Here is a 113,595-nt window from a genome sequence, read left to right on the forward strand (position 1 = left end):
CGCGTAATAGCCGCCATGGGCACCCACGCCGAGCAGCGCACCGATCAGCGTCATGCGCAGCACGCGCGGCGAGAAGATGTCGAAGAACGGTACGCCCTTCGTCCCGTCATCGCGCCCCGCCGCCGAGGCGGGCTTCGAGGCGGCGGCGCGCGGTGCCACCGGCTCGGGTACGCCGCGGCGTACGTAGAGAATCAGCAGTGCCGGAAGCAGCCCGACACCGAACATGACGCGCCAGGCGTAATCGCCGGGCATGAAGGAGAACATCGTCGTATAGAGCAGCACGGCGGCGCCCCAGCCCACCGCCCATGCGCTTTGGACGGTGCCCATCGCCTTGCCGCGATGCTCGGGGCGGATCGTCTCGGCCATCAGCACGGCGCCGGCGGCCCATTCCCCGCCGAAGCCGAAGCCCTGCAGCGTCTTGAGCACGAGGAACTGCGGGAAATTCTGCGCGAAGGCGCAGGCGAACGTGAACACGGAAAAGAACGCCACGGTGATCTGCAGCGTGCGTACGCGGCCGATGCGGTCGGCCATCGCACCGGCGATCCAGCCGCCGAGTGCCGAGGCGACAAGCGTCGCGCCGCTCACGAAGCCGGCCTCGGTCTTGCCGATCGCCCACTCCGCGATGATCGCCGGAATGACGAGGCTGAAGATCTGCACGTCGAGTGCATCGAGGGCCCACCCGCCGAAGCACGCCCAAAAGGTACGGCGCTCCGTTGGTGAGATTTGTTTGAACCAGGTGAACATCGAGGTCTCCAGTGTGGAAAAGGCCGAGGGCGCCGTCCGACAGGGCCTGCCGGCGGCGTATCGAAGCTGGGCGGAACGCTCAGCGGATCTCGACCTGATAGAGGAATTCGCTCGCGGGGCCGCGCGAGCGGCGCCATTCGAGCGGACGGCGGTCATAGCCATAGGCCAGCCGTTCGATGACGACCACCGGGGTGCCCGGCTCGATGCGCAGGAGCCGCGCATGCATCACGTCGACGGCTTCGACCGTCAAGGTTTCGCTCGCCGATGCGATCACCTGGCCGCACTGCGCCTCGTAAGCCGGGTAGAGCAGATCGCCGATCTCGCTCGTGTCGAGTGCCGCAAAAGCGGCGAACCGGTCGTGCGGCAGCCAGATTTCCTCGGCCAGCATTGGCGTATCGTCGACGAGGCGCAGCCGGGACATGTGAACGACCGGCGCGCCGGCGTCGATCTGCAGCTTCGAGGCCACGGCCGACGGCGCCTGCGCGATTTCGCGCATCAGGATCCGGCTTTGCGGGATCTTCCGTTCGCCGCGCCGGTTCTGGAAGCGGAAAAAGCGAAATAGCGAGCCGTCGAAGCTCGCGCGGCGCACGAAGGTGCCGCGCCCCTGAAACCGCTCGAGCAGCCCCTCCGCAACAAGCTGATCGACCGCCTTGCGCACCGTGCCGACCGCTACCGAGTAGGTGCGGGAGAGCTCCTGTTCGGTCGGGATCGCCTCGCCGGGGCGCCAGCGGTGCTCGGCGATCTGGGCGGCGAGTTCGTCGCGAAGGCGCTGGTAGCGTGGCAAGCGGGCATCGGTCTGCATCGGCGGCTCTCTTCGAAAATGGCGCAAGCGCCGGTGCGCTCCCCCCGTCAGGGGAAGCCGCCGGCGATTCGATTCAACTATTCATATATATGTTTATATGAATCGGGCTGTGGCGCTATCCGGGGAGACCCTGAATGTTTGTCTCGGTGATCGGTGGGAGGGGCGCGCCACGGGCAGCCGCGGGGGGCGCGGAGCGGCGCTCAGCAACGGCCGATGGCGGCCGCGGGGCTCTGGACGAATGCGAAGAGGGCGGGTAGTTCGGTGCTCGAAGCGGATTCGACAGGCAGCGATCGATCGGGCCGCCATTGGAGGCAGCCGCTTTGCCCGTCGTCGTCGAGCGTCGCGTGGTCGGCAAAAAGACCCAGGTCGTGGTCGTGCAGCAACGCCAGCCGGGCGGGCTGCGAGGTATCGGCAAAGAGTACCGCGCCGGTTTCGTCGACGAAGGCCATTGCCGGTTCGAACGGGCTACCCGTGTGATCCGTGAGGAAGAGGTGCGCCGGGTATCGGGGCTCGTCGTGGACGGAGAGCCTCACTATCCACGGCGTGTAGGCCAGTTCGACGTAGACGCGCTGCGGCCCGTTCTGGAAGAACCATTGACCTGTCTCGTCACGCTCGTAGTTGCGGTTGATGAACCCGATCAGCGCCGCGTGCCGAACGGGCGTGCCGAGTTCGCCGCGCAACTGGACTCCTTCGTCGCGCATGCGCCACTGGCCGCGACGGTCGAGCAGGAGCCATCCGCGGCAGTGCGGAACGTTCGGCCATTTGGCCAGCGCCGCTTTGACAATGTCATCCATGTCGGGCAAATGGTTCGAGAAACGAGAAGATGCGGCGCGGCAGCCACTCGATGCGGCCCGGGAACGGGCCGGTCATGAATCCGACGTGGCCCCCTTGCTCCGGCTGGTCGAGCTCGATCAAGGGCGAGACTTCGGCGCGCGTCGGTAACGCGGCGCTCGGCAGGAACGGGTCGTTGCGCGCGTTGAGCACGAGCGTGGGCACGGCAACCTCGGGCAAGAGCGGCCGCGTGGTCGCGCGCGTCCAATAGTCGTCGGTATTGTGAAAGCCGTGCAGCGGCGCGGTGACCACGTTGTCGTATTCATACATCGTGCGGCTCGCAAGCATGGCCTCGCGGTCGAAAAGCCCCGGGTACTGATCCAGCTTGAGAAGCGCCTTCTTCTTGAGCGTCTTGAGGAAATTCATCGTATAGACGAGCGCGAAACCCTGCGACAGCGCGCGCCCGCCCGCGTGCACGTCGAGCGGCGCCGAGATCGCCGCGGCCGCCGCAATGAACGACGCGTCGCGCCCGCGCTCCCCGAGCCAGCGCAGGAGTACGTTGCCTCCGAGCGAAACCCCCGCTACGAGGATCGGCCCGTGGTGACGCGCGTCGAGCCGGTGCAGTACCCAGTCCACTTCGTCGCTGTCGGCGAGATGGTAAAAGCGCGGCGCCAGATTGAGCGGGCCGCTGCAGCTGCGAAAATGGGGCACGACGCCGTGCCAGCCGAGTGCGCGAGCGGTGGCCATCAGCACACGGGCGTAGTGCGAGTCCGAATTGCCCTCGAGCCCGTGAAAGAGGACGAGCAGGGGCGCGTTGGGCGGCGGCGCGGAATTGGCGTCGCCCGGGTAGGCGAGCCAATCCAGGTCGATGAAATCGCCATCCGGCGTATCCCAGCGTTCGCGCCGGTAGTCGACGGCAGGCCGGCGCGCGAACAAGGCGGGAATGATGGTTTGGGCGTGGCTCGTCGGCAGCCATCGGGGCGCCGCGTAGAGCAACTCGACCAGCGTATCGGTGGTTGCCCGGTTCGCTGCCGGGACCGACGTCGTTTTTTCCTGCGCGCTGCTCATGACCTTCCCCACGACCAAAAACAAGAGCGAGCCGCTACGGGCGCGGATCGCTCAGTGCAACGCCCCTTGGCCGACGCGCACTTTGGCGGCGAAATCGTTCGCCGTATCCTCGGGCATCGGGCTCGCGTGAATATGCGCGATGCGCCATTCCCCCCGCTCGTGCACCATCACGTAGGTCGCGTAGACCATGCGTGGCTGGGCGAGCGGTTCGCGGGCCTGATGCGCTTCCGCCACCGCGTAGACGGCTGTGCCGAGGCTGTCGTACACGCGCACGTCGAGCGGCTCGATCGCGGCCGGCAGCGCATCGGCGGCGGCCAGTTGCGCAAGCCCCGCCCGGATGCTGTCGATGCCGTGCCAGTGCGCGCCGCTCGAATCGATGTAGCTGGCAAAGTCCTCGTCGATCCACAGCGCCATGGCGCTGTCGACGTTGCTTTCGGCCACGGCTTGATAGAACGCGTTGAGCGTATCGGCAGCGGCTTCGAAGAGTCGGGCGAAACGGGGCATCTGGTAGCTCGTCGGTGTCTTTCGCGCGCCGTGGCGCGCCTTATGGCGAAAAGGGCGCGATGCGGCTTCGCGGCGAAGCGAAGCGGGGCATCGGTGCCCCGAATTCTCGCTCCGGCCCGCCGCGCGGCGTGTCTACGCTCTATGAACGCATACGCGCCGCACACCAGTCGGTGCGTCAGCGCTCGCCGAGCAGCATGCCGCGCAGATCGCCGAACACTTGCTCCGGCGAAAGCTCCCGCAGGCATCGCAAATGACCGAGCGGGCACTCGCGCGCAAAGCAGGGACTGCACTCGAGATGCAGCCATTGTACCTTCGCGAGATCGGACAACGGTGGCGTGTGGCGTGGGTCGCTGGAGCCGAAGACGGCAACGAGCGGCCGCCGCAGCGCGGCCGCGACGTGCATGAGGCCCGAATCGTTGCTGACCACCGCACCGGCACGGGCGATCAGTGCGCAAGCCTCGCCGAGCGAGGTCTGGCCGCACAGGTTCCGTACGTTCGGCGCCGCCTCGACGATGGCCTGGGCGATCGGCGCATCCTTCGGCGAGCCCAGCGCGACGATCTGCGTATAAGGGAACGACTGCCCGACCATGCGGGCGAGCGCCGCGAAATGCTCGGCCGGCCAGCGTTTCGCGCTGCCATACTCGGCGCCGGGGCAAAACACGAGAAGCGGCACGCGCGTATCGAGCGTAAAACGCGTGGAGACGCGCGACGACTCGTTGAGATCCGACTCGAGCCGAGGCATGGGCAGGCGCGCGGCAAGCTCGGGCAGGTTCGCGCCGGGGGCGTAGGCGAGCGCCGCGTAATGGGCTGCCATGGGCGGACGCTCGTCCTTGCGCGGGTTCGCGTGGCGGACGTTGAGCAGCCCATACCGGTGCTCGCCCGTGTAGCCGATGCGCAGGCGGATGCCGGTAAGCCAGGGGATAAGCGCCGATTTCAGCGAATTCGGCAGCACGTAGGCCGCGTCATAGCCGATGTCGCGCAGATCGCCGGCCAGTTGCCAGCGGCGCAGCATCTGGAGCTTGCCGTGCGCGAGGTCGGTGGCATGTACCTCGTGAATTTCCTGCATGCGCTCGAGCACGGGCGCGACCCACGTGGGCGCCACGGCGTCGATGACGATGCGCGGATGCAGTTGCTTGAGCAGCGCGAAAAGCGGCTGCGCCATCAATGCGTCACCGATCCAGTTCGGTGCGATAACCAACGCGCGACGCATCAGTGTGGATATCCGAGATCGAAAAAACGCGGCGCGCGAAAGCGCCGCGTCTGAAAAAGGGGCGGGTGCGACACAGCATGCGCGCCAAGCGACGCGATGCCGGCCGCCTGGCGAGGCTGGCGCCCGGCGCTCGCAGGGCGGCGCTTGTCCGGATGCGGCACTGACGGCCGGGCAAGCGCCGGCAAGATCAATGGCCCTTGACGACTTCCCCGTCGCGCAGCTTGTAGCGCGTGCCGCAGTACGGGCAACTGGCTTCGCCGTGCGTGACGTCGATGAACACGCGCGGGTGCGCGCTCCAGCGCGGCATCGAGGGGTTCGGGCAGTACGCGGGCAGATCTTTCGCTGACAGCTCGATCAGCGGCATTTCCTTGATTACGCTCATGAGGACGGATTCTCGTTATTGGCGATGTGGCGGCGGGCGGCAACCCGCCAGCGCGTCAGACTTGCGTGAGCCAGGGCGCATATTCGGCATTCCTGCCAGCGACGATGTCGAAGAACGCGGACTGCAGCTTTTCGGTGATGGGGCCGCGCGCGCCGTTGCCGATCGTGCGATTGTCGAGCTCCCGGATCGGGGTGACTTCGGCTGCGGTGCCCGTGAAGAAGGCCTCGTCGGCCGTATAGACCTCGTCGCGCGTGATGCGCTTTTCGATGATTTCGATGCCGGCGGCCTTCGCGAGCGTGATGATCGTGTCGCGCGTGATGCCGTCGAGGCACGAGGCGAGGTCGGGTGTATAGAGCTTGCCGTTGTTCACGAGGAAGAAATTCTCGCCCGAGCCTTCCGAGACATAGCCGTCCACGTCGAGCAGCAGCGCTTCGTCATAGCCGTCGGCCGTCGCTTCCTGGTTCGCCAGGATCGAGTTGACGTACCAGCCCGACGCCTTGGCCCGCACCATCGACACGTTCACGTGGTGACGCGTGAACGAGGACGTCTTCACGCGGATGCCCTTCGCAATGCCGTCTTCGCCCAGATAGGCGCCCCACGGCCAGGCGGCGATGGCCACGTGGATCGTATTTCCGCGCGCCGATACGCCGAGCTTCTCCGAACCCACCCAGACGATCGGGCGCAGGTATGCCGATTCAAGACCGTTTGCCCGCACGACCTCGCACTGGGCCGCCTCGAGCGTTTCGCGGTCGAACGGGATGTCCATCTGGAAAATCTTCGCCGAATTGAAGAGGCGCTTCGTGTGCTCTTTCAGGCGGAAAATCGACGTGTTGCCATCGGCCGTCCTGTAAGCGCGCACGCCCTCGAAAACCCCCATGCCGTAATGCAGGGTGTGCGTGAGGACGTGGATCTTGGCGTCGCGCCAGTCGATCAGCTTGCCGTCCATCCAGATCTTGCCGTCGCGGTCGGCCATTGACATACGTATTCTCCTAGCGGTGCAGGCGGCGCTGCGATAAGAGCGCCATTTTAGCCTTTTTCAAGTGCACTTAAACAGATCATGGCTGCGTGCCGGCCGGAACCTGTCTCCGCGGCCCGGTCATCGGGAGGCGGTGCGGTAGCTGACGACCGAGCTCCGTAGTCAAACTCACACTATAATCAGACGCTTTTCCGTTCCAGCCCGAGCCCGACGGCTTGAGGCGCCGCGCGCTCGCTGCCGCTGCCGCCGCCGGTCTACGACGACTCGTTTGTCCGCCTTGCGGCGACGTACCACTCCTGCCGATGCCAGCCCGTTTCTCCGCCGTCGATCGCACCGCTTACGTCCAGGGCCTGCGCGATTGTTCGCCCACCATCGTTGCGCTGGCGTCGTGGGGGCTCGTCACGGGCATCGCCATGAGCAAGTCCGTGCTGACGATGCCGCAGGCGATCGCCATGGCGCTCTTCGTCTATGCGGGTTCGTCGCAACTGGCCGTGCTGCCGCTGATCGCGGCGAAACTGCCGATCTGGACGGTTCTGCTGACGGCCGCCATGGTCAACCTGCGCTTTTTGATCTTCAGCGCCGGGCTGGCGCCGCATTTCGCCTATCACCCGTTCGTTCGCCGGCTCGCGATTGGCTATTTCAATGGCGACATCGTCTATCTGCTGTTCCAGAAGCGCTCGTTTGCAACCGGCTACGTGCCGGGCAAGGAAGCGTACTTCTGGGGTATGGCGACCGTGACCTGGCTTTCCTGGCAGATATCCTCGGTAGCCGGCATCGTGCTCGCCAGTCTTTTCCCCGATAACTGGGGGCTCGAGTTGGCCGGCACGCTCGCGCTGGTGCCGCTCATCGTCGCCGCGATCGCCAATCGCTCGACGCTCGTGGCCGTAAGCGTGGCTGCCGTCATTGCGCTCGTCGCCATCGACCTGCCCTACCGGCTCGCCCTGCCGCTTGCCGTGCTGGCTGCGCTCGCGGCCGGCAGCATGGCCGATCTCGTCGTCGAGCGCGGCGATTGGCGGCGCATCGCGGGCCGGCGTACACGCGGCGAGGACGCGGCTCAACGCGGGAGGCGCCCATGACGACGGCCCAGATCTGGCTCACGATCGCGGGGATGACGTTCGTCACGGCGATCACGCGCGCGTTTTTTCTGCTCGGCGGCGAGCGTGCGGTGTTGCCGGAGCGGATCCAGCGCGCACTGCGCTATGCGCCCGCCGCCGCACTGGTGGCCGTCGTCGTGCCCGACGTGCTCGAGACGCCAGCCGGCATCTCGCTGGCACTCGGCAATCACGCACTCTATGGGACCGTCGCCGGCCTTGCCTGGTATCTCTGGCGGCGCAGCATGCTCGGCACGATCATGATCGGCATGGTGGTCTTCACCGCGCTGCGCCTGTGGACGTGATCGCTCCCATCGCCCGCCGCGGTCCCGTCAGCCGCGCCTGGCTGGCGGCGCCGATACGAGCAGCGTGCCGAGCTTCGCGAGCAACTGCCAGGGCGTCATTTCGGATCCGGCGCGCGATTGTGCGGGCCCTGCCGTTCCGAGCGTTTCTGCCGTCTTTGCCGCTCCCGCCGACCCCGTTGCGTTGATCGTCCCCGCAGCATCGGCCGTGCTCTCCGCGCCCGATGCTGGAGCGCGCCCAAGCGCCGCCGGTATGTTCTGTGCCGGCTCGGCTGCCGTCGTGCCGGCGAGTGTCGCCTGGTATTTCGCCAGGACCGTTGCGACGTAGCGGCGCGTTTCCTCGTAGGGCGGAACCGTCCCGCCATATCGGTCAACGGCGCTTTCGCCCGAGTTGTAGGCGGCAACCGCGAGCTTGACGTTGCCGTGGAAGCGCGCGAGCAGCCATTTGAGGTAGGTCGCGCCGGCGAGCAGGTTCGTGCGCGGGTCCTGCAGGCCGGCGAAGCCGAAACGCCGGCCGGTGGCCGGGAGCACCTGCATGAGGCCGATGGCGCCTTTCTTCGATACGGCCGATGGATCGTAGCCCGATTCGGTCGAGACGATTGCATGCAGAAGGGCCGCGTCGAGCCCGAATTCCGCGGAGACTGCTTCGATCAGCCCGGCGTAGCTCGCCTTGCGTGCGGGGCGTGCGGGTAAGGCGGCACAGTCCGTGCAATGCGACGAGCTCGGCACCGATCGATCGGCGGGCGGCCGAGTCCCGAAGGGCGGGATCGAAGGCGGCGGCGACGAAGACGGAAACGAGGGCACGGACGGCAGCGAAGCCGAAGCCGAAGCCGAAGCCGAAGCCGAAGCCGAAGCCGAAGCCGAAGCCGAAGCCGAAGCCGAAGCCGAAGCCGAAGCCGAAGCCGAAGCCGAAGCCGCCGCATGCTCCCAGATCACCGGAGCGTTGCTGAGCGGCAACCCGGTGGCCGTTGCGTTTGAGCCGGGCAGGCCGCACGCGACGACCATGGCGGCGGTGGCCGCGGGCCGCCGCCATGAGGCGCTACGGGCAACCCTGCGCGGCTTACGCGTGCGGACCGTCATCGTCGCGCTCCGCGTCCTGCTCGTAATCGAGCGCCATCACGACGCGCAGAATCCGTGCAACGGGCTCGAAAAGACTGGGCGGGATGTAGCCGCCGGGCTCCGTCTGCGCGGCGAGCGCGCGCGCGACGCGCACGTGTTCGACCACCGGCACGCCGGCTTTTTCCGCCAGACGCACGATATGCGCGGCGCGCGCATTGCGGCCGATTTCGAGCACCTGGGGCAGCGGCGTGAGCGGCGGCTCGTAAAAGAGGCACACGGCGATGTGAGTGGGATTGCGCACGACCACGTTCGACTTCCCGACGTTGGCGGCGAGGCTGCCGCTTTGCACTTCGCGATGGGCTTCCTTGCGCTTGTGCTTGACTTCGGGGTTGCCCTCCGAGTTCTTGTATTCCTCCTTGATGTCCTCGAGCGACATCATGAGTTGCTTCATGGTCTGGTGGCGCTGAAACGCATAATCGGCGATGCCGAAGACGACGTAAAAACCGAGGAGGGCACAGCCCATCCAGTAGAGCAGTTGCACGGCAACGTGAAGTCCGCACGACACGCCGCACAACGGAAGGAACTGGATCGAGGGGCCGTACTGACGGATCAGATAGAAAAAGATCAGCGACAGCAAGCCCACCTTGATCATCGATTTGGCGAATTCGAACAGGCTTCGAACCGAGAAGATCTGCTTGAAATTGGCGAGCGGATTGATCTTGTCGGGCGAAGGCTTCATCGCCTCGAATGCCAGGAGCGGCCCGGTCTGCACGAGCGTCGCGGCCACCGTCGCGACGATGAGCAGGGCGGCGAGCCCGACGACGAACGGCGCCAGCAGCGCCGCGGCCGTGCCGAGCAGACGGTGCGAGGCGACCGGCAGGTCCTGGTCGGCCACGGCGATCGATTGCAGGCACAGCGCCTCGAAGGCGCGAAAGAGCGTTTTGCCCTGGGCCAGCAGGTAGCCGAGAATCGCTGCCAACTGCACGCCGCTCGTGATCTCGGTGCTTTTCGCCACCTGCCCTTTCTTGCGCGCGTCGCGAATCCGCTGAGGCGTGGGCTTTTCGGTCTTCTCGCTCATCGTACCGGCGAGAGCAAGCGCCGCACGTGGTGCGACAGGGTGACCGAATACTCGATCATCGGGTGAAAGGCGAAACCCATGCCGACGATGATGAGCAGCACGGCGAACGCGCTTTTCACCGGCATCGACAGGAAGAAGACGTTCAATTGCTGCGCTGAGCGATTGACGAGTCCGAGCGCCATGTCCACGAGCAGGATGCCGATCAGAGCCGGCATGGAAAACCGCAGGCACAGTTCGTACATCAACTGCCAGTCAGCCAGAACAAAGGCGAGCCAGTGCACGTCGCGGGCCGGCGCGACGGCGGGCGGCAGCGTGCGATAAGAGTCGTACAGCGCGACGAAGAGCTCGTTCAGGCCACCATTCGCCACGAACAGCAGCCCGAAGATCTGCGAGAAGAGCGCGCCCAGCAGCGAAGACTGCTGACCGAGCATCGGATTGAGAACGTTGGCCATCGTTGCGCCGCGCATCGTATCGATGAGCGAGCCGGCCATGTCGAGCGCCCAGAACGGAACGGCGGCCGTGAAGCCGATCACGACGCCGATCGCGAGTTCGGAGCAGAGCATCCACAGCAGCGAGGGCCACGACGCGAGCGCGGCACCCAGAACGGGCCAGCTCGCGGCGAGCGGCGCGAGCGGCAACGCAATGAGCAGCACCATGGCGTTGCGGATGAGTGTGCCGCCCAGCGCGCTTTGATTGAACACCGGCACGATCAGAACGGCGCCGAGCGGTCTCAGCATGCAAAAGCCGAGTGCCGGCAGCCAGTGTGCCCACCATTGGACGCTCACAGCTTCATCAACACGATATTGTCGAACGACTGGTTCGCGTAGTTGAGAATGATGTCTCCCATCCAGTGATAGGTACCCGCGAGCGTGGCGGCCACGGCGAGCAGCTTGATCAGAAACTGGATCGTCTGGTCCTGCACCTGCGTGAGCGCCTGTACGAGGCTGATGACGACGCCGACGACCGATGCGACGACGACGACGGGCAGCGACAGCAGCAAGACGAGCCAGAGCATCCGGGCCGCGAACTGCGTAACGATGGCATCGCTCAATCGACTTTCCTTCGCGCCCCGATGGCGCAGTGAGGGGCCTGGCTCAGGCGAACGAGAGCAGCAACTGACCGATCAGCTTTTGCCAGCCGTGCATGAGCACGAACACGAGCAGCTTGAGCGGCAGCGAGATCGTGATCGGCGAGACCATCATCATGCCCATGGCGAGCAACACGTTCGACACGACGAGATCGATGATGATGAAGGGCAGGTAGAGCAAAAGCCCGATCTTGAACGCCTCTTTCAACTGACTGACCGTGAAGGCCGGCAGCAGCACGAGCAGTGACCGATCCGAAATCCGCGCGCGGTACGGCGCGGGCCATATTCTGTTGCCGATATCGGAAAAGAACCGGATCTGGTCGGGTTCGGTGTTGCGCTCGAGGAACGCACGGTAGGGCGCGAGCACGCTCGATTCGGCCTGCCCAGTGAAGTCGCTCGCCTGCAATTCGAGCGGGTGTTGCGCGAGGTTGTCGTGAACCTGGAGCCCGACGGGAGCCATGACGAACACCGTCAGTATCAGCGCGAGGCCGTAGAGGGCGAGGTTGGGCGGCACCTGCTGCGTACCCAGGGCGTTGCGCAGCAGGGAAAAAACGATGGCGAGCTTCAGGAACGCGCTGCCGAGCACCACGAGGAGCGGCAGAATCGAAAGCGCGAAGAGCAGGACGACCAGTTGCAGCGGTTGATTCAGCAATGCCACAGAAGCTCCGGATGGCGCGAAAGGCTTGGCCATTGTGAGGTCGCACCGCGCGTGCGCGTATCCGGCGAGTACCTGAAACGATGCCGCCGCGCTCAGAGCGTCTCGATTCGCGCGGCCAGATGCCCGTCGATGTCGAGCAACGTGGCGCGCGCGATCACGCGTGGACCGACTCTCAGCGTCACCCACTCGTCGATGCTCGCCAAGCCCGTCAGCAAGTCGCCGGGCCGGAGCGCGGCGAGCTCGGTGACGGGCAGATCGAGGCCCCCGACCTCTGCCACTATCCGCACGAGCGGCATGGGCGGCATGCCCGCGGGTGCCGATGCCGGCCCGGGCTCGTCCCCGGGCGCAGGCGCGGCCACGGGCGCAGGCTCGACATCGAGCCAGTCGTCGAATTCGTTCATGCATTCCTCGATCGAAAAGGCGCCGGCTTCGCGCCGGCGAATGCGTGCGAGCGGTGCCGGACAAAAGAGAGCGAACTCGCCTTGTGCAACGTCGTATGCACGGCGCAGCACGAGCGCGTCGCCCACGCGCAGATTTTGTGCGGCCGTCCCGGGCACGCCGCTCCAGCCCGCGACGAGGCTGGCGCGGATGCGCGGGACGGCAGGCGGTTCGCCGGCCTCGCGCGCGTCGCCGGCGGCAAGCGCATCGCCCGAGGCCGATGCCAGCCGATCGGCAAGCGCCTCGAGCCAGTTGAGCGGTGCCTCCAGCACCCGCGCGTCGAGGCGGCGTTCGCCGTACGTGCTCGCCAGCCACCAGCCGCAGCGTCGCCCGGCACGGCCGCGGCGCGCATCGATGCCGACCGGCCAGGGCACGGCGGCCTCGCTGTGCGCGGAAGCGGTGAGCGCCTCACCGAACGTCTCGAACGTCCATGCGCAGAGAAGCGGGTGCAGCGCCTCGGGAATCTGAGAGACGTCCGCCACGCTCAGCATCGGCGCCAGCCAGCCGCACCATTGCCGCGCATCGACCCACAGCCGCACAGGTGCGCCCTCCAGCATGCCGCACAGCGTGACGCCGCTCTCGCCGCCCGCGTCGCGATAGCCGAGCGCAAGCGCGTGCTCGCCCGTCTCCACCCGGAGTCCCGCGCCCACTTTCCGCAGCAGGCGCGCTTCGTGCGAGTCAAGTCTGGGCAGGCCGATCATCGAGATACTCCACCGATACCGAGGCGTTCAACTTCGCGGCGAGATCGGCTGCGAGGCGCATGGCCCGACGGCGCGCATCGGATTCGTCGGGTGCGAAGGGGGCGAAGGGTGCATAGCGGGCATTGGGTGCATCGAGAGCATTGGCCCCGCCCCGTGCGGCGAAGCGCGGCGTGAGCCTGACGTCGATCGCCAGTTGTCCGCCCTGGCGTCGGACTTCGAATTCGGAGCCGGCGAGCGGGCCGTTCGTCAGCCGTACCTTGAGCGCATCGGCACCGGCGTCGGGCGATGCGGCGCCACGAGACGACAGGCCGGGCCGCGCGGTCTGCTCGCCGGCGAGCGCGCAGGCCAGCGCGTCCTCGATCGATTCGCGCATCGGCTGCCCGAAGGCATGCCCTCCGTGGGCATCGTCCGGGGCGGCCGGCGGTTGCGCGCGTTCGAACAGCGCGCGAAAGCCGCGAGCCTGATCGTCGGCGGGGCGGTCGCGATCGCTATCGTTGCCGTTGTCGCGCGAGATGCCGGCGATTCGGGCAGCGGCGCGCCCGACGGGGGGAGAAAAAGGCATGATCACTCCAGCAACAGCTTCAGTTTTTCCTGCGAGTTGACCGCCTGACGCAGCCGCGCCTGCTGGCGGCTGCGCTCCTCGGTCAGCGCCTGGCGCTCGGCCCGGATGGATTCCAGCCGCTCGGCGAGGGCCTCGTCTTCCAGGCGATACTCGCCGAGTTCGATTTTCAGGTCCCGCAGCGTGTTCTGATCGACGACGGCCCGCAGTTCACCGCGTTCGCGCCACGCTCGCCATAGTTGCGAGCGACTGCGCGCGATGCCGGCCTGCTCCTCGTCGAGTGCCGCCCGCGCGCGTGCGAGCGCCGCGAGCGCCCCGCGTGCCTTGCGCTCGCGCCGTGCCTTGAGCGAGCACAGCGCAGTCATAGTGGACCGTTCACCGTCTTCCATAGCATCGAAAGCGTATCGTCGAAGTCGTTGATTTCCCGGACCGGCTGGCAGAGAAAGGCGCGAATCGCATCCTTGCGCGCGAGCGCCTCGTCGGCCTCCGGATCGTGGCCCGCCTGATACTCGCCCACACGCACGAGCAACTCGATTTCGCGGTAGCTCGCCATCAGGCGGCGCAGGCGCCCGGCAAGCCGGACCTGCTCGGCCCCGGCCACCTGCGACATCACGCGGCTCACGCTTGCACCGACGTCGATCGCGGGATAGTGATCGCCCTCGGCGAGCTTGCGCGAGAGCACGATGTGGCCGTCGAGAATCGAGCGAACCTCGTCGGCAACGGGCTCATTCAGATTGTCGCCCTCGACGAGCACCGTATAGATCCCGGTGATGCTGCCTTTGGCGGCCGGTCCCGCCCGCTCGAGCAGCTTGGGCAGGCGCGCAAAGAAGCTCGGCGGATAGCTGCCCGCCGCCGGCTTCTCGCCCGCGGCCAGACCGATCTCGCGGCTCGCGCGGGCGAAGCGGGTGAGCGAGTCCATCATCAGCAGAACGTCCATGCCCTGGTCGCGAAAGTGCTCGGCAATGGTTGTCGCCGTGTAGGCCGCTTTCAATCGCTCGAGTGCCGGCCGGTCGGAGGTGGAGACCACCACCACACTGCGCTTTCGCGCCGCTGCGGACAGCGTGTGCTCGAGGAATTCGCGCACCTCGCGGCCCCGCTCGCCGATCAGTGCGAGCACGATGACATCGGCGTTCGTACTGCCGTCGCAGATCATGCTGAGCAAGGTGCTCTTGCCGCCGCCCGCGGCCGCGAAGATGCCGATGCGCTGTCCGCGCCCGCAGGTGAGCAGGCCGTCGATCGCCCGCACGCCGAGCGGCAGCGGCGTGTCGATGACAGGCCGCGTGAGCGGGTCGGGCGCCGCGCGCTCGAGCCCGCGCCATTCGCAGTGGCTGGGCGGCGCTTTGCCGTCGAGCGGCCGGCCCAGGCCGTCGATGACCTTGCCCAGCAGAAACGGGCCGACCGCCACCTCGTGGGGTTTGCCGAGCGGCTCGACGAGGCTGCCCACGCGCATGCCGGTCGGCTCGGCGAACGGGGAGAGCAGCGCCGAATGCCCTGCGAGCGCGACTACTTCCGCTTCGACACCCGAGGGCAGCAGCCGGCAAAGCTCGGCGAGCCCGGCGCCGGGCAGCGAGGCACGCACGAGCGTCGGGCCGATCTCGGTGACTCGGCCGAACACGCGCGGGCCCCTGCCGCGAGCGGGAGCGGCACAGGCCCGCATACGGGCGGCGAGCAGGGAGGCGAGGTGCGATGGGTCCGGCAGGCGCATGGTCATTGCTCCCCGATCAGCTCGATGTTGCCCAACACGCGCAGTTCCGCTTCGTCGCCGAGCTCCTGGAACGACAGTACCGGCACGCCGAAGAAGTCGCGCTCGATCAGCTTGCGCAGGAAACGTCGCACGTCGATGGCCGTCATCAGCACGACATTGCCGCCTTCGGCCCGCTCCAGCGCGCGGCGCACCTGCTCGGCGATCGCTCTCGTTTGCTCTGGCTCCAGTGCCGAGTACGACCCCGCCGAGGTTTGGCGGATCGACTCGCGAATCATGCTTTCGATCGAATCGCCAATGAGCCAGCCATCGATCCATGGGCGCCCGGCACGATGGCGAATGGCGATATGGCGACGCAGCGCGAGGCGCGCATACTCCGCGAGCATCAACGGGTCTTTCTCTCGCGGGGCCCATTCGATCAGCGCCTCGAAGATGCTGCGCAAATCGCGGATCGAAACGAGTTCTTCGACGAGCCGCCTCAGCACATCGGAGATGCGCCCGATCGGCAACTGCCGCTGCACTTCCTTCACGAGTTCCGCATAGCGGCCTTCCATGGCGTCCATGAGGAACCGCGTTTCCTGCACGCCGATGAATTCGGCCGCGTGCCGATCGATGACGAGCGACAGGCAGTAGCCGATCCGGGCGTCGTCTTCGTAGAAGGTCGTGCCGAGCGCGGCCAGCGTGTCGCGATGCGCGGCCTCGACCCACTGCAGCGAGAGGCCGCCGAACGGCAGTTTTTCGATGCGCTCGGCCTGCGCCAGCGGCGCGGCACCCGTGCCGACGAGCAGCCGGCCCGCGGGCATCGAGAGGTTCAACACCGGCTCGTCGTAGAGCAACACCTGAAGCGTCGAGGCTTCGAGTGAGGGATCGGCGCGCACGGCGATCTCGGGCAGTGGAATGCCGAGCGAATCGAATTTGCCGGCGCGCACCATGCCGAGCGCGTCGGCATAGCCGTCGCGGCGTGCGAGATCGGGCGCGATGGCGAGCGTGAGCGGCGTGGCCCCGGGCGTCATCGCGGCCGTGCCGCCATGCGCGGCATGCGGCTCGGCACCCCCCGCATCGGCCGACGTGCCCGTTCCTGTATGGCCGCGCTTGCGCATGAGCCACGCGCAGCCGAATACCGCGGCCGAGAGCAGAAGGAAGTAGACGATCGGAAAGCCCGGAATCAGCGCGAACACGATCAGAACGGACGCCGCCAGCGTGAGCGCCCGCGGCTGCCGGCCGATCTGCTGCGCGAGATCCGCTGCGAGATTGACGCGCTGCTCGCCCGGTACGCGCGTGACGACGATGCCGGCCGTGATCGAGATCAGCAGGGCGGGAATCTGGCTGATCAGGCCATCGCCGATCGACAGGATCGCATAGGTCGACATCGCTTGCGACGCGCTCATGCCGTGCATGAATACCCCGATCGCGGTGCCGCCGACGATATTCACGAGGATGATGACGATGCCGGCGATCGCGTCGCCCTTGACGAACTTCATGGCGCCGTCCATCGCGCCGTACAGTTGGCTTTCCTTTTGCACGAGGCCGCGCAGGCGTTTGGCCTCGTGTGCGTCGATGACGCCGGCGCGCATGTCGCCGTCGATGCTCATCTGCTTGCCGGGCATGCCATCGAGCGAAAACCGGGCGCCCACTTCCGCCACGCGCTCGGAGCCTTTCGTGATCACGATGAACTGGACGATGGTGATGATCGAGAACACGATGATGCCGACGGCGAGGTTGCCGCCCACGGCAAAATTGCCGAACGTGTAGATGATCTCGCCGGCATCGGCCTGCAGCAGAATCAGCCGCGTGGTGCTGATTGTCAGCGCGAGCCGATAGAGCGTGGTGATGAGCAGTACCGACGGAAACGCGGAGAACTCGAGCGGCTCCCGAATGTAGAGCGCCATCATGAGCAGCACGATGGCGATCGTCAGATTCAGCGCGATCATGAGATCGACGAGCCCCGTCGGCAGGGGCACGATCATCATGAATACCGCGACGAGCAACATGACGGCGAGGACGATGTCCTGCCGGCCGGCCGCGAGCTGGAGCCATTGCGTGAGCCGCTTCATCCGCGCCCGTCCGTCATCCGTTCGCATCCAGCAGCCGGCGCATGGCCTTGTAGCAGCGCATCCAGAGCCGGCTGTCGCTGTCGGGCGGCGGGGTACACGTGAGCAGTTGCATGTCGCGCACTGTGTAGGCGCGCACGGGGATGCCCTGAAGCAAGCCGGGATGGCAGGCCGCGAGCATTTTCGCGAGCGTGCCGCTCGCGTTCCCGGCGCACACTCGGCGCGCGAGCGTGAGCCACAGGCGGTCTTCGATGACCTCCAGATAGAGGCGTAGCGGCGGCAGCGCGAACTCCATGCGCGGCTCGACGCGCACGAGCGGCAGGTCCACGAGTCGCGCGAACTGCTCGAGCCGGCGCTGCGTTTGCAGATTCAAAACGTGCTCTCCTATCGGGGCTTGCCACGGCTCGATGCGGCGTGGCAAGGAGCGATCTTCGCCGAAGCGGGGCCGCCCGCACATCGGGCGGCAACCCGAGTTCCAGGCGCGTTCCCAGGCCGGCGGCGGGCGCGAACAGGCCTAGGCCGCGCTGGTCAGCACGAGCCCGAGCCGGTGTGCCCAGTTCGTGAGCTCGACGGCGCTGTGAACGTCGAGCTTGCGCATGAGGTTCAGCCGGTGCGTCTCAACGGTCTTGATCGAGATGCAGAGCTTCTCCGCGATGCCGCGGTTGCGCTCGCCCTGCGCGATCAGCTGGAGCACCTGGCGCTCGCGCGTGGTCAGCGTGCCTGCCGCTTTGCCGGGTGCCTGCCGATGAACCGAGGTGCGATCGAGCGCCGGATCGATGAAACACGTGCCGCTTGCTGCTTCGTGCAGCGCGCGCAGCAGCGTCTCGCCGGAGCCGGCCTTCAGCACGTAGGCGTTCGCCCCGGCCGCGATGGAATCGCGTGCCCGCGATTCCGACACATCGGCGGTCAATATGACGACGATCAGCTGCGGCCATCTGCGCTTGAGCATGTAGATGACTTCGAGCCCGTTCATGCCCGGCAGGCCGAGATCGAGCAGCACGATGTCGGGCCTGAGCAGAATGCAGGCGGAGTAGACGGCGAGACCATCGTCGACCTCGCCGACGATGTCGTAAGGGCGATCGTTACTGCGCAGCGCGGCCTTGATGCCCTCTCTCAGGAGCGCGTGATCTTCGACGATGAGCACGCGGGACGCGCGCGGCGGCTTGCGGGTAATGGAATTCGGCGTGATCTGCATGGTGCCCTCCGAGCAGTGACGTGTGAAGCGGCTCTTGTCGGGTCGCTTTTGTTTTTGCCGCATCTTCAGGTTATTGCCGTATCGTCAATCGGAAGTCCGATGGCGAGAATGCGATTATTCGTAAGACAGGGATTTCCCATGAAGCCGCCGGCCTTGCTTTCCCGAGTAGAGTCGATCTCCCGATGCGAGCGCCGCGGCGCCTACTGGATGCTCGACATCGCCGGTACCGCGGCGTGGTATCGCGACTTTGCGGAGGGCGCGTGCATCGCGATGCGCGTCGACTATCCGCTCGGAGACGGCGATCGGATTGTGCGGGCGGCGCTATGGATAGCGTCCGTACGCGAGGGAATCGACGATGGCCTGCTGCTCGAAGACGAGCGGCTCTGGTTCGCCCGCCGGTACGCTTACGACGCTGCGTGTACGCAGACGCAGGCCGCGCTTGCTCAGCAGCTCGCGGTCGTGCGCTGGCTGGGCATCCGGTGTGCCCGATCGGATGCGATAGCGAGAGCCGGCGCGGCGGGAGTGTGGGCGTGATCGTGCGCCGTTGGACGGCGGGTTGCCGGCTCGTGGCTGCGGCCGTCGCGTTCGGCCTCGAGCTCGGCCTCATGTGCGCCGCGCACGCGGCCATTCCGACGCACGGCGCCCCCGCCTTTTTCTTTTCGACGCGCGGCGCGCGGCTGCCCGAAGTCCTGCGCGATCTCGGCGCGAACTACGGTGTGCCGATCGTCGTGAGCCCGCGCGTGGACGGCTCGTTCATCGGCCGCCTCGACGCGCGCTCGCCCGGCGAGGCGCTGGACCGGCTGGCAAGCCTCTACCAACTGGCGTGGTATTACGACGGCCACGTGGTCTACGTCTACAAAGCAGACGAGACGGGCTCGCAACTCGTCACGCCTTCCTATGTGCCCGTCGATACGCTGATGGCGAGCCTGAAAGGCACCGGGCTGCTCGACGGCGGGCGTTGCCTCGCCCGCGCCGTGCCGGGCTCGAGCGCGATACAGGTCTACGGCGTGCCTGTTTGCCTGGAGCGGGTGACGGGGTTCCTGCAGCGCATCGATCAACAGGACCTCGAGCGCGAGCGAAACGAGGAGGGGATCGAACTCTTCAAGCTCAAATACGCGAGCGCGACGGACGAGACCTATCGCTACCGGGGGCAGCAGATCGTCGTGCCCGGCGTCGTCTCCGTGCTCAACCAGATGGCGCAGGGGCGCACGCTCGGTGCGACCGGGGAGCGCAGCGGGGCTGCTGTCTCGAATGGGGCCGTGCTGCCCACGTTCGCGGCCGACGAGCGGCAAAACGCCGTGATCGTGCGTGACAAGAAGATCGATCTGCCGCTTTATGCGAAGCTCATCGGCCAACTCGACCACAGGCCGAAGCTCGTCGAGGTATCGGTGACGATCATCGACGTGGACGAGCAAAACCTCAATCAGCTCGGTATCGACTGGTCCGCGACGACTCGTATCGGCGGCGGATCGATTTCGTTCAATGCGGCTGGAAGCGCGAGCGACTTTTCGACGATCGTCGGCGATACGGGCAATTTCATGGTCCGGCTGAGCGCGCTCGAGCAGAACGCCAAGGCACGCATCCTCTCGCGCCCCTCCGTGCTGACGGTCGACAACATGCAGGCCGTGCTCGACAAGAACATCACCTTCTATACGAAGCTCGTCTCCGAAAAAGTTGCCAAGCTCGAATCGGTTTCCACCGGTGCGCTGCTGCGCGTCACGCCGCGCGTGATCGTCGAAGGCGGGCATGAGGAGATCATGCTTTCGCTCGATATCGAAGATGGTCGGCAGACCGATCCGATCAGCCGCCAGGAGCCGCTGCCGCAGACGCTCGATTCGGAGATCGTGACGCATGCCATGCTCAAGCCCGACCAGGCGTTGCTGCTCGGCGGTTTCGTGCAAGGCGAAGAGAGCGAAGGCACGCGCAAGATCCCGTTGCTCGGAGACATTCCGATCCTCGGCCGACTTTTCGGCACCACGCAAAAGACCAACCGGCATTCCGTCAGGCTCTTCCTGTTGCAGGTGCAGCCCGTCAACCAGTCCTGACAGAAAACGATGGAAGGTCAATACAAGCTCAAATGGCTCAATGGCCTGCTGGCGGGGCGTGAACTCCTCTTGCCGGCGGGCGAGCTTTGCCTCGGCGCTGGCGAGGCGGATGTCGCCGTGGCGTTCGAAACCGATGGCGAGGCGGTGCTCTGCGTCGACGACGATGGCGTGCACATCCGTTCCGCGTTGCCCGTCTGGGTCGAGGGCACGCGTTGGGACCTCGCACAGCGCCTGCCGCTGCATGCGCCCGTCGATCTCGGCGGCCAGGCTTTCGTGCTCGGGCTCGCCGCCGATACGATCGTCTCCCGAAGCGTGCCGGAACGGGCATCCCGCGCACGCGGGCGCGCCTCGCCGGTCCGCTGGCGCCTTTCGTGCCTCGCTGCGTCGTGCGCCGCGCTCGGCGCTGTCGTGCTGCTTTATCCGCAGACCGCGCGGCAGCCCGATGCGGCGAATGCGAGCCGTACCGACATGCGGCAATGGGAAACGGTTCCCGGCGTGCACGTCGCAACGAACCCGGACGGTGTCGTCGTCCTGTCAGGCTACTGTGCGCGCTCCGCGGACATCGATGCGCTGCGCAGGCGCCTGACCGCGTCCGGGCGGCTCGTGCGCGACGACACGGTCTGCACGGACACGCTGCTCGCGAGCGTGCGCGAAGTCCTGCTGTCGAACGGCTACCGGGATGCCGGCGTCGAGCCGGGTAATGGTGATGGTACAGCCGTGATCCATGGCGATTTCGCGGCCGATGCACGCTGGCGCTCGACTGCGGCTCAGCTGGCCGCGGTTCCCGGCCTGCGCGGCTGGTCGATCAGCGACGATCGCGCGCAGGCGTTCGATGCCCTTTTGCGGACGCTTGCGGCCAGACATCTGCTGGACGGCGTGAGCTTGTCGGTCTCGGGCAGCACGCTCATGGCGAGTGGGCGCCTGCCGCCCGGGACGGTCCGTGCGCTGAACGACACGCTTGCGGCCTTCAACGCGGGGGCGCCGGCGCTGCGCGCCCAGTTTCACGATCTGCCGCCGGCGCCGCCCGCGGCTGGGCTCTTGCCCGCGGCGATCGTGAGCCTCGGCGGAAACGTCGATTCGCCGTTCGTCGAACTCGCGAACGGCATGCGCCTGCAGCGCGGCGCGGTGCTGCCGAGCGGGTTCGTGGTCTATGCGCTCGACGACGCCTATCTCGCGCTGCGCAAGGGCCAGCAACTGATCGCGGTGCCGCTCGGGCTTTGATGCGCAGCGGCGTGGAAGAAAGGAGGCGGCATGGCCCGGATCACCTACCTCGAAGAGATGCTTGGCCGCGACCCGGCGAGGCGCGCGTGTGGCGAAATGGTGAAACGGCTGACCGACCAGGAGGCTGCCTTGCGCACGGCATTGCGCACGCCCCGCGGCGCGCGGGAACATGCTGCACTGCTGCGTTGCGAGCGGGCCTGTGCGAGCGCGCGTATCGTCGTGGAGACGCTGTGGGCCCGCTACCACGGCGGCGAAGACATCGAATAGCCGTATCGAACAGGGCAGCATGGCGGGCGGCGGGGCGCACCTGCGGCGCACGATGGTGCCTGTTCGAGGCGGGCAGCCGGGAGCCGGAAGCTCAGCCCTCGCGCGCGTCGAGCATGTCGAGGCATTCCAGAAAGGCGCCGAGCATCATGTCGCGCTGGTCTTCGTCCTGAAAGCAGTCGCCCGGCAGCAGCCTGGCGATATCGGCGAGGCGCTGCACCATCAGTTGCACGGGAACGCTTTGCGCAGCGAGCACGCTTGCCTGCTCCTCGACCCATCCTCCGTCGATCCACGACTGATCGACGGCCTCGATGAATATCCGGAGCACGGCGTCGCCGTCGAGCGCCGCGTCCGGCATCGCTCGCGCGAGCCGTTCGCAGTGATCCTCGATGCTGAGAAACTGCACGATTCGCTTCAAGTCGCCGATCACGGCGGCGAGTCGGGTGTCCGTGGCCGGGCCCTCGGCCGACAGTTCGAACGCGAGTGCGCGAATGAGCGTCTTGAGCTTGCGTTTGCGCTCGTGCAGGGCCTGCAGCTGCGCGAACCATTGCGCAAGGCGCGGCCGCTGGTCGGCGGCGCGCTGATACAGGCGCCGCAGCTGGGCGAGCTCGCCGCGGGTGGCGGCGCCGAACTCCAGGCGGCCGAAGAGCAGCAGCACCCAATCCTCGCTGTCCAGCACGGTCGAAAGCGCGTCGTCGAGCCGCCGGCGAGCGGCGTCGGAGAGGCCGCCGTTCTTCAGCCGCGCGCCGAGCAGCAGCGCCATCTCGCCCGCGTCGAAGCCGGCCCTGCGCATTTCGTCGTAGGGCGCGGGCGACCGCTCGATTTCGGGCACGCGGGCATGAAGCGCCTCCGCCTGCTCGACGGCGATGTCGCCGAGCTTGCCGAGCATGACCTTCGTGCGGGCCCGATCGATCTTGCCCTCGCGCAACGCGCGTGTGCGTGCCCCCATGGCGAAGCCGATGTCCTCCATCGTCGCGAGAAACGATTCGCTGTCGATGCCGCTCGTGCTGAGCTCGATCGCTTCGAGTTCGAGCAGATTCGTGCCCCATTCGCTTCGTGCCATCTCGAGCGCCGATCCGGCCGGGAAGATCTGAGCCGCGGTGGCGTCGCCGTCGGCGTCGACGGTGCCGGCGGCCTGCGCCGACTGGGCGGCCTGGGCCGAGGTCTGGACGGACGCGGGTGCTGCCTTCGGTGCGACAGGCGAAATCTTGTCGATCATGGCGGATCCTCTTCTCCCGTGGGCTGTACGAGGCGGCCGAGCACTGACCGCAGGTCGGCATCGATGTCGAAACTCACGCTCACGAAGGGCGTGTCGAGCACCGCATGGGCCGCGTCGAGCGAGGCGTCGGCGGCGACTTCGACGTTTGTGTCGGCGCACGCCCGCGCGACGGCCTCTCGAACGTCCGGCGCGACGCGTATCGTCAGCTTTCCGTGGGCGAGCCATCGCGGCAATTGAGCGCGGATCTGACGCATCAGCAGGTCCGCGCTGTCCTGTTGATACAGGAACGCCCCGAGCGCGTCGCAGACGAGCTCGCGAAGGCGTCTCTCGACGCGCGCCGCGATTGCTTCTTCGAGCGCGGCTTCCTCGACGCACCATTGCACGGTCTCGTCGATGAGTGCGCGCCGGCGCGCGGCGAGCGTCTCGTCCGCGTCGGCGAGCCCCTCTTCGTGTGCGCGTGCGCGGATGCGCCGCGCCTCGTCCTCGGCCTCGCGCAGCGCCTCGTCGGCCGCACGGACGATCGCGGCGGCTTTTGCGTGGGCCTGCTCGACGATGGACGCCGCATCGAAGTAGCGACGCACGACGTCGGCGGAAATCACAGGCTCGGGCGGCAGCGGACCGGCCAGCCGCGTGATGCGGATCGGCAGCTCGTTCATAGGAATCGCGACAGTCGAAGGAGCCAATCGGCGGCATTGTCTTCCGGTGCGGCCGCGCCGGCATCGTGCGGCGGCAGCAGCGTGCCGAGCAGTTGCGCGGTCAGGTCGGCGTGCCGGCGCGCGGCGCACTGCCACCATTGGGTGCCCGCGGCGAACGCCGCGTCGACGAGTGCTGCGGGCCCTACGACGGGCGCTTGCGCGTCCCAGCGGCGGCAGATGGCAAGCAGCTGATCGCAGGCCTGACGGTCCATGTATGACGCGAGCGCGTCGCGATGCGTCCTCATGACGAGGTGCTCGGGGCATGCGAGCGCCACGATGCCGAGCGCGACGATCAACGCCTCGAAGCGCGGCTCGAGCGCGAAGAGTGCGCGCGAGCGCTCGTCCGGCTCGCTCTCGAGCGGCGCGCAGGGGAAGCCCCGGCGGGCCACGATGAGCCGGTCGAGCGGATCGCGGCATGCGCGGCGTCGGGCGTAGTCCGCCTGCCACGCTTCGAGCGAGAGGTGCGGCCACCATGCCTGGTGCATGCTCGCGCCCGGGCGCCAAGCGAGTTCGTGCATGCGTCGGAGGACCGGATCCACGGCACAGGTGCTCATTCCGTTTTGCGGCTCCTGGCTCTCAGAAAGAGGACCGCACCGGCGAGCAGGGCGCCGAGCGCGAGCAATGGCACCGAAAGCCAAAGGGCCGGATGCGACCGCGCAGCGGCGGTGGTGGGCGAGGCCGCCTGCGGCGCGCTGAGGTATTCATAGTCTGTGCGCTGCATCACGACGGTGACGTTTTCGGGCTGCAGGCCCGGTACGCCTTTGACGACCAGCTCGCGAATCTGCGCGAGTCGTGCCTCGAGGTTGCGAGCGGGGCTGTACTTGATGAAGACCGACGCAGAGGGGATCGGCGGATCGTAGCGTCCCGTGCCGGGCGTTTCGGCGATCGTCACCTGCGCCTCGATCACGCCGTCCATGCTCAACAGCATTCGCTGCAGCTGCTGCTCCTTGAGGAACGTGATCTTTGCCTGCTCCTGCGCCGGCGACGTGACGAGCTGCCCCGGCGGGAACAGATCCTCGATCGTCGCGAGGTGCCGGGACGGCAGTCCGTTTTGCCGGAGCAACTCCACTGCGTCGACGAATTGCGATCGGTCGACGACGATCGTGGCCGTATCGCCTTTCGTCGTCTGCTTTTCCGCGTCGATGTGCCGGCGCATCAGCAGCGCGAGCATGCGGTTCGCTTCGGCTTCGGGCAGGTTGCCGTACAGCTCCATCCTGCAGCCGCCGAGCAGGGCGGCAACGAGCGCGAGGCAGGCGAGCCGGGGCAGTCGCGGCGTCATTGCAGGTTCGAGAGCTTGTTGATGCCCTGCGAGATCGCGCCTGCCGTCTTGGCGATCACGTCCACCTCGATCACCGAACGCAGCAGGCTCGACTGCGCCTGCAGCATGGCATCCGGCCCTTGCATCGCAAGGCCCGTGTCGCGCACCGATGCAAGCGAGGCATCGATTTTCCTGGCGCCTTTTTGCAGAGCATCGGTTGCGATGTCTTCCGGCAGCCGCTCGGCATCGCCGAAGAGCGCTTTCGTGAATGCCTCGATGTCGGCGGCGGATGGTGCTGGCTGCACCTGGCCCGCGGTGCGGCGCACGAGGCTGGCGGCAACGGTCGGATCTATTTCCATCTGAGAGAGGCTCCTAGCGAATGATGCGCCGAGCGCCGGTGGCGACGGGCGCGCGAGAGGTGGCAGCGGGCGCGGGCTGCAGCAGCGTGCGCAGCAATTGCGCTTCGCTCGATGAATCGGCTTGCAAGAGTTTGGCCGCCGCGTCGCGTTCGCCTAACCCGATGAGGATGGCCGCGTCGAGCAGTCTGCGCAGCTCGGGTGCGGCAACGAGGTCCGGCAGCGCATCGCGGATCGCGCGCGCTTCGGCGAGCAGGCCGTGATTGACGGCGGCGAGGCCGGCTTCGACGATGAGCTGGCGGGTTTCTGTATTCATGGAAATCAGATCTTCTGGATGATGCCTTGCATCATGTCTTTGATCGCCTTCAGCACGGCGCTCTGGTAGCCGATGAAAATCGAGTACTGCTGAATGGCGAACTGCGCCTGCAGCATTTTTGCGGGATCGGTCAGATCGGCCGAGTTCATTTTCGACTGCACCTCCTGCCCGGCCTGGGCCGCGATCTGGGAGAGTTCGTTGTTGACGACGTCGACGTCCATGTCCTGCCTTGGGTCTTATGCGATTGAGGGGGGATACGGGATCGGGGAACGCTCGCCGGGCTCGCGCTCACCGGCGCGGTCGTCCGGCGTCCGCCTTCTCGCCTCGCGCAGCCGAAGCTGCGTGGGGTTGCACAGATATCGCTTGCGAAAGCTGTCGGTGAAATGCGCGTGATTCGAAAAACCGCACTCGAGTGCAATGTCGAGCACGCGGTTCGAAGTGGTCAGCAGCATGTCCCTTGCGTGAGACAAGCGCTTTTCGAGCAGCCACCGCTTGGCCGAGACGCCGTATTTCTGCTGGAACAGCAAATTGAATTTGCGTAAAGGCATGTCGAACTCACGCGCGAATCGTTCGACGGACCATTGATTGAGGCAATTGGCCTCGATGAATTCGACGAATTCGGTGTCGCCGGCCATCGAATATCGCGCGAGCGCCGAGAAATAGCGGCGGTCCCATGCGAGGCAATAGGAATAGAGGAACCGCAACAGCTTGTCCGGTGCCGCGTGGGTCAGCAGCACGAGCGTCGCGATGACGCCCTCGGAAGCCGTGACGATACGAACGGGCGCCGGCAAAAAGCGTAGCTCGTGCGTGTCGTCGAGCAGGTCGACGATCTCCGGATGGAGACGCTGGAAGTCCGCCGAACGGAAATCGTTGACATACGCGTGGTCGCCGCAGCGCTCGGCCTGGACCACGGCATCGCCGCGGGTAACCGCAATGCCATGGGCCGGGATTCGATACTCCGCGTCGCGCACGAGCACGCGGCAGGGATCTTTGCCATAGAGAAAGCGTACTGGTTGCATGAAACGTGGGCCCCGGGCATCGCCAGATTGTCCAGCCGCAATCGTGAGCGATCGTGCGCGGCCCCGGTATCGGGCAGGCACCTGAAGCGGCGTCACGTGCGCTTCGCTGGCGATATCCGCAGCGCAATCGTCGATGCGCAAAAAACGCAAAAAGCGCAAATCGCCGCGCGCTTTTTGGAAGCCCCGGCGGCGAGGCATCCCTACGATTCGGTACGTCGACTCGCTGCCATTCATGCGGTGCAGTCGGACCCGATCGAAATATTTGGCCGAGGGCAAACATGGAAGAGAGCCGGACATTCAGGGAAGTCGTTACCGATTTCAAGCAGCAGGAGATGTCCTTGAAAAAAGAGGCGCGCGCTTTCGCACAGTTGCAGCACGAAATCGCGGCGCTGCGCGAGCGGGCGGATTGCGACCCGGAGGCCCGCAAGAAGCTGGCGCGGCTCGATGAGTTCATGAGCTCGGGCGGCCGGCAACTGGAGGCTCGGATCGGAGAGCAGGCAAAGAAGATCCAGAGGATTTTCATTGGAGTTGCGGATCAGTTCGCCGAAATGATCCCAAGCGGCGGTGCCGATCGCTCGGACGGGGACGCATCGCCGAAACGTGTGGCTGCCAAAAAGGCGGTTCGCAAATTTGCTTAACTTGATAACAGGAGTAAAAAATGGCAAATGCAGTTTCTATTTCGGGAGCCGCCCGAAGCGTATTTAACGATGCGCGCCTCGACGGGATCGCAGCAAAGGCGATGCAAAAGGCGGTCGAGAACAAAGAGCAGGTCCAGAAGAACGTTGAAACGATGCCCGACGGCTTCGTCCGTCTGATCCGGTTTGCCGATAACGGGCGCAGCGAGAAGCAGGCGAAGCAGATGATCGACACGGCGGGCCTGTGGACTTTCTCGAACACCGACGATTCCACTTCGTTTCGCAACAACGATTCGCCGATGGGGCGCGGCATCCTGACGATGCAGGAAATGATGGCGCTGCTCAACTACGTGGCGAATGCCGTCATGGACGACATCGACAAGGAGCAAAACGTCGCCCGCCACGCACAGGATGAGTCGAACAACGTCGCGGCCAAGATTGCGACGATCACCGACGCCACCGGTACCGCAACGCTCCCGCAGGACGTCATCGACTACCTGAAAGCCAACGGCATCCAGATCGACGGGGTCGACGTCAACAGCCTGACGACGGGCACGGAGCTGAAGAAGGACGTGCTGCAGACGATCAAGAACGCGATCGACGACCGCCAGACGCAGGCATCGAACTTCGTGCAGACGGCTCAGCTGAAGATCCAGCAGGTCATGCAGTCGTACAACATCGCCACGCAGATGGTGAACAGCCTCTTGTCGATGGCTGCGGAAATGAACAAGCAGATCGCCTCGTCGATCCGCTAAGCCGCGAGCGCGCGACGGGCGTCCTGCACGACCCTGCCCGTCGCGCCCATTCAAAGAGGGCACGAAGATGATCACGCCGAACTCCGACGCCGCTGGCGATATCGAGGTCCTCCGGCAATTTTTTTCACGCGGAGGTTCCGTGTGGATGTTGACGGACATCGACAAAAAGGATCTCGACACGCTGTACGCATACGCCACGCAGCATTTCGATGCCGGGCAGTGGCAGGAAGCGCACAACGTCTACTCGATCCTCGTGCGCGTCGACCACTGGTGCTTCGACTACTGGTTCGCACTCGGCCTCACCTGCCAGCGTATGGGCTCGCACGACGAAGCGGTGTTCTGCTTCGCGCGCGCCGGAACCATCCGTTTGGACGACCCCCGCCCGCCTTACTTCACCGGTATCAGCTGTCTTGCCCTCGATAGAGGCGAGGCCGCGAGCAAGGCATTCAACGCGGCGCTCAGATGGTGCGGCTGCGATCCGTGCTACGACGAACTCCGGGCGAGCGCGACCGATCAGCTTGCACGTTGCCCGTTACAGGAGAACTGAAACGATGTCGACGATATCGACTTTGCGGTTCATCGATCTGGCTTTTCCCGAGCCGTCGGTGCAGCCGAACGATCACGAAGGAAAGCGCGCGCGCGAAGCGCGCGGGTTGCTCGCCCTGCCCGAAGCGGTCAGCGCCGAGCGCAAGCACGGGAATCCCAGGCGCGACTGGGCCAGGCCGGCAGCCTCGGCCGCGGCAGTGTCGGCGCGCGCCGCCGCCGAGGCGATCGAGCGGGTATTCGGGCAGATCGGCAAGCCGGGCCCTCGCAACGGCGTATCGGTGCTGCGAGGCGTGGAGAAGGAGCCGATGCAATCGCTGATGCTCGCGGTGACGCTCATGTCGGTCGAGGCGCTGGGCAGCCTCGCCAATGCGACGGGCAAGGCCCTGAACATCATGGCGCAGGGCCAGCGGGCCGTCGAGCAGCACGAAGTGCAGGAGATCCGCGACCAGATCGACAAGGCCATCGAGCAGCAGAAGAAGGCCAAGAAGGCCGGCATTTTCAGCGCGATCTGCGACTGGGTGGTCTCGGCGGTGGAGGTGGTGTCGGGCGCGGCGCGCGTCGTGACGGGCGCGCTGACCGGCGACGCGATGATGGTCGCGGGCGGGGCCATGGACCTCGCCGCGGGCACGGCGGGGCTGGTCAAGGCTGCGTGCGAGACGATCGCGCTCATCGATACGAAGGATGCCGCCAAGTTCAAGGCCATTGCCGAGACGGCGGGGAAGATTCAGCTGGCCTGCGAGATCGTGGGGGCCATCGTCGACATTACGAGCGCAGCGCAGAACATGCTCGTCACCAAGGTCATTCCGAAAGCGGCGGAGAAAGTGCTGGAAGAGGGCGCCGGGCGAGTCGTGGCAACCGCCGTGAAGGACGGCTCGAAGGAAGCGCTCGAGGCGGCGGCGAAGCAGCTTGGCAAGGAGGTCGTCAAGTCCGTCTCGGAGGAGGCGCTGGACGTGCTCGGCAAGGACGTCGTCGAAAAGATCATTCAGGACGCCGTGAAGACCGCCGCCAAGAACGCGCTCGAGCGCGGCGGAGATATCGTGGCGGAGAAGCTTGCGAAGGACATCGTCAAGCAGATTCGCCGCAGCCTCATCAAGGCGATCGTGAAAGCGGCAGTCGTCACCACCGTCAACGTGACGCGCGGCGCGCTGAGCGGTGCGAACGAAGTTTTCTCGGGCGTCATTCAGATCGAGCGGGCCAGGCTGCAAAAGCAGATCGATCAACTGATCCTCGACCAGGAAATGCTCCAGGCGCTCTTCGACGATTTCGATCGGGCGAAGAAGGACACCGAGGAAAAGATGAAGGACTTGATCCATGCGCAGGGACGCGCGCTCGCGGGCGGGTCGGCCGAAATGCGGGCAACCGCGACCGTCGCGATCCGAGGGGCCGCGTCGATGGCCGGCATTGCCGCAGCCACCGTTTGAGCATTCGATTCGAGCAACAGAAACAAGGAGCAGGAAATGGCACAGATTCAACCCACAACCACGGGCCATGCCGCGTATGTCGCCCCCTCCGCGCAGTCGCGCAACGACGTTTCCGGCGGTGACGACTTTTGCGATGGCGCGCTGCAGTCGATCGACGATCTGATCGTCCTCGTCCAGAAATTCAACCTCGAAATGCGCGAGCTCGACCGCAAGGCGGCCGGCGCGATGCAGGAAGCCGACTTCAAGACCACCGTCGCGTCGTTCGAAGAACGAAAGGCGGCGATCGAGAAGAAGTTCAACGCGTCGGTGGCCCGAGCCGTCGGCTCCATTACGGCCGGCACGTTGGGCATGGTCGGTTCGGTGTCCGGCAACGAGATGGCGATGGGGCTGGCCGAGGGCGGGGGCAAGCTCGACGAAGGATTGCTCGGCTGGGCTGCCGCGGGCGAGGAGCGCGACGCCGAAGAGATGCAGATGAACGGCGAACTCAAGCAGGAATTCGCCAAGCAGTTCGGTAAGGCGGCCGACGACGCGAACGACAAGGCGCGTGACGCGTTGCGCCAGCTCGTGCAGGCGGTGGAGGATCTCGTCGCGCTGAAGGGACGTATCCAGGAGGCGGTGCGGCTTTGACGGAGCAGCCGATGACGACCGACAAGCTTGATGCGGTAACACGCTTTCTCCAGAGCCAGGGCTTCGAGCCGGCTGTCGCCTGCTTCGAGTCGAGCGATTTCGTCATCGGCTGGCGCATTCGCACACCCGAGTTCGAGCTCGTCTATCGGGTCGAGGCGGATCAACTGATCGTGTGCGATTACCAGCCGGCGGCGGGCGGACAGGCGAATGGAGCTGTCATGGCGTTCATCCGCTTCATTCACCGCATCGAACGGCATGTGCCGCAACTGGCCTCTGTGCGCGGCATGTTCATCGAGATGCTGTCCGACCCGGTGCTGACCGAGGCGCGCAAGCGGCTCGCGCGCGTGCTCGAGGCTCAGGGGGCGGATTGGCGGGAGATCGAGGGGGAGGCCTGGCTCGTCTACCCGATGCCCGTTCGCAAGCGGCGGGAAGCAGTGGGCTGAAGCAGTGGCCTGAAGCGGGCTGCCGGGCAGCGCCGGCGCCCTTGCCGGCACGGGCTCGAGCGGGGGATGTGTCGATGCGCCGCCGGCCCGGTTCGGGCAAACGGCGGCGATCGGCTAAAATGCTGATCTGCTGCCGTGTGACGCGCGCCGGTTCTCCGGTGCGCGTCCCTTATTGGAACGCCCGGCAATGCCCGCCCGCAACCAACCCGCAAGCGAACATTCCCATGAGCCAAGTATTGCGTCTCTCCGATCTGATCGCGAAAGGCTTGCTGTCCGGCAAGCGTGTTTTCATCCGCGCGGATCTCAATGTCCCGCAGGACGACCAGGGCAACATCACCGAAGACACCCGCATCCGCGCCTCCGTGCCGGCGATCCAGGCGGCGCTTGGCGCCGGCGCGGCCGTCATGGTCACGTCGCACCTGGGGCGGCCGACCGAGGGCGAGTTCAAGCCTGAGGATTCGCTCGCCCCGGTTGCGAAGCGCCTGAGCGAATTGCTCGGCCGCGAAGTGCCGCTTGTCGCGAATTGGGTCGACAACGGCGTCAACGTCGCGCCGGGCCAGCTGGTGCTGCTCGAGAACTGCCGCGTGAACAAGGGCGAGAAGAAGAATTCCGACGAACTGGCGCAAAAGATGGCCAGGCTTTGCGACGTCTACGTGAACGACGCGTTCGGCACGGCTCACCGGGCCGAGGCCACCACGCACGGCATTGCCAAGTACGCGCCCGTGGCCTGCGCGGGCCCGCTGCTCGCGGCCGAGCTCGATGCGCTCGGCAAGGCGCTCGGCAATCCGAAGCGCCCGCTCGTCGCCATCGTCGCCGGCTCCAAGGTTTCGACGAAGCTCACGATCCTCAAATCGCTCGCCGAGAAGGTCGATCAGTTGATCGTCGGCGGCGGCATTGCCAACACGTTCATGCTGGCCGCGGGGCTGCCGATCGGCAAGTCGCTCGCCGAGGCCGATCTCGTCGAGGAAGCCCGCGCGATCATCGAGGCGGCGCGCGCGCGCGGCGCCTCGGTGCCGATTCCGGCAGACGTGGTGACGGCGAAGGAGTTTTCGCCCACGGCCGCCGCCACGACGAAGCCGGTCGCGGACATCGAGGCCGACGACATGATCCTCGACATCGGCCCGCAAACCGCGCAGGCGCTCGCCTCGCAGCTCGCCAATGCGGGCACGATCGTCTGGAACGGCCCCGTGGGCGTGTTCGAGTTCGACCAGTTCGGCGGCGGCACGAAGACCCTCGCCGAGGCGATCGCGCATTCGTCGGCGTTTTCGATCGCGGGCGGCGGCGACACACTGGCCGCCATCGCGAAGTACGGCATTCACGACAAGGTGAGCTACATTTCGACAGGCGGCGGCGCGTTCCTCGAATTCCTCGAGGGCAAGAAGCTGCCGGCGGTGGAAGTGCTCGAGTCGCGGGCATAACGCGTGGCCGGGCGCATATCGCTGGCCTGCGCCCGGCGAGCGAACCGCAGGCTGCGCGCGGCGCGCGCATCCGCCCCTGGCCCGGTAACCTCGGGCGCGCGGGGCAGCCGGTTGGCTGTCCCCGATTTTCATAAAGCGACGCTGGCACGATCCGGCGCGCACTCTGTGCAAGCGCCTCGATGGCGCCCACACCGACGCATTAAAACTCGCAGCGCGTCCACCAGCGATCCAACTGAGACGAGGAGTTACATGCATCGCGCCACCAAGATTGTTGCCACCATCGGTCCGGCCTCGAGTTCGCCGGAAGTCCTGCTGCAGATGATGCAAGCGGGGCTCGACGTGGTGCGCCTCAACTTTTCTCACGGCACGGCCGATGACCACCGCCAGCGCGCCGAACACGTGCGCGAGGCCGCCCGCAAGACGGGTCGCGAGGTCGCCATCATGGCCGACCTGCAGGGGCCGAAGATCCGCGTCGGCAAGTTCGAAAACGGCAAGGTCATGCTCGCGCCGGGCGACTCGTTCATCCTCGATGCCAACTGCGAACTGGGCAACGAGGAGCGCGTCGGGCTCGACTACAGGGATCTGCCGCGCGACCTCAAATCCGGCGACGTGCTGCTGCTCAACGACGGACTCATCGTGCTGACGGTCTCCCGTGTCGTGGGCGAGGAGATCCACACCGTCGTCAAAGTGGGCGGCGAGCTCTCGAACAACAAGGGCATCAATCGCCAGGGCGGCGGACTCACCGCGCCGGCGCTGACGGCGAAGGACATGGAGGACATCCGTACGGCCATGGCGATCGGCGTCGAGTACATCGCCGTGTCGTTCCCCAAGAACGCGACCGACATGGAAATGGCGCGCCAGCTCGCGAACATTGCCGGCATGCCGTATGGCGTCAAGCCGAAGATGATCGCGAAGATCGAGCGGGCCGAGGCGATCCCGGCGCTGCAGGGCATTCTCGACGCCTCCGACGGCATCATGGTCGCCCGCGGCGATCTGGCCGTGGAAGTGGGCAACGCGGCCGTGCCCGCGCTGCAAAAGCGCATGATCCGCATGGCGCGCGATTCCAACAAGCTCGTGATCACGGCCACGCAGATGATGGAGTCGATGATCCACGCACCCGTGCCTACGCGTGCCGAAGTGTCCGACGTGGCGAACGCCGTGCTGGACGGCACCGATGCCGTCATGCTCTCGGCCGAGACGGCCGCCGGCAAGTACCCGGTCCAGACGATCGAGGCCATGGCGGCGATCTGCGTCGAAGCCGAGAAATCGGAGCATGTCGAGCTCGATCGCGATTTTCTCGATCGAACCTTTACGCGCATCGACCAGTCGATTGCGATGGGCGCGCTTTTCACGGCCTACCACCTCGGCGCGAAGGCGATCGTGGCGCTGACCGAATCGGGCGCGACGGCACTTTGGATGTCGCGCCACTGGACGCACGTGCCGATCTTCGCGCTGACCTCGCGCGTGGCGAGCGAGCGCGGGATGGCGCTCTTTCGCAACGTGACGCCGCTCGCGATCGAGCCGAACAGCGACCGGGACCAGGCGCTCAAGCAGGCGGTCGAAGTGGTGGTGGCCAAGGGTTTCGCCGCGCGCGGCGACATGGTCGTGCTGACGGTCGGCGAGCCGATGGGGCAGGCGGGTGGCACCAACACGCTGAAGATCGTGCGCGTGGGCGATAACGTCTGAGGGAAGCGCCGCGCGGCCCAAAGGGCGGCCGATGGCCTGGCCGCCCGCGAGCCGGCGCGGCCGCCGGCGCCCGCCAGCGCCCGACGCGGGGGGGGGCGGGAGCGGTTGCCGTGCGGCCCAAAATCGCGGAGCGGGGTCCGCTTCGCGATAAAATCGAGCCTATTCGCACAAAACGCACAAGAAGTGCCGCTTCGAGCACCAGGTTTCCATCTCAAGGAGTATTCAGCATGCCTCTCGTATCAATGCGTCAACTGCTGGACCACGCGGCCGAGCACGGCTACGGCCTGCCCGCATTCAACGTGAACAACCTCGAGCAGGTGCAGGCGATCATGGCGGCGGCGGACGAGGTCGGCGCACCGGTCATCATGCAGGCGTCGGCCGGCGCACGCAAGTACGCGGGCGAAGCGTTCCTGCGGCATCTGATCGAAGCGGCGGTCGAATCGTACCCGCACATCCCGGTCGTGATGCATCAGGATCACGGGCAGTCCCCGGCCGTGTGCATGGCGGCGATCCGCAGCGGCTTCACGAGCGTGATGATGGACGGCTCGCTGCAGGCGGACGGCAAGACGGTGGCTTCGTACGAGTACAACGTGGACGTATCGCGCAAGGTCGTGGAGATGGCGCATTCGATCGGCGTGACGGTCGAGGCCGAGCTCGGCGTGCTCGGCTCGCTCGAGACGATGAAGGGCGACAAGGAAGACGGCCACGGCGCGGAAGGCACGATGACGCGCGAGCAACTCCTGACCGACGTCGAGCAGGCCGCCGATTTCGTGCGCGCGACGCAGTGCGACGCGCTCGCGATTGCGATCGGCACTTCGCACGGCGCGTATAAGTTCACGAAGAAGCCGACCGGCGACATCCTCGCCATCGAGCGTATCAAGGAGATCCACGCGCGCATTCCGAACACGCACCTCGTGATGCATGGTTCGTCCTCGGTGCCGCAGGAACTGCTGGCGGAGATCCGCGAGTTCGGCGGCGACATGAAGGAAACGTACGGCGTGCCCGTGGAGGAAATCCAGGAGGGCATCAAGCACGGCGTGCGCAAGATCAACATCGACACCGATCTGCGGCTTGCGATCACGGGCGCGATCCGCCGCTACTTCGCCGAGAACCCGAGCAAGTTCGATCCGCGCGACTATTTGAAGCCCGCACGCGAGGCGGCGAAGAAGGTCTGTGTCGACCGCTATCGCGCGTTCGGCTGCGAGGGGCAGGCGGGGAAGATCAAGCCGATGCCGCTCGACAAGATGGCCGAGAAGTACAAGTCCGGCGAGCTGACGCAGGTCGTGCGCTAAGCGCGCGCCGCGCAGGCTGTGCCGGAAGGTGCCGCCGGTGCCGGCTGCCGTTGCCCCGCTGGGCGGCGGCAGGCCGGCCCGATGGCCGATGCAGTGCTTCGCCGTTCCCCGCCGCAGCGATGGGAACGGCGTTTGTGTTTTGTCATGCAGAATGCAGCATGCCGTACCCGGTCTTGCCGGCGCGGCGCGGCGCGGGAAGTTTCCCCGGCGCCCGAGCGCTGAACCCGAGCCGGGGGCGATGCCCGACGGGGCAGCAGTTGGTGCTTTTACCGGTTTTCACTTACTGACGATCTACGACGATGTCTACCCTTTACGAATCTTCGCTCCGTTCGCTGCCTCTCCTTGGCCGCGGCAAGGTCCGCGACAACTACGCGGTCGGTTCGGACCAGCTTCTGATCGTCACGACCGATCGCCTCTCGGCGTTCGACGTGATCATGGGCGAGCCGATTCCCGACAAGGGCCGCGTGCTCAACCAGATGTCGAACTTCTGGTTCGAGCGGCTGAAGCACATCGTGCCGAACCATTTGACCGGCGTCGAGCCGGAGACGGTGGTGGCACCCGACGAGATCGAGCAGGTGAAGGGCCGGGCCGTGGTGGTGAAGCGCCTGGAGCCCGTGCTGATCGAAGCCGTCGTGCGCGGCTATCTGGCCGGCAGCGGCTGGAAGGACTATCAGGCGACGGGTGCGGTATGCGGCGTGAAGCTGCCGGCGGGCCTCGCCAATGCGCAGAAGCTGCCCGAGCCGATCTTCACGCCGGCTGCCAAGGCCGAGCTCGGCCAGCACGACGAGAACATCACGTTCGAGGAGACCGAGCGCCGCATCGGCACCGAGCTCGCGGCGACGATCCGCGACATCTCGATCAAGCTTTACCAGGAAGCGTCCGAATACGCCGCCACGCGCGGCATCATCATTGCCGATACGAAGTTCGAATTCGGGCTCGACAACAAGGGCCGGCTCTTCCTCATGGACGAGGCGCTGACCGCTGATTCGTCGCGTTTCTGGCCTGCCGACCAATACCAGGTGGGCAGCAACCCGCCGTCGTTCGACAAGCAGTTCGTGCGCGACTGGCTCGAGACGCAGCCGTGGAACAAGACTGCGCCCGCGCCGGCGCTGCCGGCCGAGGTCGTGGCCAGGACGAGCGACAAGTACCGTGAGGCGCTCGAGCGCCTCACCGGGCAGACGCTGGCATGAGGGATCGGCCGGCGCGCCGGCGAGCGGCGCACCGGCATTGAAGACGCGAAGGAAGACCGCACTATGAGCGAAGCAGTTCAGTCCGCCCATACGCACAGCGCGCCGCTCGTGGGCGTGGTGATGGGATCGAGTTCCGATTGGGACGTGATGAAGCAGGCCGTGGCGATCCTGCAGGAGTTCGGCGTGCCCTACGAGGCACGCGTGGTTTCGGCGCACCGCATGCCCGACGAGATGTTCGCTTATGCCGAGGCGGCGCGCGCGCGCGGGCTGCGCGCGATCATCGCCGGTGCGGGCGGCGCGGCGCACCTGCCCGGCATGCTGGCCGCGAAGACGACGGTGCCGGTGCTCGGCGTGCCGGTGGCGAGCAAGTACCTGAAGGGCGTCGATTCGCTGCATTCGATCGTGCAGATGCCGAAAGGCGTGCCGGTGGCGACGTTCGCGATCGGCGAGGCCGGCGCGGCCAATGCAGCGCTCTTTGCCGTCTCGCTCCTGGCGGGCACCGACGACACCTACGCGGCGCGCCTCGCGGTGTTCCGCACGCGCCAGAACGAGGCGGCCCACGCGATGGTGCTGCCCGCGCTGTGATCGCGCACCGATCGCGAGCGAAACGAAACCCCACTGAGATGAGTCCAGACAATCCCCCCGTTTCTCCGATACTGCCGGGCGCATGGCTCGGCATGATTGGCGGCGGCCAGCTCGGCCGCATGTTCTGCTTCGCGGCCCAGGCCATGGGCTACCGCGTGGCCGTACTCGACCCCGATCCGTCGAGCCCGGCTGGCAGCGTGGCCGACCGCCACCTGCGCGCCGCGTACACGGACGAAGCCGCGCTCACGGAGCTCGCGCGGCTTTGTGCGGCCGTATCGACCGAGTTCGAAAACGTGCCGGCCGCGAGCCTCGATTTTCTCGCGCGCACCACGTTCGTGAGCCCCGCCGGCCGCTGTGTCGCGATCGCGCAGGACCGTATCGCGGAGAAGCGCTTTATCGAGCGCTGCGGCGTGCCCGTCGCGCCGCATCTCGCGATCGAATCCAGCGAGGCGCTCGCGGCACTGACCGACGACGATCTGGCGGCTGTGCTGCCGGGCATCCTGAAAACGGCGCGGCTCGGCTACGACGGCAAGGGCCAGGTGCGCGTGGCGAGCCCCGATGCGGTGCGCGATGCGCACAACGGCCTCGGCGGCGTACCCTGCGTGCTCGAAAAGCGCCTGCCGCTGAAGTTCGAGGTGTCCGCCCTGATCGCGCGCGGCTGCAACGGCGCGACCGCCGTTTATCCGCTGGCGCAGAATACGCACCGTCAGGGCGTACTCTCGCTCACGGTCGTACCCGCGCCCGACGCCGGGCCGACACTCGTCGGGCAGGCGCAGCAGGCGGCGATCCGCATTGCCGATGCACTCGGCTACGTGGGCGTGCTCTGCGTGGAGTTTTTCGTGCTCGAAGACGGCTCGCTCGTGGCCAACGAGATGGCCCCGCGCCCGCACAATTCGGGACACTACACCGTCGATGCCTGTGCCGCGAGCCAGTTCGAGCAGCAGGTGCGCGCGATGACGGGCATGCCGCTCGGCGATACGCGCCAGCATTCCCCGGCCGTCATGCTCAATATTCTCGGCGACGTCTGGTTCTCCAGCGGTGGACCATCCGGCACGCCCGGGGCGCAGGCGAGCGCCCCCGTCACGCCGCCCTGGCAGGAAGTGGCGGCCATGCCGACGGCGCGGCTGCATCTGTACGGCAAAGAGGATGCACGGCCGGGCCGCAAGATGGGCCATATCAACTTCACCGCGGCGACGCTCGACGAGGCACGCACGGCCGCACGCGATTGCGCGCGTCTTTTGCACATTTCCCTGGCCTAGCCGGACGCACGATCGATGTCGTTCTCACACGAGACCCCCGCCGGCGTTGCCGTTAGCGCAGCGCAGATCGAAGAGGCTGCCGCGCTGCTCGACGCGGGCGAACTCGTCGCGTTTCCGACGGAAACGGTCTATGGGCTTGGCGGCGACGCCGAGAATCCGCAGGCCGTCGCGCGCATCTATGCGGCGAAGGGGCGACCGGCCAATCATCCGGTCATCGTTCACCTTGGCCCGCAGGGCGATCCGCAGTACTGGGTCGAGCATCTGCCGCCCGATGCGCGCAAGCTCATCGACGCTTTCTGGCCGGGGCCACTCACGCTGATTCTCAAGCGCGCCGCGCATATTCCGGCGGCCGTGAGCGGCGGGCAGGATTCCGTGGGCTTGCGCGCGCCATCGCACCCGGTGGCGCAGGCGCTGCTCGATGCCTTCTCGGCGCGCCGCGGCGGGCATGGCGGCGTGGCGGCGCCGTCGGCCAACCGCTTCGGCCATGTGAGCCCGACCACGGCTCAGCACGTGCGCGACGAGTTCGGCAACACGGTGCACGTGCTCGACGGCGGGGCCTGCGAGGTGGGAATCGAATCGACGATTCTCGATCTTTCGCGCGGCTTTCCGGCGCTGCTGAGGCCGGGCCGCGTGACGCCGCGCGAAATTGCCGACGTCCTCGGCATGGCCCCGCGCCTGCCCGATGGCGGCGATGCGACGGCACCGCGCGCCTCGGGCACGCTCAAAGCGCATTACGCGCCGCGCACGCCGCTTGCGCTCGCACCGTTCGAGACCCTGGAGCCCCTGCTGGCCGCGGCGCGCAGTGCCGGCGCCGAGGTCGCGCTCGTCGCCCGCGTCTCGCGCGCCGGCGCCTGGGCCGATGCGCCCGGCGTGCGCTTCGTGGCTGCGCCCGAAGATCCGCACGTCTATGCGCGCGAGCTCTACGGCATGCTGCGCGCGCTGGACCGTGCCGACGTCTCGCGCATTCTGGTGGAGAAGCTGCCCGACACGCCCGAGTGGATCGCGGTCAACGATCGGCTGGGCCGCGCGGCCGCGGCGTTCGAAGCCAGTCACTGAGCAGCGCACGGAGTCGCAAAAAGCGCAAACCGCCTGGACGTTGCCGGCCAGGCGGTTTGTTTTTTGGGGCGCCGGGCTTTCCGGGCGCCGGGCATCCGGCCTTAGTGGCCGATGCCTGCCGCCGCGACCTTTTGCTCGACCTGCTGAGCGAACAGCGCGTGCAAGTGCGTGGTGGGGTGGATCGAGTCGGCGAACATGTAGCTCTGATCCGCGCCTGCGACGGTGTAGACGTCGCGTGAGCAAAAGAGCGACGACGCCAGCGACGCACCGAATTGCGCGGGCGTTTCGCCGGCCGGCACGGCGCTCGGATTGGCCGTGGCATAGGCGGTGGCCCTCGTCTGCATCAGCGTCAGGTTGCAGCCGGTGCCCGTGTTCGAGACCGAAAAGCCGTTCGCCGCATAGTTCGTCACGACGTTATCGATGAACGTGAACGAATCGACGAAGATGACCTTGCTCATCAACCCGCCTGCGTTCAGTGCGGCGGACAGCGCCGTATTGAAGGCGCCGCTGAGCGTGGTGAGCAGCGTGCCGCCGTCCGACGACGCAAGCCCGGCCGGCGTCTTGCCGATGTCGGGCACGTTGACGACGACGACTTTCGTCGCGCCGTTGCTCAATACCGTCCCGACGACACCGGCGAGCGCTGTGGCGGCAGTCACCACATTGGCCGCCTGCTGCGAGGCGGTGCTCGGATTCGCCGCGATGGTCTGCGCGGCGAGTATCACGTCGTTGGCTCCCCCTTGCACCAGAACCAGTTGTCCGCTGTTGAAGCTGCCGTATTGCGTCAGGTAGTTCTGCACCTGCGTGGCGACGGGCACGGTCGTGAGCGTCGGATAGCTGCTGCCGGGCTGGAGCGCCACGCGTGCGCCGCCTTGCGCGTAGCCGAGGCCACCCTTCGCGGTCGTGGTCGTGCCGAAGCCGCCGGTGACGGCCGGCGTCAGGTTATCACCGTAATAGGTTGCGACAACCTGTGTCCAGACGTCGCCAGGATTCGTCGTGAAGCGGCCGCCGCCGAAGTTGGGCAGCACGTAGTCCGAGTAGGTGCCCACGTCCGAAAGGCTGTCGCCGAACGAAACGACTTTCAGCGAGACACCGCCGGCCGGCGTCGAGCTCGACGATGAACCGCCGTCTCCGCCGCCGCCGCAGGCGGCGAGCAGCGCGAAGGCGGCGCTGGCCAGCAGACCCTGCGCGGCGCGCAGCAGGGGGGTCGGGCGTTGTGGTTTGTTATGTCCTTCCATCGACTTCATCTCCTCGTTAGATGCGGCCAAGCCGTAGTGTGTGGTTTTCTGAAGCAAGGTATGCGCCGCGCCTCACGCGCGCGGTGGCACGGATTTGCGCGCCTTTGAGGTACCGGCTGCCGGGGAGCCGCTACCCTGCGGAGGCCCGCTGGCCCGACCGGAGCCGGCCTGACGGGCATGGAACGCGACCGCCCATTCGGGCGGCGCGAAAAGCGCGCGGAACTTGTCGGCAACGCTGCCCGCGCGGGCGAGATCGGCGAACATCGACGCCCATTCGTGAAACGTCGCGCGCAGCGGGTTGTGCGTGGAGAACCGCTCGACGATGCCGTACTGCGGCGGATCGGCCGGATCTTCGGCAACGTAGCTGCCGAAAAGCCGGTCCCACACCACGAGCACGCCCGCGTAGTTGCGATCGAGATAACGCGGGTTGCGCGCGTGATGGCAGCGGTGTGTCGACGGCGTATTGAGCAGGTATTCGAGCCAGCCGAGCCGGCCGATCGCCTGGGTGTGCACAAAGAACTGGAAGGCGAGATTGACGAGCACGATCGCGACGATCTGCTGCGGCGGAAAGCCGAGCACGGCGAGGGGCGTCCAGAAGAGCCACATGCCCGCGATGGGATACATGAGGCTCTGACGGAAGGCGGTGGAGAGGTTGAGCCGCTCCGAGGAGTGGTGGACGACGTGCGCGGCCCATAGCCAGCGCACGCGGTGGCTCATGCGGTGAAAGACGTAGTAGAGCAGATCCTGCGCGAGGAAGAGCACGACGAACGACACCCAGCCCGGGTGCCAGTCGAACAGCCGCCAATGCTCGAACACATAGGCATAGACCGGTACGACCGCCAGCCACGCGAGCTTGTCCGCGCCCTGGTGCATGAGAGCGAGCGCCGCATTGCAAAGCGTGTCGCGCCAGTCGTAGAGCCGGGCGCCCGGCCGCCGGCGCGCGAGGTGCCGCGCCTCCCAGCCGATGCAAGCGAGAAAGACGGGCGCCATGGCAATGAGGAGCAATTCGGCGTCGAATTGCATGGACGTCTTCCTCCAGATCTTTTCCTTGGTTTTGTTGCAGCGTGTGCTGCTGTCCCCTTTATCGACGCGGCAAGAGGCAGGCGAAGCGCCGAGGCGCCCGCGCCGGCCGGCGTACGGTGGACGTACGTCATGGCGGCAGCGTCGATGCCCGACAGCGTACACGCTCGCCCTCGCCGCGGGCGAGGCTTTGTCGTAGAAGGAATATTCGATCGATTCACCGCGGCCTGCCCCGGCAGGGCGGCCGGGGAGGCAAGCGCCATGCCGCGCGCCGTCTTGCACGCTCATGCGCCCTCGCGAGGGGCCATCAGCGCATGCCGCGGTAGACCCATTCGAGCAGTGCGTCATGAGCCGCGCGCGCGGCTGCGGCGTGTTCGTCGTTGATGAGGCTTACGACGACGTAGCTTTCCCCGTTCGCGGCCGCGACATAACCTGCGATCGCCCGCACGTCGCGCAGCGTGCCCGTCTTGATGTGGGCGCTGCCGAGCACGGGCTCGTTGCGCAGGCGGTTGCGCATCGTGCCGTCGACGCCTGCCACGGGCAGCGATTCGACGAAGGACTGGGCCACAGGGCTTGCGTTCGCGGCCTGCAGCAGCTCCGCAAGGCCGAGCGCGCTTACGTGCTCGTCGCGCGAAAGCCCCGAACCGTTGGCGAGCGTCAGCGAAGGCATCGACAGCCCTTGCCCGTGCAGAAAGCGCTCGATCGACTCGGCCGACTTCTCGGGCGTGGCCGGCGGCTTTTGCGCGACGGCGCCGATCGTAAGGAACAGGTTGCGGGCCATCACGTTGTTGCTGAACTTGTTGATGTCGCGGACGATGTCCGAGAGTACGGGCCCGTGATGCGTGGCGACGAGCCGGGCACCGAGCGGCACGGCGCCTTCGTGGGTCGTGCCCTTGAACGTTCCGCCCTGCTGCCGCCAGAGCGCCAGGAAGCCGCCCGCGAAGAACGCGGTGTGGTCGAGCACGGCGAGATTGACCGTGCGGGGGCCGCAGCGCAGCGGGTAGTCGCCCGAGAAAAGCGCGTCGACGGTGCCGTCGGGCTGAGGTGTGACGCTCGGCGTCAGGGCGTCGGTGGAGACGCAGGCGCCGGGCGTTGCCCGAAGCGCATTGTCGATCTTGAGCTGGGCAAGCGGCGGCAGCACGTCCACGGCCACCGCGCCGCCGCCCGATGGCGTCAGCGTGAACGAAAGCGATTTGAACGCGTAGAGCAGCGGGTCGGGGCCGACGTTATAGGGCGCGTTCGTGTCGTCGTCGAACGGCGGCAGATCGCGCGTGGACGGCGCGAAAAAGCGCTTGTCGAGCACGAGCGCGCCGTCGATCCCCCTGATGCCGGCCTTGCGGATCTTGTCGACGAGTTCGACGAGCTCTTCGGGGACGAGCTTCGGATCGCCTGTGCCCTGGATGTAAAGATCGCCGTGCAGCACGCCATCGGGATCGACCGTACCGTCCGCATAGGCGCGCGTGCGCCAGCGATAGTCGGGGCCGAGCATCGAAAGCCCGGCGTAGGTCGTGACGAGCTTCATCGTCGATGCGGGCAGCATCGCCTTCGTGGCATTGAGCGCGACGAGCGGCGTGGCGTTGCCGATGCGTTCGATGACGACGCTCACCGAGGCCAGCGGCACGTGCGCGCGCTCGAGCGCGCGCGCGACGGAGCCGGGCAGCTCGGTCGACACGTTGACGCGGGGCGCACGCTTGAGCTTTCTGGCGTCGGCGGGGGCCGCCGCCGCGAGCGCGACGGCGACGCCGAGCGCCGTGGCCGCGCGCGCGAACGCGCCGTGCGCGCGGCCACGGCGCGGCGCGGAAATCGGTTGCCGCGAGACCGCGGCGGTCGCGGTAGTCGCTACCCGCCGGCTCGGCGGGTAGCAAAGGAGCGAGGAGAGGCGAGCGAAGAGCGAAACGGGCGTCATGAAAGCACGGAAGAATCGGGATGAAGCCGCCGCCGGCCGGCGCGTACGGCGTATGACAGAATCGGAGCGGGAGCGCCGGCGACCCCGATCGTTGCCCCTGCGGCAGACATGCGGAGCAGGTGGCATTGTAGAGCCCCGCGCGTTCCGAAAGGGCGCCGCCGAGCAAGCCCGCTACAATGCGTTCCATTACTCACAACGGGTGGCACGGCGAGCGATGCGGATACTGCTGGTCGAAGACGACAGGATGATTGCCGATGGCGTGCGTAAGGCCCTGCGCGGCGAGGGGTTCGCCGTCGACTGGGTGCAGGATGGCGAGGCGGCGCTCATGGCGGCGGGCGGCGAGCCCTATGACCTCGTGCTGCTCGATCTCGGGCTGCCGAAGCGCGACGGGCTCGACGTGCTGCGTGCGATGCGCGCGCGCGGGCTGACGATACCGGTGCTGATCGTCACCGCGCGCGACGCTGTGGCCGAGCGCGTGAAGGGCCTCGACGCTGGTGCCGACGATTACCTGGTCAAGCCGTTCGACCTCGACGAGCTCGGCGCGCGCATGCGCGCGCTGATTCGCCGCCAGGCCGGCCGCAGCGAATCGCTGATCCGGCACGGCTCGCTGACGCTCGACCCCGCCGCGCACCAGGTCATGCTCGACGGGGAACCCGTCGCGCTCTCCGCGCGCGAATTCGCCCTCCTCGAGGCCCTGATCGTCCGGCCCGGCGCAGTGCTCTCGAAAAGTCAGCTCGAGGAGAAGATGTACGGCTGGGGCGAGGAAATCGGCAGCAACACCGTCGAAGTCTATATCCACGCGCTGCGCAAGAAGCTCGGCGCCGAACTCATCCGCAACGTGCGCGGGCTTGGCTACATGATCGTCAAAGACGCATGAGCGCGGTGTTTTCTTCCGGTATGTTCCTCATGCGTTCGATTCGCCATCAATTGCTGTTCTGGTTGCTTGCAATCGTCGTCGCGGGCGTGGGCGCGGCCGGCTGGCTCATCTATCGTCAGGCGCTTGCCGAGGCAAACGAGCTTTTCGACTATCAGTTGCAGGAGATCGCGGCGGCATTGCCGTCCGAACCGTTCTCGCAGATCCTCGGCGCGCACAAGGAGGCGGACGAAGGCATCGTCATCCAGATCTGGAGCCGCACGGGCGCGCTGATGTACTACTCGCATCCGCGCGCGCCGCTCGCGCCGCGCGCGGAGCTCGGGTTCTCGACCGAGCGCACCGAGCGCGGCGACTGGCGCGTCTACGGTGCGATCGTCGGCGACAACGTCGTGCAGCTTGCACAGCCAGTCTCGGTGCGCAACCGGCTTGCGGCGAACGTCGCGTTGCGCACGCTCTGGCCGCTCATCGTGCTTCTGCCGCTGCTCGGCTTCGCGGTGTGGGCCATCGTCGGGCGCGGGCTCGCTCCGCTGGCCCGAGTTGCACGCGCGCTCGACACGCGGCGCCCGGACGCGCTCGAGGCGCTGCCCGACCGCAGGTTGCCGCTCGAGGTGCAGCCGCTCGTGCGCGCGCTCAATGGCCTGCTCGCACGGCTCACGGAGTCGCTCGACACGCAGCGCGCGTTCGTTGCCGATGCCGCGCACGAGCTGCGCACGCCGCTCGCGGCCGTGCAGATCCAGTCGCAGCTCGTCGCGCGCGCGCAAGACGACGCTTCCCGCCGCGAGGCGCTTGCGGACTTGCAAGCGGGTGTCACGCGCGCGACGCGCCTCGCCGAGCAACTGCTCGCGCTCGCGCGTGCCGAGCCGGGGGCGGGCGCCGTCAAGGAGCCCGTCGATCTGCGCCTGCTGCTGGCCGAATGCGTGGCCGCGCATGCGCCGCTCGCGGGGCTCGGCGGCGTGGATCTCGGCTTCGAGCAGGCCGAGCCGGCGACGGTCGCCGCCGATGCCGACGCGCTGCGCGTGATGTTCGGCAATCTGCTCGACAACGCCATCAAGTACACGCCGGGTGGCGGGCGGGTAGACGTGTCCCTCGCCGCCGACGAAAACGGCCGTCCCGTGGTGCGCATCGCCGATAGCGGCCCCGGGATACCGGCTGAGGAGCGCGGGCGCGTGTTCGACCGTTTCTATCGTGACGCATCGGCGCGCGCGCGCACCGACGTGTCGGGCAGCGGTCTCGGCCTTGCGATCGTCAAGCGTGTCGCCCGCCAGCATGGCGCGGCGGTGGAGCTCGGCGAGGCGCCGCTCGGCGGCCTGCTCGTGACCGTGCGTTTCTGAGCGGGGGCGGCCGTTGTTGCGCGGCCCGCAAGAAACGGTCGCAATCGTTAAGTCTCCTTTAAGACGGCGAAATTATTCTGCGTTCGTCAAGCAAGGAGGCCCACACGATGAACACCAAGGCTTTGTCTCGCGGGGCGGTCGCGATCGCGGTCGCCGTCGCATTGTCCGCAGGCTATGTGGCCGGCACGCGCCACGCCGATCCTCAGATCATTGCATCGGCGCAGGCGGCGCCGATGATGCCGGCCGAGGCGGCGGCCAAGACGGGCATTCCCGATTTCTCGGGGCTCGTCGAAACGTACGGTCCGGCGGTCGTCAACATCAGCGCGAAGCATGTCGTGAAGCGCCAGACGCGGCGCTCGACACAGCAGTTGCCGATCGATCCGAGCGATCCGTTCTACCAGTTCTTCAAGCGCTTTTACGGCCAGTTCCCCGGCTTCGGCGACGACACGCCACAGCAGGACGACGTGCCGAGCGCTAGCCTCGGCTCGGGCTTCATCATCAGCAGCGACGGCTACATCCTGACGAACGCGCATGTCGTGGACGGCGCCAATGTCGTGACGGTCAAGCTCACCGACAAGCGCGAATTCCGCGCCAAGGTCGTGGGTACCGACAAGCAGTCGGACGTCGCCGTGCTGAAGATCGACGCATCGAACCTGCCGATCGTCAAGATCGGCGATCCGAAGCAAAGCAAGGTCGGCCAGTGGGTGGTCGCGATCGGTTCGCCGTACGGTTTCGAGAACACGGTGACCTCGGGCATCATCAGCGCGAAGGGGCGTTCGCTGCCTGAAGAGAACTACACCCCGTTCATCCAGACCGATGTACCGGTGAACCCGGGCAACTCGGGTGGCCCGCTCTTCAACCTGCAAGGTCAGGTGATCGGCATCAACTCGATGATCTACTCGCAAACGGGCGGCTTCCAGGGCCTGTCGTTTGCGATTCCGATCGACGAGGCGATGCGCGTGAAAGACGAGCTCGTAAAGACGGGGCATGTGAGCCGCGGCCGGCTCGGCGTGGCCGTGCAGGGCGTCAATCAGACGCTCGCGAACTCGTTCGGTCTGCAAAAGCCGATGGGCGCGCTCGTGAGTTCGGTCGATCCGGGCGGGCCGGCCGCGAAGGCCGGGCTGCAGGCCGGTGACGTAATTCTGGCCGTGAACGGCGTGGCAGTCGACGATTCGACGGATCTGCCCGCGCAGATCGCGGCCATGAAGCCGGGGACGAAGGCCACGCTCGACATCTGGCGCGACAAGTCGAAAAGGCAGCTCGCGGTGACGCTCGGCTCGCTCTCGGACACGAAGGTGGCCGACAACGGGACCAAGAGCATCGAGCCGACGCGCCTCGGCGTCAGCGTGCGAGCCTTGACGCCGCAGGAAAAGAGCAGCGCCTCGCTCTCGCACGGTCTGCTCGTGCAGCAGTCGTCGGGGCCCGCCGCCAGCGCCGGCATTCAGCCCGGCGACGTGATTCTCGCCGTGAACGGCAACCCGGTGACATCGCCGGCGCAACTGAGCCAGATCATTTCGAAGGCGGGTTCCAGCGTCGCGCTGCTGATTCAACGCGACAACGCCCAGATCTTCGTGCCGGTCGATCTGGGTTGATCGGACGCCCGCATGCCTTCGCGCCGCGGGCGCGGGCATGCGGGCATGCGGGTTGCTGCCCCAAACCCGAGGAAGCATTCCGAAAACGGCGGGCAATGCCGGCAGGGTGGCCGGGCGGTTCGGGTCCGGCACCGGGCCGTACGCCGGCGCGAGTCCCGCGGCAAGCAAAAAAGGAGCGATGCCATGAAAACGCAGATCAGCACACCGATGGGGGTGGCCGCGGCAGCCGCGGCGATCCTGCTGGCATGTGCCGGCGGCGCGTTTGCGCAAAGTTCGGACGCCACCGTCGGCGGCTCGACCACCGACATGACGAGCGCGGGCAACACCAACGGCGGCGGGCTGCCGCAAATCCAGCACCAGGGCTCGATCGACTACGTATCGGGCGGCGTGGGGCTCGACGAATCGACCGCGCTCAAGCAAGCCGCGCGCACCTGGCCCCTCGCGCTGCGTTTCACGGGCCCGACGGCCGATTACCTCGCCGACGTCCACGTGCGCATCGTGGGCGCCCAGAATGCCGAAGTCTTCGCCGCCGATTCGCGCGGCCCCTATATGCTCGTGAAGTTGCCGCCGGGACGTTATACCGTGCATGCGCGCTACAAGGACCAGGAGCAGACGCGCGCGGTCAACGTCGGCAACCGCGGCGGTGCCCACGCGGATTTTCACTGGAACACGCAGTAGCGTGCATCCGGCCCGCGCAAGCGAGCGGGCTTTGTCTGATAATGGAAGCCACGGGCGCCCCCGTGGCTTTTTTGCATCGCCGCAACTCGAACAAGGGGCAGCCGCCAGGAACGTCGCCAGGGGAAAGGGGAATTGCCATGACGAACGATGCTTCCCACCGCGTCGAGATCGAGCCGAATCGGCATCGCCTGCGTGTCATTCACCGGGGGATCACGATCGCGGATACGTCCCGGGGCTATACGCTCAGGGAGACGGGGCTGCCCGACGTCTTCTACTTCCCGCGCGAGGACGTGAACATGACTCGCTTCGAGCCGTCGGATCACCGGACTCACTGCCCGTATAAGGGCGATGCCTCGCATTACCACTTGCGCAACGAGGAGGACGGTATCGTCGAGAACGCCGCCTGGAGCTACGAGGCGCCTTTCGATGCCGCGTCGCGCGTGAAGGGCTACCTCGCCTTTTACCCGTCGCGCGTCGACCGTATCGATCAGACCTCCTGAGTATCGGAGCTCGCCGGACCGAGGGACTGCCGTGGAACTGACCGACGCGCTGCACATCTCACTACGCCCCGCAGGCGTCGCACAGGCGCTTTGCGACAGTACGCTTGTGCGCGCGAGCCTCGAAAACTGCGATTCGTTCACGAAGCTGGCAAGCGGCGAGTACACGTTGACGCTGACGGTACCGGTCGGCCCGCTCCGTGCACGCTACGACGTTCGCGCACGCGTGACGAGCAGCGATGCATCGTCGCCCGACGGCGCCCCCGCCGGGTTGCACTGGACCGTCAACTTCAAGGCGACCGCTGCGGGCGTCGGGGCGTTGCGGGGGCAGGTGGAGGTGGTGCTCGGCAGCGGTGCGTCGGGCAATGAGTCCGGTAACGCTCGCGGTAATGATGCCGATCTCGACGCAGGCAGCCTGGAGGCGAACGACACGCGCGTCGACTATGCGATCTGGGCAACGTTGACGGGCCCGCTCGCCGAGCTGCCCCCGCGCCAGATCGAGCAGGCGCTCCATGGGCTCGCGGAAGATTTTTTCGCCGAGTTCGGCGCGGTGGTCGAGGCCAAGTACGGCCGGGCCCCGAACCGCGCCCGGCCGGCGGGGCAGGCCCGGCGGCGGCACGTCTTCCTGCGGCCGATCAGCCTTGCCGGCGCCTCGCGCCGTTCGTCCCAAGACGACGCCTCCGACCTCGCTGGCCACCGATCGGGTGCTGCTTTTCTTGGTCACCGCGAAGCCGTCAGGCCCGATAGACCCACGTCGCAGCCGATGCCGCTCTGGCTGTGGGCGATCGTGATCGCCGTCGTCGCGCTCGTGCTCTACGCTTTTCATCGGTTGCAATAGCGGGACAATAGCAATAGCGTGACGAGGTGCGACGTGCGCTGCGGCTGCTCGCGACGGCTTCAATGCGCGGGCTCCGCGGGCGCTTGCAGGCCGTGCTCGCCGCGCTTGCCGCCGCGAAGGGCGGTTGCCGTTCGCAGCGTTTCGATGCAGGCCTCGACGAACGCGTCGGCCTGGGCCGCATAGTCGATCGACGGCGGCATCATCAGCGCGTCGCGCAGGCAGCCGCCGATGAACGCATGCACGAAGAGCGCCGCGCGCTGAGTATCGAGATCGGCCGGCAACTGGCCGACCTCGATGGCGAGCCGCAAGTCCGTGCCGATCTTGCCGATACCCTCTTCCATGCTCGTCTGATGGCGCGCCTTGACGGGCCCCATTTCGTCGACGAACTCGCATTTGAGAAAAAGGATGTCGAACACCCGCCGCCGCCGTGGATCGGTCGTCACGGCGCGCAGGCACCATTTGAGCTTGTCCGCCAGCCCGCGCAGCGGGTCCACGGGCTGCCCGCGTTCCTCGGCGAGTTCATCGAGCGGCAGCAACACCCGGTCGAACATGGCCGTGAACAGTTCCCCTTTGTTTGCGAAGTGCCAGTAGATGGCGCCGCGCGTGACGCCCGCCGCCGCGGCGATGTCGGCCAGCGACGTGCGCGACACCCCCTTGTCGTGGAAAACCTGCTCCGCCGCATCGAGGATGCGGTTGCGCGTCTCGCGCGCTTCTTCCTTCGTTCGTCTCGCCATGTTGCCTGCCCGCATCAGGGGCGCTCGTCTGTCTATTAATGCGGTTGTAAGCGTCGGACCGCTCGAATCATCGTTTACGGCGCGTTACAAAAGCCGATTTTTGCCACTGGCTGTCATTTCGCGCAACGAAAAGCTTTTACATACATCTGCGAATGTATATACAATACCGGTTCGCTTTTGAATGGTCCAGACGGGATTGCCGGTAATATCCGTCACTGACCGTCGGTGGCCCGCGCTCCCGAGCGGCTTTCGCTCGTTTTTACCTGTTTGCGCGCCGCACGACGGATCTCCCGGTCCGACTGCCGAGCCTGTGGGCGGCCGGCCGTTCGCCATGTACCTGTCGGCGTTCATCAAGCTTTTGTCGCACCGCGCGCCCCGTGGGGATGGGGTATCGCGGGACTACTTGTTCCCAGTCATTGACCAGAGGTCGCTCCATGCGTGTCGAACCGGTTCCTCTTCGCCTAATCAGTGTCGCGACGGCTGCCGTGCTCCTTGCAGCGTGCGGACAAAAACAATCGGCGCCGCCGCAGCAGACGCCCGAGGTCGGTGTCGTCACCGTGCAGACCAGCGCCGTGCCGGTCGTCACCGAACTGCCGGGCCGCACGAATGCCTTCCTCGTGGCACAGGTGCGCGCACGCGTGGACGGCATCGTCCTGCGCCGCGAGTTTACGGAAGGCAGCGAAGTGAAGGCGGGCCAGCGTCTTTACAAGATAGACCCGGCGCCTTACATCGCCTCGCTCAATAGCGCGAAGGCGGCACTCGCCAAGGCCGAGGCCAATCTCGCCAGCACGACGGCGCAGGCCGAACGCTACAAGGTGCTCGTGGCGGCGAACGCCGTCAGCAAACAGGACTACGACAACGCGGTGGCGTCGCAGAAGCAGGCGGCGGCGGATGTCGGGTCCGCCAAGGCATCGGTCGACACGGCGCAGATCAATCTCGGCTACACGGACGTGGTGGCGCCGATCACCGGGCGCACGGGCGTCTCGCAAGTGACGCCGGGCGCCTATGTGCAGGCGAGCGCGGCCACGCTGATGGACACGATCCAGCAGCTCGACCCCGTCTACGTCGACCTTACGCAGTCGAGCCTCGACGGGCTGAAGCTGCGCCGCGAGATCCAAGCCGGCCGCCTGAAGACGAACGGGCCCGGCGCCGCGAAGGTCTCGCTGATCCTCGAGGACGGCCAGACCTATTCCGAGAAGGGCAAGCTGCAATTCACCGACGTCACCGTCGATCAGTCGACCGGCTCCGTCACGCTGCGCGCGATCTTCCCGAACCCGAACCGCGTGCTGCTGCCGGGCATGTTCGTGCGTGCGCGCATCGAGGAAGGCGTGAACGACCAGGCGATGCTCGTGCCGCAGATCGGCGTCACGCATGACCAGAAAGGCCAGGCCACGGCGCTCGTGGTCGGTGCCGACGGCAAGGTGGGCGTGCGTCCGCTCGTGACCTCCGGCATGCGCGGACCGGACTGGATCGTCGACAGCGGGCTGAATCCGGGCGACCGCGTGATCGTCCAGGGCACCGAGAAAGTTCGCCCGGGCATGCCGGTGAAGGCCGTGCCGGCCAATCTATCCGCGGCGGCCGGCGGCGCGTCCGCCCCGCAGGCGGCGTCGGCGGCCAAGCCGGCGTCGGGCGCGTAACAGAGGGGAGCCCCTTACATGGCCAAGTTTTTTATCGATCGCCCCATCTTTGCATGGGTTATCGCGATCATCCTGATGCTCGCCGGCATCGCGTCGATCTTCAATCTGCCGATTTCGCAGTATCCGACGATCGCGCCGCCGTCGATCCAAATCAGCGCGAGCTACCCCGGCGCTTCGGCCAAGACGGTCGAAGACACGGTGACGCAGGTGATCGAGCAGCAAATGAGCGGTCTCGATCACTTCCTGTACATGTCATCGACGAGCGACGACTCGGGCACGGCGACGATCACGCTCACCTTCGCGCCGGGCACGAACCCGGATATCGCGCAGGTGCAGGTGCAAAACAAGCTGTCGCTCGCCACGCCGCTCCTGCCGACGGTGGTGCAGCAGTTGGGCATCAAGGTCACGAAGTCGAGCAGCAGCTTCCTGCTCGTGCTGGCCTTCGTGTCCGAAGACGGCAGCATGAACCGGTACGACCTCGCGAACTACGTCGCGTCGAACATCCAGGATCCGATCAGCCGGCAAAACGGCGTGGGTACCGTGACGCTGTTCGGCTCGCAGTACTCCATGCGGGTCTGGCTCGATCCGACCAAGCTCACGAGCTATAGCCTCACGCCGTCGGACGTCTCGACCGCGCTCACGGCGCAGAACGTGCAGATCGCGGGCGGCGCGCTGGGCGGCACGCCGGCGGTGCCGGGCCAGATGCTGCAGGCCACCGTCACGGAGCAGACGCTGCTGCGCACGCCGGCCGAATTCGGCAACGTGCTGCTGAAGGTCAATACGGACGGCTCGCAGGTGCGACTGAAGGACGTGGCGCGCATCGAACTCGGTGCCGAGACGTACAACTTCGACACGAAGTACAACGGCCAGCCCTCGGCCGCGATGGGGATTCAGCTTGCCACGGGTGCCAATGCGCTGCAGACGGCGAAGAACGTGCGCGCGAAGATCGACGAGTTGTCGCGCTACTTCCCTCACGGGCTCGTGGTGAAGTATCCGTATGACACGACCCCGTTCGTGCGGCTCTCGATCGAGGAAGTGATCAAGACGCTGCTCGAAGGCATCGTGCTCGTCTTCCTCGTGATGTATCTGTTCCTGCAGAACCTGCGGGCCACGCTGATTCCGACGATCGCCGTGCCTGTGGTGCTGCTCGGCACGTTCGCGATCATGAACGCGGTCGGGTTCTCGATCAACGTGCTGTCGATGTTCGGCCTCGTGCTGGCCATCGGTCTGCTCGTGGACGATGCCATCGTGGTCGTGGAGAACGTCGAGCGGGTGATGTCGGAGGAAGGGCTCTCGCCACGAGAGGCGACGAGAAAGGCGATGGGGCAGATCACGGGCGCGCTCGTTGGCGTGGCGCTGGTGCTGTCCGCGGTGTTCGTGCCGGTGGCGATGTCGAGCGGCTCGGTCGGCGCCATCTATCGGCAGTTCTCGCTGACGATCGTCTCGGCGATGGTGCTGTCGGTGCTTGTGGCGCTGGTGCTTACGCCGGCGCTGTGCGCGACGATCCTCAAGCCGATTCCGGCGGACCATCACGAAGAGAAGAAGGGCTTCTTCGGCTGGTTCAACCGCACGTTCGACACGAGCCGCGAGCGGTATGGCAGCGGCGTGCACCACGTGATCCGACGCTCGGGCCGCTGGCTCGTCATCTATCTGGCCGTGATCGTCGCGGTGGGTCTGCTTTTCGTGCGCCTGCCTAAATCGTTCCTGCCCGACGAAGACCAGGGGCTCATGTTCGTGATCGTGCAGACGCCCACGGGCTCGACGCAGGAGACGACGGGCAAGACGCTCGCGAACATTACGGATTACCTGCTCAAGCAGGAGGGTTCGCTCGTCGAATCGGTGTTCACGGTGAACGGCTTCAGTTTCGCCGGGCGTGGTCAGAACTCCGGTCTCGCGTTCGTGCGCCTGAAGGACTACGGCCAGCGTCAGGGCGCCGACCAGAAGGTGCAGGCAGTCATCCAGCGCATGTTCATGCACTACTCGGGCTACAAGGACGCGATGGTCATTCCGTTCAACCCGCCGTCGATTCCCGAGCTGGGCACAGCCTCGGGCTTCGACTTCGAGCTGACGGACAATGCTGGCCTCGGTCACGATACGCTGATGGCGGCACGCAACCAGTTGCTCGGCATGGCCGCGCAGGATCCGACGCTCGCGCTCGTGCGCCCGAACGGCCTGAACGACACACCGCAGTTCAAGATCGACGTGGACCGCGAGAAGGCCTATGCGCTCGGTGTGACGCCGGACGTGATCGACAACGCGTTCTCGATCGCCTGGGCGTCGAAGTACGTGAACAACTTCCTCGATACCGACAACCGGATCAAGAAGGTCTACCTGCAAGGCGACGCGCCGTTCCGCATGAAGCCGGAAGACCTCTCCTACTGGTATGTGCGCAACACGTCGGGGACGATGGTGCCGTTCACCGCGTTTGCCTCGGGGCACTGGACGTTCGGTTCGCCGAAGCTCGAGCGCTACAACGGCGTGGCCTCGGTCGAAATCCAGGGGCAGGCGGCGGCAGGCAAGAGTACGGGCCAGGCGATGACGGCGATGCAGCAGCTCGCGGCGAAGCTGCCGAAGGGCATCGGCTACTCTTGGACGGGGCTCTCGCTTCAGGAAATCCAGTCCGGCTCGCAGGCGCCGATCCTTTATGGCATCTCGATCCTGGTCGTGTTCCTGTGTCTGGCGGCGCTTTATGAGAGCTGGTCGATTCCGTTCTCGGTGATCATGGTGGTGCCGCTCGGCGTGATCGGCGCGTTGATCGCCGCGACACTGCGCGGCCTCGAGAACGACGTGTTCTTCCAGGTCGGCCTGTTGACGACGGTGGGCTTGTCGGCGAAGAACGCGATTCTGATCGTCGAGTTCGCACGGGAGTTGCAGCGCAATGAAGGCATGGGACCGGTGGAAGCGGCGCTCGAAGCTTCCCGGCTGCGGCTGCGCCCGATCCTGATGACGTCGCTCGCGTTCATTCTGGGTGTGCTGCCGCTCGCCATCAGCAACGGCGCGGGCTCGGCCAGCCAGCACGCGATCGGTACAGGCGTGATCGGCGGGATGCTGACGGCGACGTTCCTCGCGATCTTCTTCATCCCGATGTTCTTCGTGGTCGTGCGGGCGAAGTTCTCGGGCGAGAAAGAGGATCCGGATACCGCGGCGCGTCTGGCCAAGGAGCACCATTCGCACCCGGCGCCGGGTGCCGCGCGTGACGGGCACGGCGGCAATGACGGCGATGGCAACGGCAACGGCGGCTCGGGCAAGGAAGGACAGTGACATGCAGATGCGAAACCATTCCCTGATTGCGGTCGCGGTCGCGATATTCGCGGCGGGCTGCTCGTTTCAGCCGAAGTACGAACGCCCGGCCGCGCCGGTGGCCGGCGCCTTCCCGAGTTCGGGCGTGTACGCCACCCAGCCGGCGGCCGAGCCTGGCCGCAGCGCCGGGGGGCTCGCCGCGTCCGATATCGGCTGGCGCAACTTCTTCGCCGACGAACGGCTGCAGCGGCTCATCGACATCGCGTTGAAGAACAACCGCGGTCTGCGCGTGTCGGTGCTCAACGTCGAGGCGGCGCGTGCGCAGTACCGGATCACGCGCGCCGGGTTGTTCCCGACGATCGATGCCGTAGGCGAGAAGAGCGTCACGCGTACGCCGAAGAACCTCACGTTCGCGGGCCAGACGATCTCGAATCAATACCAGGTCGGCCTCAATACGTCGTGGGAGATCGATTTCTGGGGGCGCATCCGCAGCCTGAAGGACCAGGCGCTCGAGCAGTACCTCTCGACGGCGCAGGCGCGCAAGGCGGCCGAGATCTCGCTCGTCTCGCAGGTGGCCGACGAGTATCTGCAGGTGCTCGCCTACGACGATCTGCTGAAGGTGACGGAAGGCACGCTGAAGACGGCGCAGGACTCGTACGATCTGACGAAGCTGCAGTTCGACAACGGTACGGGTTCCGAACTCGATTTGCGGCAGGCCGAGACGGTGCTCGAGCAGGCGCGGGCGAACCGCGAGGCCGAGGCGCGGCTGCGCGCGCAGGCCGAAAACGCTCTCGTGCTGCTGATCGGGCAGCCGTTGCCTGACGATCTGCCTGCCGGGCGCACGCTCGGCGAGCAGGGGCTGCTCGCCGACATCCCCGCCGGCTTGCCGTCCGATTTGCTCGCGCGCCGGCCCGACATCATGGAGGCCGAGGCAACGCTGCGCGCGGCGAACGCGAACATCGGTGCAGCACGCGCGGCGTTTTTTCCGAAGATTTCGCTGACGGGCTCGTTCGGCACGGCGAGCCCGACGCTCGGCGGGCTCTTCAAGCCGGGGCAGGCCGCGTGGAGCTTTACGCCGGACATCACATTGCCGATCTTCGAGGGCGGGCAGAACATCGCGAATCTGGATTACGCGAACATTCAAAAGCGCATCGAGGTCGCGAATTACGAGAAAGCGATTCAATCGGCGTTTCGCGACGTGGCCGATGGCCTTGCGGCGCGCAGCACGTATGACGCTCAGATTTCGGCACTCGAGCGCAATACGTTTGCCGAGCAGCGCGCGTTCGACCTTTCGCAATTGCGCTACAAGAACGGCGTCGACAGCTATCTGCAGGTGCTGACCGCGCAGACGAATCTCTATTCGGCACAGCAGTCGCTCATCAACGCACGCGTGGCGAGGCTCACGAACCTCGTCGATCTTTACGTTGCGCTGGGAGGCGGATGGCTGCAGCAGACGGGCGAGGCGCCGCGGGCCGCCGATGCGCCGGCCGATTATGGTTCGGATGCGAAGGCGGCGCCGGCGAGTTGATTGGCGCTGATCGTGTCGCTTCTCATTGCGTCTGACGGCGGGCCTTGCGCCCGCTTTTTTTTATACCGCTGAATGAAGCCGCTGAGACGTTCAAACCGATATTGGCGTATGCCGATGCACGAGGAATCTGAGGGCTGCTGACGGGAAAGTCGTTCGAGTCGACACTTGCCGCGCCCCTACAACGCCAACCGCGGCGCAACGTAAGCCCCATAAGCCGGCCCGGCCCCCGACGCCTGCGTTGGAATCCGATACCCCCCGACGAAGTGGCCGAGGATGTACTTGTCGTTGGCGCCGTACGAGGCATCGACATGAAACGCCGCGAACGCCACGATCGGCACATAGCTTTTACTGTCGATCTGCTCCGCCACGGGCACGACGACCGTCGAGCCGACCGGAACCGACGAATAAACGGTGTCCTTGACGCCAGGCTCGATCCAGATACTGTCTCCGATGGAGAGCGGCGTGGGGTTGCCGTTCTGAATCAGCCCGCGCACCGTCGTCACGTCGTCGGCATTGATGAGAAAAGAGGTCCATTGCCCGGCGCTGCACGAATCGCGATAAAGCTGGCCGTTGCCGATCTGAAACTCGTAAGCCTGCCCCGTCGAAGGATCGATCGTCGGCTCGCCCGCCGCCGAGTCCCAGTAGTTGTCGAGCACGCACTTGTTGATGACGACCGGAAAGAGCCCGCCCGCATCGACCGTGGACGGTGCGGCTGCCACGGCAACCGCCGTCGCCGCAGCCGGCGCCGAGAGCAGGTCGAGAAAGCCGCCCATCAGCAGCGAGACGGCTCCGCCGTTTTGCGTGTCGCCGCGCACGATCGTGACCTGCACGGCCGGCGCATCGTAGAGCGATGGCGTTATCGTCGTCGACTGCAGCGACGCCGGCGCACCCGTCAGGTTCCAATAGCCGGTCCGGATGTCGGCGCTCGCGGGTACCACGCCATCGATCTTGTTGAGCGGCAGCGCACCTTGCGCGGCACTGGCCGAATCGGCCCACGCCGGCCCGCTCGCCCCCCCCGTGAGGCGGGCCGCGCCGGTGAGTGCCGCCGCATCGGCGGCATTCTGAAGCTCGTTGCGCACCGTCGCCACGCGCGGCAGATCGACCGCGAATGCGCCGAACGTCAGCAAGATCGCGACAAGAAAAAGAAACCAGAGCACGACCGAGCCGCGCTCGCGTCTTCGCGAACGCGAACGCGAGCGCGAGCGCGGGCAAGACCGCCATCGCAGCGGTGCACGTGCAGGTCGCGGCCCCCGCTCATTCATAGTTCATCACCGCGGTGGCACTGATCGTCACAGGCCCCGTGAGCGCACTGAACGCCGCGCCCAGCACGAGGCCCTCATAGGTGTAGTCGACGGTCACTTTCAGGGGATCGCCCGGCGCCGTGCCGCTCGACTGATCGACCGTGACGGCCGGCGTGGTGGCCGTGCCGCCCGTGACGAGGTTGTCTTGCGCGTAGCCGAGCGCGACGTTCCTGATAGCGTCCGCGGCGAGCTGCGGCACGCGTACGACCACTCCCGCGCGCGCTGCCTCGCGTGCCGCGTTTGTGATGACGGCCTTGTCGCACAACAGGAGGCTCGCGTCGACGATGCCGAAGAGCAGCGTCATCAGAAACGGGAAGACGAGCACGAACTCGAGCGCAACGACGCCGCGTTCGTTCGCGGCCAAGCGGGCCAGCGCTTTCACTCGGCACCTCCGGAAGAAGGTACGCCACCGGGCGCGGGCACCGGCGCGATCCGGGCGGCGCCGTCGCCGCCGGTGGCCGCCAGGCGCTCGCGCACGTTCCGGTAGAACTGCAGATTGTCTTCGGCCGATGCGGCCGGCAAGTCCGCGACGAGTATGCGCTTGGCTGCTTCGCTGTTGCCGAGCAACCCGTAAGCGAGCGCGAGGTTTTGCCGTGCTTGCGCGGGGGCATCGGGCAGGCTTGCGATATCGAGCAGCACGTTGGCGCCCTCGCGCGGCGCGCGGGCAAGGATCAGCGAGAGTCCGAGATCGGCCTTGAGCCCGTGCGCCTCGGGATGGCGTTCGAGCGCGGCGCGATAGACAGCCTGTGCCGCGGCGTGCCGCCCCTGCAGATCGAGCGCCGTGCCGAGCCCCTCGGCGGCGGCTACGTTGTCGGGTTGCGCCGAGACGAGCACGCGGTAACGCGTCACGGCATCGTCGAGGTGCCGCTCGCGCAGCGCGACGCGGGCGAGCCCGAGTTGCGCGCGCGCATCGCCGGGCGACGCGCCGGCCACGCGCCGATAGAGCACGCCCGCGCGCGCGAGGTCGCCCGTTTCGTACATCGCGTCGGCAAGGCCGAGCTGCGCCACGAGCGAACGCGGATCGGCCTTCAGCGCCCTTTCGAAGAGCGAAATTGCGAGCTGCATGTCGCCGCTTTCGAGTGCGGTCTCGGCAATGCGCAGATCGGTCGTATTCTCGGCGCCGCGCTGCGAAAGGACAGGGCGCGTCTCGAGCTTCGCGCCGCTCGCACAGCCGGTTGCGAGTAAAGCCGCCCCGAGCGGCACGAGGCAGGCCAGCGCGAGCGCGCGCATCCGCGCGGCCGAAATTGCAATGAGCGCGGCGGGCGCTACACGAGGGGGCTTCATGAAAGCATTCTCCTGGATCCTGGATGTCCGGCGCACCATCGTCAATGACGGAATACGGCGATGAGGCGGATGACGGCCGGCCCCGCGGCGATCAGCGCGACGGTCGGCATGATGAAGAGCATCATCGGCAGCGTCATCTTCGGCGCGAGCTTGGCGGCCTTTTCCTCGAGGGCGATGATCTGCATGGCGCGTTCGGTGCGTGAAAGCATGCGCAGCGAGTGAGTGATCGGCGTGCCGTACTGCTGCGACTGCACGAGCGTCGTCACGAGTGCGCGCATCGACGGTAGTCCGATACGCGCGGCCATCGCATTGAGCGCATGCGCACTGTCGCCGCCAATGCGAAGCTCGTCGGCCGTGACGGAGAATTCGTCGGCAAGGGCCGGGCAGATCGTGCGCAGCTCGGCCGCGACGCGCTTGATGGCGACGACGAGGCTGTTGCCCGCGTTGGTGCAGATGACGAGCAGATCGAGCGCGTCGGGCAGTGCCGCGGCGATCGCCTTTTGGCGTCGGCGGATCGCGAAAGCGATCGCATACTCGGGCAGCATCATGCCGATGACGAATGCGCCGGCCATCATCAGCAAGCGGAAGAAGAAGTACGTGCCGATGCGGGGCACGTGCACCCCGAGGACGATGGCGCCGAGTGCGAGGCATGCGCCGACGACGAGCTTCGTGCCGACGACCACGGCCACCGCACGCCGCTCGCGAAAGCCGGCGCCGGCAAGCCGCATGGCGAGCTTGGCGCGTTCCTCGGCATCGACGATCGGCATGTGTTCGCCGAGCGTCGCCACGCGGCGCGCCAGGCGTTGCGGTACGGTTTTCGTGCCCGCATTGCCGCGCGCCGCGGCCTCGGCCGCGCTGCGCGCGACGCCCTGGCGCAGGCGTTGGCCGATCCGTGCGCGCGTGCCCGTGCCGCGCAGCACCATCCACAGCGTGCCGAAAACGAGCAGGCCGACGAGCGAAGCGTCGCGCCAGAAGTCGGTGGCCATCATCGTGACGTGTCCAGGTTGGAGATCTTGCGGATCAGCAGCAGGCCGATCGTGAGCAGCACGGCGGCGAGCGTGAGCATCTTGTGGCCCGCGCGCGTGTTGAACAGCAGCGCAACGTAGGGCCGGTTCACCACCGAGAGAAAGGCCATGATCGCGAACGGCACGGCCGAGATGATTTTGCTGGCGATGCGGCCCTCGGCCGTGAGCGCTTTTGTCTTCGCGCGAATGTCGCGCCGCGAGCGTACGATGCCGGCAAGGTTCTCGAGCGTATCGGCCAGATTGCCCCCCGTTTCGCGCTGCAGAATCAAGCAGACGGTGAAAAACGAGAAATCGGCAAGCTGCAGCCGGCGAGCCGCCTGCTCGAGCACTTCCTTCACTTCGGCGCCGACGAGCAGCGCATCGCCCATCGTGCGGAATGTCGAGCGCACGGGCTCCTCCGCTTCGACGCCGGCCGTGCAGATCGCCTGCACGGCCGGTATGCCGGCGCGCACCGCGCGAATGATGAGGTCGAGGGTATCGGGAAACACGGACAGAAAGCGCAGCTTGAAGCGCGCAACGAGCCAGCCATAGGTACTGCGCGCGGCAACGAGACTTGCGACGGCGGGCAGCACTACGCGCAATACGAGCGCGAGCTGCAGCAACGATACGGCGGCGAGCGTGACGACGAAGGCAAGCGCGGCCGCGAGTGCAATCGTGCGCATGCCGCTGCGCCCGGCGACGGTGCGTACGCGCTCGCGCCAGGCCGCGAACCACGCCTGCCACGCTCCAGCGTCGCCGCGCGCACGCTCGAGACTGAAAAGCTGATGCTTCGAGGTCTTCTCGGGACGAGTGGATTTTGCCTCGCGTCTGTCGTCGCGCAGCGTGTCGATGCGTGCCTTGATCCGCGCATTGGGCCGCTGACGTGCGATCTCGCGCAGCGCGCGCACGAAGAGGCCCATCACGACGATCGCGAAGAACGAACCGGCGGCGACGATATCGGCGGGCGTCATGGCTGCATGGCCTCGATCAATGCATCCTCGAACCCGTAGTAGGCCGCGCGCTGCGCGAACGCGGGCCGCAGCGACGAGCATTCGAACGCGCCGTGCACCTGCTCGTCATAGGCGTTCGGGTTGAAGCGGAACGTGAAGAGATCCTGCGTGATGACGATGTCGCCTTCCATGCCCGAGATCTCGGTCACGCGCGTGACGCGGCGCACGCCGTCGCGCATGCGCTCCACCTGCAGGATCATGTGCACCGCGCTCGCGATCTGGCGCCGGATCGAGACGAGCGGCAGATTGCCGTTGGCCATCATGACCATGCTCTCCAGGCGTGTGATTGCATCGCGCGGCGTATTCGCGTGGATCGTCGTCATCGAGCCGTCGTGGCCCGTGTTCATCGCCTGCAGCACGTCGAACGCTTCGGTGCCGCGCGTCTCGCCGAGGATGATGCGGTCCGGGCGCATGCGCAGCGCGTTGCGCACGAGGTCGCGCTGCGAGATGCCGCCCAGGCCCTCGCTGTTTTCCGGCCGCGTCTCCAGGCTGACCACGTGCGGCTGTTGCAGCTGCAATTCGGCCGCGTCTTCGATCGTGACGATGCGCTCGTGCGAATCGATGAAGTTCGAGAGCGCGTTGAGCAGCGTCGTCTTGCCCGAGCCCGTGCCGCCCGAGATCACGATGTTCAGGCGGCAGGCACTGGCGATGCGCAGCACCTCCACCATCGCTGGCGAGATATTGCCTTGCTGCGCCATGCGCGCGAGCGTGATGTTGCGCTTGGCGAACTTGCGGATCGAAATCGATGCGCCGCGCAGCGCGATTGGCGGCAGCACGACGTTCACGCGGCTGCCGTCGGCGAGGCGCGCGTCGACCATCGGGCTGCTTTCGTCGACGCGGCGGCCCACCGCCGCCGCGATGCGCTGCGCCACGTTGACGACGTGCGCGTTGTCGCGGAACTTGAGCGGCGTGAGTTCGAGCTTGCCACTGCGCTCGGCGTAGATCTGATCGGGGCCGTTGACGAGAATGTCGGTCACGCGCTCGTCGGCGAGCAACGGCTCGATCGGACCCACGCCGAACATGTCGTTCACGATCTCGTCGACGATGAGCATCTGCTCCGCGAGCGTCAACGTCAGGCGATCGCGCACGATCGTATCGGCCGCGATCTGCTCGATGCCCTCGCGCACCTCGCTGCGCGACATCATCAGTGCGGCCGACATGTTCATCGACGCGAAGACGGCCTGCCGAATGGTCTTGAAGGTATCCGAACGTACGAGCGCTTCGTGTCGGTCGGCCGACGGCGCAGGCGCTGACGGGCCAGCCGGCGCGAGGGCGGCCGGCACGATAGGCGCGGCGGCAGGCGGCGTGGCCGGAGCCGCGCCGGGCGCGGGCAGGCATGCGCCGTCGTGCGCACCGGCATCGGCGCTCGCGTGCTCGGCCGATGCCGCTTGCTCCGTCGCGAGCGCCAGCTCCGTTTCGTCTTCGAGCCGGGCGTACGACGAGGAAGCCGGCATCTGATTGCGGCGGCCGAACATCATGGCTTCCTCCGTGCCGGCAGCAGCTTCTCGTACCAGCGCGCCGTGGGTGCGGCCACCGTGTCGCCGCCCGTCACCGCGTCGGCGAGCGAGACGACGGCTTGGGCGAAGCGCGAGCGCGAATCGGCGATCGGTTCGCCGAGGTTCTCGGCGAGAGCGAGCGCTTCCGGTTCATACGGGAACGGGTGAATCGACGCACGTGCCAGCGCATGCGTGAAATCGCCCGAGGCGACGCGCCCGCGCACGGGTGCCTGCGCTTCGTTGAGCAACACCGAGATCGCGGGGTCCGCGGGACGTCCTTCGGCGAAGCGGCACAGTCTTGTCGCCTCGCGGGCCGCATGGACCGAACGATCGGCGACGACGTGCACCATCGCGCAAGCGTCGAGCGCCTCGTCGGCCACAGCCCCGGCGCGCTGCGGCAGATCGAGCACGACGTAATGGAAATGATGCTTGAGCGCCGCCACGAGTTCGCCCACGGTGCCGGGCCGCACCGTAAAGTCGTTGTCGTAGGGCAACTCGGCACTCAATACGAAGAGCCGGTCGCTTTGGGCGACGACGGCCTGATTGATCAGTTGCTGATCGAGCCGCTGCGTGTTTTGCAGCAACTCCGTGAGGCCGTTGTTCGACGTGACGCCGAGCATCGAGGCGGCCGCGCCGCCGTACAGATCGAGATCGACATAGACGATGCGCCGCCGCGTCTTGTCGGCGAGGTGGCGTGCGAGCGCTGTGGCGATCGAAGTCACGCCGACTCCGCCGCGCGCGCCCACGAAGCCGAGTGCCTTGCCCGTGCGCGCGGCGGCGGATGGGTCGGTCGATGCGAGTGCGCGCTGCACGAGCTCGACGGTCAGCGGCTTGACGAGATAGTCGTGCACGCCGATGCGCAGCAGGCTGCGATAGAGCCCCACATCGTTGCGCTCGCCGACGACGACCACCGTTACCGACGGATCGACGACCTCGGCGAGCCGCATCAGATCGGATACGGGCATTGCGCTCGCCGACACATCGACGAGCAGATGACGCGGCGCGCGCGCGGCGTTGCGCATCAGCTCGATCGCATCGTCCAGCGTGCCGCGCGCGACATAGGCATTCGCGATACCCTGATCGAGCAGGAGGTTGTTCACGACTTCCTCGCTGCCCGCATCGGCGAGCATGGCGACGAGCCGGTCCGCCGCGGGCGGCGCCGCGCGTCTCGTTACGTTGAAGTCCAGGGCACCCATGGTCGAAGCGATTGATTGAAGCGTTGCAGGTAACGTATGTCCCGTCGGTTCTGGTATCGGCACCGGCGTCAGTGGGACAGGCGCGTCGTCGTCGACGTCGGATTGAGCGGTGCGGCGCGGCCTTCCTCGTAGCGGCGCACGGCGCTGGCCGCGAGCGGTGCGTCGGCGCCTGCATAAGGCTGCGGCGCCACGAGGTCGGCCGGGCGCGCGAGCATCGCGGCGAGATTCGAGTAGGTCGCGCAGCCGAATGCGACGCCGGGGCGCCGCTGGCCCGCATCGATCATCGCTGACGGCTCGTTCAGCGCATCGCAGGATGGCGGCACGGCGTGCCCGTTCTCGCCTGGCACGAACCCGATCGCCGATGCGTCGGGCATGCCTATCGGCGGCTGGGCCGACATGCAACCGGCCAGCAGGGCGGCGGTGCTCAGCAACAGGGCGCAGGCAACGCGGATCAATCTCGTATTCATCGATCGGACCTCCCGACGTTCATTCAATAGACGAAGCCCGCCGTGCCGACGAGCCGTGGCGTGTCGCCGGCGATCGGATCCATGCCGAGCGCGCGGCCAAGCGCGTATTCGATATCGCTGCTCGGACGCGTCACGTCGCCGAGCGCGTCGCGCAACTGCCCGGGGCCGGCAGGCTGCACGACATAGGGCGTGACGATGACGACGACTTCGGTCTTGTTGTTGAGGTAGCTTTTCGACGAGAAGAGCTTTCCGAGCACGGGCAGGCGGCCGAGCCCGGGCAACTGCGAGAGTACGTCGCTGCTCTTGCTCTGCAAGAGGCCGCCGATGGCGAAGCTCTGGCCGCTCGCGAGTTCCACCGTGGTATCGACGCGGCGCACGGTAAGCGCGGGTACCTTGACCGAGCCCGTGGTGACGGCATTGGTCGGATCGATCTCGCTGACTTCAGGCCGCACCTTGAGGCTGATGCGATTGTTCGCGAGCACGGTCGGCGTGAAATCGAGCGAGACGCCATATGGCTTGAACTCGATCGTGATCGCGCCCGTGGTGTCCTGGGCCACCGGAATCGGAAACTCGCCGCCGGCCAGAAAGCTTGCGGTCTGCCCCGACATGGCGGTCAGATTCGGCTCGGCAAGCATCGTGATGAGCCCTTCCTGATCGAGCACGTCGAGCACGCCGTCGATCGAATAATTGTTGGCGTGGTAGCCGCCCAGAATCGAAAACGCGCCCGCCTGAGGAAGCAGCGTCGATGCGGCCGTCCCGATCGCGCGGCCGTTGAACAGTCCGCCCACGAAGTTGCCGGCCGAGCCGAGCGCGCTCCAGTTGATACCGAGCTGTTGCGTGACGTTGCGATCGACCTCCGTGATGCGCACGCGCAGATGCACCTGGATCGGCTGCGCGAGCGCGAGCCGGTTGACGAGCTCTTCGTGCTCGTGCAGGTATGGCGTCAGCGATTGCAAAATGGCGTCGGCATCGGCGGCGCTCGGCACGCGGCCTGCAATCATCAGCGAGCCCGGGGCGCTCGTCACCGTGAGCCGCAGTTGCGGAAAACGCGCGTCGAGCAGCCGCTGGATCGACTGCGTGTCGGTGGCCACGCGGATCGTCTCGCGCAGGATCGTGCGGTTGTTCGGGCCCAGTGCGAAGAGCGTGGTCGTGCCGGCGCGCTTGCCGAGCACGAACACCGTCTGCGGTGTCGGCACGTGTACGTCGGCCACGTCGGGATCGGCGACGAACACGGCCACGGCGGGCTCCGGCAACTTCAGCATTTCACCGCCGCCGGCAGCCACCGAGACCACGCCGTCTTCCGCGGCGGCGTGAGCGACGGGCACCATGGGCGCGAACGCCGCGGCAAACACGGCCGCGACCAGATAGCGGGCAAGGCGCGTACGGCATCCGCCTGTCGCGGCGCGGCGAACGGGCGCGAGAGAAAAGCGAGGCATCCTGTCGAACATGTGAGCAATCCTAAGCAGCGGGCTGCGGCGTTGCGCCGGCGGCGGCCGGTGCAACGGGGGGCGCGCCCGACGGTAGCGGCGGCAAGCCGGCGGGCAAGCCCGGCGCTGTTGCGCCGCCCGCTTCGCCTTGCTTCGAGCCGCGATAGACGATGACCGAGCGCGGCTCCGCGGCGGCCCGCGCAGGCGTGCCGCGGCCGCGCCCGGCGGTCACCGCCGCGGCTGCCAAAGGCTCCGCGCTACGCAGTCCGCGCGAGACGTCGCCGGCCCAAACGGGGGCCGCGAGCGTTTCGGCCGGTGCGTCGGCGCCCGGGGCCTGCCGCTCGCGCGTCGCGAAGCTGCGCAAGGCGAGCGAGAGCGAGCCCAGATGCGAGGCAACGGTGATCACTTGCGCGCCTTTGGGCGTGACTTCGAAGGTGACCGTGCGTGCCCGGGTGTTGGCGGCGGCGGCATCGTCCTTGGGGCGATGGAAGGCCGAGCCGACGGCGAGCACGCGTACGCGATCGGCCACCGTTTCGGACTCGACCGAACGCTGCGGCTCCACGGGTGCACCGGTCAATGCATGAAGCTGCTGCGTGAGCAGCACGTCGACATAGTCACCGGGTTGAATCAGTCCGGCATTGCCGGAAACGTCGTCTATGGCGACGGAAATCGCGCGCATGCCCGGCTTGAGCGCGGCGGCGAGAAAGCCGGGCGAATTCGGCGAGATCACGTCGGATGCGCCGAGCGGCGTGCCCGCGCGCACGGCGTGACGCAGCAGGTCGCCTTTCAGGTCGTTCTCGCCTGCCTGGCTTTGAACGAGGGCGCCGGCGGGAATCTCGGCGCGCGGCACGTCTTTCCAGACGAGATCGCTGTCGCGCAGGAGCAGCCCGTCGGGCAGATCGGCCGCGGCGGCGCGCACGTGTTCCACCCGTGCGGGCGCAGCCGGGCCGGGGCGAGAAGCGGCGACGAAGAGCGCGCGCATGACGAAAGCGCCGATGGCGGCCACGACGACGAGTGCAGCGAGTTTGAGAATGTTTTTCATGGTGGCGGCCGATCTTTATGGAAGCCGCGACTGTGCGAGCGCCGAGGCGAGCATGCGGTGCGCCTCGATCGCATCGGGCGCGAGCGCAAGTGCCAGCGCGCCGCCGAGTGCGAGGGCGATCCCGTAGGGCACGCCGCGTTCCGGCGCGAGCCAGGCCAGGCGCCGCTGCGCCCGCGGGCTGCGGCGCGAGAGCCGGCCCGCGGCCAGCACGAGCAGGCCGATCATCGATCCCGACACGGAAATCACGAACAGGACCCGCGCCGCTTGGGCGGGGCCCGACCAAAGGAAGACCGCGGCCGCGAGTTTGACGTCGCCGCCGCCGAGCCAGCCGAGGCGAAACAACAAGGCCGCCGTCGCCAGCGCGGCGACGCCCGTCGCAAAGTGCGCGATGAGCGCCGCGCGTGCCGAGCCGGCAAACGCCGCATCGACGAAGTAGAGCAGCGCGAACACCACGACAGCCGCATTCGGTAGCCTGCGCGCGCGCAGGTCGTAAAGCGCGAGCACCGCAAGCACGGTGCAGGCAGCGATTCTTGTCGCATCCATCGTATTTGCCTTAGACGAAACGCGGATCGCCGCCCACTCTTTCGCTCGTGCGCATAGCGCACCTGCGGCACCTGCGGGCGCGCTGCACGCAGGCCCGAACTCAGTGACCGGTCGTTTGGACGCTCGTGACCTTCGAGATCATGTTCGAGAACAACTCGGGCAAACCGTTGGTGCCGCCGAAGATGGCGCCGGCCGCCGCAACCGCCACGACGACGATGCCGGCCAGGACCGAATACTCGAGCGCGCTGACGCCGCGCTCGTCGCGCGAGAGGAACTGAATGAAACGCAGCATGGATGACTCCTAAAGATAAGTCCGAAGCCGGCCGCTTCGCCGCTTCGAAGAACCGGGAGGCCAGAGCACCTCTCCGATCTTGTTTACGGCAAACGTTTGCGACCCTTTCATAGGTGCGAATACCTATCTGTCTGATTACATCGGATGACGAATCATAGTGCCGCTCGCTGTTATGTCATGTTGTGATGTAAGGCGGTAAACAGGCTCAATTTGACGAATAAACGTGCGATGAAACGATCCGGAAATTTGATTCGGAGTACGAATCAAATAATCTGAAAATGTAATACGAATAAATTTAGGATGCCGAACGATCTTGGAGAGCCGGAGCGCGTCGTTTCCATGCTGAAGGACTGCGGCGGCTGCCAGCGGGGCGAACGCCCGGCCGTTGCGGCGACAGCCGCTATGATGTGTACCGTGCGGCGGGTGAAGCCGCGCCCCATCTGGGCGCACGCGCCTCGTCGGGCGGGCGGCGAGTGCACGGGCGTCGCACCGCGTCATCCGGAAGCATCTCGACCCAACTTACGACAGACCTCCTCCAACCATGCGTTTTCTAGGCATCGATCTCGGCACCGCTTCGTTGAAACTCGGCATTTTCGATGGGGAAGGGCGGCAATGCGCGTCGTCGGGTGCCGCCTATGCCGTCGAGACGCCTCACCCCGGCTGGGCGCAAACACCCGTCGAGGCGTGGTGGCGCGCGCTCGTCGAGGCGGCGCACAAGCTGCCGGGAAGCGAGCGCGAGGCGGTTGCGGCAATCGGCATTGCGGGCCAGATGCATGGCGTCGTGCTGGCGGACGACGCGGGCCGTGCCGTGCTTCCCGCGATGCTCTGGCCCGACACGCGTGCGGCAAGTCTCATGGATGCATGGCGAGCGCCGCAGCCGAACCCCGTGGCGCCCGGCATGGCCGGGCCGCTGCTGTGCTGGGCGATGCGCGAAGCGCCCGACGCGGCCGCGCGCGCGCGTTGGGCACTGCAACCGAAGGACTGGCTGCGCGTCGCGCTGGGTGGCGCGGTGGCGACCGACCCGTCCGATGCCTGCGCAACGGCACTGGCCGATGCTTGCGGCGAATGGGACCGATCGCTGATCGACGCGCTGGGCCTGCCGGGGCGGTGGTTTGCGCCGCTGCACCGGAATGCGTACGTACCGGCTGGCGAGCTGTCGGGCGAGGCGGCGCGCGCGCTCGGGCTACCGGCGGGAATCATGATGGCCACGGGGGCCGCCGATACGGCAAGCGCGGCACTGGGCAGCGGCCTCGTGGGCGATGGGGATGCGCTCGTCACGACGGGCAGCGGCGGCCAGATCGTGGTGATCTCGTCGAGCGAGCCGCCGCCCGCGCGGGGCTTGCACCGCTACCGGAGCGCGACGGGGCAGTGGTATCGCATGGCGGCGATGCAAAACGTCGGCGTGGCGCTCGAAACCGTACGCGGCTGGCTTTCGTATGGCGCGTGGCCCGAGGCCTACGACGATGCGTTCGCGCACTCGGAGGCAGGCGCCTCGCTGTCGTTCCTGCCCTACCTGAGCGGCGAGCGCTCGCCCTGGATGAACCCGTTGGCGCGCGGCGGCTGGCTGGGCCTCGGCCTCGACGACACGCGGGGCTCGATGATGCGCGCGGCGTTCGAGGGAGTCGCCTTTTCGCTGCGTGCCGGGCTCGATGCGATCCGGGCGAGTGCCGGCACCGGCGGGTCCGATGTACGAGCGTCCGGCGTCCGGCGGCTGCGTCTGGCGGGCGGCGGGTCGGTGGACCCGCGCTGGCGCCAGTTGTTGGCGGATGCGCTCGACGCCGATCTCGACGCCGTGGATTGCCCGAACGTCGGCGCACGCGGTGCGGCGATCGTCGCCGGGCTGGCGTATGGCCATTGGCGCGAGGCGGACCTCCCGGCGCTGGCGCCGCCTGCGTCGCGGGTGGCGGAGCCGCGCGGCGACGCCGCGCTGGCAGCACGCTATGCGCGCTTTCTGGATCTATACGGACGCACCGAATCGTGGTTCGCCGAGCAGCCGCTTTGACGAAATATCGGCAATGCACGCGCTCGTATGTGTGCAGCGGACCTCGGTTTTCGGCGATCATGTCCGGCTTGCCGATCACCGCATGAATCATCGAATTCGATTCGGTTTCGGTTCGGTTCAGTTCAGTTCAGTTCAGTTCAGTTCGCGATACAAGGAGCCAGCATCGATGAAGACGAAAGCAGCAGTGGCGTGGAAGGCCGGTGAGCCGCTCACGATCGAGGAAGTGGATCTCGCCGGGCCGCGGGCGGGCGAAGTGCTGATCGAGGTAAAGGCCACGGGCATCTGCCACACTGACTACTACACGCTTTCCGGCGCGGATCCGGAAGGCATCTTCCCGGCCATCCTGGGCCACGAGGGGGCGGGCGTGGTCGTCGACGTCGGCCCGGGCGTGGGCAGCCTCAAAAAGGGCGACCACGTCATTCCGCTTTACACGCCGGAATGCCGCGAATGCAAGTTCTGCCTGTCGCGCAAGACGAACCTCTGCCAGAAGATTCGTGCGACGCAGGGCAAGGGACTCATGCCCGACGCGACCTCGCGCTTCTCGCTCGACGGCAAGCCGATCTTTCACTACATGGGCACGTCGACGTTCTCCAACTACATCGTGGTGCCCGAAATCGCGCTGGCGAAGATCCGCGAGGATGCCCCGTTCGACAAGGTCTGCTACATCGGCTGCGGCGTGACGACAGGCGTGGGCGCCGTGATCTTCACGGCCAAGGTGGAAGCGGGCGCGAACGTGGTCGTGTTCGGGTTGGGCGGCATCGGCCTGAACGTGATCCAGGGCGCGAAGATGGTCGGCGCGAACAAGATCATCGGCGTCGATCTGAACCCGGCGCGCGTGCCGCTCGCCAGGCAGTTCGGCATGACCGACTTCGTGAATCCGAGCGAGGTCGGCAACGTGGTCGATCATATCGTCCAGTTGACCGACGGCGGCGCGGACTATTCGTTCGAGTGCATCGGCAATGTCACGACGATGCGTCAGGCGCTCGAGTGCTGCCACAAGGGCTGGGGCCAGTCGATCATCATCGGCGTGGCGGCCGCGGGCCAGGAAATCAGCACGCGGCCATTCCAGCTCGTGACGGGGCGCGAATGGAAAGGCTCGGCCTTCGGCGGCGCGCGCGGGCGCACCGACGTGCCGAAGATCGTCGACTGGTACATGGACGGCAAGCTCAACATCGACGATCTCATCACGCACACGTTGCCGCTCGAGCGCATCAACGAGGGCTTCGATCTGATGAAAAAGGGCGAATCTATCCGCTCGGTCGTTCTCTACTGAGGCTACACAGGAGGCGCACGATGCTCGAACCCACCGCTTCGCACGCGTGCCATGGCGGCGTGCAACGCTTTTACCAGCACGAATCGAAGACGATCGGCCTGCCGATGCGGTTTTCCGTCTATCTGCCGCCGCAGGCGCAGCATGGGCGCGTGCCCGCACTCTTCTATCTGGCGGGGCTCACCTGCACGGAGGAGACGTTCGCGATCAAGGCGGGCGCTCAGCGGGTCGCGGCGCGGCTCGGCATCGCGCTTGTCGCACCCGATACGAGCCCGCGCGGTGCCGGGATCGAAGGCGAGGCGGATGCGTGGGATTTCGGCGTCGGGGCCGGCTTTTACGTCGATGCCACGCGCGATCCGTGGTCGAAGCACTACCGCATGTACTCTTACGTGCGCGACGAACTGCGCGAAACGGTGCTGGCGGAGTTGCCGATCGACGGCGCGCGCCTTGGCATCTTCGGCCATTCGATGGGCGGCCACGGCGCGCTCGTACTTGCATTGCGCAATCCGGGCCTTTATCGGTCCGTGTCGGCATTCGCGCCGATTGCCGCGCCGATGCGCTGCCCCTGGGGCGAAAAGGCGTTCTCGGGGTATCTCGGCGAGGATCGCGAGGCGTGGCGACAATATGACGCAAGCGAGCTCGTCGCGCGCGCCGATGCGGCGCGTTTCGAGGACGGCATTTTGATCGACCAGGGCCTCGCCGACAAATTCCGTGTGGAGCAGTTGCACCCGGATGCGTTCGAGGCCGCGTGCCTGAAGGCCGGGCAGCCGTTGACGATGCGCCGCCACGAGGGCTACGACCACGGCTACTATTTCATTTCGACCTTCATCGAAGATCATCTCGCGCACCACGCGCGGGCGTTGTCGCTCGGCTTCGTCTGAGCGCGGCATGCCGTCGCGTGCTACGATCGGAACCCCACTCGCTTTCGCTGCGCTTCTCGCGGCCGGTATGGCGCGAAGCGCGCGCGGGCAGCGTGCACTTGCGTGACGCGAACCGATCAGCATGCCTATTCACTATCTGCGCGGATTCACCGCGCCCGAGCGCACAGTCGAGACCAACCGCCGGCTGGGGCGTTCGCTCGCCTTCGTCGCCGGCGCGGCCAACGCCGGCGGTTTTCTGGCCGTTGGCCAATATACGTCGCATATGTCGGGTATCGTCTCGTCGATGCCCGACAGTGTCGCGGTCGGTGACATCGGCATGGCCGCGGCGGGGCTCGCATCCCTCGTGTCGTTCCTCGTCGGTGCCGCTACCTCGGCCGTCATGATCAATTGGGGGCGGCGGCGCGAGCTGCGCAGCCTGTATGCGATGCCGCTGCTGTTGGAGGCGAGTCTGCTGCTGATCTTCGGGCTGCTCGGCTCCAATCTCGAGGGCCACCGGGTGCTGTTCGTGCCCGCTACCGTGGCGCTGCTTTGCTATGTGATGGGCTTGCAGAACGCCATGATCACGAAGATCTCGAAGGCGGAGATTCGCACGACCCACGTGACGGGGCTCGTGACCGACATCGGCATCGAACTCGGCAAGCTCATCTATTGGAACAGCGCGCGCAGCGGCTCGATGAACGATGCGGCGTTCGTGCGCTGCGACCGCCAGCGCCTTGCACTGCTGGCATCGCTGCTCGCGGCGTTCGTGGGTGGCGGCCTGGCCGGCGCCATCGGCTTCAAGCACCTCGGATTCGTCTCCACGCTGCCGCTCGCCACGATTCTCGTCGCGCTTGCGGTCGTCCCGCTGATGGACGATGTCATGGGGCAGTCGGCATAGCGAAGCGCTGGGCGGCACGCCGCGTCGGGCGGTTCGACATCGCCGCCGAGCCTCACGCCTTCTCACCTTCGAGCGAAACAGCCCCCCGGGCAGGCGTTCCGAGCCACCAATCTACCGTCAGATTGGGATTGCCTCCTTCACTCGCGATACGTGTAAACCCTCTCGCATCGCACCATCGAAAACCGCCTCGCCAACCTTGACAGGCCCCGGCGCGTATCCGATCATTCGACCACAAGACGAGCAAATGCTCGCGTGCTGGGCGATCGCTCGCGCGATGAGCGGCAGAGAAATCAATACGGGTCAATTCATTACCCAACGGAGACGATTCGTGAGACTGCACGAAAAGGTGGCGATCCTGACTGGCGCGGCCAGCGGCATCGGCGAAGCGGTGGCGCAACGCTATCTCGAGGAAGGCGCGCGCTGTGTGCTCGTGGACGTGAAGCCCGCCGACACCTTCGCCCAGCCGCTCGTCGAGCGCTATGGTGAGCGCGTGCATGCCGTCACGGCGGACATCACGCGGCGTGAAGACATCGGCCGCGTCGTCGCCACCGCGGTCGACCGTTTCGGTGGGATCGACATCCTCTTCAACAATGCGGCCATCTTCGACATGCGCCCGCTGCTCGACGAATCCTGGGAAATCTTCGACCGGCTCTTCGCCGTGAACGTAAAAGGCATGTTCTTCCTCATGCAGGCGGTGGCCGCGCGCATGGTCGAGCAGGGCCGGGGCGGCAAGATCGTCAATATGTCGTCGCAGGCGGGCAGGCGCGGGGAAGCCCTCGTTTCCCACTACTGCGCGACGAAGGCGGCCGTCATCAGTTACACGCAATCGGCGGCGCTCGCGCTCGCCCCGCACCGGATCAACGTCAACGGCATCGCGCCGGGCGTTGTCGATACCCCGATGTGGGAGCAGGTAGATGCGCTTTTCGCACGCTACGAAAACCGGCCCGTCGGCGAGAAAAAGCGTCTCGTCGGCGAAGCCGTCCCGCTCGGGCGCATGGGTTTGCCGGCCGATCTGACCGGCGCCGCGCTCTTTCTGGCCTCGACGGACGCAGACTACATCACTGCGCAGACGTTGAACGTGGACGGCGGCAACTGGATGAGCTGAATCACGCGGCACCCGTGGCCGCACCCCTGTGCAATCCCTCACAACGTACAAGAGAAGGAGACAAGCGATGCATACCCGATTCGGTTCTGCCCGGCGCTTCGCGCGCCACGCATTCGCGGCGGCGGCGCTCGCCGCGGCGGCGGCTGGTGCGTCCGCCGCCACGATCACGATCGCCGTGGTCAACAATCCCGACATGATCGAGATGAAGAAGCTCTCCTCGGACTTCGAGAAGAGCAACCCGGACATCAAGCTCAATTGGGTCGTGCTCGAAGAGAACGTGCTGCGGCAGCGCGCGACCACGGACATTGCGACCAAGAGCGGCCAGTTCGACGTGATGATGATCGGCGCCTATGAGGCGCCGCAGTGGGGCAAGCGCGGCTGGCTCACGCCGATGACGGGCCTGCCGAAGGACTACGACGAGAGCGACGTCCTCAAGCCGGTGCGCGACAGCCTTTCGGACGGCGGTACGCTTTACGCGTTGCCGTTTTACGCCGAAAGCTCGATGACGTTCTACCGCAAGGACCTGTTCGCGGCCAAGGGCCTCACGATGCCGGCCAAGCCGACGTACGAGCAGATCCAGCAATTCGCCGACAAGCTCACGGACAAGGCGAACGGCGTCTACGGCATCTGCCTGCGCGGCAAAGCTGGGTGGGGCGAGAACATGGCGTATCTCACGACGCTCGTCAACACTTATGGCGGCCGTTGGTTCGACGAGAAATGGCACGCGCAGCTGACCTCACCCGAATGGAAAAAGGCCGTCAACTTCTACGTCGATCTGATGAAGAAGGATGGCCCGCCGGGAGCCAGCTCGAACGGTTTCAACGAGAACCTGACCCTGATGTCCTCCGGCAAGTGCGCGATGTGGATCGATGCGACGGTGGCGGCCGGCATGCTCTATAACAAGAGTCAGTCCCAGGTGGCCGACAAGATCGGTTTTGCCGCCGCGCCGACGGCGGTCACGCAAAACGGCTCGCATTGGCTGTGGGCCTGGGCGCTCGCCATTCCGAAGACGTCGAAACAGGCCGATGCCGCCAAGAAGTTCATCGCCTGGGCGACGGGCAAGCCGTACATCGAGCTCGTGGCCAAGGATGAAGGCTGGGCGTCGGTGCCGCCGGGCACGCGTCAGTCGACCTACGACCGGCCCGAATACAAGCAGGCTGCGCCGTTCAGCGACTTCGTGCAAAACGCGATCAAGACGGCCGATCCGCTTCACCCGACGGCCAAGCCGGTTCCCTATACCGGCGTGCAGTTCGTCGGCATTCCCGAATTCCAGTCGTTCGGGACCGTGGTCGGCCAGAGCATCTCGGGTGCGCTGGCGGGCCAGATGAGCGTCGATCAGGCGCTCGCGGCCGGCAATGCGGCGGCCGACCGCGCCGTGCGCCAGGCCGGGTATCAGAAGTAACGTCGGCGCGGGCAGGCTTCGCGCCAGCCCGCGCTTGCCGGCCGCGCTCCGTTGTCGAACGACCGGGCGCGGCCCGGCACCGATGCAAACGCAAGCATGAATCAGGAGGCCGCGACGATCATGCGACATCTTCATCTCCCTATCTCGCACGCCGAGCCCGCGCCCAATACGCCGGGTGTCGAGCGGCGCATCGGTTCGAACCGATGGCTCGCCGCGCCTTCGGTGGCGGCTCTCGTACTGTGGATGGCGATACCGCTCGCGATGACGATCTGGTATTCGCTGTCGCGCTACAACCTGCTGAACCCCGACCAGAAGGGGTTTGCCGGGCTCGACAACTACCATTACCTGATCACGGATCCGGCCTTCGGGCCATCGATCGTCAACACGCTCGAGCTGATCGGCTCGGTGCTCGTCATTACCGTCGTGGGCGGGGTGCTGATGGCGATCCTTTTCGATCGCAAGTTCATCGGACAGGGCATTGCACGGCTGCTGGCCATCGCGCCGTTCTTCGTGATGCCGACGGTGAGCGCGCTGATCTGGAAGAACATGATGCTGCACCCGGTGTATGGCGTCGTGGCCGCGGCGATGCGAGCGTTCGGCATGCAACCGGTGGATTGGTTCGCCACCTACCCGCTCGCGGCGATCATCGTGATCGTCGCATGGCAATGGCTGCCGTTCGCGTTCCTCATCCTCTTCACGGCGATCCAGTCGCTCGACGAAGAACAAAAGGAAGCCGCGCGCATCGACGGCGCCGGGCCGATCGCGATGTTCTTCTACATCACGCTGCCTCACCTGAAGCGCGCGATCGCCGTCGTGGTGATGATGGAGACGATCTTCCTGCTTTCGATCTTCGCCGAAATCTATACGACGACCTCCGGCGGCCCTGGTACCGCCACGACCAACCTGTCGTACCTCATTTACGCGCTCGGCCTGCAGCAGTTCGACGTCGGGCTTGCATCGGCGGGCGGGATTCTCGCGGTCGTGCTGGCGAATGTCGTCGCGTTCTTCCTCGTGCGCATGCTCGCGAAGAACCTCAAAGGGGAGTACGAAAAATGACCCAACCCACCTTGCCCGCCGCGCGGCCGTTCGCGTCGCCGCTCGACGTCTTCAAGCGCGTCATTCCCGGCGCGCTCGCCTGGATCATCGCGCTCGCGCTCTTCTTTCCGATCTTCTGGATGACGATCACGGCGTTCAAGACCGAGCGCGATGCCTATTCGTTGTCGCTGATCTTTTCGCCGACATTCGAGAGCTTTCGCGAGGTGTTCGCGCGCAGCGATTATTTCGCGTTCGCGGGCAACTCGATTCTGATCTCGGTCGGCGTGACGGCGCTGTGCCTCGTGCTCGCGGTGCCGGCGGCCTATACGATGGCGTTTTTTCCGACGCGCCGCACGCAAAAGCTGCTGCTCTGGATGCTCTCGACGAAGATGATGCCGTCGGTGGGCGTGCTCGTGCCGATCTACCTGCTGTGGAAGAGCGCCGGCCTGCTCGATACCGTGTGGGGCCTCGTCATCGTCTACACGCTGATGAACCTGCCGATCGCCGTATGGATGGCGTTCACGTACTTCAACGAGATTCCGCGCGACATTCTCGAGGCGGGGCGCATCGACGGCGCAGCCACCTGGCAGGAAATCGTCTATCTGCTGATGCCGATGGCGCTGCCAGGGCTTGCGTCCACCGCGCTGCTGCTCGTAATTCTGTCGTGGAACGAAGCGTTCTGGAGCATCAATCTTTCGAGTTCCAACGCCGCGCCGCTCACTGTGTTCATCGCCTCCTATTCGAGCCCCGAAGGGCTCTTCTGGGCGAAGCTCTCGGCGGCTTCGCTGCTGGCCGTCGCGCCGATTCTGCTTGTCGGCTGGGTTTCGCAGAAGCAGCTCGTGCGCGGCCTGACGTTCGGGGCGGTCAAATGACGGATATCGACGTGCGTACCGATCGCGTGCTGATCTGCGACTGCGATGGCGTGCTCATCGACAGCGAGGCCGTGGCCGCGCGCATGCTCATTCAAGAGCTCACCCAGCGCTGGCCCGACGCCGACGTCGAGCCCGTGGTCATGCCGCTGCTCGGGCTGCGCATCGAGCGCGTGCTCGGCGATAGCGCGGCCGTGCTCGGCAAGACACTCGAGGCCGGTGAAATCGAGGCGATTCGCCATGCCGTCGAGGCCGCCGCGCGCAATGCCCCGATGGTCGAGGGCGTGTCAACGGCGCTCGAACGGGTGCCGTTGACGAAGGCCTGCGCAAGCAACAGCTACACGGGCTACGTGCAAGCCGTGCTTGCCCGTACGGGCCTGGCGCGCTTTTTCGGCGATCGGCTTTTTTGCGCGGATCGGGTGCCCAAGCCGAAGCCGGCGCCGGACGTTTATCTCGCGGCGGCGCAAGGACTCGGTGTCATGGCCGGCGCGTGCCTCGTCGTCGAAGACAGCGTGGCTGGCGTGGCCGCCGCGAGTGCGGCCGGCATGCAAGTGTTGGGATTCACGGGCGGCACGCATACGGGCGACCGGCATCTGGCGGCACTCGTCGAAGCGGGCGCCATCCACGTGTTCGACGAAATGCGGCAATTGCCGCTCATCGTCGAGCGCTGGCTCGAAGCGGGCATTGGATCCGCGCGGGCATTCACGGATAGGAAAGGAGACGAATCATGGCAAGCGTGACCTTACGCGGTGTCGCGAAGCGCTACGACGAGCACGAAGTGCTGCGCAATGTGAACCTCGACATCGCCGACGGCGAATTCGTCGTATTCGTGGGCCCGAGCGGTTGCGGAAAATCCACGCTGTTGCGGATGATCGCCGGGCTCGAGGATATAAGCGGCGGCGAACTGACCATCGATGGCGCGCGCATGAACGAAGTACCGCCCGCCAAGCGCGGTATCGCGATGGTGTTCCAGTCGTACGCGCTCTATCCGCACATGTCGCTTTACGACAACATGGCGTTTGGGCTCAAGCTCGCGGGCGCGAAGAAGGCCGAAATCGACGATGCCGTGCGCAACGCGGCGAAGATCCTGCACATCGACCATCTGCTCGACCGCAAGCCGAAGCAGTTGTCGGGCGGGCAGCGGCAGCGTGTGGCGATCGGACGTGCGATCACGCGCAAGCCCAAGGTCTTTCTCTTCGACGAGCCGCTTTCGAACCTCGATGCCGCCCTGCGCGTCAAAATGCGGCTCGAGTTCGCTCGGCTGCACGACGATCTCAAGACCACGATGATCTATGTGACGCACGATCAGGTGGAAGCGATGACGTTGGCGGACAAGATCGTCGTGATGTCGGCCGGTAACGTAGAGCAGGTGGGCAGCCCCAATCGTCTTTACCATGCGCCCGCGAACCGGTTCGTGGCCGGATTCATCGGCTCGCCGAAGATGAATTTCCTGGCGGGGGTCGTTCAGCAGGTGGCAGCCGATGGTGTGCTCGTGCGCTACGAGACGGGCGAAACGCAGAAAGTGGCTGTGGAGGCGCGCGGCATGCGCGAGGGCGAACCGGTCACCGTCGGCATCCGGCCCGAGCATCTGCACGCGCGGGCCGTGGGTGGAAGCGAGTTCGGCGTCGCGGCAACGGTGATGACCGTGGAATCGCTCGGCGATGCCGCCTATCTATATGCCGACTCTCCCGTGGCGGCGGATGGGCTGATCGCGCGTATTCCGCCGCTGGAGCGGCACGAGCGTGGCGAGGCGCTGAAGCTCGGGGCCGATCCCGAGCATTGCCATCTGTTCGATCAGGAAGGCCGGGCGTTCGAGCGCAAAATCGTCGAAGTGCTTTCGGCGGCGTGAAGGCTTGCGCGGGGCGGCTCGTTTCGGATCGGAGGCGAGCCGGCCTGCGAATGAATTAAGTCGTTTTTACTGCGTACAAGAAAAAGCCGAGTAATAATTTACCGCTGAGGCCTTTTACCACGAGCGCATTTCACGGCATCTCGTGGATTCACACTTCGAAAGGATTCATTGACTCCCGGTTTTGGTATATTCGCGCCATCCTTCTGATTTCCGATTGATGGCGCGATAAACCACGCGTGCCGTTTACAGCATTCGCCACTCGGATTATCTCGCGCACGCACCGGGGACATCATGATCTTTGCATCGAATGAGAATGGCAGCGGCGGCAGCCCCGTCAATGCCGGCGCGCTAAATGGCATCGGCTCGGTGGCCGGTATCGCCAGCCAGATCGGCTCGCTCGCCGGTTTGCCGGGTGCGGGGCTGATCGGCGGCGCGGCACGCGCGGTTCAACTCGCTCAGACAGGTTTGTCTTTATTGGGCAAAACGCCGGAATCGGTAGCCGATGCGATCAATAGCGTATCGGCAAGCGGCGCGGCACAGCTGACGCAAAGCAATCGCTATGTCACGCTCGAATCGCCATTGGGGCAGGACGTTTTGCTCGTGAATGCGGCGATCGTCGACGAATACGTCAGCCAACTGAGTGAAATCCATCTGGATCTGCTTTCTCACCAAAGCGACATCGATCCGGAAAGTCTCGTGGGGCAGCGCGTGAAGCTCGGCCTGCATCCCGAGCGGGCGGGCTTGAGCGAGGCGATGATTGTGGCGCGGCCCGACACGAACACGCGCTACTTCGACGGCTATGTGGCCTCGTTTGCGCGCGTGGGCAGCTCGGGCAAGGTGACGCGCTACGAAATGAGCGTGGTGCCGTGGTTCTGGTTTCTCACGCGCTCCACGGATTGCCGGATCTTCCAGAATCAGACGGCGCAGCAGGTCTTGTCGACGATATTCGTCGAGCTGGGCTTTCGCGATTACCAGTTCGACGTACGCATGCCGCGCAAGCCGATCGAGTACGTCGTGATGTACCAGGAGTCCTACTACAACTTCTGCGCGCGGCTGATGGAGCAGGAGGGCCTTTTCTGGACGTTCCGCTACGAGAAGGACAAGCACGTGCTCGTGGTGGGCGACACGAACGCGACGTTCGTCGAGATGCCGAACCAGAGGAGCATTGCGTACCACGCGGACAGCGCGGCGAGCGAGCACAACGGCATTGCGCGCTGGGACGAGGCGTTCGAATTTCGCGTCGGCAAGATCGCGTTCCGCGACTTCAACTACAACCGGCCTTCGTCCACGTTGATGTACGTGGAAGCGCCCACGAGCCGGCTCAAGAACAAGAACATCGGCACGACGGAGCGCTACGAATACCACTCGCTGTACGACACGCACGACGACGGCAAGCGCTATGCGCGCTACGCGATGGAAGCCGAGGAGGCCCTGGCGCGGCGCTTCAACGGCAGCGGTTATGCGAGCGCGATGACGACGATCGGGCGCTTCACGCTCGAGAACCATCCGAACGCGGCGTACGACGGCAAGCCCTACATCGTGCTGCACGTTCGCCACGAGGCCGTAAACGACTACACGCGGCACGGTGCCGAAACGCCCTATCGGAACACGTTCACGTGCTTGCCGGAGGAGGTGCCGTATCGATCGCCGCGACGCACGCCGAAGCCGCATATGCAGGGCACGCAGGCCGCGATCGTGGTCGGGCCTAAAGGCGAGGAGATTTACACCGACGGTAGCCGCGTGAAGCTGCATTTTCTGTGGGACCGACGCGGCAAGTATGACGGCACCGATTCGATGTGGATCCGCGTGTCGCAGCCGTGGGCCGGCAGCGGCTGGGGCGGCTCGGCGATTCCGCGCATCGGGCAGGAGGTCATCGTTGCCTACAACGATGGAGACCCCGACAACCCGGTCGTCGTGGGCCGCGTATTCAATGGCGGTGCGGCGAACCCGTATCACGGCACGAGCGGGCAGACGATGGGTATCCGCAGCCAGACGCACAAGGGGCAGGGCTTCAACGAGCTGCGGTTCTCGGATGTGGCGGGCGCCGAGGAAATGTTCCTGCATGCGCAGCACGACATGAATACCGTCGTGCAGAACGCGCAGACGACGCAGGTGCTGAAGGGCGACCGCTCGATCGCGGTGGCCAAGGGGCATCACTTCACGAAGGTGTCGACCGGCAATCTGCATGATGCGGTGACGCAGGGCAATACGACTCAGCAGACGCCCGCAGGCGTTCACACGATCGAAGCGAAAGAGTTGTGGATCAAGGTGGGCGGGGAAGGCGGGACGTCGATTCATATGACCGGCGACTCGATAGAAATACGCAAGGGCGCCTCTGTCATCCTCATCGAGGAGGCCGACATCAAGGTGCAGGCGAGCAATACGCACATCAATCCCGACAACAGCTGACGGCCGGACGCCGCATCAGAACAAGACAGGAAACGAAAAATGTATCGAATCCAAGAGGGCACGTTGTCGATTCCCGAGGAATGGATCGACAAGACGATGAACGTATTCGTCTCGGCATCGACGGGCACGGAGGGCGTGAGTTTCGTCGTGACGCGCGAGAGCTTGCCGTGGGGGATGCGCTTCGACGAGTACACGGCGAACGAAGTGCAGAAGCTGGCCAAGCAGATGCCCGACTACCAATTGATCGGCGGCGAGCCGGCTGAAGTGAATGGGCGCGCTGCCTATACGCACGAATACCGGTGGAAGAACAACGGCATGCCGCTTCATCAGTTGTTGACCATGGTCGAGTACGGCAAGCGTGTCCTGATGCTGACGTTCACGGTACCCGGCTCGCTGAGCGACACGCAGCGCGTGCAGGTGCGGCAGATCGTGGAAAGCCTCGAATTGAACGCACCGAACTGAGCTTCGCCCCACCATGGCCGATCAAAACGACAGCGAATCCGGCGAAGCCCCGGCGCCCGGCGGCACGGCCGAGGAACGGCTCGCACGACTGAAAACCCTCGAAGACGGCGAGGCCAGAAAAGCCGAGCAGATGGAGTGGGTGGACGGCGCCAACTACGGCATGCTCGGTGCGGACGTTGGCTACGGCGCTTATGCGGCGGGCTCGGCTGCGGTGGCGAGCGGCGCCACGGGAGCGGCTGCCGCGGGCGCCGCGGCGTTGTCGGCTGTGCCGGCCGTGATTGCTTTGGGCGGCTCGTGGCTGCTTGGCAAGTTCGGTGTAACCGGGGCAATGGCGGAGGGCGCCACGCGCGTGGGCGATGCGCTCGGTCTTACGATTGGCCGCGGCGACCCGCATCCCGCTTGCGAAGGCGACGAGATCGCGCATTCATCGGGCTTCATGGGCATGCTCGCCGGGCTTGCTGTGGGTGTGGCCGTGGGCGCGATGGTGGCGGCTACCATCGCCACCGGCGGGGTCGTGGGCTTGCTCATCGTCGGCGGATGCATGGCAGGCGGGTTGAGTCTCGGTGCCGCGCTCGCGTCCGCCAGCCAGAGCATGGGCAGCGTGAGCGGGACGATCAAGAGCGGATCGGCCAATGTGACTTTCGAAGGCAAAAAAGCGGCACGCGTCACGGATGTAGCTGCCTGCACCAAGCATTCGCACGCGCCCGAAGCGATCGTGGAAGGCAGCAGAACGATCACTATCAACGGCTTGCCGCTTGCGCGTGTCGGCCATTCGACACATTGCAGCGCGAAGATCAATTCCGGACGAAAGAGCGTCTGGGTCGACAAGACCACCGGGCAGTTCGGCCCGAAGAACCCGGAGTTGACGGCCGGGGAGGAATTCATCGCGGGGCTGATCGGCGGGATGCTCGGCGCGAAGCTCGGCGGCTTTCTCGGCTCGAAGCTGCCGCGCCGCGATCCGACGCGCTCAGCCGAGGTGTTCGGCAAGAAAGACGAGCACGCGACCTGCAAGGAAGACCCGGTGGATGTGGCGACCGGTGAGGTCGTCGATGTACGAACCGATGTCTCGATCCCGGGCGTGCTGCCGCTCGAATTGACGCGACGCTACCGCACGCGCTCGGACGACCGCGGATTGCTCGGCGCGAAATGGTCGACCACGTGGTCGCAGCGGCTCGAATTCGATGGCGACCACACGGTGCGCTTTCACAGCGCAGGCGGTCAGGCCATCGGCTTTATCGCGCCCGAAGCCGCGCTGGACGGCATCAATCTGCGCGAACCGCGCTACAGGCTGATTGGCACGCGGGCCGAGCCGCGGATCTTCGATAACGACACGCGGCAGGTGTGGGTTTTTGCGCCGCTTTCGCGCGAGCGGCCGTCTCGCATCGAACGGCTTGAGGATTTGAGTGGGAATCGTGTCGTTTTCGGCTACGACGAAGCGGGTCGTTTGGTCGAACTCGCGCATAGCGATGGATATCGAATTGCGCTGCACTATCGCGGCACGGCGAATCTGCTGGAGCGCGTTGTGCTGCACGAGGATGCCGAGCGCTCGAGCACGCTCGTGGAATACGGATACGAGCAGGCGATGCTTGTCTACGTGGCGAGCTTCCAGCGCGGCTGCTTCCACTATTCGTACGACGCGAACGGCTGGATGACGAGTTGGCGCGATACGGCCAAGACGGAAGTCCGTTACCGCTATGACGAGCACGGCCGCGTAGTAGAAACTGGCACGCGCGAGGGCTATCACACCGGGCGGTTCGTCTACGAGGATGATGAAGCGCGCACGCGCGTAATCGATGGCGACGGCGAGTGGGTGTTCGAGCGCAACGCCGACGGGCTCGTCGTGGCGGAGACGAATCCGCTCGGGCATCGAACGGTTCGGGAATGGAGCTTGGGGCGGCTGCTTTCGGAGACCGATGCGCTCGGGCGGCGCACCGTCTATCGCTACGACGAGGTGGGCGGCCTGATTGCCGTCGAAGAGCCGAGCGGGCGTACGACACGCTTCGAATACGACGACCGGCGGCGCATGAGGGCCGCTGTGCTGCCGGGGGGCGCGAGGATCGGCTTCGAGTACGACACGCTCGATCGATTGACCTCGCGTACCGAAGCGGACGGCAGCGTGACGCGGTATCGATACGGCGAGCGCGGCGAGTTGCTGCGCATCGTGCGGGGGACTCGCGAGACGCGGCTCGACTATGACGCGCGGATGCGCCTCTGCGAAACGCGGCTGCCTTCGGGCGCGCGTATGCGCAGCGCTTTCGATGTGCTCGGGCGTTTGCTCGAGGAGGTCGATCACGAAGGTAATGTCACGCGCTACGACTACACGCCGGGCAAGGACAATCCGCGCGGAAACGTTGCACAGGCGACGCAGCCGGATGGCGCGGCGTGGCGCACGCGCTATGACAGCGAAGGGCTGCCTGTCGAGCAGCGCGACCCGCTCGGCCGCGTGACGCGCCGCGAATACGGGCCGTTCGATCTGACGATGGCCTCGACCGATGCGGCGGGCCACACCACGCGCTTCGAGTACGACCATGCAACGCGGCTGACGAAGGTCGTCAATGCGTTGCGGGAGACGTGGGAATACCGCTATGACGGCGCGGGGCGTCTGATCGAAGAGATCGATTGGGGGGGACGGGCGACGCGCTACGAGCGCGATGTGATTGGGCGATTGCTCGTCAAAACACTGCCCGATGGCGGCACGTGGCGATACGCCTACGACGAACGCGATCGCCTCTCGTCGGTCGACGCTGGCGACGTGAAGCTTGTTTATCGGTACGACAGCTTTGGGCGGTTGGCGAGCGCGGAAGTGCACGAGGCGGATGGAGAGCCGTGCGTTACGCGCTTTGCTTATGACGCAAAAGGGCGCCTGACCGGCGAGGAGCAGCACGGGCATTTGCTGCGGCACGTGTACGACGCCGAAGGCAAACGCACGCTGCGGGCGACGCCGCACCGCGAGACGCAGTATGCGTACGATGCGCTCGGTGCGCTGACGAAGGTCGGGCCCATGTCGATTGCGCGCGATGCCGTGGGGCGCGAAATTGGCCGGCAGGTGGGCGATTTCGTGCTCGAGCGGCACTACGACGCGCTGGGCCGGCTGCGCAAGCAGGCTGCGGGGCCGAAGTGGGCGTTCGAGCAGTTGGCGTCGAACCCGGCGCGGGCATACGAGGCGCTCGGACGTGAGCTCTACGTGTACGACGCGGCGGGGCAGATCGATCGCGTCGATACGGAAGCGGACAGCTTCACCTATCAGCACGACGCGCGCGGGCAGGTTACGTTGATGAACAGTTTGCTGCAGCCGGCGGAGCACTACCGGTATGACGCGAACATGAACATCACGGGGCATGGGCCGCGTGGGCCCGATGATGGGCACACCTATTTGCGCGGCGGGTTGCCGGAGCGCGTGGGGTACACGCGGTATCGGTACGACGCGCGCGGACGGACGATCGAGAAAACGGTCGAGCAGCCGGGCTTCCGGCCGAAGACGTGGCAATTCACCTGGGACGGATTGAACCGGCTTGTGAAGGTGAAGACGCCCGAGCGCGGGGTGTGGCTTTACCGGTATGACGCGTTCAATCGCCGCGTGGAGAAGCGGCAGGCGGGGGCGAAGGAGGCGGTTCGCTTCCTGTGGGACGGGTACACGGTTGCGGAGCGGTGGCAGGAGAGGGATGGCACGACCGGGCAGGTCGTGACTTGGCATATCTCTCCGACGGACTTCATGCCGGTTGCGCAGGAAACCGATCGCGGGATGTATCCGGTGCTCGCGGATCAGGTTGGACTGCCGCGGACCGTGTTCGATCGCGAAGGCAAGCGCGTTTGGCAGGAGCGGTTCACGCTGTGGGGCAAGGCGCAGGGTAGCGGGAAGACTGCTGCCAATGATGCCGATGGGGACTTCGTCGATACGTCGCTGCGGTTTGCCGGGCAGTGGGAGGATGAGGAGTCGGGGCTCTCGTATAACCTGCATCGGTACTATGATCCGGAGACGGCACAGTATCTAAGTGTTGATCCGATTGGGTTGGCAGGAGGGCTCAGGACTCAAGCGTATGTGCATGCGCCGCTGCTCTACTACGATCCGCGCGGCCTTGCGGTTTGCCCGGTAAGATTCGACCGCTATAAGGCTTATCGGCAAGCGGGTTTTTCGGCGAGAGATGCTGCGAACCTTTCGAGGCCGGGGCAGATAGATTTTTACGTGAACTCTCAAGGGGCTACTTTGCCGGCAACGGGGTACCGGTATATGGACAGCCGATACGCAGAGCGAACCCAAAACACGATGACGGCGCCGTTAAGTTACTTTGGGTTTACCGACTATCAGACGGGCGCAGCCGCGCGGGATGGCTTCCAAATTTTTTATGAGGCGGGCAATCCAAAGTCGTGGAGTGACGCGCGTCTCAAAGGGGAGTTCGATACACTGCAGCTGTTCGGCCCGGACGGGGCAGTGAACGCAAAAGTCCCGCTCGCCAATGGCGGCGTTGGTCCTGAACTTGAACCATACACGGCAGCATATCCGGAATACGGGAAAGGTGGACAGGCTCAGCTTGTCCCAGAGATTCCCGGCTCGACGGTCCAACTGCAGAAAGTTACTTTGCTACCTGAAGAATGACGATTGACGAGCTTCGCGCCCACTTGAGGCATCTTATCAATGCATATGTACAGGATGCAGCGACACGAGTTCGGTTGCTGGATCTTGTCGAACGCGATGATGTGCCTGCCAAGGGTATCCTGGCCGAGTTAACGCCGTTGCTACCCAACGCAATCACTGCTGATGACGCGAACATCATAAAAGACATCGCATTTTATTTCTGTTGAAGCAGGCAAACTCCATGTCCGATGAAGGGCGCGCTGCGCGGCCCTTCATACGTTCATTCGGCGGTGATGGTAAGCCTGCCCTGCTCGACGGCGATCCTGACGCGCTGGCCGGGTTGGAATCCGGCGTGCTCGATCCATCGGCCGGCAAGCTTCATCCAAGGGTATAGCGCGGGCGCGGTGCGCTCATGCGCGGGTTTGTGCCACGATGCTTGAAAGCGCTGTGATTGCTGAACGGTGACGAACCGTTCCGAGACGACGGGGCGTGCCTTATGATGGGCGTCAGCCATGAACAACTCCTGTGATGAGTTGGTTGTGGTCAGCGGGCCGAGAGTGTTGACGCACTGACGGCCCGCGCTTCGTTTACCGCTTACCTCTTCTGCCTGCTGAAGCTGCCTGAGCTTCGGCAGGCTTGCGCGCAACAACCCCCGCTGTCTAGCATGCGGTGCAAGCCGCCGAGTCGTCTTGCACCGCATGTCCGAGCGTGGAGAACCGATCACCGTCAAGGCCAAGCCCTTCGGGCGCGCGATGCGCGGCCTTGACGGATTCGAGCTCGACGATGCACCGACGACATTGCTTGCAAAGGTAGGCTAGAACCTACGTCCCCGAAGGTTTTTACCTACCATTGCCACCTGATTGTTGGCCGCGTCGGTCCACAAGCGCCGAGATTCCGCCGGGTTTGCCGTCGCACTGCGTGCGCCGTCAAACCCGGCGGCCCAAGGGCTGGTATCGATGCGCCGATGGCGAGAAAATCGCGTCTACGAAAAAAATCAGTGATGACGGAGGTGTGAAGCCGGAGAGCCTTGCCAGATAAGGGGGGCAGCCCACGCGAAGGAGGTTCGCGTCTAAGGAAACTGAATCGGGATTACATTACAATCTCAACAGATACTATGACGCGGAGACGGGGGCTTACCTCAGCATCGATCCGCTCCGGCTGGATGGAGGGATCAGAACGCATGGGTACGTCCGCAGTCCGTTGCAGCAGGTAGACCCGCTTGGACTTGCCTCGTGCTTTTTGTATCGGGGAGTCAGCGCAAAGCACCCGGCACTAGCAGATGCTACGCAAGGTATCGTTTCCCCCGGAAACATCAGAGGCACGGTTACTGCGGACGAACATAATGCTGGCGGCCGCTCGGGAGATAGTCCGTTTACCTCGTGGACACGTGATCCTGAGATCGCAAAATGGTGGGCAAACCGAGAGGGGCCCGGTGGTGTTGTTTTGAAATTGCCGACCGGCGCGCCGAAGCCGGGTGATGGATGGTCATGGGAATATTCGATAGATGAGTTCGGTGAACAGGAGGTCTTGCTGCGTGGAGTCCGCTCCGGCGCGGAGGTTATTCCGCAATGAAAATCTCTGACATTGCATCTCGGGTGGATTTCTTGGCGATTTTAGGCAGGGACGATCTAGATCGCATGGCAATGCTGACGCTTCAGAAGGCACTTGGCAGCGGATGCGTTGAGCGCTTTCTCTCCTCGGAGGGGAGCGTTGATGAATACACGCGGGATGGGATTTTGCAGCTGCTGCGTCGTCGAAATGACGGTCTGGCCCGACAAGGCCGGACTCTTGACGGGTATGCACAAGCTGTCGCTGCGGTCAGGTCGTTGAGTGAGGATGAGCGCATAAGTTGGTTGGCGATTCTGATGCCAACCGATATATCGATCATCCTGGTTCGTGTCGCAACGTTCGATGTACTTGCGTGTTTGTCGTTAAATCGCAGCGAAACGCAGACTGTGAAGCGGCCAAGCAACTGGGATGGTTCCAAAATATCATAGGATATCGATGTACCGCTTTCGGGGCGCGAGAGTTACATTGCAACCTCAATTCGTACTGATGGCATATCTTGCCGACTGTGGGTCGACGGAAAGCAAGTGTTGTAATGACTGAGGGCCGCTTACGCGGCCCTCAGTCATTCAAGCGGTGATTAATCGAAAGCTTGCCTGATGACGATGTGCCGTTTGATGTAGTCGACGGAGAAATGGACGCGCTCACCGGGCATGAAGCCGAGGTGTCTGAGCAGCGCGTCGGCGACCTGCATCCACGGGATGAACGGCTTGTTTGACCCGCTCTCCCCCGGCGGGATGCATGAGTGGTTATTGGTTTCTCGGGCACCTACTTTCAAGCAGTGGGGCCTCAAGGCAGAGGACATTTGGGAACTGAGGACGCCTACCGGTACGACCAGCGGTATCAACCCGACGTGGCAACACGGAATGAAGGGGTCAACGGCCGCACACAACGAGCTTCTCGGTATCATTGATTCGTCGAACGACTATGGGACGTTTGTGAGGCGTTTGCAAAACTGGGCGAACTACCGCCTCACAAATGGTCGTGATGATTTACCTGCGGGCCTGCGTCCGTAGGGGAGATAGGGCATATGAACAAGGATCTAAAGATCTCGGCGTGGATTGGCAAGTTCTCTGGCGCGGATGATCTTATTCAATACGTTGAAACGCGTTACGGCGCAAGCGGAAACTCGATGAGCCAATTTTGGAGTGAAATTGGCATCTCTTGGTTCGATGATGATTTTAGAGAGGCATCAATGCTTTCGCCGGGAAACGAGACACTTGCGGAAGAGCTGCGAGAATTCTCCTATGGAGAGAGCTTTGCCGACGAGCTTCTTCGCCGGCTCATTAACGTGCGTCAGTCTGGCATGGACGGTCTGATCCTTTTGTACGACTTCGATTATCCAAATGTCGGCACGCAACGGCCACACAGTCGTGTGACGTTTGTCGGGAGCTTCGACTACAGTAAATAATCGGGGTTACATTACAACCTGAATCGGTATTACGATGCGGAGACGGGACAGTATCTCTCCCCAGACCCGATAGGACTCTCGGGGGGACTCCGTACCCAGAGCTATGTCGCAAGCCCGCACACATGGGCTGATCCTCTTGGCTTGTCCGGTTGCAATTTCCAAGAGTTTCTGAAGCGAGAGTGGGGCACGCGTGATGTTGAGGATGCACTGGCAGCAAAACGGCTCAACCCTGCGTTGGATCGCATATTGACAGACAACGAGTACTTGGCCATACGCGGATACACGTCGAACCTTTACGAGCACATAAACCCCGCCCTGCGTGCGGGAGACGCTGGCAAGTGGAGTCAGCTTACCTCTGAGGCAGCGAATGGCTTGGGAAAGTTGGCGGATAACGGCTACGTTTATTCAGGTGACGTTGTGCGCAACTTGCATCTGACCGATGATCAGGTACACCAACTCTTCCCTGTAAACGGCGTCTTCAGCGACAGGGCATTCTTGTCGACCACCTCCGACCTCGGTGGAGTTTTTCCGGGCAAGGTCACGATGAGGATCGCGTCGAAGACGGGGGTGTCGGTAAGCTCAATGTCCGAGTATCCTCGAGAAGCGGAAGTATTGTTTAGTCCAAGTACCCCGTTCAAAGTGCTCGGTCGGACCCAAGATCCTACTAAGGGCACGTGGGACATATCGCTGGAAGAGTTGTGATGAGTAACGCAGGCGACAAACCGAAGGATGCCCAACATGAAGCGCTGCAACGCGCCGCCGAGCGGGCGCGCATTCGGGCGCAATATCCGGCTGACATGGGCTTTCACCCCCTTTCGGCGAAGTTCACCGATAATCCCGATGCAGTTAAGGCCCCGTGGCTGGCCGCGTACTTCCGCTACCGCAACCATCACGCGACGGCACGCCGACAGGAACTCTACGAGATTCTCGCGCAGATTGGCGCGGACAACTCCGAGCAGATCGACAGGTTTCGAGGCGCTCTTCTGGGGCTTGCGATTGGTGATGCGTTAGGGACCACGCTTGAGTTTGCCGACCGCGACAGTGCGGTAGTGACCGACATGGTCGGTGGCGGCCCATTTCGCCTCCAGCCGGGCGATTGGACCGATGACACCAGTATGGCTTGCTGCCTCGCGTATAGCCTAATTCGATGCGATGGGTTTGACGCCGACGATGCCATGCTTTGCTTTTCGTATTGGTACCGCTTCGGCGCCTACAGCCCAACTGGCACATGTTTTGATATTGGCGTAACAACTCGCGCTGCGATCGAGCGGTATCTGTCCACTGGTGAACCGATAGCCGGTTCGACTAGCCCGAACGATGCGGGTAATGGCTCGCTCATGAGACTAGCACCTGTGGTGCTGCGTTATGCCTCGGATTTCGAGGCTTGTGTTCATTTCGCGGCGGAGAGTTCGCGGCTGACCCATGGCGCGCCGGAGGCAGTCGACGCATGCCGGTATTTCGCGGCACTGCTTTGGGGAGCGTTGTCCGGTGTACCCAAGGATGTTCTCTTGAGGGAGCGATATGCACCCATAGCGTCGTACTGGGACCGGCACCCCTTATCTCCTGCTGTCGATCGAATTGCGCACGGCTCTTACAAGCGCAAGCATCGTGACGAAATATCGTCCTCCGGCTATGTCATCCACACGCTTGAGGCGGCTTTATGGGCCTTCTTCCACTACGACGGGTTTGAGCCAGGACTCCTTGCTGCTGTGAACTTGGCCGGCGACGCGGATACGGTTGGTGCAGTTTTCGGTCAATTAGGCGGTGCGTATGGCGGCGAGACGAGTTTGCCCATCAAGTGGATCATCCGAACGTATGGCGGGCAAGGTTTCTATCACTTCGCACAAGAACTGCTCGCGCTATCGAAAAGAGGTAGGTGATCTGTCCGCGTAGCTTCTGACGGGGCCGCGCGCGCGGCCCCCAGTTATTCAAGCGACGGTGATAGGACCGTGGCGCCGCCACTTGAACGCGTGCACAATAGGCTGCGGTGTCCTGCAACGTCCGTGTCGAGCACATACCGGGGAACCTATCGGCCGCAGCAGTAAGCGCCCTGAACAACAAGCCCCATGAAACATGGACCCCGACTTCGACCAAATGCTCCGCGCTTACCGTTCCGGACGGATTTGTCTGACGGAGATGAGAGGATGGCTGACGAAAGAATCTGATCGCGTCGAGAGGCAGCTATCGCGAGGGCTACTGTTGCGCCTCAAACACGGTAATGATTCGCTGGCGATGGCGGCTATCGCACGCTTGCTCCCCGCATGTGCGCATTGCGCCGCGTTATACGAGCCGAAGGAATTCGCAACGCGAGACGAGCATCGTTTATGCTCGCGCCGCTGCGATCTCGCGGTTGCCGCAAGAACGCTTGTATGCGTTGCGGCTCCGGAATGGGGTGGGGAGGTTCCGCCGTCTTCGGGCTCGGCAAAGCACTATCGCTGCGCGACTTGCGAGTCGATATGGGTGCTCGTAGATCCAGAGCGCGAGGATAACGGGTCATGGAGCAGGATCGCGTGACCGAGAGGAGTGCGTTCACTTTTTCCCCGAAGTCCCCGCACCAACAGTGCCGTTCGGCGGCATGATTCCCAATAGCCACGAAAAGTCCTGCCGGCTCCAGCCATCGAGTGCGGCCGGCTTTCCGATGGCAGGCGTACCGGGGAAAGCGCCAAAATTTGGATTCTCGACGATCGGGTTGGCGTTGCTCGTGAACGACGCATACGAATGGCACGTTATACACGACGACTGCTGAGGCAACACCTGCGCATTGAATTCGGTGAACGAATTGCCAAGCCGTATCGCCTTACCGTCGGAGTCGACGTAATCCGCTTGCACGCCCACCAATCGGTAGTTGTAGAACGCGCGGCGAAGCGCGGCCGCGTCCATCAGCGTCCGCAAGTCCTCCGTCATGCCGGTCTTACCGCCCGTGCTCGATGAGAGCGAGCCCCACTGGTCGGAGCAATTTGAATACAGCTTCGGGTTGCAACGATTGGGATTCGTGGCGGTGCTTTGCGGCTCGAATGTCGCCCATACCCAGTTAGGGCGGACCTTCGAAGTGAAATGCAGACCGACGAGGGCATAGCATTCGTCGCCGATCTTCTCGACATAGAACTCGTTGCTTATCTTGTCGCAGGTAAAAGCGGGGTTGATGGAGGTCGATGGCAACCAATCGGCTTTAACCTCGATAGCGGATGACGGCAAAGAGAGGGGGCCGTTGCTGCGTATGAAGTCTCTTTGTCCAGGAAGTGTCTGAAGGCTGTATTTGATATTGCGGCCGGGCGGCGACGTAATGAAATCGGCTTCCGCCTGATTGACGTGGACTTCTTCGCAAAACAGCGGATTGGACGACAAATTCTTCGGTATGAACGGTAAGAATGCGCTGTCGATAGCATTCTTCTCGGTGGTCATCTCCTGACACAAGGCGGGAAGGTCGCGCCCTTTCGCCGCGAGCACGCTCGCGTGCAAGCGCTGCCTTCCTGCCTTACCGGCGCAGTCCCTGCCGCCGCTGGTCAAGCACGTCTGCTCCGGCCAGGTTTCCCAGGCGAGCGGCAAACCAGGATTTCCGCTCGCACAGTTCGCTGCGACGAACAACTGCCAGGCTAAATGTTCGAGCGAGTGTGCGCCATCCGGAAGATCGGTGGGAATCGAGCAGGCAGATGACGTCGAAGAAGGGCGGACGGCGTCCGCATAGGCCGGCGAGCGGGGTGCGCAAAGCATCGCGCCGGCGACGAGAAGCAGCGCCGCAACGAAGAGGCGTTTTTTCATTTTTCTCCCTGGCCGGGCGATGGATGTACGGCTTCGGAGCACGCCCGGGCCGCGGTTGAACGTCCATGCAAGGATAGGGCGTGCCCAACAAATGCGTCCTATCACAACTGCCAGTTGCGAGCCTTCCTTGCGAGGGTTATCTGGTCCGCGCGGCTGACTATTCGCCGGCTTCCGTCGATGGCATTCGGATATCGTCCCGGGCGTTCGCGTGTGGTCGGATTCCGCGGCGAAGCCGCTCAGGGTTCGCCACTCGTGCGGGCAAACTCTGTCGGCGGCATGCCGACGAACCGGCTGAACGCCACGCTGAAGGTACTTGCGGAGCTATAGCCGACACGCTGTGCCACTTCCGCAATGCCGCCTTCCTTTCGTCGCAGCAGGTTCTTGGCAAGAGCCATGCGCCAGGCGAGCAGATAGGCCATCGGTGCCACGCCCACCGCGCGCCTGAACCGATCGAAGAACGCCGAGCGAGAGAGGGCGGCTTCCTTCGCGAGGCCTGCCACGGTCCACGCCTGTGTAGGATCTTCATGCATTCGCCGTATCGCGACGGCGAGGCGGCTGTCATTGAGCCCACGCAATAGCCCTGACGGTGCCGATATCGCAGGCGTGGAGCGAAACGCTTCGATCAGCAGCACCTCGAGCAACCGCGTCATGACCACATCGCGCGCGGGCCTTTGCGCGCGCGATTCATCCCGCAGCAGTTGCACGAGTGTCGCGAGACGGGCTTCATCGCGAACGTGTACGAGCGCAGGGAGTAGCGAGACGAGCAAGGCCGCATCGGGCGAGCCGAAGCTGCAATGGCCGACGATCAGCCGCACGTCGGGCGAGCCGCTTCGAGCGCCCAGCCTGAATTCGCCGTTCGCGAGCGCGACGGGCTGACTGTCGATGTCCGGCTTCGATTCCGCCGGTTCATGGCTCGACATCGCGAAACCGTACGCCGCCGGAATCAATACGAAGTCGCCTGCCGCGAGCTGAATCGACCCATGCCAGGCGTGTTTCGTTTTTCGACTCTCTGCGGGGCGATGGATGGACGGCTTCAGCGGAGCCGGAGAACGGTGGGTGATACATGCAAGCCTCGGTGTAAAAAACTGATTTATGCGAAATGCCTAATTATTTCGAATTGAGGCGATTGAGAAAAATTTCGTTTTCGTTGAAAAAAATTCGCTTTCCGAGATTTATTTAGATTCGGTGGTTAATAAAATCGATGATTATCTATCGAAATTAGTTTGTGTTGCGAGGCGGAGTTAAATGGACTGAGGGCTTGCCGGGTAGGCGAAGTTGTTTCCTATGCTTATTTCGATTTTGGAGTCGATGTTTTGGTGATGGGGCGGCTAGTCACGATCCGCATATCCGGGAGTTGCGCATGGCGATGCTCCGTGCAGCGGCATATGCTGCCTTCGAGTTAAAAGGTTGTGCGCGTTGCTTCTGGCAGGGCGCATGGCGGTTCTATTTTTTAAAGGAGGTGCGTATTTCATAAAGACGGCATGTGGTTTGTTTCTTTATTTTATTACTTTCAATTATGCAACCGATAACCTCCATTCAAACGTTCGTCTCTCAATCGGGATCGAGCGATGAGCATCCGTTGCCCGAGCAGCCGCTTCTGGTTGGCCGGCAAAGCCCTATCAGCAAAGCAGCTCTGCTCACCGGACTAGGCAAGCTCCGTCACACGCCTCGCCCGCCGGAGGACGCGCCAGCTACCTCTACGGCGAGACGTCGACAACTGAGTGAAATGATGATCCGACACCGCGCCACACCGCCGAGTCAGGGAAGGTTTCGTCTTTCTCCGCACCAGTTGGGAAGCGCGGCAAGAGTTGACTCGCAGCTGTATCATCACCGCACCGCGACCGAGGCACCCGTATTCTTTAGTGAATTCGCGACTGAGAAACCGTCTCTGTCCATGGTGGATGCGCTGTCCGAAGGCAAGCGTGACTATTACGTGGTGCGGCACCTCGGCAAGCGCGGGCGGGACTTGTACACCGACGAGCCTGTGGAAGGGAATGACAGCAAGATTGGACAGCTGAAAACCAGCCCGCTGTTGAGTACGCAGCGGAGCGGCGTGCGCGCTATCCGCGGGTTTGCGGCCACGGCGACCATCGACCAGGCCCGCGGAGAATATATTGGTCGGCTGCACCGGCACGTGGTGGAGATGCTCGGAAGCCGGGGCGGGGTTGTGCACTTGGTGCGGCCGTCGCGTGACCCATATGTCGAAGACAGCACACTCAATTTCTTCACGTTCTGCGAGCAGACCGAACTTGCCGATTCGCTGAATCGGATGGAAGGGCGAGCAGCTCGCACCGAGAAACGCCCGCCGATAGTATTCACCGATCATAAGTCACTCATTGGATTGTCGCGAACCTCGCGTACAGAGGCCAGCCCGATAGGCCGTCTGGTGCAGCAGCCGTTCTTTGTGACATCGGAGCTGCGTGGGGGCGATAACGTGGTCATTGCCGACGACCATATCCAGGCTGGCGGATCTGCACTCGCAATGGAATCGGCGGCTCGAGGAGCAAATGCCAATGTATTGGCTTTCGCTGCATTAAGCGCTCATCCATTTTCGTCACAACTGACCATGTCGGCCGAAGTCCGGCAGTTCCTCGACCAGACTCTCGCCACGTGGGATCCCGATCGCCATGTTTCCGACCGACTGGCGCAGCTCGGTATGCCGCGCGATCGAATGACCAACAGCGAGGCGATGATCTTGATTGCGTACGCGATCGATCCTGATGATCATCAGGCCGTGGCAAGATTCGAGGCGTTGCAGCAGCGGTTCTTTGACCGGGCACACCTGCACAACGTCGGCATCGATCCTGACGCGCCCGATGCCGGCACGAGAATGGATTTGCTGCAACAAAGGCAGGAGGCGATGGGTACCGAATCGGCCCGCGCGTTCGTGAACAATTCGCGGGTTCTCGAGGGAGAAAACGATTCCCTGTTGCCGGTCCTTCGGGCAAAGCCAAAATCGCCGCAGGAAATCGTGCGGGAGCTCAACGAGGTCAGCAGTGCAAGCCGCGCATCTATCGAGGCATCGGATGTAAAACAGGTGGTCGTGCTCGACTGGGATGATTGTCTGCGCGACGAGAAGAGCATGAATTATCAACTCATGCATAACGCACTGGCAATCTCCGCGAGGGAGCACATGAAAGCGCTGCCCGAACTCGGCGAAGCCGTTGCTCGCCTGCGTGTCCGGATGCAGGCGGGCGACACCGCAGGCGAGGGTGATCCACTCGTGATGATGAAGCAAGAGGATTTCCGGGACCACCTGATGGCCAATCCCGGAATATTCAAGCGGCACATCGCAGAGGACTTCGTCCGGACGATGCTACCCGAGCTGGACAAATCGAGAGCGTTGATGGCAACCAACGCTATATATGCCCAATTCACACGGGAATACAAGCGGCTGACCCGTCCACGCCGGGATGAGACGCCACGTGACGTTCCGTTTCCGGATATCCAATTCGCTCTCCTGCCCGGTGCACGAGAGTTGTTGGACAAATCCCGCACGGCCTCTTCACGAGTGATTCTCATCAGCAATCGGGGACAGGGGGATCTCGAAAGCGAAGTGAATCACCTGAAGATGATGCATTACTTCGACGTCGTATCCGGTACGCCGATGGTTACCCGCGCAAAGCCCGGCAAGCATGGCGCCGCCATGCCGGAAGCGCTGCAGAGACAACTGACTCAGGCACTACGTGGCGACGATGAAGTTGCGCTGCGTATGGCGCTCGATAGCGCGGTGGCCTATGCCCACCCAGATACAAGCGTGGTCAAACGCACCGACGGGAAACCTCGCGGCGACAGGCTCAGGCAGAGTCTCGAAACCCTGTCGATCGCTGAGGACGTTCCGATCATCTCCTATGGAGACCAGCCGACCGATGTATCACAGGCTGCGGAACTCGCTGCCCAAGGACGCCGGGTTGAAGGCGTCATCGTCAATCCTCAGCGCGGCGACGTGGGGCAGCACATCGATGTGGCAGGAATCCCGACGCGCGTTACAGGTAGCATGACGGATCTGTAGTCGTATCCCGCCGGCAGGAATGGCGGTCAATCCGTCGACACTGGTGTGCCGGAGGGCGCTCCTCCGGCACATTCGTTGTTAGCGGCTGTCTACGTTTGCTGAGATGCGCTTACATCCTGTCTTTTTCGCGAGCGGGACGGGATGACCCGAACGCTGCTGGGTCATGTGCTGCTTATCCGGCGCGGAAAGGTCCGGGGGGGGCGGCGTCGTGATATCTGGCGGAATCGACGTGTACATCATGCGCAACTTGTGACTTGATGCGGGTGCCCGTCTGGCCTGAGCGCGGAAATAACGGTCGATCGACCAGGATCGTGTGGCGGCGACCCGTTTTGAATGGTTTGAGGCTCGCGCCTTATTTGACACACTCCTCGTGTGCCGCAAAATTGCCGCGGCGAAGCCGCTCAGGGTTCGCCACTCGTGCGGGCAAACTCTGTCGGCGGCATGCCGACGAACCGGCTGAACGCCACGCTGAAGGTACTTGCGGAGCTATAGCCGACACGCTGTGCCACTTCCGCAATGCCGCCTTCATTTCGTCGCAGCAGGTTCTTGGCAAGGGCCATGCGCCAGGCGAGCAGATAGGCCATCGGTGCCACGCCCACCGCGCGCCTGAACCGATCGAAGAACGCCGAGCGAGAGAGGGCGGCTTCCTTCGCGAGGCCTGCCACGGTCCACGCCTGTGTAGGATCTTCATGCATTCGCCGTATCGCGACGGCGAGGCGGCTGTCATTGAGCCCACGCAATAGCCCTGACGGTGCCGATATCGCAGGCGTGGAGCGAAACGCTTCGATCAGCAGCACCTCGAGCAACCGCGTCATGACCACATCGCGCGCGGGCCTTTGCGCGCGCGATTCATCCCGCAGCAGTTGCACGAGTGTCGCGAGACGGGCTTCATCGCGAACGTGTACGAGCGCAGGGAGTAGCGAGACGAGCAATGCCGCATCGGGCGAGCCGAAGCTGCAATGGCCGACGATCAGCCGCACGTCGGGCGAGCCGCTTCGAGCGCCCAGCCTGAATTCGCCGTTCGCGAGCGCGACGGGCTGACTGTCGATGTCCGGCTTCGATTCCGCCGGTTCATGGCTCGACATCGCGAAACCGTACGCCGCCGGAATCAATACGAAGTCGCCTGCCGCGAGCTGAATCGACCCATGCCGGTCGACAGTGAGCTGGCAATTCCCGTCGAGCACCACACAGTAGAAGGGCTGCCCGGCTTCCTGACGTCGGACGCGCCATTGCCCCGCGCCGCTGACGATCTTCGACAGCCCGGCCGTCGGTTGCAGCAGGGTAACGACTTCTGAAAGCGGATCGATCATGACCGGACTATTGCTAACGAAACCTGGACGCCCGATTGTAGCGAGTACGGGTTCGGCGCTCTATCGTTTCGGTACTGCAAACGATCAACGGAGCCCGCTTTGAAAACCGTCTTCATTACCGGATGCTCGTCCGGGTTCGGCCTCGAAACCGCCCGCTATTTCTTGGAGCGCGATTGGCGTGTGATCGCCACGATGCGCACGCCGAACGAGGAGGTACTGCCCCGGTCGCAGCGATTGCTCGTGCTCGCACTCGACGTCACCGATCCGCAAAGCATTGATCGGGCAATAGATGCCGCGGGGCCGATCGATGTCCTCGTCAACAACGCCGGGATCGGCGTGCTCAACGCACTGGAGGGCACGCCGATGGAGGTTGCGCGCGAGGTATTCGAAACGAACACACTGGGAACGATCGCCGTGACTCAGGCGGTGTTGCCGCAATTCCGGCAACGCAAAGCCGGCGTGGTCGTGAACGTGACGTCGAGCGTGACGCTGCGCTCGCTGCCTTTGCTCTCGGTCTATACGGCAAGCAAAGCGGCGGTCAATGCGTTTACCGAGTCGCTTGCGCTCGAATTGGCGGCGTTCGACGTGCGAGCCAGGCTGGTCCTTCCTGGGCGCGCGCCTGAGACGCGTTTCGGCGAGAACGCGCAGCCCCGCATGCAAGCGGGCTTTCCCGCGCCATACGCGGAACTGGCGCAGCGCATTTTCTCGGAGTGGCAGCAGTCGTCGGAAGTGACATGTTCGATCGACGTGGCCGAAGCGGTCTGGCGTGCGGCGAACGACCCGTCGTGTCCGATGCGGTTGGCCGCGGGCGCCGATGCTCGAGCGCTAGCCGCGGCCGGCTGACGGGCTTATGCGCTGACCCGGGGATTCTTCTTCAGGCAGGCTCATGGTTCGATAAATATATCGGTACCGCGCTTGGTATCATCGGCTAATCGATAAGCGGACCAAGAAACGTACATGGGAAAACTTGCAATTCTCGTGATGGCAATGCTGGCCATCGGCATTGCCGATGCGAAGGAGTGGTCGACGGTCCGTTTAGGATCGGCGGCGAGTTATCCCCCGTTTCACTCGCAAAACCCGGATGGAAGGCTCGTCGGATTCGATATTGATCTCGGCAATGAAATCTGCCGCCGCATGCATGCGAACTGTGTATGGGTCGACAGCGAGTTCGACAGCCTCATCCCGGCGCTGAAGGCTCGCAAGTTCGACGCCATTGTGTCGGCCCTGTCGATTACGCCGAAGCGCGCCAAGCAGATCGCGTTTTCTTCAAAGCTGTACAACATTCCCACAGAACTCGTAGCCAGGAAAGAGCGGGGGCTGACATCGACGGTCGCCGCGCTAAGGGGGAAAAGGATCGGGGTCGTTCAGGGTTCCACGCAGGAAATCTACGCGAAGCGGTACTGGGAGCCCGAAGGGGTGGTCATCGAGTCATACCAGAATCAGGACCTGGTGTATGCCGATTTGCTGGCAGCGCGGCTCGATGCAACGCTGACCAACGCCGCACAAGCCGAATATGGGTTTTTGAAAACGCCGCAGGCAGCAGGATTCGGCCGTGCCGGCGACGAACTTTACGACGATGAAATTTTCGGCGTGGGTACGGCGGTAGGCTTGCGCAAGGAAGATGGCGATCTGAAGGCGCAGATAGACGCCGCGATCGCGAACATGCGTCGGGACGGTACGTATGACAAGATCGTCCGGAGATACTTCGACTTCGACGCTTACGGAAAATAAGCCCGCACACATCGACGAGGAAGCCGCCGAGTCCCGATCCTATCGGAGCGGGCTTCGCGTTCCGCTCGTCAGCACTCCTCCAACGCCGCCCGCGCACAAGCCTCGTCGGTCACGAGCCCAGAAAGCCAGCCGCCCTTGAGCGCTGCGAGCACGGCGCGATGCTTGCGGGCGCCGCCCGCGAAGCCGATGGTCGGCCGCTTCGGCGGCGCATCGAGCGGCACGCTCGTCACGCGCCGTCCCGTAGCCGATTCCACGCGTTTGCCCTCGGCATCGATCGGCAAGCCCAGCATCTCGGCGACCGCCCCGAGCCGCATCAGCTCGTCCACCTCGCTTGCGGTGATGAACCCATCCACATGCAGCGGACATTGCGGTCCGATATCGCCGATGCCGACAAACGCCACATCGGCCTGCGCGGTGAGTGCTTCCACAATCCGATAAAGCCGGTGATTGCACCACTGCGTACGCTCGGCTTCGTTATCGGCGATCAGCGGCGCGGGCAACAGGAAGTGCTTGCCACCCGTCCTTTCCGAAATGTGCAGGGCCACGTCATAGCGATTCGACGATCCGTCCTGCGCGATCGCCCCCACCATCGACACGAGCCGATGCTGAGGCCGATCGATCTGTCCCAGTTGATCGACAGCCGCCTTGAGCGTGCGGCCACTGCTTACCGAGACGATCATCGGTTTATCTTCGCCGAGGTACCGTTCCATCACCTGTGCACCCGCCACGGCGAGCTTTCTATCGATCGCTTCGGCACTGTCGTCGTCCACCGGCACCACTTCGCACATCGACAAGCCGTATCGCGCGCAAAGCTGGTCGGCCAGCGACAGGCAATCGGCCAGCCGATGCTCCACGCGCACGCGGATCAGATTCTTTTCGACGGCGAAGGCGACGAGCCGTTGCGCGACAGGCCGCGATACCTGCAGCTTCTCGGCGATTTCGTTCTGCGTATCGCCCGCGACGTAGTAAAGCCACGCGGCGCGTGTAGCGAGGTCGAGTTTTTCGTTGGACTTGGACACGGATGCTTGGGTACCTTCAAAACGTCGAAGCAGGTTCAGGCAAGCCGCTCGCGCGACGGGTCGAAGAGCGGCCGTACATGCCGGTAAAGCTCGCGATAGGCATCGAGCCGCAGCCGCAACTGCGCGTGACGCGTCTCGTCCGGCGTGAATTCCGCCACGACGGGCGGCTTCGCGAGCACGGTCTTCGGTTCGCCGCCTGCCGCGAGCCACCCCAGGCGCGCCGCGCCGAGCGCCGCGCCCGTCTCGCCGCCGCCGTGCTGGCGCGTGGGCGTGGCGAGCGCGTCCGCCAGCAACTGCGCCCAGTACGCGCTGCGCGCGCCGCCGCCGAGCAGCGACAGCGCGTGCGGCCGGGTGCCTGCGGCGGCCAGTGCGTCGAGACCGTCGGCCAACGCAAGCGTCACGCCTTCGAGCACGGCATAGCCGAGCAGCGCGCGATCGGTCGCGTGGGTCATGCCGAAGAAAACCCCTTGGGCAAACGGATCGTTGTGCGGCGTGCGCTCGCCCGACAGATAAGGCAGAAAGACCGGCGCGGTGGCCAGCGCTTCGGCCGGCAGCTTTGCGGCCTCCGCAACGAGCGTCGGCTCGTCGGTGCCTGTCAGCTTGCACACCCAGCGCAGGCAGCTTGCCGCCGAAAGGACGACGCTCATCTGATGCCAGCGCTCCGGAATCGCGTGGCAGAACGCATGCACGGCGGAGGCGGGATTCGGCAGAAAGCGGTCGCCGACGACGCACAGTACGCCGGAGGTGCCGAGCGACACGAAGCCGTCGCCGGGCTCGGTCGCACCGATGCCAATTGCGCTCGTGGCGTTGTCGCCGCCGCCGGCGGCCACGATCACCTCACCGGCGCCGAGCCCCCATTCGCGCGCGATCTCGGGGCGCAGCACGCCCGACGGCGCACTGCCTTCCGCGAGCCGAGGCATCTGTGCCCGGCTCATACGGCATGCGTCGAGCAGCGCGTCGGACCAGTCGCGGCGCGCCACGTCGAGCCACAGCGTGCCCGCTGCGTCCGATGGGTCGGAGACTTTCTCGCCGGTCATTTTGAGCCGCAGGTAATCCTTGGGCAGCAGCACGCAGGCCGTGCGGCGGAATATCTCGGGCTCGTGGCGCGCCACCCACAACAGCTTGGGCGCCGTGAACCCGGGCATCGCCAGATTGCCTGCGATCCGGTGCAGTTCGGGTGCGCGATCGGTCAGCTCGTCGCATTCGTCCACACTGCGCATGTCGTTCCAGAGGATTGCGGGACGCAGCACCCGATCGGCCTCGTCGAGCAGCACAGCGCCGTGCATCTGCCCCGACAGGCCGATGCCGCGTACCGCTGAGAACGCCTCGCGGTGGGCCTCGCGCAACTTCGCGAGCGCGAGGCACGTGCCTTCCCACCAGTCGGCCGGATTCTGCTCCGACCAGCGCGGGTGGGGGCGCGAGACGGTAAAAGGAGAGCCGGCCGTTCCGAGCACGCGCCCATCGGGCGCGAGCAGCAACACTTTCACTTCGGACGTGCCGAGATCGATGCCGAGATACATGGCGGGGGAATCCCTGAGGTCGGTGTCGAAAAGCGCGATGCGCTACTTTAGCCGCGGGGTACGGCGCACCGCAATGCGTGCATGCCCCCGGGCCCGGTCAGTGCCGCGAGGCAAGCCAGGCATCGACGCGTGCGAGCGCGCTGCGCAGTACCGCCACGAGTTCGGGCTTCGAGGCCATGCCGCCCCAGAGCAGGCGCGAGGCGCTGAAGGCGGCCAATGGATCCGCCGCCGTGAAGAATGCGCGCGTGGCCGGCTCGTCGAGCAGGCCGTCCTGATACGCATATGGCAGCACGCCTTGCTGCCAGCGGTCGAGGAAGCGGAAGAAGAGCGCCGGCAGTACGGCCGTCGCGTTCGGTTCCACGCCGCGCGCGAAGCACTCGGCAAGCGTTGGCGCGATGAAGCCGGGGATCTTCGAGAACCCGTCGGCCGCGACGCGCTGATTCGTGTCCTGAATATAAGGGTTGCCGAAGCGCTCGAGCACGACGTCGCGATAGCGGGCGAGATCGAGCGGGCTCGGCGTGAGGCTCGGAATGACGTCTTCGGTTACATAGGCGTGCGCGAAAGCGCGGATGTCGGCGTCGCCGGTGCCTTCGTGAATATAAGAGAGGCCCACGAGCGTACCGGCCCAGGCAATACAGCTATGGCTCGCATTGAGAATGCGGATCTTGGCTTCCTCGTAGGGCAGTACCGAATCGACGAGTTCCGCACCGGCACGCTCCCACGCCGGCCGGCCCGCGGCGAAGCGGTCTTCGATGACCCACTGGATGAACGACTCGCCCATGACGGGGCAGGCGTCGTCGACGCCCGTGGCGGCTTTCACGCGTTCGCGCACGTCGGGCGTCGGGCGCGGCGTAATGCGATCGACCATCGAATTCGGGCAAGTCGTGTTCTGCTCGAACCATGCGGAAAGCGCTTCGAGCCCACGCGCTTCGAGAAAGGCGCGCATGCCCGCCTCGAAGCGCTCGCCGTTGCTGCGCAGGTTGTCGCAACTTTGCAGCGTCACGGGGCCTGCGCCGCGCGTGCGCCGGGCGTCGAGGATCGCGGCCAGTGCGCCGTAGATGGTCGTGCGTGCCCCGCTCAGGTCGGCCGCGATGTCCGGGTTCGACGTGTCGAGGCGGTCGTGCTCGTCGAGGTAATAGCCGCCTTCGGTTACGGTGAACGACACGATCTTGCAGGCGGGGTCCGCACCGGCCTCGACGAGCCCTTCGAGGCCCGCTGACCACGGTACGACGCGCTCGATCGATCGGATCGTCTCATAGGTCCGCACGCCCTGGGGGGTGACGGTTTCGAGCGTATACACGCCCTTTTGTCCGGCCAGTGCGTCGAGCACCGCGTTCATGTCGCCGCGGATGTTGCCGACAGTGAGCGACCACTTCGGCTCTCCCGCAGGAGCGGCTTCGTTGAGGCGGTGCAGATACCACGCCTGATGTGCCCGGTGGAAGGACCCCGCGCCAAGATGCAGGATCACGTTCGCAGCGCTGCTCGCCGGTTTGTCCATCGCTTGTCTCCTGAATGAAACGACCGCTCCGTCCATCCTGCGGGGCGAATGCGATCTTTTGTTCTTTCGATGGGCGAATGATCGGATTCGGGCGCGCGAAAGTCAAGGCGCGGTGCGCAAGCAGTCCGGGGACAGAACAAGCGGAAGGGACGGTGGCGCGGGAATGCAACTGCCCGATGCCGGGCAGCCGTAAGTGGGCGAAGAAGGGGAGGAAAAGGGTGGGATTCGAGGGGCGGCAGCGCGCCGGCGGACTATTTCCCGGCTCTCCGAATCAGGCTGCCGGCATAGACGAGTGCTGCGAGTGCCGTAATCCAGAAGCTCGTCGGCCAGTCGGTGTAAAACGCGAGCGTGACGCCGAGCCAGGCTTGCAGGAGTGCGAACAGCGCTGCCAGGGCGATGCCGTGCGAAAGCCGGCTCGACAGATTTTGCGCGGCGGCGGCCGGGCCGACCATCAGCGTGAACACGAGCAGCACGCCCACGATCTGCGTGCAGGCGGCTACCGTCAAGGCGGCGATCGCGAGAAAGAGCATGGACACGAGCCGCAGCGACACGCCTTTTGCCTCGGCCAGCTCGGGCTGCAGTGTGGCGAAGACGAGCGGCCGCGCGATCGCGGCCAATGCGATCAGACTGGCCGCGCCGATGGCCGCGAGCACGAGGAGCGTGTTCGTCGTCACACCGAGTACGTTGCCGAACAGCAGCGCCGTGACCTGCGTCGCGTACGCCGTGAAAAAGTGGAGGAACAACAGCCCGCAGCCGAGCGAGAGCGACAGCACCACGCCGATCGCCACGTCGCGCCCGGCCAGGCGCTCGCCGAGGGCGCCCATCGAAAGCCCGGCCGCGAGCGTGAAGCCGATCATGCCCCAGAGGGGCGAAATGCCGATCAGCGCGGCGCCCGTCGCCCCGGTGAAGCCGACATGCGAGAGCGCATGGCCGGCGAAGGTCTGCTCGCGCATCACGAGGAAGTAGCCGACGATGCCCGCGAGCACGGCGACGATCCCCGAAGCCGCGAACGCGTTCACCATGAAATCGTATTCAAACATCGTGCGTATGTCCGTGCGTGTGTCCATGAGCATGGCCATGCTCATGGTGGTGTCCGTGCCCCGCGCCGCCCGCGTCCTCTTCGTGCTCGTGATCGTGCTTTTCGACTTCGACATCGCCGGACATCACGAAGATGCGGCCATTCATGCGCATGACGTCGATCGGCGAGCCGTAGAGCCGTGACAGGACGGGCCGCGTGATGACCTCGTCGACGGTGCCGAGCGCGGCCGATCCGCTGCCGAGATAAAGCACGCGGTCGAGCGCGTTGAGCAGCGGATTGAGTTCGTGCGCGGAAAAAAGCACCGTGATGCCGAGCTCGCGCTGCACGCGGCGCACGAGTTCGACGACGCTGCGCTGCCGGTTCGGATCGAGACTGATGAGCGGCTCGTCGAGCAGCAGCAGCCGCGGCTTGCCGAGCAGGCATTGCGCGAGCAGCAGCCGTTGCCGCTCGCCGCCGGAAAGCTGCGACAGAGGCCGGTCGGCGAGCGCTTCGCCGCCCACGAGCGCGAGCACGCGTTCGACGTCCGCGCGCGTGGCGGCATCGCGGCGCGGCAGGCCGAAGCGATGGCCGTCGACCGCCATGGCGATGAACTCCCACCCGACGATGCGGCGGCCCGCCAGCGCGCTGCGCGTTTGAGGCATATAGCCGATTGCCGGGTTGCCGCGCGAGACGGGCTCGCCCGATACTCGTATCTGGCCGCCCGCGAGCGGCACGAGCCCGAGCACGGCGCGCATGAGCGTTGTCTTGCCGGCCCCGTTCGGTCCGAGCACGCCGATGAACTCGCCATCGTCGATGGCGAGGCTTGCGTCTTGCAGGATCGTGCGGCCGCCGAGCGCGATGGTGACGCGATCGAGTTCGAGCGCGCGCCCGCTCGGGCGTTCGTGATCGGTGGTCATGGGCGGGTCTTGCCGAGCGCGGCCGCGAGCGCGTCGAGCTGCGCCAGCATCCATTGCTGATAGGTTTTGCCGGCCGGCATCGTTTCGGTCACGCTCACGGTCGGCACGCCGGACTGATGCGCGAGCCCCAGCAAGCGCTTCGTCAGCGCTTCGGTCGCCTGGCTGTTGTAGATGAGCGCATGCACCGTGCGCGTGCGCAGATCGCGCTCGAACGCTGCGATGTCGCTCGCGCTCGGCTCCGTGTCGTTCATGACCGCCAACTGGAAGCGGCCGTTGCGCATATCGAGGCCGATCGCATCGGCCATGTAGCCGAACACGGGCTCGGTCGCCGTCACGGGGGTGCCTTTATAGCGGGCCTGCAGATCGCCGACTTTTTTCTCGATCGGTTTGATCGAATCGTCGAAGCGCTTCAGATTGGCTTCGAAGTCGGCCTTGTGCTCGGGCGCGGCGGCCGCAAGTGCCGCTTCGATTGCGCGTGCCACGGCGGGCATGGTCCCCGGCGCGTACCAAAGGTGCGGATTGTCGCCGGACTTCTTGCCGACGAGTTCGGCCGCGACGATCGTCGTGCGTTTGCCGCTCGACTGCGCGGCGAGCAGCTTTTGCATCCACGGGTCGTAATCGGCGCCGTTATAGACGACGATAGCCGCGCGCTCGATGGCGCGCGCTGTCCTGGGGCTGGCCTCGAAGAGGTGGGGATCCTGATCGGGATTGCTGAGAATGCTGGTCACCTCGATATGCGAGCCGCCGATCTGCCGAGCGACGTCACCATAGAAGTTCTCCGCCGCGACCACGCTCAGCTTTCCGGCGTCCGCCGCGCCAGCTGCGTGCGCGACGCCGCTTACGGACAGCGCGACCAAACCGGCCACCGCCAGCGGGGACAGCATGCATATGCGGGCGCGACGCCAGGCCCTGACGATTGCCTTCATTCTTTCTCCTTGGAATGTTGCGATTGGATGGTGAGCGCCTGCCGACGTGCCTGCTGCCGTGCGCGCTGACGTGTCCGGTGTGGCGTCATTACGCGCGTGGCGCGCTCTTGCGTTTGGATTTGCAATCGCCGCACAAGCCGCTCAGCTCCACCACTTGCTTGTGCACTTCGAATCCGTGCGCGGGCGGTGCCGACGAAAGCCGCTCCGCGAGTTCTTCGCCGGGAATCTCGAGCGTGTCGCCGCAGCGCTCGCAGATGAGAAACTGCCCTTGGTGGGGCTTGCCGATCTCGCAGCAGGCCACGAACGCATTGAGCGACTCGATGCGATGCACGAAGCCGTGCTCGACGAGAAAGTCGAGTGCGCGATACACGGTGGTCGGCGGCACGCGGCCGCGCTGCGGCTCGAGGGCCGCCAGCAGGTCGTAGGCACCGATCGGGCGGCCGGCGCCCACGACTTGCTCGTACACCTGCCGGCGCAGCTCGGTCAGCATGAGGCCTTGCTCCGCGGCATAAGCATCCGCGCGCGCGAGCCGTTCGGCGAGAGAGTGGGCGTGGGCACTTGCCATGGCATCGATCCGTGAAGACTCCGAACGGAGATGATATAACATATCAACCGGTGATGCCAAAAAAGGGCAATGCGCCAAATGGCCGCGCATTGCCCTTTTTGATCTTTTTGCCTGGTTTGCCCCGTTTGCCCCGTTGCACGAACGAAAGCAAAGGCGGGTGCTGCCGCAGGCGTTAAAGCACGGTGCGCACGTGCCAGAGTTCGGGGAACAGCACGACGTCGAGCATCTTGCGCAGATAGGGCGCGCCGCTCGTGCCGCCGGTTCCCTGCTTGAAGCCGATGATGCGCTCGACCGTCGTTACATGGCGAAAGCGCCATTGCCGAAAGGCGTCCTCCAGATCGACGAGTTCCTCGGCCATCTCGTAGAGGTCCCAGTGGTGCGACGGGTCGCGGTAGACCTCGAGCCATGCCGCTTCAACGCTTGCGTCGTAACCTGTCGGCTGCGTCCAGTCGCGCCGCACCCGTTCGGGCGCGATGGCAAAGCCGCGCCGTGCGAGCAGCCGCACGACTTCGTCATAGAACGACGGCGCTTCGAGCGCGGCACGCAGGTGCGCGTGAATATCGGGGCGATGAGCGTGCGGCCGCAGCATCTCGGCGTTCTTGTTGCCGAGGATGAACTCGATTTCCCGGTACTGATACGACTGAAACCCGGACGACGCGCCGAGGTAGGGGCGCATGGCCGTGTATTCGGAAGGCGTCATCGTGGCGAGCACGTTCCACGCCTGCACGAGCTGTTCGAGGATGCGGGAGACGCGCGCCAGCATCTTGAACGCGGGCGGCAGCATGTCTTGTCCGACGTGCGCCAGCGCGGCACGCAGCTCATAGAGCGCGAGCTTCATCCAAAGCTCGCTCGTCTGATGCTGGATGATGAACAGCATCTCGTTGTGATCGGGCGAGAGCGGATGCTGCGCGGACAGCACCTGCTCGAGTGCGAGGTAATCGCCGTAGCTCATCGCTTTCGAGAAATCGAGCCGGGCGTCGTGCCACCCGCGGCCCGAGCCCGCGGCCTCCGGCAACTCGGGCAGATCCATATGATCGGTCATTTCGGACTCCTGATCTTTTTGTCGATGACGGCGCGTGTGCGCCGAAACAGGCTCGCGCCGCTCAGGTTACCGTGTGGCGCTGCGCGAACGCCGGTTCGCGCCACGTCGCGCGCGTGAGCACGTCGCGCAGTGCCTCGGCGGCGTCCCACACGTCGACGAAGCGCGTATAAAGCGGCGTGAAGCCGAAACGCAGAACGGACGGTTCGCGATAGTCGCCGATCACGCCTCGCGCGATGAGCGCTTGCATGACTTCGTACCCGTGCGGGTGCTCGAGGCTCACCTGCGAGCCGCGCTGCGCATGCGCGCGCGGCGTGACGAGCGTGAGCGCCTGGCCGGCGCAGCGCGCTTGCACCAGTTCGATGAAAAAGTCGGTGAGCGCGAGCGACTTGCGGCGTACGGCATGCATGTCGGTTTCGAGGAACACGTCGAGCCCGGCCTCGACGAGCGACATCGAGACGATCGGCTGCGTGCCGCAGAGGAAGCGGGCGATGCCTTCGGCAGGCCGGTAGGCCGGTTGCATGGCGAACGGCGTGTCGTGCCCCCACCAGCCGGACAGCGGCTGAGCGAGCGCATCCTGATGGCGCCTCGCCACCCAGACGAAGGCCGGAGAGCCGGGGCCGCCATTCAAATACTTGTAGGTGCAGCCGACGGCGAAATCGGCGCCCGCATCGTTCAACTCGACAGGGACGGCGCCGGCCGAATGCGCGAGGTCCCACAGTGCGAAAGCGCCGGCGCGGTGAATGACGTCGGTCAGCGCTGCCATATCGTGCATGTAACCCGTGCGATAGTTCACGTGCGTCAGCATGACGAGCGCCGTCTCGTCGTCGATCGCATCGGGCAGGTCGGCCGGATCGTCGACGAGCCGCAGCGTATAGCCACGGTCGAGCTGATCGATCACGCCCTGGGCGATGTAGAGATCGGTCGGGAAGTTCGCGCGTTCGGAGACGATCGTACGGCGCCGGCTGTCGCGCGATGCCGCTTCGCGCAGTGCGGCGGAAATCAGCTTGAAAAGATTGATCGAAATCGTGTCGGTCACGACGACTTCGCCCGGATTCGCGCCGATGAGCGTGGCCAACTTGTCGCCGAGGCGGCGCGGCAGAGCCGACCAGCCGGCCGTGTTCCAACTGCGGATCAATCCTTCGCCCCACTCGTGCGCGATCACTTCCTGCGCGCGGATGGCCGCGGCCGCCGGTGGCACGCCGAGCGAGTTGCCATCGAGATAGATCACCTGGGAATTGAGGGCGAAGCGCGCGCGCAGCGGGGCGAGCGGATCGGTTTCGTCGAGCTTGAGTGCGTCGTCGCGGGTTTTCATGAGCGAATCGGGCGGCTATGTGACAGGATGATCAGGAGAACGAAACGTCTTGGCGATGCGTCGGCACGTTGGGACGCAGGCCACGTGCCGTGTTCAACGGCGGTCCTCGGGCAGACTTCGCAGGACCGCGCGCACGGGGCTGGCATCGAGCGTCGTCAGCTTGAGCGGCAAGGCGATCAGCTCGTAGTCGCCGGGGGCGACGTCATCGAGCACGAGGCCTTCGAGGATCGCCATGCGGTGCGCGCGCACGCGCCGGTGCGCGTCCATTGTCTTGGAGTCTTGCGGATCGAGCGATGGTGTATCGATGCCGATCAGCTCGACACCCCGGCTCGCCAGAAAATCGATGGTTTCGGGGGCGACGGCGCAAAAGTGCGGATCCCAATACGCGATCGGTGCGCGTGCGCAAGTGCGCAGCAGTACGCGCGGCGGCACTGCGTCGCCATCGAGATAGAGCTCGACGTGTCTGAGTTCGACCCGGGGGGCGGCGCCGACGCAATCGATCACACGGCAACGTCCGAGATACGGCTCGAGCGCCACCTTGCCGATGGGGGCGCCGTCGGCGGCATAGTGGAGCGGGGCGTCGGCATGGGCGCCCGTATGCGGCGAAAGCGTGAGGCATCCCACGTTGACGGGAGAACCCGCCTCCATGCGCCAGACACGCTCGATCGCGACTGCGGTGTCGCCAGGCCAGACCGGCGTCCCGACCTCGACCGGCGGCGATATGTCCCACAGCGTAGTCAAACCGCGTCTCCTCCTTGTCGTTCGATTCATCGATGATAGGCAACTCGACGCGCAAGGTGCTTGCGAATTCGTCGCGCAAAAGACAGCGGACTAGAACATAATTCGAGATAAGTGCAGAAAGGAGGCCAAAAATGAATGCGATCTCGCTCGACGCCACGGATTGCCGCATCTTGAGCGTCTTGCAGAACGAGGGACGGATCAGCAATCTCGACTTGGCGGAAAGAATCTCGCTTTCGCCTTCGGCGTGCCTGCGCCGCTTGCGGTTGCTCGAGGAGCAAGGGGTGATCGAGCGCTATCGCGCGTCGCTGAACCGCGAGGCGCTGGGGTTCGAACTCGAAGCGTTCGTTCAGGTTTCGATGCGCAACGATCAGGAGAACTGGCATGAGCGGTTCGCGCAAGCGGTGCGGGAGTGGCCCGAGGTGATCGGCGCATTCGTCATTACGGGCGAGAGTCACTATCTGCTGCGCGTGCTCGCCCACAACCTGCAGCACTACTCCGAATTCGTGCTGACGAAGCTCTACAAGGCGCCTGGCGTCATGGACATCCGCTCCAACATCGTGCTGCAGACGCTGAAGGAGGACACCGGTATTCCTGTTTCCCTCGCGGCGGCGAAGATCCGTTAGCCGGCACGAACGATGGGCGCCGCGAGGCGCGCTTCGACGAACTCGACGAACGACCGCAGTTTGGGCCGCGGGCGCGCGTCGGGCAGGTAGACGAGATGAACGGGCCGAGGCGCCGGGGCGAAACGCTTAAGGATCGGCACGAGCCGCCCGGCCGCGATGTCGTCGGCCACGAGCACGGCTGGCTGCAGCAGCAGGCCCGCGCCGCCGAGCGCGGCCGCCCGCAACGCGTGGCCGTCGTTGCTGACCAGGCTGCCGGTAATGGGCCACGGCGTGTTCTTGCCTTCGTCGCTGAGCATCCAGGCGGCGCCGTGAGGCCAGCCCAGGTGGCCGAGGCACCGATGCCGCGCGAGGTCGGCCGGCGTGCTGGGCGTGCCGTGCTCGCGCAGATACGACGGAGCGGCGCAGATCGTCATCCGGTAAGGCTGAAGCGGCTTTGCAACGAGGTCCGCATCGACCGATTCGCTTACGCGAAACGCGGCGTCGTAACCGTCGCCGATGAGATCGACGTACGCGTTGTTGAGCACGAGCTCGATCTTGACGAGGGGGTAGTGCGCCAGATAGTCCGCCACGACCGGCGCGACGACCCACGCGCCGAGCGTCACGGGCGCGCTCACGCGCAGCGTGCCCTGCGGTACGACGGTGAGCGCCTGGACCGTCGCCTCGGCCACGCGGATTTGCTCGAGGGCCGCCTTGCACTGCTCGTAGAAGGCGGCGCCGACTTCCGTCAGCCCCTGTCGCCGCGTCGTGCGGTGAATCAGGCGTACGTTCAGATGCGCCTCGAGCTGCCGGATGTACTTCCCCACCATCACCGCCGAGATCTCGAGCGCGTCGGCCGCGGCGCTGAAATTACCCGCATCAGCCGCGGCCAGGAATACTTCCATCGCACGCAGCTTATCCATTGATATTCCTAACTATCGGTTCGTAATGATGGAATCATAGGCACATTTATCGAACCGTCCGAGCAGTCAATAATCGTCCTCATCTCGACACACTGATGAGGCACGAATCATGAAAAGCAAAAAGATCCTGGTGGTGGGCGCAACGGGCACGGTCGGTTCGGCCGTCGCGAAGCGGCTCGAGTCGGTCGGCCACGATGTGGTGCGGGCGGGGCACCGTCGCGGTGACGTGCAGGTCGACATCGGCAGCGAAGCCAGTGTGCGCGCGCTTTTCGAGCGCGTGGGGCCGCTCGACGCCATCGTGTCGGCGTCGGGTCATGTGCATTTTGGTCCGCTCGAGCAGATGACCGCCGAGCAATTCGACGTCGGCCTGCAGAGCAAGCTGCTCGGCCAGGTTCGCCTCGCGCTCGTCGGGCAGTCCCATTTGCGCGACGGCGGGTCGATCACACTGACGACAGGCATCCTGGCTCAGGAGCCGATCCGCGAAGGCGTCAACGCAACGGCCGTCAACGCCGCGATCGAGGGATTCGTGCTGGCGGCGGCCATCGAATTGCCGCGCGGCATCCGCATCAACGCGGTCAGCCCCACGGTGCTGGTCGAGTCGCTCGAAGCATACGGACCGTATTTTTCGGGCTTCGAAGCGGCGCCGGGCGAGCGCGTCGCGCTCGCTTACCAGCGCAGCGTGGACGGCGCGCAAACGGGGCGCGTCTATCGGGTGTGGTGAGAGAAGAGAAAGGAAGAAAAACGAAGGCCGGGGCATCGGGGCCGGCCCGCCGCTCACCGTGGCTTGATGCCGTGAAAGGTCCCGCCGTGGAAAATCAGCGGTGCCATCTCGGCCGCATCCGGATGCACGCCGCAGCGCTCGACCTCGCCGACGAAAATGACGTGGTCCCCTTCGTCATAGCGGCTCCGATTGTGGCATTCGAACCAGGCGAGTGCCCCGTCCAGCACCGGCATGCCGCTGTCGCCGGCGGCATGCGATACGCCGGCGAAACGATCTCCCTTCACGGTCGCGAACCGCTGACACAGTTCGTATTGCGTATCGGACAGCACATTGACGACGTAGTGACTGTTGGAGCGGAACACGGGCATCGAGGCCGATTTGACGGCGAGGCTCCAGAGCACGAGCGGCGGATCGA

Annotated in this window: 109 protein-coding genes and 3 pseudogenes (2 of these 112 only partly in view); 52 read left to right on the forward strand and 60 right to left on the reverse strand. The window is 65.3% G+C overall.

The features are described from left to right. The 8 genes from U0034_RS13130 to U0034_RS13165 form a co-directional block, all read right to left on the reverse strand. A protein-coding gene (locus U0034_RS13130; protein WP_085228025.1) for an MFS transporter crosses the window boundary here: on the reverse strand, window positions 1-744 show its 5' portion. 564 nt of this gene lie to the left of the window's left edge; 744 of the gene's 1,308 nt are visible here — the first part of the coding sequence; it begins with the start codon at window positions 742-744; its stop codon lies off the left edge, out of view. 79 nt (window positions 745-823) lie between these two features. Further along, complete coding sequence (locus U0034_RS13135) at window positions 824-1,546, reverse strand: GntR family transcriptional regulator (protein WP_085228026.1); 723 nt, start codon at window positions 1,544-1,546, stop codon at window positions 824-826. Between the two features lie 200 nt (window positions 1,547-1,746). Further along, window positions 1,747-2,340, reverse strand: a complete 594-nt coding sequence (locus tag U0034_RS13140) for a DUF2946 family protein (protein WP_085228027.1) — start codon at window positions 2,338-2,340, stop codon at window positions 1,747-1,749. Continuing rightward, window positions 2,333-3,385, reverse strand: a complete 1,053-nt coding sequence (locus U0034_RS13145) for a YheT family hydrolase (protein ID WP_085228028.1) — start codon at window positions 3,383-3,385, stop codon at window positions 2,333-2,335. Before U0034_RS13145 ends, U0034_RS13140 begins: the two co-directional genes overlap by 8 nt. A 51-nt stretch (window positions 3,386-3,436) precedes the next feature. Next, window positions 3,437-3,889: a nuclear transport factor 2 family protein gene (locus U0034_RS13150; RefSeq protein WP_085228029.1), complete on the reverse strand. Its 453-nt coding sequence runs from the start codon at window positions 3,887-3,889 to the stop codon at window positions 3,437-3,439. A gap of 175 nt (window positions 3,890-4,064) precedes the next feature. Continuing rightward, complete coding sequence (gene waaF / locus U0034_RS13155; protein WP_085228030.1) at window positions 4,065-5,099, reverse strand: lipopolysaccharide heptosyltransferase II; 1,035 nt, start codon at window positions 5,097-5,099, stop codon at window positions 4,065-4,067. A gap of 187 nt (window positions 5,100-5,286) precedes the next feature. Continuing rightward, a complete protein-coding gene (locus U0034_RS13160; RefSeq protein WP_085228032.1) occupies window positions 5,287-5,481 on the reverse strand; it encodes a zinc-finger domain-containing protein in 195 nt (64 codons plus the stop codon). A 55-nt stretch (window positions 5,482-5,536) separates the two neighbouring features. Continuing rightward, window positions 5,537-6,460 (reverse strand): branched-chain amino acid transaminase, encoded by a 924-nt coding sequence (locus tag U0034_RS13165; RefSeq protein ID WP_085228033.1) that lies wholly within the window; start codon window positions 6,458-6,460, stop codon window positions 5,537-5,539. Between the two features lie 299 nt (window positions 6,461-6,759). On the opposite strand from U0034_RS13165, the gene U0034_RS13170 reads away from it, so the two are divergent. Together U0034_RS13170 and U0034_RS13175 are read left to right on the forward strand one after the other, a co-directional pair. Further along, window positions 6,760-7,533, forward strand: coding sequence for an AzlC family ABC transporter permease (locus U0034_RS13170; protein WP_085228034.1), 774 nt, complete (start codon window positions 6,760-6,762; stop codon window positions 7,531-7,533). Next, entirely contained in the window at window positions 7,530-7,853 is a 324-nt protein-coding gene (locus U0034_RS13175; protein ID WP_085228035.1) for an AzlD domain-containing protein, read from the forward strand. Before U0034_RS13170 ends, U0034_RS13175 begins: the two co-directional genes overlap by 4 nt. A gap of 27 nt (window positions 7,854-7,880) precedes the next feature. On the opposite strand, the gene U0034_RS13180 is transcribed toward U0034_RS13175, so the two are convergent. From U0034_RS13180 to U0034_RS13235, 12 genes are all read right to left on the reverse strand, one after another. After that, entirely contained in the window at window positions 7,881-8,579 is a 699-nt protein-coding gene (locus tag U0034_RS13180; protein WP_211326908.1) for a lytic transglycosylase domain-containing protein, read from the reverse strand. Between the two features lie 331 nt (window positions 8,580-8,910). Continuing rightward, entirely contained in the window at window positions 8,911-9,987 is a 1,077-nt protein-coding gene (locus tag U0034_RS13185; protein ID WP_085228036.1) for an EscU/YscU/HrcU family type III secretion system export apparatus switch protein, read from the reverse strand. Further along, window positions 9,984-10,772, reverse strand: coding sequence for a type III secretion system export apparatus subunit SctT (sctT, locus tag U0034_RS13190; RefSeq protein WP_233212070.1), 789 nt, complete (start codon window positions 10,770-10,772; stop codon window positions 9,984-9,986). The genes U0034_RS13185 and sctT overlap by 4 nt, the downstream gene beginning before the upstream one ends. Next, entirely contained in the window at window positions 10,769-11,038 is a 270-nt protein-coding gene (locus tag U0034_RS13195; RefSeq protein WP_085228037.1) for an EscS/YscS/HrcS family type III secretion system export apparatus protein, read from the reverse strand. Before U0034_RS13195 ends, sctT begins: the two co-directional genes overlap by 4 nt. Window positions 11,039-11,081: 43 nt before the next feature. Beyond that, window positions 11,082-11,732, reverse strand: a complete 651-nt coding sequence (gene sctR / locus U0034_RS13200) for a type III secretion system export apparatus subunit SctR (protein WP_085228038.1) — start codon at window positions 11,730-11,732, stop codon at window positions 11,082-11,084. A gap of 92 nt (window positions 11,733-11,824) precedes the next feature. Then, a complete protein-coding gene (locus U0034_RS13205; protein WP_085228039.1) occupies window positions 11,825-12,871 on the reverse strand; it encodes a FliM/FliN family flagellar motor switch protein in 1,047 nt (348 codons plus the stop codon). Then, window positions 12,849-13,433 (reverse strand): hypothetical protein, encoded by a 585-nt coding sequence (locus tag U0034_RS13210; protein WP_085228040.1) that lies wholly within the window; start codon window positions 13,431-13,433, stop codon window positions 12,849-12,851. Before U0034_RS13210 ends, U0034_RS13205 begins: the two co-directional genes overlap by 23 nt. A gap of 2 nt (window positions 13,434-13,435) precedes the next feature. Next, the gene (locus tag U0034_RS13215; RefSeq protein ID WP_139831164.1) at window positions 13,436-13,819 is read right to left on the reverse strand and encodes a hypothetical protein; all 384 of its coding nucleotides are present in this window, start codon (window positions 13,817-13,819) and stop codon (window positions 13,436-13,438) included. Then, window positions 13,792-15,135, reverse strand: coding sequence for an EscN/YscN/HrcN family type III secretion system ATPase (locus tag U0034_RS13220; RefSeq protein ID WP_085228042.1), 1,344 nt, complete (start codon window positions 15,133-15,135; stop codon window positions 13,792-13,794). Before U0034_RS13220 ends, U0034_RS13215 begins: the two co-directional genes overlap by 28 nt. A gap of 2 nt (window positions 15,136-15,137) precedes the next feature. After that, complete coding sequence (locus tag U0034_RS13225) at window positions 15,138-17,186, reverse strand: EscV/YscV/HrcV family type III secretion system export apparatus protein (protein ID WP_085228043.1); 2,049 nt, start codon at window positions 17,184-17,186, stop codon at window positions 15,138-15,140. A gap of 13 nt (window positions 17,187-17,199) precedes the next feature. After that, on the reverse strand, window positions 17,200-17,556 hold the full coding sequence (locus U0034_RS13230; RefSeq protein WP_085228044.1) for a type III secretion chaperone SycN: 357 nt from the start codon (window positions 17,554-17,556) through the stop codon (window positions 17,200-17,202). A gap of 141 nt (window positions 17,557-17,697) precedes the next feature. Beyond that, window positions 17,698-18,378 carry a two component system response regulator gene (locus tag U0034_RS13235; protein ID WP_085228131.1) on the reverse strand — a complete coding sequence of 227 codons (681 nt, stop codon included), beginning with the start codon at window positions 18,376-18,378 and terminating at the stop codon, window positions 17,698-17,700. Between the two features lie 138 nt (window positions 18,379-18,516). Here U0034_RS13235 and U0034_RS13240 point away from each other — a divergent pair, with 138 nt between their 5' ends. Genes U0034_RS13240 through U0034_RS13255 form a run of 4 tightly spaced genes read left to right on the forward strand, consistent with a single transcriptional unit; the run spans window position 18,517 to window position 21,911 of the window. Further along, window positions 18,517-18,912: a hypothetical protein gene (locus U0034_RS13240; RefSeq protein WP_085228045.1), complete on the forward strand. Its 396-nt coding sequence runs from the start codon at window positions 18,517-18,519 to the stop codon at window positions 18,910-18,912. Further along, a complete protein-coding gene (locus U0034_RS13245) occupies window positions 18,909-20,423 on the forward strand; it encodes an EscC/YscC/HrcC family type III secretion system outer membrane ring protein (RefSeq protein ID WP_233212069.1) in 1,515 nt (504 codons plus the stop codon). Before U0034_RS13240 ends, U0034_RS13245 begins: the two co-directional genes overlap by 4 nt. A 9-nt stretch (window positions 20,424-20,432) precedes the next feature. Further along, window positions 20,433-21,644, forward strand: coding sequence for a type III secretion system inner membrane ring subunit SctD (gene sctD / locus U0034_RS13250; protein WP_085228046.1), 1,212 nt, complete (start codon window positions 20,433-20,435; stop codon window positions 21,642-21,644). Between the two features lie 30 nt (window positions 21,645-21,674). Continuing rightward, window positions 21,675-21,911, forward strand: a complete 237-nt coding sequence (locus U0034_RS13255; RefSeq protein ID WP_085228047.1) for an EscE/YscE/SsaE family type III secretion system needle protein co-chaperone — start codon at window positions 21,675-21,677, stop codon at window positions 21,909-21,911. Window positions 21,912-22,002: 91 nt separating this feature from the next. On the opposite strand, the gene U0034_RS13260 is transcribed toward U0034_RS13255, so the two are convergent. The 8 genes from U0034_RS13260 to U0034_RS13295 are packed head-to-tail and all read right to left on the reverse strand — an operon-like array spanning window position 22,003 to window position 26,771. After that, entirely contained in the window at window positions 22,003-23,127 is a 1,125-nt protein-coding gene (locus tag U0034_RS13260; RefSeq protein ID WP_102623102.1) for a TyeA family type III secretion system gatekeeper subunit, read from the reverse strand. Beyond that, window positions 23,124-23,783, reverse strand: a complete 660-nt coding sequence (locus tag U0034_RS13265) for a hypothetical protein (protein WP_102623101.1) — start codon at window positions 23,781-23,783, stop codon at window positions 23,124-23,126. The genes U0034_RS13260 and U0034_RS13265 overlap by 4 nt, the downstream gene beginning before the upstream one ends. Then, window positions 23,780-24,376, reverse strand: a complete 597-nt coding sequence (locus U0034_RS13270) for a type III secretion system domain-containing protein (protein WP_085228049.1) — start codon at window positions 24,374-24,376, stop codon at window positions 23,780-23,782. Before U0034_RS13270 ends, U0034_RS13265 begins: the two co-directional genes overlap by 4 nt. Beyond that, window positions 24,373-25,101: a type III secretion system inner membrane ring lipoprotein SctJ gene (sctJ, locus tag U0034_RS13275; protein ID WP_085228050.1), complete on the reverse strand. Its 729-nt coding sequence runs from the start codon at window positions 25,099-25,101 to the stop codon at window positions 24,373-24,375. Before sctJ ends, U0034_RS13270 begins: the two co-directional genes overlap by 4 nt. Then, a complete protein-coding gene (gene sctI / locus U0034_RS13280; protein ID WP_085228051.1) occupies window positions 25,098-25,439 on the reverse strand; it encodes a type III secretion system inner rod subunit SctI in 342 nt (113 codons plus the stop codon). The genes sctJ and sctI overlap by 4 nt, the downstream gene beginning before the upstream one ends. Window positions 25,440-25,452: 13 nt before the next feature. After that, window positions 25,453-25,752, reverse strand: a complete 300-nt coding sequence (locus U0034_RS13285; protein ID WP_085228052.1) for an EscG/YscG/SsaH family type III secretion system needle protein co-chaperone — start codon at window positions 25,750-25,752, stop codon at window positions 25,453-25,455. A gap of 5 nt (window positions 25,753-25,757) precedes the next feature. Continuing rightward, window positions 25,758-25,973 (reverse strand): type III secretion system needle filament subunit SctF, encoded by a 216-nt coding sequence (gene sctF / locus U0034_RS13290; protein ID WP_085228053.1) that lies wholly within the window; start codon window positions 25,971-25,973, stop codon window positions 25,758-25,760. Between the two features lie 15 nt (window positions 25,974-25,988). Beyond that, window positions 25,989-26,771, reverse strand: coding sequence for a helix-turn-helix transcriptional regulator (locus tag U0034_RS13295; protein WP_085228133.1), 783 nt, complete (start codon window positions 26,769-26,771; stop codon window positions 25,989-25,991). 278 nt (window positions 26,772-27,049) lie between these two features. Between U0034_RS13295 and U0034_RS13300 the strand changes: the two genes are divergently transcribed. The 13 genes from U0034_RS13300 (at window position 27,050) to U0034_RS13360 (ending at window position 39,684) form a co-directional block, all read left to right on the forward strand. After that, complete coding sequence (locus tag U0034_RS13300; RefSeq protein WP_085228054.1) at window positions 27,050-27,409, forward strand: hypothetical protein; 360 nt, start codon at window positions 27,050-27,052, stop codon at window positions 27,407-27,409. Window positions 27,410-27,429: 20 nt separating this feature from the next. Then, window positions 27,430-28,161 (forward strand): hypothetical protein, encoded by a 732-nt coding sequence (locus U0034_RS13305; RefSeq protein ID WP_085228055.1) that lies wholly within the window; start codon window positions 27,430-27,432, stop codon window positions 28,159-28,161. 145 nt (window positions 28,162-28,306) lie between these two features. Then, window positions 28,307-28,708 (forward strand): SycD/LcrH family type III secretion system chaperone, encoded by a 402-nt coding sequence (locus U0034_RS13310; RefSeq protein ID WP_233212072.1) that lies wholly within the window; start codon window positions 28,307-28,309, stop codon window positions 28,706-28,708. Window positions 28,709-28,712: 4 nt separating this feature from the next. Continuing rightward, complete coding sequence (gene sctE / locus U0034_RS13315; protein ID WP_085228057.1) at window positions 28,713-30,128, forward strand: type III secretion system translocon subunit SctE; 1,416 nt, start codon at window positions 28,713-28,715, stop codon at window positions 30,126-30,128. A 36-nt stretch (window positions 30,129-30,164) separates the two neighbouring features. After that, window positions 30,165-30,755 (forward strand): type III secretion system translocon protein SseD, encoded by a 591-nt coding sequence (gene sseD, locus U0034_RS13320; RefSeq protein WP_085228058.1) that lies wholly within the window; start codon window positions 30,165-30,167, stop codon window positions 30,753-30,755. 11 nt (window positions 30,756-30,766) lie between these two features. Beyond that, on the forward strand, window positions 30,767-31,198 hold the full coding sequence (gene sseE, locus U0034_RS13325) for a type III secretion system effector protein SseE (RefSeq protein WP_085228059.1): 432 nt from the start codon (window positions 30,767-30,769) through the stop codon (window positions 31,196-31,198). Window positions 31,199-31,422: 224 nt separating this feature from the next. Next, window positions 31,423-32,616: a phosphoglycerate kinase gene (locus U0034_RS13330; RefSeq protein ID WP_085228060.1), complete on the forward strand. Its 1,194-nt coding sequence runs from the start codon at window positions 31,423-31,425 to the stop codon at window positions 32,614-32,616. Window positions 32,617-32,865: 249 nt separating this feature from the next. Continuing rightward, window positions 32,866-34,302 (forward strand): pyruvate kinase, encoded by a 1,437-nt coding sequence (gene pyk, locus U0034_RS13335; protein WP_085228061.1) that lies wholly within the window; start codon window positions 32,866-32,868, stop codon window positions 34,300-34,302. Window positions 34,303-34,529: 227 nt separating this feature from the next. Beyond that, window positions 34,530-35,594 (forward strand): class II fructose-bisphosphate aldolase, encoded by a 1,065-nt coding sequence (fba, locus tag U0034_RS13340; RefSeq protein ID WP_085228062.1) that lies wholly within the window; start codon window positions 34,530-34,532, stop codon window positions 35,592-35,594. Between the two features lie 299 nt (window positions 35,595-35,893). Further along, complete coding sequence (locus U0034_RS13345) at window positions 35,894-36,784, forward strand: phosphoribosylaminoimidazolesuccinocarboxamide synthase (protein WP_085228063.1); 891 nt, start codon at window positions 35,894-35,896, stop codon at window positions 36,782-36,784. Between the two features lie 63 nt (window positions 36,785-36,847). Further along, complete coding sequence (gene purE, locus U0034_RS13350) at window positions 36,848-37,369, forward strand: 5-(carboxyamino)imidazole ribonucleotide mutase (protein ID WP_085228064.1); 522 nt, start codon at window positions 36,848-36,850, stop codon at window positions 37,367-37,369. 38 nt (window positions 37,370-37,407) lie between these two features. After that, window positions 37,408-38,628, forward strand: a complete 1,221-nt coding sequence (locus tag U0034_RS13355) for a 5-(carboxyamino)imidazole ribonucleotide synthase (protein WP_085228065.1) — start codon at window positions 37,408-37,410, stop codon at window positions 38,626-38,628. Window positions 38,629-38,643: 15 nt separating this feature from the next. Then, window positions 38,644-39,684 (forward strand): L-threonylcarbamoyladenylate synthase, encoded by a 1,041-nt coding sequence (locus U0034_RS13360; protein WP_085228066.1) that lies wholly within the window; start codon window positions 38,644-38,646, stop codon window positions 39,682-39,684. Window positions 39,685-39,785: 101 nt separating this feature from the next. Here the strand turns inward: U0034_RS13360 and U0034_RS13365 are convergent, their stop codons facing one another. The 3 genes from U0034_RS13365 to dacB all read right to left on the reverse strand — a co-directional run bounded on the left by U0034_RS13365 (window position 39,786) and on the right by dacB (window position 43,845). Continuing rightward, a complete protein-coding gene (locus U0034_RS13365; protein WP_085228067.1) occupies window positions 39,786-40,928 on the reverse strand; it encodes an SGNH/GDSL hydrolase family protein in 1,143 nt (380 codons plus the stop codon). Window positions 40,929-40,991: 63 nt separating this feature from the next. After that, a complete protein-coding gene (locus U0034_RS13370) occupies window positions 40,992-41,942 on the reverse strand; it encodes a sterol desaturase family protein (protein ID WP_085228134.1) in 951 nt (316 codons plus the stop codon). Between the two features lie 304 nt (window positions 41,943-42,246). Then, the gene (gene dacB / locus U0034_RS13375) at window positions 42,247-43,845 is read right to left on the reverse strand and encodes a D-alanyl-D-alanine carboxypeptidase/D-alanyl-D-alanine endopeptidase (RefSeq protein ID WP_085228068.1); all 1,599 of its coding nucleotides are present in this window, start codon (window positions 43,843-43,845) and stop codon (window positions 42,247-42,249) included. Between the two features lie 214 nt (window positions 43,846-44,059). Here dacB and U0034_RS13380 point away from each other — a divergent pair, with 214 nt between their 5' ends. The 6 genes from U0034_RS13380 (at window position 44,060) to U0034_RS13405 (ending at window position 49,655) form a co-directional block, all read left to right on the forward strand. After that, window positions 44,060-44,722 carry a response regulator gene (locus U0034_RS13380; RefSeq protein WP_085228069.1) on the forward strand — a complete coding sequence of 221 codons (663 nt, stop codon included), beginning with the start codon at window positions 44,060-44,062 and terminating at the stop codon, window positions 44,720-44,722. Between the two features lie 29 nt (window positions 44,723-44,751). Beyond that, on the forward strand, window positions 44,752-46,050 hold the full coding sequence (locus U0034_RS13385; RefSeq protein ID WP_085228135.1) for an ATP-binding protein: 1,299 nt from the start codon (window positions 44,752-44,754) through the stop codon (window positions 46,048-46,050). A 107-nt stretch (window positions 46,051-46,157) separates the two neighbouring features. Continuing rightward, the gene (locus U0034_RS13390) at window positions 46,158-47,642 is read left to right on the forward strand and encodes a DegQ family serine endoprotease (RefSeq protein WP_085228070.1); all 1,485 of its coding nucleotides are present in this window, start codon (window positions 46,158-46,160) and stop codon (window positions 47,640-47,642) included. Between the two features lie 183 nt (window positions 47,643-47,825). Further along, the gene (locus U0034_RS13395; protein WP_085228071.1) at window positions 47,826-48,320 is read left to right on the forward strand and encodes a hypothetical protein; all 495 of its coding nucleotides are present in this window, start codon (window positions 47,826-47,828) and stop codon (window positions 48,318-48,320) included. A 137-nt stretch (window positions 48,321-48,457) separates the two neighbouring features. Continuing rightward, window positions 48,458-48,820 carry a DUF427 domain-containing protein gene (locus U0034_RS13400; RefSeq protein ID WP_085228072.1) on the forward strand — a complete coding sequence of 121 codons (363 nt, stop codon included), beginning with the start codon at window positions 48,458-48,460 and terminating at the stop codon, window positions 48,818-48,820. Between the two features lie 31 nt (window positions 48,821-48,851). Continuing rightward, window positions 48,852-49,655, forward strand: a complete 804-nt coding sequence (locus U0034_RS13405) for a CoxG family protein (protein WP_085228073.1) — start codon at window positions 48,852-48,854, stop codon at window positions 49,653-49,655. Between the two features lie 59 nt (window positions 49,656-49,714). Here U0034_RS13405 and U0034_RS13410 read toward each other — a convergent pair whose 3' ends face one another. Continuing rightward, a complete protein-coding gene (locus U0034_RS13410) occupies window positions 49,715-50,389 on the reverse strand; it encodes a TetR family transcriptional regulator (protein WP_085228136.1) in 675 nt (224 codons plus the stop codon). Window positions 50,390-50,823: 434 nt separating this feature from the next. On the opposite strand from U0034_RS13410, the gene U0034_RS13415 reads away from it, so the two are divergent. The 3 genes from U0034_RS13415 to U0034_RS13425 are packed head-to-tail and all read left to right on the forward strand — an operon-like array spanning window position 50,824 to window position 56,794. Further along, window positions 50,824-52,026: an efflux RND transporter periplasmic adaptor subunit gene (locus U0034_RS13415; protein WP_085228074.1), complete on the forward strand. Its 1,203-nt coding sequence runs from the start codon at window positions 50,824-50,826 to the stop codon at window positions 52,024-52,026. Window positions 52,027-52,044: 18 nt separating this feature from the next. Then, window positions 52,045-55,287, forward strand: a complete 3,243-nt coding sequence (locus U0034_RS13420) for an efflux RND transporter permease subunit (RefSeq protein WP_085228075.1) — start codon at window positions 52,045-52,047, stop codon at window positions 55,285-55,287. A gap of 7 nt (window positions 55,288-55,294) precedes the next feature. Next, entirely contained in the window at window positions 55,295-56,794 is a 1,500-nt protein-coding gene (locus U0034_RS13425; RefSeq protein ID WP_085228137.1) for an efflux transporter outer membrane subunit, read from the forward strand. Window positions 56,795-56,970: 176 nt separating this feature from the next. Here the strand turns inward: U0034_RS13425 and U0034_RS13430 are convergent, their stop codons facing one another. From U0034_RS13430 to U0034_RS13485, 12 genes are all read right to left on the reverse strand, one after another. Then, window positions 56,971-57,951, reverse strand: a complete 981-nt coding sequence (locus tag U0034_RS13430; RefSeq protein ID WP_233212067.1) for a TadG family pilus assembly protein — start codon at window positions 57,949-57,951, stop codon at window positions 56,971-56,973. 97 nt (window positions 57,952-58,048) lie between these two features. Further along, window positions 58,049-58,399, reverse strand: coding sequence for a TadE/TadG family type IV pilus assembly protein (locus U0034_RS13435; protein WP_407702970.1), 351 nt, complete (start codon window positions 58,397-58,399; stop codon window positions 58,049-58,051). 74 nt (window positions 58,400-58,473) lie between these two features. Further along, on the reverse strand, window positions 58,474-59,325 hold the full coding sequence (locus U0034_RS13440; protein WP_085228138.1) for a tetratricopeptide repeat protein: 852 nt from the start codon (window positions 59,323-59,325) through the stop codon (window positions 58,474-58,476). A 95-nt stretch (window positions 59,326-59,420) separates the two neighbouring features. Continuing rightward, entirely contained in the window at window positions 59,421-60,302 is an 882-nt protein-coding gene (locus U0034_RS13445; protein ID WP_233212071.1) for a type II secretion system F family protein, read from the reverse strand. Window positions 60,303-60,364: 62 nt separating this feature from the next. Continuing rightward, window positions 60,365-61,354: a type II secretion system F family protein gene (locus U0034_RS13450; RefSeq protein WP_085228079.1), complete on the reverse strand. Its 990-nt coding sequence runs from the start codon at window positions 61,352-61,354 to the stop codon at window positions 60,365-60,367. Continuing rightward, complete coding sequence (locus tag U0034_RS13455; protein ID WP_085228139.1) at window positions 61,351-62,868, reverse strand: CpaF family protein; 1,518 nt, start codon at window positions 62,866-62,868, stop codon at window positions 61,351-61,353. Before U0034_RS13455 ends, U0034_RS13450 begins: the two co-directional genes overlap by 4 nt. Next, window positions 62,868-64,085, reverse strand: a complete 1,218-nt coding sequence (locus tag U0034_RS13460; protein WP_085228080.1) for an AAA family ATPase — start codon at window positions 64,083-64,085, stop codon at window positions 62,868-62,870. Before U0034_RS13460 ends, U0034_RS13455 begins: the two co-directional genes overlap by 1 nt. A 68-nt stretch (window positions 64,086-64,153) precedes the next feature. Beyond that, on the reverse strand, window positions 64,154-64,552 hold the full coding sequence (locus U0034_RS13465; RefSeq protein ID WP_085228081.1) for a CpaD family pilus assembly lipoprotein: 399 nt from the start codon (window positions 64,550-64,552) through the stop codon (window positions 64,154-64,156). A 23-nt stretch (window positions 64,553-64,575) separates the two neighbouring features. Further along, window positions 64,576-66,000: a type II and III secretion system protein family protein gene (locus U0034_RS13470; RefSeq protein ID WP_085228082.1), complete on the reverse strand. Its 1,425-nt coding sequence runs from the start codon at window positions 65,998-66,000 to the stop codon at window positions 64,576-64,578. A 10-nt stretch (window positions 66,001-66,010) separates the two neighbouring features. Beyond that, a complete protein-coding gene (gene cpaB / locus U0034_RS13475; RefSeq protein WP_085228083.1) occupies window positions 66,011-67,021 on the reverse strand; it encodes a Flp pilus assembly protein CpaB in 1,011 nt (336 codons plus the stop codon). A 15-nt stretch (window positions 67,022-67,036) separates the two neighbouring features. Continuing rightward, window positions 67,037-67,564 carry an A24 family peptidase gene (locus U0034_RS13480; protein ID WP_085228084.1) on the reverse strand — a complete coding sequence of 176 codons (528 nt, stop codon included), beginning with the start codon at window positions 67,562-67,564 and terminating at the stop codon, window positions 67,037-67,039. Between the two features lie 100 nt (window positions 67,565-67,664). Next, window positions 67,665-67,856, reverse strand: coding sequence for a Flp family type IVb pilin (locus tag U0034_RS13485; RefSeq protein WP_085228085.1), 192 nt, complete (start codon window positions 67,854-67,856; stop codon window positions 67,665-67,667). Window positions 67,857-68,397: 541 nt separating this feature from the next. Here U0034_RS13485 and U0034_RS13490 point away from each other — a divergent pair. From U0034_RS13490 to U0034_RS13555, 14 genes are all read left to right on the forward strand, one after another. Then, a complete protein-coding gene (locus U0034_RS13490; RefSeq protein ID WP_085228086.1) occupies window positions 68,398-69,858 on the forward strand; it encodes a xylulokinase in 1,461 nt (486 codons plus the stop codon). Between the two features lie 166 nt (window positions 69,859-70,024). After that, complete coding sequence (locus U0034_RS13495) at window positions 70,025-71,131, forward strand: S-(hydroxymethyl)glutathione dehydrogenase/class III alcohol dehydrogenase (protein WP_085228140.1); 1,107 nt, start codon at window positions 70,025-70,027, stop codon at window positions 71,129-71,131. A 20-nt stretch (window positions 71,132-71,151) separates the two neighbouring features. Next, on the forward strand, window positions 71,152-72,009 hold the full coding sequence (gene fghA, locus U0034_RS13500; RefSeq protein ID WP_085228087.1) for an S-formylglutathione hydrolase: 858 nt from the start codon (window positions 71,152-71,154) through the stop codon (window positions 72,007-72,009). Between the two features lie 121 nt (window positions 72,010-72,130). Then, entirely contained in the window at window positions 72,131-72,886 is a 756-nt protein-coding gene (locus U0034_RS13505; RefSeq protein ID WP_085228088.1) for a YoaK family protein, read from the forward strand. A gap of 328 nt (window positions 72,887-73,214) precedes the next feature. Next, a complete protein-coding gene (locus U0034_RS13510; protein ID WP_102623103.1) occupies window positions 73,215-73,991 on the forward strand; it encodes an L-iditol 2-dehydrogenase in 777 nt (258 codons plus the stop codon). Between the two features lie 67 nt (window positions 73,992-74,058). After that, the gene (locus U0034_RS13515) at window positions 74,059-75,393 is read left to right on the forward strand and encodes an ABC transporter substrate-binding protein (protein WP_085228089.1); all 1,335 of its coding nucleotides are present in this window, start codon (window positions 74,059-74,061) and stop codon (window positions 75,391-75,393) included. A 120-nt stretch (window positions 75,394-75,513) separates the two neighbouring features. Beyond that, window positions 75,514-76,449: a carbohydrate ABC transporter permease gene (locus tag U0034_RS13520; protein WP_085228142.1), complete on the forward strand. Its 936-nt coding sequence runs from the start codon at window positions 75,514-75,516 to the stop codon at window positions 76,447-76,449. Then, window positions 76,446-77,300: a carbohydrate ABC transporter permease gene (locus tag U0034_RS13525; protein ID WP_085228090.1), complete on the forward strand. Its 855-nt coding sequence runs from the start codon at window positions 76,446-76,448 to the stop codon at window positions 77,298-77,300. The genes U0034_RS13520 and U0034_RS13525 overlap by 4 nt, the downstream gene beginning before the upstream one ends. Beyond that, a complete protein-coding gene (locus U0034_RS13530; protein ID WP_085228091.1) occupies window positions 77,297-78,037 on the forward strand; it encodes an HAD family hydrolase in 741 nt (246 codons plus the stop codon). The genes U0034_RS13525 and U0034_RS13530 overlap by 4 nt, the downstream gene beginning before the upstream one ends. Beyond that, window positions 78,025-79,146: an ABC transporter ATP-binding protein gene (locus U0034_RS13535; RefSeq protein ID WP_085228092.1), complete on the forward strand. Its 1,122-nt coding sequence runs from the start codon at window positions 78,025-78,027 to the stop codon at window positions 79,144-79,146. The genes U0034_RS13530 and U0034_RS13535 overlap by 13 nt, the downstream gene beginning before the upstream one ends. Before the next feature lie 291 nt (window positions 79,147-79,437). Continuing rightward, window positions 79,438-81,555 carry a type VI secretion system Vgr family protein gene (locus U0034_RS13540; RefSeq protein ID WP_114717861.1) on the forward strand — a complete coding sequence of 706 codons (2,118 nt, stop codon included), beginning with the start codon at window positions 79,438-79,440 and terminating at the stop codon, window positions 81,553-81,555. Between the two features lie 39 nt (window positions 81,556-81,594). Further along, complete coding sequence (locus tag U0034_RS13545) at window positions 81,595-82,017, forward strand: DcrB-related protein (RefSeq protein WP_085230396.1); 423 nt, start codon at window positions 81,595-81,597, stop codon at window positions 82,015-82,017. A gap of 13 nt (window positions 82,018-82,030) precedes the next feature. Further along, the gene (locus U0034_RS13550) at window positions 82,031-86,611 is read left to right on the forward strand and encodes a DUF6531 domain-containing protein (protein WP_085230395.1); all 4,581 of its coding nucleotides are present in this window, start codon (window positions 82,031-82,033) and stop codon (window positions 86,609-86,611) included. Next, on the forward strand, window positions 86,608-86,817 hold the full coding sequence (locus U0034_RS13555) for a hypothetical protein (RefSeq protein ID WP_085230394.1): 210 nt from the start codon (window positions 86,608-86,610) through the stop codon (window positions 86,815-86,817). Before U0034_RS13550 ends, U0034_RS13555 begins: the two co-directional genes overlap by 4 nt. Window positions 86,818-86,870: 53 nt before the next feature. Here the strand turns inward: U0034_RS13555 and U0034_RS13560 are convergent, their stop codons facing one another. Continuing rightward, window positions 86,871-87,104, reverse strand: coding sequence for a SymE family type I addiction module toxin (locus U0034_RS13560; RefSeq protein WP_085230415.1), 234 nt, complete (start codon window positions 87,102-87,104; stop codon window positions 86,871-86,873). Window positions 87,105-87,664: 560 nt separating this feature from the next. On the opposite strand from U0034_RS13560, the pseudogene U0034_RS29230 reads away from it, so the two are divergent. From U0034_RS29230 to U0034_RS13585, 5 genes and pseudogenes are all read left to right on the forward strand, one after another. Next, window positions 87,665-87,817, forward strand: a pseudogene (locus tag U0034_RS29230) (RHS repeat-associated core domain-containing protein); the annotation flags it as partial. A 341-nt stretch (window positions 87,818-88,158) separates the two neighbouring features. Beyond that, window positions 88,159-88,587 (forward strand): hypothetical protein, encoded by a 429-nt coding sequence (locus U0034_RS13570; protein WP_085230393.1) that lies wholly within the window; start codon window positions 88,159-88,161, stop codon window positions 88,585-88,587. A gap of 599 nt (window positions 88,588-89,186) precedes the next feature. Continuing rightward, the gene (locus U0034_RS13575) at window positions 89,187-89,567 is read left to right on the forward strand and encodes an immunity 22 family protein (RefSeq protein WP_085230392.1); all 381 of its coding nucleotides are present in this window, start codon (window positions 89,187-89,189) and stop codon (window positions 89,565-89,567) included. Next, window positions 89,568-90,269 (forward strand): annotated as a pseudogene (locus U0034_RS13580) (RHS repeat-associated core domain-containing protein); the annotation flags it as partial. It abuts the gene before it with no gap. Beyond that, on the forward strand, window positions 90,269-91,447 hold the full coding sequence (locus U0034_RS13585) for an ADP-ribosylglycohydrolase family protein (RefSeq protein ID WP_085230390.1): 1,179 nt from the start codon (window positions 90,269-90,271) through the stop codon (window positions 91,445-91,447). The pseudogene U0034_RS13580 and the gene U0034_RS13585, both read left to right, overlap by 1 nt. A 649-nt stretch (window positions 91,448-92,096) precedes the next feature. Here U0034_RS13585 and U0034_RS13590 read toward each other — a convergent pair. Both U0034_RS13590 and U0034_RS13595 read right to left on the reverse strand, forming a co-directional pair. Continuing rightward, window positions 92,097-93,326, reverse strand: coding sequence for a hypothetical protein (locus U0034_RS13590; RefSeq protein ID WP_085230389.1), 1,230 nt, complete (start codon window positions 93,324-93,326; stop codon window positions 92,097-92,099). Between the two features lie 236 nt (window positions 93,327-93,562). After that, window positions 93,563-94,303 (reverse strand): annotated as a pseudogene (locus U0034_RS13595) (AraC family transcriptional regulator); the annotation flags it as partial. 539 nt (window positions 94,304-94,842) lie between these two features. Between U0034_RS13595 and xopC the strand changes: the two are divergent. Beyond that, the gene (gene xopC, locus U0034_RS13600) at window positions 94,843-97,338 is read left to right on the forward strand and encodes a XopC/Rsp1239 family type III secretion system effector (protein WP_114717859.1); all 2,496 of its coding nucleotides are present in this window, start codon (window positions 94,843-94,845) and stop codon (window positions 97,336-97,338) included. A gap of 401 nt (window positions 97,339-97,739) precedes the next feature. On the opposite strand, the gene U0034_RS13605 is transcribed toward xopC, so the two are convergent. Continuing rightward, window positions 97,740-98,648 carry an AraC family transcriptional regulator gene (locus U0034_RS13605; RefSeq protein ID WP_085230388.1) on the reverse strand — a complete coding sequence of 303 codons (909 nt, stop codon included), beginning with the start codon at window positions 98,646-98,648 and terminating at the stop codon, window positions 97,740-97,742. Window positions 98,649-98,747: 99 nt separating this feature from the next. On the opposite strand from U0034_RS13605, the gene U0034_RS13610 reads away from it, so the two are divergent. After that, window positions 98,748-99,491 (forward strand): SDR family oxidoreductase, encoded by a 744-nt coding sequence (locus U0034_RS13610; protein WP_085230387.1) that lies wholly within the window; start codon window positions 98,748-98,750, stop codon window positions 99,489-99,491. A gap of 114 nt (window positions 99,492-99,605) precedes the next feature. Next, window positions 99,606-100,379, forward strand: a complete 774-nt coding sequence (locus tag U0034_RS13615; protein WP_085230386.1) for a lysine/arginine/ornithine ABC transporter substrate-binding protein — start codon at window positions 99,606-99,608, stop codon at window positions 100,377-100,379. Window positions 100,380-100,447: 68 nt separating this feature from the next. Here U0034_RS13615 and U0034_RS13620 read toward each other — a convergent pair whose 3' ends face one another. The 10 genes from U0034_RS13620 to kynB all read right to left on the reverse strand — a co-directional run bounded on the left by U0034_RS13620 (window position 100,448) and on the right by kynB (window position 110,937). Further along, window positions 100,448-101,398, reverse strand: a complete 951-nt coding sequence (locus U0034_RS13620) for a sugar-binding transcriptional regulator (RefSeq protein WP_085230385.1) — start codon at window positions 101,396-101,398, stop codon at window positions 100,448-100,450. 35 nt (window positions 101,399-101,433) lie between these two features. Then, on the reverse strand, window positions 101,434-102,918 hold the full coding sequence (gene xylB / locus U0034_RS13625) for a xylulokinase (RefSeq protein WP_085230384.1): 1,485 nt from the start codon (window positions 102,916-102,918) through the stop codon (window positions 101,434-101,436). Window positions 102,919-103,015: 97 nt separating this feature from the next. After that, entirely contained in the window at window positions 103,016-104,416 is a 1,401-nt protein-coding gene (gene dalD / locus U0034_RS13630; RefSeq protein ID WP_085230383.1) for a D-arabinitol 4-dehydrogenase, read from the reverse strand. A 251-nt stretch (window positions 104,417-104,667) separates the two neighbouring features. Then, window positions 104,668-105,456: a metal ABC transporter permease gene (locus U0034_RS13635; RefSeq protein ID WP_085230382.1), complete on the reverse strand. Its 789-nt coding sequence runs from the start codon at window positions 105,454-105,456 to the stop codon at window positions 104,668-104,670. After that, on the reverse strand, window positions 105,449-106,351 hold the full coding sequence (locus tag U0034_RS13640) for an ABC transporter ATP-binding protein (RefSeq protein WP_085230381.1): 903 nt from the start codon (window positions 106,349-106,351) through the stop codon (window positions 105,449-105,451). The genes U0034_RS13635 and U0034_RS13640 overlap by 8 nt, the downstream gene beginning before the upstream one ends. Continuing rightward, window positions 106,348-107,277, reverse strand: a complete 930-nt coding sequence (locus U0034_RS13645; protein WP_085230380.1) for a metal ABC transporter solute-binding protein, Zn/Mn family — start codon at window positions 107,275-107,277, stop codon at window positions 106,348-106,350. Before U0034_RS13645 ends, U0034_RS13640 begins: the two co-directional genes overlap by 4 nt. A gap of 88 nt (window positions 107,278-107,365) precedes the next feature. Next, window positions 107,366-107,842, reverse strand: a complete 477-nt coding sequence (locus tag U0034_RS13650) for a Fur family transcriptional regulator (RefSeq protein WP_085230379.1) — start codon at window positions 107,840-107,842, stop codon at window positions 107,366-107,368. A gap of 172 nt (window positions 107,843-108,014) precedes the next feature. Beyond that, complete coding sequence (kynA, locus tag U0034_RS13655; protein ID WP_085230378.1) at window positions 108,015-108,884, reverse strand: tryptophan 2,3-dioxygenase; 870 nt, start codon at window positions 108,882-108,884, stop codon at window positions 108,015-108,017. A gap of 61 nt (window positions 108,885-108,945) precedes the next feature. Continuing rightward, window positions 108,946-110,196 carry a kynureninase gene (gene kynU, locus U0034_RS13660; protein WP_085230377.1) on the reverse strand — a complete coding sequence of 417 codons (1,251 nt, stop codon included), beginning with the start codon at window positions 110,194-110,196 and terminating at the stop codon, window positions 108,946-108,948. A gap of 93 nt (window positions 110,197-110,289) precedes the next feature. Beyond that, window positions 110,290-110,937 carry an arylformamidase gene (kynB, locus tag U0034_RS13665; protein WP_085230376.1) on the reverse strand — a complete coding sequence of 216 codons (648 nt, stop codon included), beginning with the start codon at window positions 110,935-110,937 and terminating at the stop codon, window positions 110,290-110,292. A 131-nt stretch (window positions 110,938-111,068) separates the two neighbouring features. Between kynB and U0034_RS13670 the strand changes: the two genes are divergently transcribed. After that, window positions 111,069-111,560: an Lrp/AsnC family transcriptional regulator gene (locus tag U0034_RS13670; protein ID WP_085230375.1), complete on the forward strand. Its 492-nt coding sequence runs from the start codon at window positions 111,069-111,071 to the stop codon at window positions 111,558-111,560. On the opposite strand, the gene U0034_RS13675 is transcribed toward U0034_RS13670, so the two are convergent. Next, the gene (locus U0034_RS13675; RefSeq protein WP_085230374.1) at window positions 111,557-112,459 is read right to left on the reverse strand and encodes a LysR family transcriptional regulator; all 903 of its coding nucleotides are present in this window, start codon (window positions 112,457-112,459) and stop codon (window positions 111,557-111,559) included. The genes U0034_RS13670 and U0034_RS13675 overlap by 4 nt on opposite strands. 109 nt (window positions 112,460-112,568) lie before the next feature. Here U0034_RS13675 and U0034_RS13680 point away from each other — a divergent pair, with 109 nt between their 5' ends. Continuing rightward, complete coding sequence (locus tag U0034_RS13680) at window positions 112,569-113,180, forward strand: short chain dehydrogenase (RefSeq protein ID WP_085230373.1); 612 nt, start codon at window positions 112,569-112,571, stop codon at window positions 113,178-113,180. Window positions 113,181-113,233: 53 nt separating this feature from the next. Here the strand turns inward: U0034_RS13680 and U0034_RS13685 are convergent, their stop codons facing one another. Continuing rightward, window positions 113,234-113,595, reverse strand: partial view of a flavin reductase family protein gene (locus tag U0034_RS13685; protein WP_085230372.1) — the 3' portion only. 148 nt of this gene lie beyond the right edge of the window; only the last 362 of its 510 coding nucleotides appear in the window; its start codon lies off the right edge, out of view; it ends in the stop codon at window positions 113,234-113,236.

Source organism: Trinickia caryophylli (assembly GCF_034424545.1).
In the GTDB taxonomy this organism is placed as follows: domain Bacteria; phylum Pseudomonadota; class Gammaproteobacteria; order Burkholderiales; family Burkholderiaceae; genus Trinickia; species Trinickia caryophylli.

Bases quoted from the DNA above. Each gene is read 5' to 3' on its own strand.
- U0034_RS13135 (WP_085228026.1), bottom strand. From the start codon at position 1,546: ATGCAGACCGATGCCCGCTTGCCACGCTACCAGCGCCTTCGCGACGAA.
- U0034_RS13140 (WP_085228027.1), bottom strand. From the start codon at position 2,340: ATGGATGACATTGTCAAAGCGGCGCTGGCCAAATGGCCGAACGTTCCG.
- U0034_RS13145 (WP_085228028.1), bottom strand. From the start codon at position 3,385: ATGAGCAGCGCGCAGGAAAAAACGACGTCGGTCCCGGCAGCGAACCGG.
- U0034_RS13150 (WP_085228029.1), bottom strand. From the start codon at position 3,889: ATGCCCCGTTTCGCCCGACTCTTCGAAGCCGCTGCCGATACGCTCAAC.
- waaF (WP_085228030.1), bottom strand. From the start codon at position 5,099: ATGCGTCGCGCGTTGGTTATCGCACCGAACTGGATCGGTGACGCATTG.
- U0034_RS13160 (WP_085228032.1), bottom strand. From the start codon at position 5,481: ATGAGCGTAATCAAGGAAATGCCGCTGATCGAGCTGTCAGCGAAAGAT.
- U0034_RS13165 (WP_085228033.1), bottom strand. From the start codon at position 6,460: ATGTCAATGGCCGACCGCGACGGCAAGATCTGGATGGACGGCAAGCTG.
- U0034_RS13170 (WP_085228034.1), top strand. From the start codon at position 6,760: ATGCCAGCCCGTTTCTCCGCCGTCGATCGCACCGCTTACGTCCAGGGC.
- U0034_RS13175 (WP_085228035.1), top strand. From the start codon at position 7,530: ATGACGACGGCCCAGATCTGGCTCACGATCGCGGGGATGACGTTCGTC.
- U0034_RS13185 (WP_085228036.1), bottom strand. From the start codon at position 9,987: ATGAGCGAGAAGACCGAAAAGCCCACGCCTCAGCGGATTCGCGACGCG.
- U0034_RS13205 (WP_085228039.1), bottom strand. From the start codon at position 12,871: ATGATCGGCCTGCCCAGACTTGACTCGCACGAAGCGCGCCTGCTGCGG.
- U0034_RS13210 (WP_085228040.1), bottom strand. From the start codon at position 13,433: ATGCCTTTTTCTCCCCCCGTCGGGCGCGCCGCTGCCCGAATCGCCGGC.
- U0034_RS13215 (WP_139831164.1), bottom strand. From the start codon at position 13,819: ATGGAAGACGGTGAACGGTCCACTATGACTGCGCTGTGCTCGCTCAAG.
- U0034_RS13220 (WP_085228042.1), bottom strand. From the start codon at position 15,135: ATGCGCCTGCCGGACCCATCGCACCTCGCCTCCCTGCTCGCCGCCCGT.
- U0034_RS13225 (WP_085228043.1), bottom strand. From the start codon at position 17,186: ATGAAGCGGCTCACGCAATGGCTCCAGCTCGCGGCCGGCCGGCAGGAC.
- U0034_RS13235 (WP_085228131.1), bottom strand. From the start codon at position 18,378: ATGCAGATCACGCCGAATTCCATTACCCGCAAGCCGCCGCGCGCGTCC.
- U0034_RS13240 (WP_085228045.1), top strand. From the start codon at position 18,517: ATGAAGCCGCCGGCCTTGCTTTCCCGAGTAGAGTCGATCTCCCGATGC.
- sctD (WP_085228046.1), top strand. From the start codon at position 20,433: ATGGAAGGTCAATACAAGCTCAAATGGCTCAATGGCCTGCTGGCGGGG.
- U0034_RS13255 (WP_085228047.1), top strand. From the start codon at position 21,675: ATGGCCCGGATCACCTACCTCGAAGAGATGCTTGGCCGCGACCCGGCG.
- U0034_RS13260 (WP_102623102.1), bottom strand. From the start codon at position 23,127: ATGATCGACAAGATTTCGCCTGTCGCACCGAAGGCAGCACCCGCGTCC.
- U0034_RS13265 (WP_102623101.1), bottom strand. From the start codon at position 23,783: ATGAACGAGCTGCCGATCCGCATCACGCGGCTGGCCGGTCCGCTGCCG.
- U0034_RS13270 (WP_085228049.1), bottom strand. From the start codon at position 24,376: ATGAGCACCTGTGCCGTGGATCCGGTCCTCCGACGCATGCACGAACTC.
- sctJ (WP_085228050.1), bottom strand. From the start codon at position 25,101: ATGACGCCGCGACTGCCCCGGCTCGCCTGCCTCGCGCTCGTTGCCGCC.
- sctI (WP_085228051.1), bottom strand. From the start codon at position 25,439: ATGGAAATAGATCCGACCGTTGCCGCCAGCCTCGTGCGCCGCACCGCG.
- U0034_RS13285 (WP_085228052.1), bottom strand. From the start codon at position 25,752: ATGAATACAGAAACCCGCCAGCTCATCGTCGAAGCCGGCCTCGCCGCC.
- sctF (WP_085228053.1), bottom strand. From the start codon at position 25,973: ATGGACGTCGACGTCGTCAACAACGAACTCTCCCAGATCGCGGCCCAG.
- U0034_RS13295 (WP_085228133.1), bottom strand. From the start codon at position 26,771: ATGCAACCAGTACGCTTTCTCTATGGCAAAGATCCCTGCCGCGTGCTC.
- U0034_RS13300 (WP_085228054.1), top strand. From the start codon at position 27,050: ATGGAAGAGAGCCGGACATTCAGGGAAGTCGTTACCGATTTCAAGCAG.
- U0034_RS13305 (WP_085228055.1), top strand. From the start codon at position 27,430: ATGGCAAATGCAGTTTCTATTTCGGGAGCCGCCCGAAGCGTATTTAAC.
- U0034_RS13310 (WP_233212072.1), top strand. From the start codon at position 28,307: ATGTTGACGGACATCGACAAAAAGGATCTCGACACGCTGTACGCATAC.
- sctE (WP_085228057.1), top strand. From the start codon at position 28,713: ATGTCGACGATATCGACTTTGCGGTTCATCGATCTGGCTTTTCCCGAG.
- sseD (WP_085228058.1), top strand. From the start codon at position 30,165: ATGGCACAGATTCAACCCACAACCACGGGCCATGCCGCGTATGTCGCC.
- sseE (WP_085228059.1), top strand. From the start codon at position 30,767: ATGACGACCGACAAGCTTGATGCGGTAACACGCTTTCTCCAGAGCCAG.
- U0034_RS13330 (WP_085228060.1), top strand. From the start codon at position 31,423: ATGAGCCAAGTATTGCGTCTCTCCGATCTGATCGCGAAAGGCTTGCTG.
- pyk (WP_085228061.1), top strand. From the start codon at position 32,866: ATGCATCGCGCCACCAAGATTGTTGCCACCATCGGTCCGGCCTCGAGT.
- fba (WP_085228062.1), top strand. From the start codon at position 34,530: ATGCCTCTCGTATCAATGCGTCAACTGCTGGACCACGCGGCCGAGCAC.
- U0034_RS13345 (WP_085228063.1), top strand. From the start codon at position 35,894: ATGTCTACCCTTTACGAATCTTCGCTCCGTTCGCTGCCTCTCCTTGGC.
- purE (WP_085228064.1), top strand. From the start codon at position 36,848: ATGAGCGAAGCAGTTCAGTCCGCCCATACGCACAGCGCGCCGCTCGTG.
- U0034_RS13355 (WP_085228065.1), top strand. From the start codon at position 37,408: ATGAGTCCAGACAATCCCCCCGTTTCTCCGATACTGCCGGGCGCATGG.
- U0034_RS13360 (WP_085228066.1), top strand. From the start codon at position 38,644: ATGTCGTTCTCACACGAGACCCCCGCCGGCGTTGCCGTTAGCGCAGCG.
- U0034_RS13365 (WP_085228067.1), bottom strand. From the start codon at position 40,928: ATGAAGTCGATGGAAGGACATAACAAACCACAACGCCCGACCCCCCTG.
- U0034_RS13370 (WP_085228134.1), bottom strand. From the start codon at position 41,942: ATGCAATTCGACGCCGAATTGCTCCTCATTGCCATGGCGCCCGTCTTT.
- dacB (WP_085228068.1), bottom strand. From the start codon at position 43,845: ATGACGCCCGTTTCGCTCTTCGCTCGCCTCTCCTCGCTCCTTTGCTAC.
- U0034_RS13380 (WP_085228069.1), top strand. From the start codon at position 44,060: ATGCGGATACTGCTGGTCGAAGACGACAGGATGATTGCCGATGGCGTG.
- U0034_RS13385 (WP_085228135.1), top strand. From the start codon at position 44,752: ATGCGTTCGATTCGCCATCAATTGCTGTTCTGGTTGCTTGCAATCGTC.
- U0034_RS13390 (WP_085228070.1), top strand. From the start codon at position 46,158: ATGAACACCAAGGCTTTGTCTCGCGGGGCGGTCGCGATCGCGGTCGCC.
- U0034_RS13395 (WP_085228071.1), top strand. From the start codon at position 47,826: ATGAAAACGCAGATCAGCACACCGATGGGGGTGGCCGCGGCAGCCGCG.
- U0034_RS13400 (WP_085228072.1), top strand. From the start codon at position 48,458: ATGACGAACGATGCTTCCCACCGCGTCGAGATCGAGCCGAATCGGCAT.
- U0034_RS13410 (WP_085228136.1), bottom strand. From the start codon at position 50,389: ATGGCGAGACGAACGAAGGAAGAAGCGCGCGAGACGCGCAACCGCATC.
- U0034_RS13415 (WP_085228074.1), top strand. From the start codon at position 50,824: ATGCGTGTCGAACCGGTTCCTCTTCGCCTAATCAGTGTCGCGACGGCT.
- U0034_RS13420 (WP_085228075.1), top strand. From the start codon at position 52,045: ATGGCCAAGTTTTTTATCGATCGCCCCATCTTTGCATGGGTTATCGCG.
- U0034_RS13425 (WP_085228137.1), top strand. From the start codon at position 55,295: ATGCGAAACCATTCCCTGATTGCGGTCGCGGTCGCGATATTCGCGGCG.
- U0034_RS13435 (WP_407702970.1), bottom strand. From the start codon at position 58,399: ATGACGCTGCTCTTCGGCATCGTCGACGCGAGCCTCCTGTTGTGCGAC.
- U0034_RS13440 (WP_085228138.1), bottom strand. From the start codon at position 59,325: ATGCGCGCGCTCGCGCTGGCCTGCCTCGTGCCGCTCGGGGCGGCTTTA.
- U0034_RS13445 (WP_233212071.1), bottom strand. From the start codon at position 60,302: ATGGTGCTGCGCGGCACGGGCACGCGCGCACGGATCGGCCAACGCCTG.
- U0034_RS13450 (WP_085228079.1), bottom strand. From the start codon at position 61,354: ATGACGCCCGCCGATATCGTCGCCGCCGGTTCGTTCTTCGCGATCGTC.
- U0034_RS13455 (WP_085228139.1), bottom strand. From the start codon at position 62,868: ATGTTCGGCCGCCGCAATCAGATGCCGGCTTCCTCGTCGTACGCCCGG.
- U0034_RS13460 (WP_085228080.1), bottom strand. From the start codon at position 64,085: ATGGGTGCCCTGGACTTCAACGTAACGAGACGCGCGGCGCCGCCCGCG.
- U0034_RS13465 (WP_085228081.1), bottom strand. From the start codon at position 64,552: ATGAATACGAGATTGATCCGCGTTGCCTGCGCCCTGTTGCTGAGCACC.
- U0034_RS13470 (WP_085228082.1), bottom strand. From the start codon at position 66,000: ATGTTCGACAGGATGCCTCGCTTTTCTCTCGCGCCCGTTCGCCGCGCC.
- cpaB (WP_085228083.1), bottom strand. From the start codon at position 67,021: ATGAAAAACATTCTCAAACTCGCTGCACTCGTCGTCGTGGCCGCCATC.
- U0034_RS13480 (WP_085228084.1), bottom strand. From the start codon at position 67,564: ATGGATGCGACAAGAATCGCTGCCTGCACCGTGCTTGCGGTGCTCGCG.
- U0034_RS13485 (WP_085228085.1), bottom strand. From the start codon at position 67,856: ATGCTGCGTTTCATTCAGTTCCTCTCGCGCGACGAGCGCGGCGTCAGC.
- U0034_RS13490 (WP_085228086.1), top strand. From the start codon at position 68,398: ATGCGTTTTCTAGGCATCGATCTCGGCACCGCTTCGTTGAAACTCGGC.
- U0034_RS13495 (WP_085228140.1), top strand. From the start codon at position 70,025: ATGAAGACGAAAGCAGCAGTGGCGTGGAAGGCCGGTGAGCCGCTCACG.
- fghA (WP_085228087.1), top strand. From the start codon at position 71,152: ATGCTCGAACCCACCGCTTCGCACGCGTGCCATGGCGGCGTGCAACGC.
- U0034_RS13505 (WP_085228088.1), top strand. From the start codon at position 72,131: ATGCCTATTCACTATCTGCGCGGATTCACCGCGCCCGAGCGCACAGTC.
- U0034_RS13515 (WP_085228089.1), top strand. From the start codon at position 74,059: ATGCATACCCGATTCGGTTCTGCCCGGCGCTTCGCGCGCCACGCATTC.
- U0034_RS13520 (WP_085228142.1), top strand. From the start codon at position 75,514: ATGCGACATCTTCATCTCCCTATCTCGCACGCCGAGCCCGCGCCCAAT.
- U0034_RS13525 (WP_085228090.1), top strand. From the start codon at position 76,446: ATGACCCAACCCACCTTGCCCGCCGCGCGGCCGTTCGCGTCGCCGCTC.
- U0034_RS13530 (WP_085228091.1), top strand. From the start codon at position 77,297: ATGACGGATATCGACGTGCGTACCGATCGCGTGCTGATCTGCGACTGC.
- U0034_RS13535 (WP_085228092.1), top strand. From the start codon at position 78,025: ATGGCAAGCGTGACCTTACGCGGTGTCGCGAAGCGCTACGACGAGCAC.
- U0034_RS13540 (WP_114717861.1), top strand. From the start codon at position 79,438: ATGATCTTTGCATCGAATGAGAATGGCAGCGGCGGCAGCCCCGTCAAT.
- U0034_RS13545 (WP_085230396.1), top strand. From the start codon at position 81,595: ATGTATCGAATCCAAGAGGGCACGTTGTCGATTCCCGAGGAATGGATC.
- U0034_RS13550 (WP_085230395.1), top strand. From the start codon at position 82,031: ATGGCCGATCAAAACGACAGCGAATCCGGCGAAGCCCCGGCGCCCGGC.
- U0034_RS13555 (WP_085230394.1), top strand. From the start codon at position 86,608: ATGACGATTGACGAGCTTCGCGCCCACTTGAGGCATCTTATCAATGCA.
- U0034_RS13560 (WP_085230415.1), bottom strand. From the start codon at position 87,104: ATGGCTGACGCCCATCATAAGGCACGCCCCGTCGTCTCGGAACGGTTC.
- U0034_RS13570 (WP_085230393.1), top strand. From the start codon at position 88,159: ATGAAAATCTCTGACATTGCATCTCGGGTGGATTTCTTGGCGATTTTA.
- U0034_RS13575 (WP_085230392.1), top strand. From the start codon at position 89,187: ATGAACAAGGATCTAAAGATCTCGGCGTGGATTGGCAAGTTCTCTGGC.
- U0034_RS13585 (WP_085230390.1), top strand. From the start codon at position 90,269: ATGAGTAACGCAGGCGACAAACCGAAGGATGCCCAACATGAAGCGCTG.
- U0034_RS13590 (WP_085230389.1), bottom strand. From the start codon at position 93,326: ATGAAAAAACGCCTCTTCGTTGCGGCGCTGCTTCTCGTCGCCGGCGCG.
- xopC (WP_114717859.1), top strand. From the start codon at position 94,843: ATGCAACCGATAACCTCCATTCAAACGTTCGTCTCTCAATCGGGATCG.
- U0034_RS13605 (WP_085230388.1), bottom strand. From the start codon at position 98,648: ATGATCGATCCGCTTTCAGAAGTCGTTACCCTGCTGCAACCGACGGCC.
- U0034_RS13615 (WP_085230386.1), top strand. From the start codon at position 99,606: ATGGGAAAACTTGCAATTCTCGTGATGGCAATGCTGGCCATCGGCATT.
- xylB (WP_085230384.1), bottom strand. From the start codon at position 102,918: ATGTATCTCGGCATCGATCTCGGCACGTCCGAAGTGAAAGTGTTGCTG.
- dalD (WP_085230383.1), bottom strand. From the start codon at position 104,416: ATGGACAAACCGGCGAGCAGCGCTGCGAACGTGATCCTGCATCTTGGC.
- U0034_RS13635 (WP_085230382.1), bottom strand. From the start codon at position 105,456: ATGTTTGAATACGATTTCATGGTGAACGCGTTCGCGGCTTCGGGGATC.
- U0034_RS13640 (WP_085230381.1), bottom strand. From the start codon at position 106,351: ATGACCACCGATCACGAACGCCCGAGCGGGCGCGCGCTCGAACTCGAT.
- U0034_RS13645 (WP_085230380.1), bottom strand. From the start codon at position 107,277: ATGAAGGCAATCGTCAGGGCCTGGCGTCGCGCCCGCATATGCATGCTG.
- U0034_RS13650 (WP_085230379.1), bottom strand. From the start codon at position 107,842: ATGGCAAGTGCCCACGCCCACTCTCTCGCCGAACGGCTCGCGCGCGCG.
- kynA (WP_085230378.1), bottom strand. From the start codon at position 108,884: ATGACCGATCATATGGATCTGCCCGAGTTGCCGGAGGCCGCGGGCTCG.
- kynU (WP_085230377.1), bottom strand. From the start codon at position 110,196: ATGAAAACCCGCGACGACGCACTCAAGCTCGACGAAACCGATCCGCTC.
- U0034_RS13670 (WP_085230375.1), top strand. From the start codon at position 111,069: ATGAATGCGATCTCGCTCGACGCCACGGATTGCCGCATCTTGAGCGTC.
- U0034_RS13675 (WP_085230374.1), bottom strand. From the start codon at position 112,459: ATGGATAAGCTGCGTGCGATGGAAGTATTCCTGGCCGCGGCTGATGCG.
- U0034_RS13680 (WP_085230373.1), top strand. From the start codon at position 112,569: ATGAAAAGCAAAAAGATCCTGGTGGTGGGCGCAACGGGCACGGTCGGT.